Origin of the sequence: Pseudomonas boreofloridensis (genome assembly GCF_030580795.1) — a bacterium.
GTDB classification, from domain to species: domain Bacteria; phylum Pseudomonadota; class Gammaproteobacteria; order Pseudomonadales; family Pseudomonadaceae; genus Aquipseudomonas; species Aquipseudomonas boreofloridensis.
The window spans coordinates 111,772-223,951 of sequence record NZ_JAUQOQ010000007.1 but is presented as its reverse complement, the minus strand read 5'-3'; the positions used below and the strand labels follow the sequence as shown (position 1 = coordinate 223,951).

Genomic DNA, 112,180 nt, shown 5'->3' with positions numbered 1-112,180 from the left:
GCCAAGCCTTCTGCCGCGCGGCCGGCTGCACATTGCTGGCCGACCCGAGCGTGGTCGAGCTTGACGGCGAACCGGTGCTGCTGATGCATGGCGATACGCTGTGCACGCGGGACGTGGGCTACATGAAGTTGCGCCGCTACCTGCGCAATCCGCTGAGCCTGTGGCTGCTGCGGCACCTGCCACTGACCCTGCGCCAGAAGCTGGCACGCAAGCTGCGCAGCGAGAGCCAGACGCAGACGCGCATGAAGAACACCGAGATCGTCGACGTCACGCCGGAGGAAGTCCCTCGCGTGATGGCCGAGCATGGCGTGCGCACCCTGGTTCACGGCCACACCCACCGCCCTGCCCTGCACAAGTTGCTGGTCGACGGGCAGCCTGCCCGGCGCATCGTGCTCGGCGACTGGGATCGCCGCGGCTGGGCGCTGCAGGTCGATGACCAGGGCATGCAACTGGCGCCGTTCGAGTTCACCTGAGTCGTGAAGACCCTGAGGTGCTTGCTCAGGGTCATCGGCTGGGTCTAACGGGTTGTCGCCTCCGACACAGGCTCATCACGCTCACCGACTCGGTATTCCCGGTAGTGCGGATCAGCCTTTATCTGCGCGTCGGTGAACGGTATCGGTGCCAGTTGCCCGGCAGCGAAGGCGCGGGTCTGATCGAATGCGTGCGCTGACGCCGACTCGCTCGATTGCGAAAACACCAGCAAGCCCTCGGCCTGCGGCCCCTGATCGGTGAAGCTGACGACCTGCAGGTAACTGGTGCCGCTGACCACCAGACGCTTGCCCGGGCCCATCGGCACACTGACCATGGCGTTGTACACCCCCAGTGCCTGTGGCCCGCCCGGCACCGGTGTACCGTCCGCCGCCTGCTGCACCTGCCCCCAACGCAGCGTATTGTCCAGCCCTTGTTCGTGCACCTGCGTCATCGATGCCAGCGCCGCGTCATGCAGCAACCGGCGTACCGCCAGTTGCTCGACCGCCAGGCCACGCGGCGTGTGCTGAGGATCGGCAGGATCGAACGCGACGCGCCAGACCTGCGGCTGGTCGGCCAGCGCTTGCAGGATATTGGCGAAATGCACCAGCCCCAAGCCGCTGTCAGCCCTCGCCTTGCCATCCCACGCTCGAAGACTCGTGCATACGGCCTGCACATCGGCTTGCGCGCCTTCGCACCAGCGCAGTAACGCAGGCAGTTCCTGAGTGGCCAGGTACACCTCATCGTCGAGAACCAGGCCACGCAACGCCTGCGCATCGAGCTTGCCACGGCCCTGCAGGCGTTCCAGGGCAAATCGGCTGCGCTGACCCAGCGGCTGGTCCTGACGACTGATCAGCGGCGAGAACCCGGTCAATGGCTGGGCCGGGTTCACCTGCCAGGCGGAGTCGTTGGAATTCTGCACGAAATCAGCGCGCTCCAGACTCGGTTGCAGGTGCGCGGGAAAAATGCCCGGCTGGGCAGCGGCCGGGTCGATCTTCCAATCGCACGCGCTACGCGAACCGTCCAGTACGACCAGCGGGCCGGCTTGCGCCGCATCGCTGCACTGGGCCAGCAGCGCCTGATCGACATAGGGCACCACCGACTGATTCAAGTACAACGCTCGGCCGCTGCCGTCGACCGCCAGCGTATTGACCCAGGGAATGCCCTGAACAGACGCCACGGAGGTCTTCAGGACATCGATGCCACTGGCCTTGTTGATGCCGTACCACTGCTCCAGCACACGCGTGTTGTCGAGGTTGGCATCGCGCAGGACATAGGCGTGACGCCCATCCCAGTCCAGGCGCCCGGGCCACTGCACCACCGGACCGAAACGCGACACATGGATCTGCCGCTGCACCGGTTCGAGCGTCCCATCCGCACGCTTGACCAGGACCTTGAGCGTGCGCTGCTGCAGGGGTAGCGACTGGCCATCGACCTGATAACGGGTGGCATCCTTGGGGTCGAGTTGCAGCCGGTAGAGGGTGAAATGCTTCGAGGTGTCCACCGTGTGGGTCCACGCCACGTCCCGGTTGAAGCCAATGTTGATCACCGGTAAGCCTGGCAGCGCGGCGCCCATGACGTCCAGTTGGCCGGGAATGGTCAGGTGCATCTGGTAGAAGCGTAGCCCGCCGACCCAAGGAAAATGTGGGTTGGCCAGCAGCAAGCCATGACCGTTGGCCGAGCGCTGGGCACCGATGGCAATGGCGTTGCTGCCCCGCTCGCTGGCGAAGGCCTGCTGGCGCGCCAATGCCCAGCCGAAGTCGCGCGTGCTCGAAACGTGCGACACAGAAGGCGGGGTCGCTGCCACCAGGGCTTCGGCGAACTGACCGATGCCCCCTTCGGCCAACAGGCGGCGGGTCAACTTGACCAAGTCCAGCTCGGTGATCGGCCTGAGCCACTCGCCCGTCCCGCATTCCACTGGCAAGCCCTGTTGGCGGCGCTCGGCCAGCGCTCGGTTGTAACCCGCCGCGTAACCTTGCAGACGATCGCGGATGGCGCCGGACTGCGCCTGAAGGAAATCCTTCACCGTATCGCCGTCATTGAGCCAGGTGAAGAACAGGTCGCTGTCGAGATTGTCGCGCTGCTCGACGGTCTTGCCTTCGGCACCGAAGAACTTCGAGCGCTCACCATTGACGGTGAGCACTTCATTGGCCAGCAGGCACAGGTTGTCCTGGGCGTAGGCATAGCCGATACCGTAGCCCAGGCCGCGTTCGTCATTGGCCAGGATGTGCGGTACGCCGAAGCTGGTACGGCGGATCTGCGCCGAGGCCTCGCCTGCGCCTTCGCGCGCCAGGGCCACGACTGCCGTACTGCTCAGGGCCAAGACCACCGCCAGGCACGACAAGGGACGCGATAGTGTGATCACGGACACTCCAGGAAAAATGGGGATCATCCCGATCAGACGAGTCGCTGGATGAAAATTTTACGCAGTACAGGTATTCGAAGCGTCTTGTAAGGCAGGCAAGGTGGCGGAAAGCCATGCGGTCTGCGGCATTTTTTTAATCTGGATCGTTGCAGATCTGCTTTGCTGGTTCGTCTTAGTAGTCAGGCATTCAAGATTTCAGGACCATCAGGAAAAGGAGCATCCGCATGTACAACCCGCCACTACAGCCGCAGCGACATCGCCCGATGGAACGCGCGACACCTGAGGCGAGCGCCGATACACCGGAGCGCGTAGGCAACGAGCAGATTCGCGAGCTGTTGCGCGCCTACGGCCTGCGCACCAGCCTGATCCGCCTCAAGGTCATCGACGCCCTGCATGCGGCCGATCGTCATGGGCGCAGCATCGGCGTGCGTGGCGTGCACGCGCAACTGGAGCAGTTGGATATTCCGCTGTCGTTTCTCAGCGTGCGCGAAGTGCTCAAGCGGCTGTGCAGCGAGGGCGTGATCACCCTCGGCGCGGACAAGTGCTACAGCCTGCAGCCCGAGGCACGTGCGGTGCTCGAACAAGGCGCCGGACGCTGAAGGCGACCGGCTAGCGGGCTCAGGTCTTGACCTTGCGCCGCATGATGCCGTTGATCACCACCACCACCACGGCGATGCCGATGGCCAGGTACTGGAACGTCTGCTCGCTGATCGTACCCTGCTTCTGCAAGTGGCTCAGGCCGAACAACGTCGCCATCATCACCGCAATGGTGAGAATCGAATACTTGAAGCGCTGCATATGTGTCATCGGCAATTCCTTGGGACATCTGGGACAAGAGGCTCCTGGGGAGCCGCGCCTATGATACATCTGCCCCCCCTAAGGCGAGACATTTCCTGCTGACCGCCGCCTATCGTGACTGAAACCATGGACTCCCCGGCCACCTCATGCCCTGGAGCCCCCATGACGCGCATCCTGCTGTTCAGCACTCTGCTGATCTTTCACCCTCCCGCCCATGCCATCGATACCGCCCTGGTTTCTCGCGAACGCCTGCTCGAACTGGGCGCGCTCCTGGAAGCCGACAGCGGTTCAAGCCAATGGCAAATGCTCTGGCAACGGGTACGCAGCAGCGGTTTTTTCCTCAACCAGCCCGGGCAACTGCACTTCACCGTCAGTCCTTCGCAGTTGCCGGCCATGGCACGCCTGACGCTGGCGCGGGCAGACCAGGTCGAACCGTTCGCCGACACTCACGTGCGCTACCGCCGCGGGTTCGCACCGCTAGTGGTCGGCCAGCGGGGCGGCCAGGCGCTGGAGGCCTTGTGCGTGGACGTCGACTGGCGAGCCCTGCCGGTGAGCAGCGCCAGCCTGCCGCATGCCTATCTCAAGCTGATCACGCTTCGCAGGGCCTATCCCTGCGACTAACAGGGTGCACTGCCCCATTGACCCTTTTGCCGAGCCCCATTCCAGCAAAACCGGACCCGGTAGTGCCCAGGGCATGCAACGTCCTACACATGCGGACCTAGATGCCTGCAAGTACCGATCAATTGAAACTACAACCTGCCGGCCGCTTGGCGCCTAGGAATGGTTGACGAGGGTGACTGAAAATCCTCACGACACCACTGCTCGGGCCCAATGGACCCAAGGAAAATGCACATGGAAATGCCAGACCTGACCGCCGTCGACGTCGCCCAACTGCCCCACTCGCTGCAATCACTGATCGAGTGCATCGGGCTTGAAAACGCCTATCGGTTGACCTGTGCCTACGGCGGACGCCCGAAATACATCCCCAAACACCGGGATCGCACACGACTGGCCGACGTGCTGCCGGCCGATGCGCTCGACGCGCTGATCAAACGCTATGCCGGTATCGCGCTGGAGATCCCCAAGGCCGATCACTTCCAGCGTCAGCTGCGTAATCTGCAGATCCAGAAAGAGAGCGCCAACGGCCTGTCACGCAGCCTGCTGGCCGACAAGTACGGGCTGAGCCTGCGTCAGATCGGCAACATCCGGCGCCAGGACAACCACGTCCACTGAATCACACCTTCACTTCAACCCATGAGGTCGCCCACCCATGTCAATCGATAGCAATCTGATAGGCTCCGTCATCAATGCCTTGCCCATGGACCGTATGATCGCCGGTCCGCTGCAGGCGATGATTCAAGCCCAAGTCACCGCGAGCAAGTCATACGCCGACTTTCTGTTGAATGTCTGCATCAAGGACGGCAAGGCCGTCGCCATCCAGTTCGACTACGACGAAACCTTGGTCGGCCAGGATGGCGGCTACCAAGGCACCGTCAAGAAGAGCTTGAGTGTGCCGCTGCTGGCCGCCATTACCCATCCGAACATCGCCATCGAAGAGGGTCGCATCGAATTCGAGATGACCGTCAACCAGATGGCCGAAGACCACTCCAGCAAAGACATGCAAGGCAGCCTGGAGGCCTCGCTGGGTTGGGGGCCATTCAAGCTCGATGTCAAAGGCAGCGTGAGTCACAAGTCGGAGCAGACGCGCAAGACCGACACGCGCGCCCGTTACGCGTTCAGCACCAGCGTCCGCCGCCAGGATCCGCCAGAAGCGATGATGCGGGTGATCGACTTCCTCACCGATGCGGCCACCAAACCGTCGCTGCTGCCCGGCGCAAAAGTCGACAACCCAGATCAACTGCCTAACGCCAATGTTGCGCCACCGCCGGGATCCAAGCCCCAGCCTGGTCAAGGCGCGCCGGACGCCAATGCCCCTTGAAGGCTGCTTGCAATCATGACCGCCGCAGGTGCCCAGACCTGCGGTGCTTTGACAGGAGTCCGATGAGTGGACAGCACAACCGATCACCAGCCATCGCCCATGACCTCCAGCGACCTGCGTGATGTGACCCGCGGCCTTCAGGAAGCGGCCGCTGCAACCAACACGCTGATTGCCCAGCAATACCTGAGACTGTTCGATCAGTTTTTCGATTTCGATCCAGAACAACCCGGCTTGCCGATGCGCGCCAAGATGGTCGAAGTGGCCATGGACGACGCCCACCTACTGCGCATTCCCCTGATAGCGCTGGTGTCGCCCAAAGGGTTGGCACTGGAGCGCATGCAGGTGGATCTGTCGGTCCACATCAAGGACGCCCAGGCGCGTCAGGAGGCTCTGCGCCAAGCCAGCGACCCCGCCTCCTGCTCGCACTTCAAGGTCACCGTTGGCGCCCAGGCGCGTCGCGGCGAAGGGCGCGACCCCGACGAAGTGCAGATTCGCATGCAGTTTCACGCCTGTGAGCCGCCCGAGGCGATCAATCGACTGATCGAGGAATACACCAATCTTATTCAGCCGGTGCGTAAACCGCGTCCACCGACCAGCCCTGAGGCGGACAGCAACGAATTCATCGAGGCGGCCACCGTACGTTGAAGGCTGACGTCGCGGCGCCCCGGCCTGGGGCCCACGATCTTAGAAATCTCGCTTGTAGAAGATGTCCAGCGAGCTTGCCAATCCACTGGCGGCTTCCACGTACACTTTCTTGCTGAGCTTGTAGCGCAGGGCGATGGTGCTGGCCGGCTCGAACACGCCGACCCCATAGCGCAGGCTCAGGCGCTCGGTCAGGTTGCCGCTGGCGACCACGCTGGTGCTGTTGCCCGAGCCTTGGGTATCAAGCTGGAAGTCATCGATGCCCAGCCGCGAGGCAAGGCCACCGGTGAGGCCGGCACTGCCGGCGAGCCCCAGGCCCAACGCCGCCTCCGCGAGCATGTTGTTGTCTTCCCCGGAATTGCCCAAAGGACGGCCGAGTACCAGGTAGGACAACGCCTGCTCCTGGCTCATGGCCGGTTCCGAGAACACGGTGCTGGTCGGTTGCTCGGCGCTGCCGCTGAGGCGGATACCGGCAGTGACCTCGTTCACCTGACGGATCGCTTCGATGTCCAGGTAGGGCTGGTCGATGGGCCCGGCGAATAGCAGCCGGGCGCGGCGGATGGTCAGGCGCTGACCATAGGCACGGTAGCGACCGTCGGCCAGGCTCAGCTCGCCGCGGGTGTCGAGGTTGTCGCCGATGTGTACATGGCCCAGCAGATTGGCGGTCAGACCGAAACCGCTGAACGACAGCTTGTCGCGACCGACCTCGACGTCGACGTCCATGGCCACCGCCATGGGTGCCTCGCCCTGCTCGGTCTGCTGACCGACGATCACCGTGTCATCCGACACCTTGACCGTGGAAGGCGGCAACTCGCGCACGGTGATCTTGCCTTTGGGCACCTGCACCTTGCCGGTCACCGCCAACTTCTCGCCAGCCAGGCGAATCCGCAGGTCGGGCGCGACTTCGAGCGCCGCGTATGGCTCGACGCTGACCGGCAGTTGCTGGCCCTGGAGCCGCAGATCGACGGCCAAAGCCTGACCCCAGGTCATGTCGCCGGTCAATTGCCCGCGACCGGCCTCGCCGCTGCGCCAGTCGCCGTTGATCTGCACCTGCTCACCGGCGATCAGCGCCCGCAGCGACAAGGCTTCCAAACTGACCGGCAATTCGGTGCCACTGACGTGTCCGCCGCTGAGCTGGACAGTGCCGTTGACCTGCGGCGTCAGCAACGTGCCGGACAGCCGACCCTCGCCATTGAGCTGGCCAGCCAGGCGCTCGACCATCGGCAGGAACGGACGGGCGATCGACAGGTCGACGCCGGAGAGGCGGAAATCGCCAGACAACGGTTTGTCGCGCCCCAGTGGATCGATGCGCGTGGACAGGTTCAACTGACCCAGCCGCTCGCCGCGGAACACCAAGGTGGTGTCTACCTGACGCGGCGCCAGGGTGCTGTCCAAGCGCAGCGTCTGATAAGGGAAATCGACCCAGCGACCACTGTCGCGCACGCGCAACGTGCCGCCACTGGCATCCACGCGCACCGTACCCTTCGGCCCGCTGGCCGGGATATCCAGGTTGATGTCGGCGTTGAGCATGCCTTGCCAGGCGAAGTCCTTGGGTAACCACGGGGCCAGGCTGTCGATGGGGAACTGTTTGAGGTGATAACGCAGTCGCGGCTCCGGCGCCAGGCGCTGGTCGTCACCGCACAGGCTGGCCTGGCCGGAGCGCCAGCAATGGCTGGCGAAGTCGATCTGACCATTGGCCAGGCGCTGCAAGCGCGCCGGGGCCTGTAGTTGCCAGTCCTGGCCACCGGCCTGGACCCGGCCGCTGGCCAGCCGACCGCGCCAGTCGCCCTTGGCCAGCGTGCCGTCGAGCGCAAGGTTCAGCTTGAGTTGCGGGCCGTCGAGCGCAAGGCTCAGCGCCTGCTGACGAATGTCGCCCTTGCCGCTGAGGTCCAGATTACCCAAGGCGGTCTCGCCCAGGCGGATAGCGCCGACCTTGAGCGTGACCACGCCTCGCTGGGCATTGTCCAGGCGCGCGTCCAGGTCCAGCCGTTGAATGCGATTGTCGGCCTGGGCCAATTGCTGCCCCTGCAGCGTCAAACTACCCTGCGGGGCCGCCAGGGTTCCGGCCAGATCGAGGCGACCTTTGGCCTGGCCTTGCAGGCGCGGCCAGAGCTGCTCCAAACGGGGCAGGTCGAGGTCGATGCGCCCGGCCAGGCGCTGCTGCAGGCTGCCGCTGCCGGTAATACGGTTGTCGCCCAACTGGATCGCCAGCGTGCCCAGGGTCCAGGCATCCCCTGCCCCCTTGGCGTCTGCCTTGAGCTGCGCAGGTTGACCACGCAGGCGCCCCTTCAGATCAAGCTCGGCATCGAGCTGCAACCGCTCGTTCTTCAACTCACCCTTGCTGCGCAGCGGCCCTGCCAGCGTACCTGGCAGTTCAGCGACCCAATAGGCCGGGTCGAGTGCCGATACGTTCAGATCGACATCCCACGCCAGGGTGTCGGCGAACTGGATGCCGACGCTGCCCGCCGCCCGCCCTTGACCAGCCACCAATTCGAGCTTGGGCAAACGCACCTGGCCCAGATCTCCCGCGAACGGGCTGGCCACACTGAACGCCCCCGCCGGGCCTTCCAGATTGCCGGTGAACTCACCCTCGTAGCGGCCGTCGCGATACGCCACCTGCGCCTTGAAGCGCTTGAGCGTCACTTCAGGCGTCTCTGGCAGCGGGTACAGGCGCAACCAGGGGAAATCGAGCCAGTCGACAGTGGCATCGGCCTGCACGCCCTGCTCCCAGTCAGCCGTGGCCTGAAGCCGGAGGCGCTGCGTGTCACTGGCGGTCAGGTCCAGGGCATCGAGGCGCGCTCCTTTGGCATCGACCTTGCCGTTCAACGCCAGCGCGATCGGCCCTTGCTCGGCCGGCAGGCTCGCCGTGCCCTCGAGCCGATAACCCTCGAGCAGATCCCCGGTTGCCAACAGTTGAAGTTGGTTCAGTTGCAGCGGTGCGGGCAACGCTGCAGACGGCCGGAACCCATCGGCACGAATGCGCAGCCTTGCGGGCACATGCTCGGCCAGCGCTTGCAGCTCACCGTCGATTCTGGCTTGCAGGTAACCGCTGCTGGTGCCGTCGAGCGCCAGCGTCTTGAGCAGATCGCCTTTGGCGTTGAGCACCAACTGCCACGCCTGACCATCAACCGCAGGCAGTTGCAGCGTGGCATCGGCATCGAGCGGCCAATCGCCCTCGGGCAAAACGGTACCTTGCAGGCTCAGGTGCAGATCGTCGCGCTGCAACTGCAAGTGGTCGATGCGCATGCCCTGTCCGGTCCAGTGCGCCGCCAGTTGCAGATCGCCGAGCAAGTCGCCGCCATCGAGGCGCAGTTGGCCCACCTTGACCTCACCCAACTCGATGGCGATCGGCAAGCGCAAATCAGGCAGTTTCAGAGGACCACTGTCGGTCTGCTCGGCGCTGGGGGCAAAGGCCATGTCGATACGCTCGGCCTGCAGGCGCTGGACACACAAGGTGGCGCGCAACAAACAGGCAGGCGACCAGTGCAGTTGCGGCGCCTGCAGTTCGACGCGGCTAGCGTCCTGCGTCCAGACCAGGCGACTGGCCTGCCATCGCCCGCCCAGCGTGCCTTGGAAGTCGTCGACCTGCAGGCCTGGCACCCAACCTAGCACCCAGCGACTGCCCGCCTGGGTGCCGAGCACCAGGGTCAGCGCGAGCACCATCAACAGCAGCAGGCCGAGCAGTCCCAACAGCAGCGGCGTGATCACCCGCCTCACAGTTCAGGCCCCATGGAAAAGTGCACACGGAAACCGCCGTCATCATCGAGCGCACGCGCCAGGTCCAGGCGCAGCGGACCGACTGGCGACACCCAGCGCACGCCGATGCCGACCCCCGTCTTGAGGCTGGGCAGCTCCAGCGAATTGAAGGCGTTGCCTTGGTCGACGAAGGTTGCCACGCGCCATTTCTCCGTGATCGAGTACTGGTATTCGACACTGCCGGCAACCAGGTAACGGCCACCGATGCGGTCGCCCTGGCTGTTCTTCGGCGACAGTGTCTGGTAGTCATAGCCGCGCACGCTCTGGTCACCACCGGCAAAGAAACGCAGCGACGGCGGCATTTTCTTCTCATAGCCGTTGGTGGCGCTGCCGCCGAACTGCACACGCCCGAGCACGCGATGGTTTTGCCCCAAGGTGGTCAGGCCCTTGAGCAGGACGTTGCCATGCACCAGGTTGGTGTCGGACACCAGCCCTTCCTTGGCCACCTGGACGTCGAACTGCAGGCGGTAACCATTGTGCGGGTCGATGCGGTTGTCGCTGCGCAGGTACGAGTAACTAATGCCAGGCATCAGCAGGTTGCTCAGGCCGGAGTCGTCACCCAGTCGGTATTCCTCGCGCTGGTACTTGAGTGAAATCACCCGCTGCCAGCCGCTGGGCAGCTTGCTGTGCCACTCCGGGCCGACCGTCAACAGTTTGCTCAACGTGTCGGTGCCAGAGAGTTCTTCGTTCTGGTAGCCACCGGCAAAGCGCAGTTTGTCGGTCAACGGTGGGTCTAGGGGTACGTCATACCAGAGGCCGACGTTCTGTCGGGGGCCGGAAATCTCGGTTTCCCAGCCATAGCTGTGGCCTTGCGGGTTGACCCAGTGCCGCGTCCAGTTGGCTTTGCCGCGCGGCCCGACATCGGTGGAAAACCCCAGGCCCAGGCCCAAGGTGCGCGGTTTGCGGGTATCGAGTTGGACCGCCACCGGCACCACGTCGTTCACGGCTGCCGTGGGCGCAGCATCCACCCGCACGCCCTCGAAGTAGCCGCTGGACTGCAGGTCGTTGTTCAGTTCGGCGACCAGTTCCGAGTCATAGGGCGTACCGGGTTTGAAGCCCACCATGCGCTGCAGCAGATCGTCGTCCAGTGGCGCGTCGCCGCTGAAGGTGACCTTGCCCAGGCGGTAGCGCGGACCGCTCTGATACACCAGCTCAATATCGGCGACCCCGGCGCGGGGATCCACGGCCAGGCGTTGGCGGGCAAACCGCCCGTCGAAGAAGCCATAGCGCGAGGCCTGGTTCTGGATCAGGCGCTTGGCGTCCTCGTAAGCACCGTGATTCAGTTGCTCGCCTTGACGCAAGGCCCGGCTGTCCGGGACTCGGAACGCCTTCAGCTCGCTGGCTGGACCCTCAATGCGGACCTGCACGTTGCGCAGGCGCACCGGCTCGCCCGGCTCGACCCGGATGATCAATTGCAAAGGCTGATCAGGCTTGCTCGGGGGCTGGACCTGGGCGTCGATCTGCGCCTGGTAATAGCCCAGCGCCTGGGCCGCCTTGCGCGCCTGTTCCTCGGCCCCGCGACTGAAGCGCAGCAAGGCGTCCTCGTCACGATCGCCGAGGCTGCCGATATAGCCTTCAATGTTCGCCTGCAGCGCCTTGTTGGCCGGTTTGACCCGCACCACCAATTCGCTCTGGCCCCACGCTGTACAGCTGGCGGCGAGCAACAGCACGCCCCAGCCAAATCGTCCTGAATACGTCATGGCGGGCATGCTACCAGAGCGAAGCGGCAGCGTAAGCCGCGCCTGTCGCGATCAAGACGCTATCGTTTTGACTGACGACGGATTCGGATTGAAGAACACCCGTTCGTTGACACTGCCGAGTGCAAGCTCTCCAACCTCCTGATACCCCATGCGCTCGCAGAACCCGTAGTAATGCGGGTTGCCGGTGCTGAGCACGACGCCTTGCGTCTCCAGGTCCTTCGCGCACCAGTCGTGTACCGCCTGCAACAATTTTTCGGCGTAGTGCTGGCCCTGAACCTGTGGATGCACACCCAGCAACGACAGCACATGCACTTGCTGGGTTGGCAGGCAGGCGGCCAGCGCTGCCTGATACGCCAGGTAGCGACGGGTGCTGCGCCGACCTGCGCCGATCAGCATACGCAGGCGCCACATCCAACTGTCGGCCACGCCCAGACGGCGCTGGGGCGGCGCGATCAATGCCACGGCGATCAAGCGGTCGTCCACCAGCAAGCCCAGCGCCGGCAGTTGCATATAGAAGTGCTGGCGCACCCAGGCGCGTATCATTGCGCGCAATCGCCGCTGGTAACCGCCGCGTTGGGCGTCGAACAGCCAGGCGAAGGTCGGTTCCGAGGGATAAGCGTCATAGAGCAGCCTGCGCACTTCGCGGCGATAACCATCGTCGAGCAGGCAGAGGCGGGCTGGGGCGGCGGACATGGCGAAGATCCTTCTGGAAGGTGCGGGTCAGAGCTTTTGAGGCACGCCGTGGCGCATCGTTCCACCGTCGTTGCGGTACTGAAGAGCCGCCCAGAAGCTCAGGCTGGTGATGACTGCGGATGTCAGCTAGCATCCCTGGCTTTTACCAGGATCGCCTTAGCCATGAAGATCGTCTCGTTCAACATCAACGGCCTGCGCGCCCGCCCGCACCAGTTGGCCGCGCTGATCGAGAAGCATCAGCCGGATGTCATCGGCCTGCAGGAAACCAAGGTCAGCGACGAGCAGTTCCCGCTGGCCGAGGTCCAGGCCCTGGGCTATCACGTGCACTTTCATGGGCAGAAAGGCCACTATGGCGTCGCCCTGCTCTCGCGGCGCGAACCGCTGTCGCTGGTCAAGGGTTTCAGCACCGATGAAGACGATGCCCAGCGCCGTTTCATCTGGGGCACCTTCGCCGATGACAATGGCGCCGCCATCACCATCATGAACGGCTACTTTCCCCAGGGGGAAAGCCGCGACCACCCCACCAAGTTCCCCGCCAAGCAACGCTTCTACAGCGATCTGCAAGCCTTGCTGGAGGGTCAGTTCCACAACGACCAGCCCTTGGTGGTGATGGGCGACGTGAACATCTCCCCCCAGGACTGCGACATCGGCATCGGCGCGGACAATGCCAAGCGCTGGCTCAAGACCGGCAAGTGCAGCTTCCTGCCGGAAGAGCGTGAATGGATGGAGCGCCTCAAGGGCTGGGGTCTGGTCGACAGCTTCCGCCACCTGCACCCAGAGGTGGCGGACCGCTTCAGTTGGTTCGATTACCGCAGCCGCGGTTTCGAGGACGAGCCCAAGCGTGGCCTGCGCATCGACCTGATCATGACCTCGCAGGCGTTGCTACCGCGACTCAAGGACGCCGGCGTGGACTACGAACTGCGGGGCATGGAAAAACCGTCCGACCATGCACCGATCTGGCTGGAGTTGGCTTGACCGCCGTGCATCGATGAGTCAACTGCGCAGAAAGGCCTCGACCTGCTGCGCGGCGCTCACCGGATCCTGTTGCATGAAGCAGTGCCCGCCGGCGACCGACTGCTCACTCACATGGCGATTGCGCGCCGCCAGGCGTCGAGCCGACTCGGCAACGAACGGATAGCTCTGTTCGCCGTGCAGGATCCGCGTCGGCGTGACGATCTGCTCCAGGCTCGGCCACAGCCGCGACGGCCAGGAACTGAATACCTCCACCTCGCGGCTGGGCCGACACTTGAGCACCACGGCATTGGAACAATCGCCCAACGCGTGGCCCACATAAGCCTGCAGCGACGCTTCGCTCCACCCTTTGAAGATGCCCCGTCCGTGCAGCGACGCCAGCGCCGCCTCACGGTCCGGCCAGTGACTGCGCCGGGTGGCAGCTTTGCGGGCCAGGCCATGTCGGCGATTCAGGCCCAACAGCGCCAGGATGCGCATGACCGCGATCATGCGTGGGCTGAACAACACCGGGTCGAGTAGCACGGCACGCGCGAACAACTGCGGCTGCCGGGCCAGAATCAGTGCCGTCAGCACGCCACCGAAACTGTGCCCGGCGGCATACCGCGGTATCTCGCCGAATATCGACCGCCCCGCCTCGAAGGCTTCTACCACCAACTCCGCTGAGCGGTTCCAACCGCGAAACGCCCCGCCATGATCGCTATCGCCATGACCCTGGACATCGCACAGCCACAGGTCGAAGTGCTCGCCGAGGCGCATCAGCAACGGCTCGTAAGCCAGGCAACAGAAGCCGTTGCCATGCAGAAAATGCAACAGCGGCTTGCCGCTGGGTGCCGAGTGCCAGCCTCGCAAGGTGAAGCCGTCGGAGCAGTCGTGGGACCAAGGAATCAATTGCATCGGGAGCGGCACTCGTCGAACTACGAAAACGACGATTCTACAAACAGCAGCGGATACAACGAAATCACCAGCAACACGGCCATCAGGACATTGAACAGCACCAGCCAGCGAGGATTGCGCAGCACGTTGCGCAGCGCGCTGCCGAACATGACCCAGATGCCGACGCTCGGCAGGTTCACCAACGCGAACAGCACGGCAATCACCACGACGTTCACGGCATAGCCTTGGGCCGGGGTATAGGTGGTGATTGCCCCAACAGCCATCACCCAGGCTTTTGGATTGACCCACTGGAATGCCGCCGCGCCCCAGAAACTCATGGGGCTGCGCGTGCTCTGAGCCTCGCCGGATAGCGGGCCGGAGGTGGCGATTTTCCATGCAAGGTACAGCAGGTACGCCGCGCCGACATAGCGCAGCACGCTGTACAGCGGCGGCCAGGCTTTGAAGAGCTCACCCAGGCCAAAACCCACACCCAGCACCATCAGCATGAAGCCAATGCTGATGCCCATGGCATGGGGAATCGAGCGACGGACACCGAAGTTCACTCCCGAGGCAAGCAACAAGGTGTTATTCGGCCCCGGCGTGATGGATGAAACGAAGGCGAAAAGAATGAAGGCGCTGAGTAGTTCGTAGGAGCCAAGCATGGCGTGCAAGTCCGTCATAGGATGATTGTCGAGTCGCACAACACTAGCGATCCTTGATCGACCCAAACCCATACAGTTATGGAAAATTAGCCCATAACACATAACTGTTCATCTACTGATGCCCCCGCCCCTCCAAAACCGACCAGTCTCAGAGACTCGGCAACGCCAGCCCTACCCGCTACGCTAGGCGCTTGTCTTTCAAGGAATGCCCCCATGAGCCTGACCATTCGTCCAGCCCAGCGCAGCGACGCCGCACAGATCCTCGATTTCATCACTGAGCTTGCGGACTACGAGCGAGCCCGAGACCAGGTGGTAGCCAGCGTCACCGACATCGAACGCAGCCTGTTCGATGACGGCAGCACCGTACACGGACTGATCTGCGAACGTGACGGTCAACCCATCGGCTTTGCCGTCTTCTTCTATAGCTACTCCACCTGGTTGGGCCGCAACGGTATCTACCTCGAAGACCTGTACATCACCCCTGAGCACCGTGGTGACGGCGCCGGTCGCCAACTACTGCGCCACATCGCCCGCGAAGCGCTGGCCAAAGGCTGCGCACGCCTGGAGTGGAGCGTACTGGACTGGAATGCGCCAGCCATCGGCTTCTACGAGGCTCTGGACGCGCAAGCCCAGTCTGAATGGATTCGCTATCGGTTAGAGGGCGAGCGTCTGCACAACTTCGCCGCAGGGTGATGCACGGAACAGACAAGTGGGCGATGTGTTACCCGCACAGCGCCGGCGGCCGACAAGCGGGTAACACGGAAACAATTCGAGAGGTTCGTGCGCGCTTCCCGCAGTGCCAAAAAAACAGCAAATCATTGATTTAAAAGGAAATTAAAAAGTTGGCACGCCACCTGCTATATCTCTGGCACAACAAAAATAAAAAATCGCGACACACCCAATAAAAACAACATGCACCGGCTCTGACATAACAAGAACAACACGGCAGAGGCGCAGCAAGCAGATTTTTTTGGAGTAGGCAGCAATGTGGGGCTCGCCCCCGGTTCGACACAGAACAATAAAACTACCTTCAGGTAGCGACAGTCAGGATCGAATGCAGGCCAGCGCTCAAAAAAATACGTTTGCTCTTGGCCCCAGATAGGGGCCCGGCTACACCGGAACCGGCTGACAAAAACAACAACAGGCCGGTTTTGAATAATAATAAAAGAGCAGGCAACAACACCTAGAGGGGAGCTTCGGCTCCCCTCAGTGTTTCCGACCACCCTCCTCGTCCTTCTTCTCCTCGTTCTCGTCTTCCACCTTGCCCACCAACAGCGGCATGCTGGCCAGTACCAGCAATGCCAGCACGGTGCTCACCAGGGCCGTCGCTTCGCGCCCCATGCCCGCAGCCGTGCCGATGGCGGCCGTCATCCACAGCCCCGCAGCAGTGGTCAGGCCCTTGACATGACTGGTGTCACGTCCATTGCCTTTGAGGATGGTGCCTGCACCGAGAAAACCGATGCCTGCAACGATGCCCTGGATCACTCGACTGAGCGCCTGATCGTCTGCACCGGCCATACCCGGCGCCAATACGAACAACGCCGCGCCCATGGACACCAGCATGTGGGTGCGCACACCCGCCGATTTCCCACGATGCTCACGCTCGAAGCCCAACACGGCCCCAAGCACTGCGGCCATCATCAGACGCACGACGATCCGTGTGACCTCGCTTTCATCGGTAATGTCGGCGAATTCGGCCACTACCGCCTGCCAGACGTTTTCCCAGATCCGCTCCACGCACAGTCCTCAGAAGGCTTCATGGAAGGTGGACCGCACACCCTGCCAGGAGTGCGACGGCGATGCAGAAACCTCGCCACCCACAAGGTCAAAGACTTAAACCACAGGAGAGAAAGGCCATGCCCGTACACATCGACGACCACAAGCGCTGCACCTTGTCCGGTGACACCGTCACCATCGAAGGCCTGGGCCACGAGGTCGAGATCGTCACCGACGCGCACCTGCGCATGTCGGTGGCCATTCTCGCCGGCGAACGCTTCCCGATCACCGAAGCCGAGGCCGATGCGCTCACCGTGGCAGGTGCGGTGGATAGTCGCAGACATCTGAAGAACAGTGGCCCAGGCTCGATAATCTAAGGGTTCGAGTGGGTTACAGCGCGTTCTGATATGGTTTTTATCGCCCGACCTGAGCCTGTGCTGAAAACAGATCGGGGGCCATAGTGCCCGGGCCTGATAGAGGCCTGATGAGCGAACCACCATGAGCGAGAGAGTGCCCTTCCGAGTCATCCACATCGAACCCGCCGCCACGCCAGCACGACAGAACGCTGACGGGCAGATCCAGACCCGCAGCTTCAAAGGCGTATACCGCAACGTGCGCATCGGTTTCGCCGGCCTGCTGTTCGCGCTGTTCTTCGCTACCGCCTGGCTGAACTGGAACGGGCGCCAGGCCGTGCTGTGGGACTTGGCCGAGAGCAAGTTCCACATCTTCGGCGCCACGTTCTGGCCGCAGGACTTCATCCTACTCTCTGCGCTGCTGATCATTTGCGCCTTCGGCCTGTTCGCCATCACCGTATTCGCTGGACGGGTCTGGTGCGGTTATAGCTGCCCGCAGAGCGTCTGGACCTGGCTGTTCATGTGGTGCGAGAAAGTCACCGAAGGTGACCGCAACCAGCGCATCCGCCTGGCCGCCGCACCCTGGAGCCTCAACAAACTGGCTCGCCGTGCTTCCAAGCACGGCCTGTGGCTGGCGATCGGGGTGATAACCAGCCTGACCTTCGTTGGCTACTTCACACCCATCCGGGCACTGGCCAGTGAGCTGTTGAGCTTCGAGCTGGGGGGTGTCGCACTGTTCTGGATCCTGTTCTTCACCGCTGCCACCTACCTCAATGCCGGCTGGCTGCGTGAAGCGGTATGTATGCACATGTGCCCGTATGCGCGTTTCCAGAGCGTGATGCTCGACAAGGATACCCTGGCCGTGGCCTACGACCCGCGTCGCGGCGAATCGCGCGGCCCACGCAGGAAAGGCAGCGACCCGCGCGCGCAGCAATTGGGCGACTGTATCGATTGCACCTTGTGCGTGCAGGTCTGCCCCACCGGCATCGACATCCGCGACGGTTTGCAGATGGCCTGCATCGGCTGCGCGGCCTGCATCGACGCCTGCGACACCGTCATGGACAAAATGGGTTACCGGCGCGGCCTGATCGGCTACAAGTCCGAGCACAGCCTGCAGGGTGGCACCACCCACTGGCTGCGTCCGCGCCTGCTCGGCTACGCCACGGCCCTGGTGGTGATGATCGGCGCACTGGTGATCGCGCTGCAGATGCGGCCGATGGTATCCATGGACGTGATCAAGGACCGCGGACTGTTCCGCGAGAACGCCCAAGGCCAGATCGAGAACATCTACCTGCTCAAGATCATCAACAAAACCCAGCAACCGCAGCGTTACGCGCTGAGCCTGGTCGATGCCGACGGTTTCGTCCTGCAGGGCAAACGCGAGCTGTCCATTGCCGCCGGGGAGATGAGTGAATTGCCGGTGTCCGTGGCGATGCTGGCCGAGCGACCTGCCAGCAGCTCGGTGGACCTTACCTTCGAAGTGCAGGACCTCGCCCAGCCGCAGGTGCACAGCCGCGCGCGCAGCCGATTCGTCGCGCCCCTGAACCGCTGATCCCTTACACTGCCGCCCACCTTGCGTGCCCAGCCAGAAGTCCAAGAACGATGAAACGCTACGAACGCTTTGCCGACGACATCGCTGAATTGATCCGCTCCGGGGTGCTTGGCCCTGGCCAGCGCGTGCCTTCGGTGCGCTATGCCAGCCAGACCCACGGGGTCAGCCCGTCCACCGTGTTTCAGGCCTACTACCTGCTGGAGCGGCGCGGGCTGATCCGCGCCCGACCGCGTTCGGGCTATTTCGTCAATGCCCATGCGCCCCGTCAGTTCAGCGAGCCGCAGGCGCAGGCGCCGGTCAGCGAGTCCACCGACGTCGACGTCAGCGACCTGGTGTTTTCGATCCTCGACTCGATCAAAGACCCGCACACCGTGCCCTTCGGCTCGGCCTTCCCCAGCCCGACGCTGTTTCCACTGCAACGCCTTTCGCGCTCGCTGGCCAGCGCCAGTCGGGCCATGGATCCGCGCGTCGTGGTCACCGACCTGTCGCCGGGCAATCCGCAACTGCGCCGTCAGATCGCCCTGCGCTACATGGTCGCCGGGCTGATGCTGCCGATGGAGGAGTTGCTGATCACCAACGGGGCGCTCGAAGCGCTCAATCTGTGCCTGCAAGCGGTCACCGAGCCAGGCGACCTGGTCGCCATCGAGGCGCCCGCGTTCTATGTCTGCCTGCAGGTGCTCGAGCGTCTGAAGCTCAAGGCTGTGGAAATCCCGGTGCACCCACGTGAAGGTATGGACCTGGACGTATTGGCGCAGACCCTGGAGAAACACCCGATCAAGGCCGTGTGGTCGATGACCACCTTCCAGAACCCGGTCGGCGCGAGCATGCCCGAGGCCAAGAAACAGGCATTGGTGGACCTGCTGCACCGGCATCAGGTGCCGTTGATCGAAGACGATGTCTATGCCGAGTTGTATTACGCACCCCAGGCCCCCAAGCCCGCCAAGGCCTTCGACCGCGACGGTCTGGTAATGCACTGCGGGTCGTTTTCCAAGAGCCTGGCGCCCGGCTACCGGGTTGGCTGGGTCGCTGCCGGGCGTTACGCGCAGAAGATCGAACGGCTCAAGTTGATGACCTCGCTGTGCGCCTCGATGCCCGCCCAGGCCGCCATCGCCGACTACCTGCAGCATGGCGGCTACGACCGTCACCTGCGCAAGTTGCGCTACGCCCTGGAGGGCCAGCAGTCCAGCATGCTGGCGGCCATCGCTCGACATTTCCCGGCCCAGACCCGCGTCAGCCAACCGTCCGGCGGCTATTTCCTGTGGCTCGAACTGCCTGAGCGAATGGATGCGCTTAAGCTGTTCCACATGGCCCTGGCCCAAGGCATCAGCATCGCGCCAGGGCCGATCTTCTCGCCGACGCGGCGCTTCGGCAACTGCATACGGCTGAACTACGGCTCGCCCTGGGACACTACCTGCGAACAGGCGATGCAGACCCTGGGGCGCATCGTCAGCTCGTTCTGAGTGCAGCGTCAAAGGCGGCGCCGATCAGCGTCTATAGTGAGGACTCGCCGCTTGGAGAACCGACGCCATGTCCACCTTGCCCGCACATCCACCTGATCCCTATACGCTGGCGTGGCACCGCCAGCAAGCGCGCGCGGCCATGCTCGAGGAAGGCATGAAGGAGCAGTGCTTCGAGCTGCTCTGTCAGCAGATGAACGAGGGATTCTGCATTGTCGAAATGATCGACACCCCACGCGGCCCACTCAGCGACTATCGGCACATCTACCTGAATGCCGCCAGCGTGCGCCACGCGGGTTATCACCGCCACCTGGGCGTCACCGTTCGCGAGCTCATCCCCGATGAGGCCGAGGTGTGGATCGAACGCTTCGCCGAGGTACAACGTACTGGAGTCAGCAGTACCTTCGTTCACGAACTCAAGGAAGCCCGTCGACTGCTGGCCGTTTCCGTCTATCGATTGGAGCCGACGAGCAAGCGTCGCCTGGGGGTGATCTTTCGCGATCAGTCGTCCAGTGAGTTGCTGCTCAGCCGTTACGAGCTGCTCGAACAACGCATCGATGCCGCCCAGGCCGAGCGCAAACTGTTCGGCGATGTGCTCGACAGCAGCCTGGCCAACGTGCTGGTGATGGACAACAACCTGATTCTGCGCGCCATCAACCGCACCGCGCGGGCCACGTTCCAGCGCGAGCATCACTACGTCCCGCAAATCGGCGAGACGCTGGAGCAGGCCCTCGCCCCTCTGCCAGAGGCCAGCAAGCTGATGCTGCCGCTGTGGCGCCGGGCCCTGAGCGGGGAATCCGTGGTTCACGTCATCAGCATTGGTGATGGGCCCCTCCTGCGCCACTATGAATTGCGCATGAGCTGCCTGCGCAACGATGAGCAGCAGATCATCGGCGCTTATCTGTTCGCCTATAACATCACCGAACGGGTCAACGAACAGGAGCGGCTGCGCGAGGCCGAGCAGGCCCTGCGTCAGTCGCAGAAGATGGAAGCGGTCGGCCAGCTCACCGGCGGTATCGCTCATGACTTCAACAACCTGTTGGGCAGCATCCAAGGTGCACTGGAGCTGGCCCGGCAACGCCTGCGCGAATCGCGCGCGGACGATGCCGCGCAGTTGCTCGACAGCGTGCAACAAGACACTGGCCGCGCGGCCTCGCTGGTGCAGCGCTTGCTGGCCTTTTCACGCCAGCAGACCTTGCAACCCCAAGCCATCCATATCCAACACCTGGTCAGCGGGTTGATGCCGCTGATCAAGAGCTCGGTCGGCAGCCGCGTGCAACTGATCGACCGCACCCAGCCTGACCTGTGGCTGACCTGTGTCGATCCTCCGCAACTGGAAAGCGCCCTGCTCAACCTGTGCCTGAATGCCCGCGATGCCATGCCCGAGGGCGGCGCCGTGTCCATTCAGTGCGAAAACATCGACATGGATCCGCTGCTCGCCGCAGGCCTGGACGCTGCACCTGGCGAGTACCTGCACCTGGCCGTGGCCGATCAGGGCGAGGGCATGACGCAGGAGGTGGCCGAGCGGGCCATCGATCCGTTCTTCACCACCAAGCCACTGGGACAGGGCACGGGCCTGGGGCTTTCGATGGTGTACGGCTTCGTGCGCCAGTCAGGCGGGCAGATGCAGATTCAAAGCACGCCGGGACAGGGCACAACCGTGCACCTGTATTTGCCACGTCATCACTCGATACCTCGACGCACCGTGTTGGTCATCGAAGAACAACCGGCAATGCGCCTGGTGATGCAGGAATACCTGGAGGACGCGGGCCACAGAGTTCACACCAGCCTCTCGGGCAACGAAGCGTTGTGCGCCGTGCAGCAAGGGCTGCGGCCAAACCTGCTGATTTGCGACGCACGCGTGCTGCGCCAGGAGACCGGTTTACGCCTGCTCCAGGCGGCGCAGCAGGTGAATCCGGCGCTGAGGGTGCTGGTTCTGGCCGAGCCGGGCGAAGCCGTCGACCTGCACGGCGATACGCACGTTGAGGTGCTCAACCGGCCGGTCAATGTCGAGGCGTTGGTAGGCCGGACGACGTCAATGCTCGAAGCACTGAAGGTGTCTTGAAACGCACAGGCCGCTGCGTCGGCAGTGAACGCCCGGCCTGCTGAAATCTCGCTTCAATGACCTGCCGAGGCTGGTCCCGCCTTGGCCGTGAACGGCGGCTTGGCTAGCCACACGAGCAGGATCAAGGCGCCGAAGACCCAGGTGAGCAAGGTGAAATAGTCCACCGTGGACATCATGTAGGCTTGACTGTTGAGGATCTGCTCGAGCTGCGCATAGCTCTGCGGGCTCGCCCCGCCCAACTGGGCCAACGTGTGCCGGGTCGCCGGGTCGTATTGGCTGATGTGCTCGCTCAGGTAGGCATGGTGCTGATCGGCCCGGCGAATCCAGATCCAGGTGGTCAGCGACGCGGCGAAGCTGCCCCCCAAGGTGCGCAGGAACGTCGCCAGGCCAGAACCGTCGGCGATCTGCTGGGGCGGCAGGTCCGAGAGCAGAATGCTCAAGGTGGGCATGAAGAACAGCGCCACGCCAATCCCCATGAACAACTGCACCAGGGCGATGTGCAGGAAATCCACTTCGCTGGTGAAACCGGCGCGCATGTAGCAACTGGCGCCGATCGCCAGGAACGCCAGACCGGCCAGTAGGCGCAGGTCGAAGCGATGGGCGTATTTGCCGACGAAGGGCGACATGATCACCGGCAGCAGGCCGATGGGCGCGACTGCCAGGCCGGCCCAGGTCGCGGTGTAGCCCATCTGCGTCTGCAGCCACTGGGGCAGGATCAGGTTGATACCGAAGAACCCCGAGTAGCCACCGACCAGCACCAAGGTGCCGATGCGGAAATTGCGGTGCACGAACAAGCGCAGATTGACCACCGGATGACGATCGGTCAGTTCCCAGATCACGAACACGGCCAGGAACACCACCGAGATGAGGCTCCCGGCAACGATGAACGAGGATTCGAACCAATCCAGGTCATTGCCCTTGTCGAGCACCACCTGCAAGGCGCCCACGCCAACGATCAGCGTCAGCAGACCGACGTAGTCCATGGGCTGACGACTGGTGGTTACCGGCCGCGCGCGCATCTGCTGGCGCACCACCGCAGCGGCGAACAGGCCGATGGGCACGTTGATGAAGAAGATCCAGGGCCAACTGTAGCTGTCGGTGATCCATCCGCCGAGAATCGGTCCGGCAATCGGCGCCACCACCGTGACCATCGCCAGCAGCGCCAAGGCCATGCCGCGCTTGGCAGGCGGATAGACCGCGATCAGCAACGTCTGGGTCATCGGGTACAGCGGCCCGGCGACCACCCCCTGCAGGACGCGAAAGCCCACCAGTTCCGGCATGGATTGCGCGATCCCGCACAGGAACGAGGCCAGCACGAACAGCAGCGTGGCCCAGATGAACAGCTTGACCTCACCGAAGCGTCGGCTCAGCCAGCCGGTCAGCGGCAAGGCGATGGCATTGCTCACCGCGAATGAAGTGATGACCCAGGTGCCCTGCTCGTAGCTCACCCCCAGGTTGCCGGAAATGGTCGGCAGCGCCACGTTGGCGATGGTGGTATCCAGCACCTGCATGAACGTCGCCAGCGACAACCCGATGGTCGTCAGCAGCAGACTCGGCGGGGTGAACTGAGCGGGGGCGCCGTTGCTCATTGCGACGCCGTCTTGCCGCTGGCGGCGCTGTTGTCATGAATCAGCTTGGCGATCAGGCGGTCGGCCTCGGCCAGTTGGCGGTCGTACACTTCGGTGGCATAGCTGGCCTGCTGCGGCGGTTGCTGGGCCAGGGTCGGACCGCTCTGGTCGTGCAGGTCGACCTCGACCACGGTCGACAAGCCGATACGCAGCGGGTGCGTCTTGAGCTGTTCTGGGTCCAGGTGCACGCGAACGGGCACCCGCTGGACGATCTTGATCCAGTTGCCGGTGGCGTTCTGTGCGGGCAGCAAAGCGAACGCGCTGCCGGTACCAGCGCCGAGGCTGTCGACGGTGCCGCGGTAGATGACGTCGCTGCCGTAGAGGTCGGCGGTGACCTCCACCGGCTGACCGATGCGCATATCCCGCAGTTGGGTTTCCTTGAAGTTGGCGTCGATCCACACCTGATTCAGCGGGATCACTGCCATGGTCGCGGTGCCCGGTTGCAGGCGCTGGCCAAGCTGCACGGTGCGCTTGGCGACGTAGCCGGTGACCGGCGCCACCAGCGTGGTACGGGCATTGTCCAGATACGCCTGACGCAAGTCCGAAGCGGCAGCAAGTACATCCGGGTGCGAAGCGACCACGGTGTCATCGACCAGCGCCGTACTGGTGTTGAGTTGCTGGCGCGCGCTGTCCAGGGCGCTTTGCGCACTGGACAGGTCATCGCGCGAGTGCGACAGCTCTTCGGCGGAAATCGCCCCGCTGTCGGCAAGCACCTTGCGGCGGTTGTAGTTCTCCCGCGCTTTCTTCAATTCGGCCTGGCGCGCCTGCATCTGCGCTTTGAGCGCATCGACGTTGCTGTACAGCCCGCGCACTTGGCGTACGGTGTGCGCCAGCTTGGCCTCGCTGGCCTGCAATGCCACCTCCCCATCGCTCGGATCGAAACGCAGCAGCACCTGCCCGGCCTGGACCAGGTCGCCATCATCGGCACCGATGCTGATGACGGTGCCGGTAATCAGTGGCGTGATCTCCACCACGTTGCCGTTGACGTAGGCGTCGTCGGTGCTCTCGTGCCAGCGCCCGACCAAGGCGTACCAAGCCCAGGCGGCAGCACCGGCGAGGACCACCAGCAGCAGCAGGGCCAGCAGCCAGGTCTTGCGCTTGCGATTGGCGCCCGGCTCTTGTGCGGGGGCGGGTGCATCGGAGGGAGTGGCCATGACGTTACCTTCGAATCAAGTCGGATCAGGGGTGCGATCGCCGAAGCGAGCGATCGTCAGGGGGTCGCCGGCAGCCAGAAGCAGCTTGGCCAGCAGGGTCTCGAGCGACTTCAGCTCGGTAGGTTCGAGCGCGCCGACCAGCTCGTTCATGGCCATGGCGCCGATCTCCGGCAAGCGATCGGCCAGACGCTGACCGTCTGCCGTCAAGGCCAGGCGCACCTGGCGCCGGTCTTGCGGGCAGCGCGTACGCAGCAGCAAGCCTTTGTGCTCCAGACGATCGAGCATGCGAGTCATCGAGCCGCTGTCCAGACCCAGATAGCGGCACAGGTCGGCCGGCGTATCCACGTGGTACTGGGTGATGATGATCAGCACTTTGAACTGGGCCGCGGTCACGCCGTCACCTTCCAGGTGCCAATCGAGAATACGGTCCTTCAACAGCGCGGCGCGGCCCAGCAGCATGCCGATGGCGCAGGTCTGGAAGTTCTCCGGGGTGAAATGGGCCATCGGAATCGCTCGACATCGCAATAATGTTAGAAAATATTACTGCCTAGGCAGTAAATGTCAAAAACTTTATTAGTTTCCTACCTAAAATCTTATTCATGTGTCCGCCGACACGATAACGCTGCAAAACCCATCAAAAAACGCGCAACTGATAGGTATTCGCCATTATCTCGGTTCTCGCCATGCAGCGCTGACGGTAGAATGCGCAAAACCGGGAGCCACGATGAACCAGGACCGCCTCACTTCAACCGACGCCGATGCCGTCACCGATGCCGCCGCGCAGTGGTGCATGCGCCTGCACGCCGAGGATTGCTCGGACGCCGAGCGTGAGGCGTTCGCGCAGTGGTTGGCCGCCAATGCACAGCACGCCGAGGAATACCAGGCGATGCTGGAAATCTGGCAAACCGCCGACTTGCTGCCCCGCTCGCCCGCCACCACCCGCCAAGCCCCCGCTGGCCGTGTGCGGCGCCGCGCATGGCGCCCTGCGGCTTCGGCAGCGATGATCAGCGTGCTCGCGCTGCCCTTGGCGGCCTGGATCGGCTGGGAACTAGGCTGGCTGCCCAACCGCTATCAGCATTTCGACAGCAGCGATCAGGTGCGCGCCGTGCAACTGGCCGATGGCAGCAACGTCGAGCTCAACCTGCACAGCGAGATGCGCTTTCTCAACTTCAAGGATCGGCGTCGGGTCGATCTGGTCAAGGGCGAAGCCTTTTTCGACGTCAGCCACGACAGCCAGCACCCCTTCATCGTGCATGCCGGACGCGGCCAGATCCGCGTGACAGGTACGCAATTCAACGTGTGGAAGTACCAGGACCAGGTCAAGGTGACACTGGTCGAAGGCTCGGTGCTGGTCTCCAGCGATGGCAGCGATGGCGGCTATCGCCTCGGCCCAGGCATGCAGGCCAGCTACCGCACCGGCGATTTCGAGCCGCAGTTGGCTCAGAGCGACGACTACGCCAACAGCCTGGCCTGGCGCAGCGGGCGCATGGTGCTGGACAACCTCAGCCTGTCCCAGGCGCTGCCGGTGATCAACCGCTACCTGGACAAGCCGCTGATGCTGGCCGACAACAACGTCGGCAGCATTCGTATCAGTGGCATCTACGACACCCGCGACGTCCGCCAACTGGTCGACAACCTGCCCAAGGTCCTGCCGATCTATCTCACCCGCAGCAACGACGGCAGTACCGTGCTCAACCGTATCCTGCCCTCCCCCCACAAACGCTGAAGCGCAAGCGCCCGGCATCCGAACGAACTCGGCGAGGGGCGCGTCGGTCACACCTTGGGCATGCACATGGAAATCATCCCAGAAGGAGACGGACATGCCCTACCCATTTGCTCCCCTGCCCAACGCACTGCGCCACATCGTGCTGGCCGGTGCCCTGCTGACCGGCAGCGCACTGGTGCACGCCGATGACGTGCTCCTGGTCGGCAACAAGGCCGACGCCAGCGTGTCGGCGCTCGACACGCGCACCGGCAAGGAGCTGGTGACGCTGAAAGTCGGCACCGGCCCGCACGAAGTCGTGGTCTCGGGCAACAACCTGTTGGCCGTTGCTGGCAACTATGGTGTTCAAGGCACCGCCAACAACACACTGAGCGTGATCGACTGGCCGACCCGCAGCGTGGTGCGCACCATCGACCTGGGCCAGGATTCGCGCCCGCACGGCATTCGCTTCCTGCCCGACAGCCAGCGGGTGGTGGTGACCACCGAGGACAGCGACCGCCTGCTGGTCGTCGACCTGGTCCAGGGCCAGGTCACCGACCGCATCGACGTCGGCGGCGGCAACCCGCACATGGTCGCCTTGGCGCCCGGTGCCGAGCGCGCCTACGTCACCCATGTCGACGGCGGTCAGTTGTCGGTGGTGGACCTGCTGCACAAGAAAAAACTCTATGACATTCCCACCGGCAACGGCAGCGAAGGCGTGGCGGTAACCCCGGATGGCAAGCAGGTGTGGGTCAGCAACCGCGGCGGCAACGAGGTGGTCATCGTCGATCCGCAGCGCCGGGAAGTCACCGATCGCATCCGTACCGGGCTGTTCCCCATCCGCGTGGCCATGACGCCCGACGGCAAGTACGCGCTGGTGACCTGCGCCAAGTCGGCGGAACTGGCGGTCATCGACGTGGCCGCCAAGAAAGAGATCAAGCGCATCGGTCTGGCGCGAGAAGGCGCTGAGTACCGACGCACGCTACTGGGCGAAGAAGCGCTGCCCATCGGCGCAGTAGTCTCCCCTGACGGCAAACAGGTGTACGTGGCCATCAGCGGCGGTGACGAGGTGGCGGTGATCGACACCGCCAACTGGACCGAGAAAGCCCGCTGGAAAACCCGCGCCGAACCGGACGCATTGGCCATCGTGGTGCAGCCCAAGCAGGACGAGTGACGCAGCGACGGTCCTATCCGACTGCGGCCGTGGCATCCACCATGCGCAGACAGTCGCGCCCACCGCGCTTGGACTGGTAGAGCACCGCGTCCCTCTGTTCGATCAACGCCGCCAGGCTCGCTGGCGGCTGATCGAACAGGTGAGCGCCAATGCTCAGGGTGACCGCCATCGGCGTGGCGAAAGACTGTGCCGTGATGTGCTGGAAGCGCTCGCGCAGCAGCGCCCCCAACACCTGGACTTCGTCGCGCCTGGCGTTGCCCAGCAGGATGATGAATTCGTCACCACCCAGACGTGCGGCCAGCGCATGGGGCGGCAACAGCCCCTGGATGGTTTCGCTCAAGGCCACCAGCAGGCGATCACCGGCGGTGTGTCCGTACAAGTCGTTGACCAGTTTGAAATGGTCGATGTCGATCAATAGCGCAGCACTCGGTCGCTCGCCACTGGTCGCCTGCAACAGCATCGGTGCGCGCATTTCCAGGGCGCGGCGATTGAACAGTGCCGTCAACGGATCACGCGCCGCCAGCAACGCAATGCGCTCCTCGCGACGGTAGCGCTCGGTGCCGGTCATCGACAGCGCAATCAGCATGATCGCCATGGCCCCTTCGATCAGCGAGATCTGGATGATTTCGCCACGAAACGCGGCCAGATCGATCAGCGTCCCGGGAACCACTGCAGTCGAAGCCTTGGCCACATAGAACAGGCCATGACCCAGTAGGATGTAGCGCAGTTGAACGGCACCCACGCTCAGCGACACGCCATGGGGGCGCAGCAGGAAACTGGCGCGCAGCGAAACCCCGGCCACCAGCAGCGATTGCACACCCAGCATGATCTTCGACCACGCCGGCCCTTCTGGCAGCAACAGCATGCTGGCCCACAGCAGGACGATCAGCAACCAGGCCCGTGACAGTCGCACCTCGGTAAAACGGGCGACGCCCAGCAGAAAGCAGAAATGCGCGAAGATCAACAGACCGTTGGCGAACCAGATGCCGACCAGCAAATAACCGTTCATGCGCAACAGCGCCAGCACGCAGCCGATCATGATGGTGGCGAAACCTGCACTCCAGTACAGCAACGACGACTCACGTACGCTGCGCCATTCGATTGCCAGGTAAAGCGCAGCCGCGGCCGCTAGGGCGACACTGAGCGCCAGGAGGGTGGGAGGGTCGAGCGTCATGAACCAGCAAGCCTGTGATGGGGAGCAAACGCGGCGATTGTAAGCGCTTCCACCGCGATTGCAGAGTGCCATCTCATCGGATTGCCGGGGCCGTTGCAGCGACCCCGGACAGTACCGCTATTTCAGGTCGAAACGGTCCAGTTCCATGACCTTGACCCAAGCCGCGACGAAGTCCTTGACGAACTTGTCCCTGCCATCATCGCTGCCGTAGACCTCGCTCAGCGCCCGCAGCTGGGCGTGGGAGCCGAACACCAGATCTACCCGCGTACCGGTCCATTTCACCTGCCCGGTCTTGCGATCACGGCCCTCGAAGGTCTCGTTGTCGCCTGAGGTCGGCTTCCACTGCGTGCCCATGTCCAGCAGGTTGCGGAAGAAGTCGTTGCTGAGAGTGCCCGGCTTGTCAGTGAACACGCCATGCTGACTGCCGCCGTGGTTGGCGCCAAGCACCCGCAGGCCGCCGACCAACACGGTCAGTTCCGGGGCGCTGAGGGTCAGCAGTTGCGCCTTGTCCAGCAACAGTCGCTCGGCCTTGACGCTGTAGCGGGCCTTGCTGAAGTTGCGCAGGCCATCGGCGAGCGGTTCGAGCACGGCGAAGGACTCGACATCGGTCTGTGCCTGAGCGGCATCGGTGCGACCGGGACGGAACGGTACATGGATGGGATGACCGCCGTCCTTGGCGGCTTTCTCAACCGCCGCGCAGCCGGCCAATACGATCAGATCCGCCAGGGAGACGCGTTTGCCAGTGGCGCTGAACTCGGCCTGGATCTTCTCAAGCGCCTTGAGCACTTTATCCAACTGCTCAGGCTGGTTAGCGGCCCATGAGCGTTGCGGCTCAAGGCGAAGTCGGCCGCCGTTGGCGCCGCCGCGCTTGTCCGAACCGCGGAAGGTCGAAGCCGATGCCCAAGCGGTGGCCACCAGTTCGCCCACACTCAAGCCTGAGGCCAGCACCTTGGCCTTCAGGTCGGCAATGTCCTGCTCGCCCACCAGCGGATGGTCGACTGCGGGGATCGGGTCTTGCCAGATCAATTCCTCCTGCGGGTTTTCCGGCCCCAGGTAACGTGCCAGCGGTCCCATGTCACGGTGGATCAGCTTGTACCAGGCACGGGCGAAGGCATCGGCCAACTGCTCCGGGTGGTCCTTGAAACGGCGGGCGATGGGGGCATAGATCGGGTCGAAGCGCAGCGCCAGGTCGGAGGTGAGCATCATCGGCGCATGGCGCTTGTTCGGATCGTGCGCATCGGGCACGGTGTTGGCGCCTTTGCCGTCCTTGGGTCGCCATTGGTGAGCGCCGGCCGGGCTCTTGGTCAGTTCCCACTCGAAGTCGAACAGGTTGTTCAGGTATTCGTTGCTCCAGCGGGTCGGGGTCGAAGTCCAGGTCACCTCCAGGCCGCTGGTGATGGCGTCGCCACCCTTGCCGCTGCCGAAGGTGCTGGCCCAGCCCAGGCCCTGCTGCTCCAGCCCGGCAGCTTCGGGTTCAGCGCCTACGTGGTCCGCCGGACCTGCGCCGTGGGTTTTGCCGAAGGCGTGGCCGCCGGCGATCAGGGCAACCGTCTCTTCATCGTTCATGGCCATGCGGCCGAAGGTTTCGCGGATGTCCTTGCCCGAGGCGACGGGGTCGGGATGACCTTCGGGGCCTTCAGGGTTGACGTAGATCAGGCCCATCTGCACGGCGGCCAGCGGGTTCTCCAGATCGCGTGCGCCCGGCTCGGTGCGGCTCTGCTCCTCACCGTGCTTGGCAGGCTCGGCCACCAGATCACCCTGCCCCGGCGCCTGGGCCTTGCCATAACGGGTGTCGCCACCAAGCCAGACCTTTTCCGAGCCCCAGTACACGTCTTCGTCCGGCTCCCAGACATCGGCGCGGCCACCGGAGAAGCCGAAAGTCTTGAAGCCCATGGACTCCAGCGCCACATTGCCAGTGAGCACGATCAGGTCGGCCCAGGAGATGTTGCTGCCGTACTTCTGCTTGATCGGCCAGAGCAGGCGCCGGGCCTTGTCCAGGCTGACGTTGTCTGGCCAGCTGTTGAGCGGGGCGAAGCGTTGCTGGCCGGAGCCGGCGCCGCCGCGCCCGTCGGCAATGCGGTAGGTGCCAGCGCTGTGCCAAGCCATGCGCACGAACAGCGGACCGTAGTGACCGAAGTCAGCAGGCCACCAATCCTGGGAGTCGGTCATCAGGTTCGCGATGTCCTGCTTCAGGGCTTGAAAGTCCAGGCGCTTGAAGGCCTTGGCGTAATCGAAGTCCGGGTCCATCGGGTCGGACTGGTCGCCGTGCTGGTGCAGGATCCTCAGGTTCAACTGATCGGGCCACCAGTCGCGGTTGCTGGTGCCCTCCCCGGCCGAGTGATGGAAGGGGCATTTCGATTCGTTCGACATGTGCGCTTACCTTGCAGGTTCGGTTATCCAGATTTCCGGTCTGTGCCGGGCGATCCGCGGGCCGAGCCAAGAACTCGACCCATCTGCTCATCAGGGATGGTCGGACAGGAGCCGACGCTGGTTCACCGCGCGTCAGACGCAGGAGGCGAAGCCAGGGGAAAGACTAGCCGAGCTTCGGCAGAGGTCTAATAGAGTGGCTGTTCAGGGGCGATAGCCAGGGTCTTTCAGCACCCTGAGCCCGCTAACGACGGCGTTGCATCCACGCCGCCCCCAGGCCGCTGAGGCAAATAATGGCGATACCGACCACGCTGAGGGTATCCGGCACCTGGCCGAATACCAGCAATCCGAGCAGCCCGGCGAACACGATCTGGCAATAGCTGAACGGCGCCAGCAGCGCAGGGGCGGCGTGGCGGAAGGCTTGGGTCAGCAACAGGTGCGCGGTCATGCCGCAGCCGCCGAGCGCCAGCATCAGCAACACATGGGAGGCTTGCGGGGTTTGCCAGAAGAACGGCACCAGTGCGCTCATGATCAGGGTGTTGCACAGGCCCGCATAGAAGTTGCTGGTGGTGGGGCTGTCGTGTGCGGCCAGAATACGGGTGAGCAACTGGTAGAAGCAGAAGCCCAACGCCGAGCCGAACGGGAACAGGATGGCCGGTGTGAACATCGCGCCGCCCGGGTGTACCACCACGAGCACACCGATAAACCCCATCACCACGGCCAGCCATTGACCAGGCGTGACCTGCTCCTTGAGCAGCGGCGCCGACAGCGCGGTGACCAGTACCGGAGCCAGAAAGTTGACCGAGGTCGCTTCGGCCAGTGGCAGGTACTGCAAGCCGGCGGTGAACAGCAGACTGGTACTGAGCAGGCTCAGGGCACGCAGGGTTTGCAGGAGCGGGCGGCGAGTGCGCAACACGCGCAGCCCCGCTTGAGGCAAGAAGATGCCCGCCATGAGCAAGGTGTGCACCGCGTAGCGCGCCCACACCACCATGATGATCGGGTAGATACCACCCAGGTACTTGGACAGTCCGTCGTGACTGGCAAACAAGAAGGTCGCCACGACCACCAGGGCGATGCCATGCAGCGGGTGATTGACGCCAGACAACGGGGTGCGGGTGGTCATGCGGATCTCGGGCCGTGGCAAACGCTGGCAGTTTAGAAGAGTTGGACGAACCGAGGGAAAGACAATGCCCGTCCAAGGGACGGGCAATGGCAACGAGCGTGCGGTTATCGGCCAGACAGGCCGCTCAAGCGTGTCCGTGCGACAGGCGCTCTTGCCGTCTCACTTCTCTTCGAGTACCGCCTTGCCCTTGACCGCCCGAGGGCCTCGCCACGCCCAGAACAACAGGCCGGGAAACGGCGCCCACACCACGAATACGACCCAGAGCATCTTGCGCTCGGCACGTCGGTCGCTGCCGATGATGTGCCAAATCGCCCAGACTTGCAGGAGGATCACCACCACCGCGACGACGATCCAGATCGTTCCGATTTCCATGAGCGTTCTCCCGTGTGCATGTACTGTATTGGTTCGCGCCAAGCGGCAAGGGTTCAGTCGGATACGCAGGCGATTGCGCGTGCACCGTGGCCTGTTCAACGATTGTCTTTCCGCGCGACGGGTAGCACACTCGCTGCGCCAGAGAAGCCCATGGAGTCCGCTGTGCCAACGCCCCGCCAGTTCAGCAAGAAGACCAGCACCAGCAACATGCTGCGGCTCAAATCCGGCGCCAGCGACGAGCAGAAGCCCTACCACGTGGGTTTCGTCCTGCTCGAGCACTTCTCCATGGCCAGCTTCACCGTGGCGATGGACGTGCTGGTCACCGCCAACTTGCTGCGCGCCGAGCGGTTCGCCTTCACCGCGCTGTCGTCCAGCGGCGACCGGGTACTCAGCGACCTGGGCCTGGAATTGATCGCCAGCGAGCTCGATCCGTCCGCCCTGAAGACACTCGACCTGCTGGTGATCTGCGGCGGTCTGCGCACCCTGCTCAAGTACCCTGAACTGGACCGTCTGCTGGCCGATTGCGCCGCCCACGGCATGGCCCTCGGCGGCTTGTGGAATGGCGCCTGGTTCCTCGGCCGGGCCGGGGTGCTCGGCGATTACGGCTGCAGCATCCATCCCGAGCAACGCGCCAGCCTGGCCGAGCGCAGCCCGCAGACGCGCATCACCCCGGCCAGCTTTACCCTCGACCGCGACCGCCTCACCGCCGCCAGCCCCAACGGCGCAATGGAGCTGATGCTTGGCCTGGTGCGCCGTTTGTACGGCGATGCGCTGGCCGAAGGCGTCGAGGAAATCCTGTCCTTCTCCGGAGCGCGCTATCGTCAGGTCGGGCCCGGCGCCAAGAAATCCATGAGCTTGCAACTGCGTACCATCGTCGAGCTGATGGAAAACAACCTGGAAGAAACCCTCAGCCTCGACCAACTGGCCGCCTACAGCGGTCGCTCGCGGCGCCAGATCGACCGGCTGTTCCAGGCCCAGCTCGGCACCTCGCCACGGCGCTACTACATGGAATTGCGCATTACCAAGAGCCGGCGCCTGCTGCAGTATTCGGACCTGTCGGTGATGGAAGTGGCGGTCGCTTGCGGTTTCGTCTCGGTATCGCACTTCAGTAAATGCTATGCCGCCTACTTTGGTTACCCGCCGTCGCGCGAGCAACGCCTGGGCGAGTGAGCCGACAACAGTGTTGAACTAATCCAGGCGCGCGGCTCCCTAACCTCTGACACATCCATGGCCACTCACAGGAAGGGTTGATCCATATGAAGCGTGAACAGATCGAAGGCGTCGCGGACAAGGTAATCGGCAAGGCGCAGAGCGCCGCTGGCGAGTTTCTCGAAGACCCGGACCTGGCCGCCGAGGGCGATGCGCGTCAGGCCGTCGGTCAAGTGACCAAAAGCTATGGCGACGCGGTGAACAACGTGTCGAACTTCGTCAAGGAAAAGCCGCTGACCGCCCTGGCAGTCGGCGCGGCGATCGTGCTGGTGGTCAACCGCCTGCTGCGACGCTGATCGCCAGTGGGTGTACTGGGGCCGCTTCTGCGGCCCTTGTGCTTTCTGGGCACCCTGGGGAGCGCGCGGTCATGCGCGGATGTAACTGAGCACGGCCTCGCAGAGCATCTGCTTGTGCCTCACCTTGATGGCTTCATCGCTTAGGTCGATCTGGAAGATTTCGCCGAAGGTGTGCCGGTTCGATACCCGGTAGAAACTGAACGAACTCATCAGCATGTGCAGGTCGATGACCTCGATACCGGGGCGAAACACGCCCTCCTCCACGCCCCGGCGCAACACCCGCCCCAACGCCTCGAGCACGAGGCTGCTCATTTCGCCGATCACCGGCGCCTGCTTGACGAACTCGCCGTAGTGGATGTTTTCGGTGCAGACGATGCGCACGAAGTCCACGTTCAGGTCGTGGTGATCGAAGGTGAACTCCACCAGACGGAGGATGGCCTGCTCCGCGGATAGCGACTCAAGGTCCAGGCTGTGTTCGGTCTTGCGAATGTCGCCGTAAAGCTTGATCAAGCACTCCAGGTACAACTGCTCCTTGCTGCCGAAGTAGTAGTAGATCATGCGCTTGGAGGTGGCCGTACGATCGGCGATCGCATCGACCCGCGCCCCGGCTAGCCCCTGCTCGACGAACTCTTGGATCGCCGCCTGGAGAATGTCCTCGCGGGTCTTTTCCGGGTTGTTCTTGCGCGCCTTGCGCACCCGGACCATTGGCTGGTCGGGGCTGACTTGCGGATCACTCATACCGACTCACAGGCTATCTGGTTGTAGTGGGCAGGGATTATCCGTGACCTGACCGGCACTGGGAAGCATGGACATCCGGCAGGGCCCGGTCACTGGCGCAGGTGCTTGAGCGCCGCCAGCACATGCCCGGTAGCCCGATCGCCGTCGCCCTCGCGACACGCGATGCCCAGCGACCGCCACAAGCCCGGCCGTAACGCGCGGCACACGATGCGCCGATCCAGCTCGGGGCCTTCGCCTTCCTGAGGCAGCAAGGTCGCGCCATAGCCCGCCGCCACCAGGCTCTTGATCGCATCGTTGTAGTTCAGCTCGATGCGCGCCTGCGGATAGAGCCCGGCCGCCGCGAACCACTCGGCGGTAACTCGCGACAACTGGGTGCCGCTGTCGTTGAGAATCAACGCGCGCGCGGCCAGCCACGTGGGCGTCAGCCGCGCCGGGGGCTGCCAGTCGGCCGGCACGTAGGCCAGGATCGGGTCGCGCCGCCAGGGCATCAACTTCACACCTTTGCTGGCGGTCTGCGGCAGGGCCACCAGGCCGATATCCAGGCGACCGTCGCGCAACGCGGCCAACGAGGCCTGGGAAGTCAGCACCTGCACCTGCACGTCGATGCCAGGGTGGTCGCGCTGCAGCGCTGCCAGCGCGCTGGGCAGCAGGTGAGCGATGGCGCCGGTGGACGCGCCCAGGCGCACACGCCCGGTCAGCCCGGCCACCTGCCCACGCACCTCTTCCAAGGCCTGCTCGGCGTCCGCCAGCAAACGCCGGGCGCGCTCCAGCAGGGTCTGCCCAACGGCGGTGGCGCGCACCTGGCCGCGGGTCCGAGTCAACAAGGGCGCACCAACCCGCGCCTCCAGTTCGGCCACATGCAGGCTGATGGTCGGCGGCGCCAGGTTGAGCTGACGCGCAGCCTGGGCAAAAGAGCCGAGGTCGGCTATCACCACCAGGGTACGCAGGCGATCGAGGCTGATTTCTCGCACAACAAAACTCCGGTTACACACGAGCTCAATTCAGAAAAACTGAACCTCATGCTCATAATATTCAAATTTTCTTTTATTCAAACCGGCGCGAGGATAGCACCACCTCTTGCGTGAACGGACCTTGCACCATGCACCAGCCCCTGATTTTCATCGACGGCGACCAAGGCACAACCGGCCTGCAGATCCATGCCCGACTGAAGGGACGCACCGACCTGCGCCTGCTGACCCTGCCTGACGCCGAGCGCAAAGACCCTCGGCGCCGGGCCGAGGCCCTCAACAGCGCCGACATCGCCATTTTGTGCCTGCCTGACGACGCGGCCCGCGATGCCGTGGCGACGCTACGCAATCGGCAGGTGCGGGTGATCGATGCCAGTTCCGCGCACCGTACCGCGCCGGGGTGGGTGTACGGGCTGCCCGAGCTGGACGCCCAGCAGCCCGAGCGCATCGCCTGCGCGATGCGGGTCAGCAATCCCGGCTGCTACCCGACCGGCGCCATTGCCCTGCTGCGGCCGCTGATCGAGGCCGGCTTGCTGCCGGCGGACTATCCGCTCGCCATCCACGCGATTTCCGGTTACTCAGGCGGCGGTCGCGGCGCGGTCGAGCGCCACGAACACGCCGGCGAGCAACGCCTGCCGGCGCTGCAACTCTACGGCCTCGAACTGGCCCACAAGCATGTGCCGGAGATCCAGGCGCATGCCGGTCTGAGCGCTCGCCCACTGTTCCTGCCGGGCTACGGCGACTACCGCCAGGGCATTGTGCTGACCACGGCCTTGCACCTGCGCCTGCTGCGCCCAGGCGTCACCGCAGAGCACCTGCAAGCCTGCCTGCAACAGCACTATCACGGCGCCCGTCACGTGCAGCTCATGCCCTTGCATCAGCAAGGACCGGCCACGGCACTGGACCCTGAGGCCCTCAACGGCAGCGACGACCTGCGCCTGGCCTTGTACGCCAACCCCGAGCACGGCCAGGTCTTGCTCAGCGCCGTGTTCGACAACCTCGGCAAGGGCGCTGCTGGCGCCGCGGTACAGAACCTGGACTTGCTGCTCAGCGCCCTGCGGCGCTGAGGCCCTACCGGCGAAAACGGTTAGACTGTGCATCCCGCGTCGCTCGACGCAGGATGCCTTCAACCGCTGGAGCTTGCCCCGATGTACATCCTGAGCCGCCTCGACGGCGTGCCGCCCGAATCCTTCCAGAACCAGATTCGCCAGTTGGTGATCGAGCAGGCCAGCGCGCTGAGCAGCGTTGCCATCGCCGCCGACAACCCGCTGTACCCGCTGTACCAATACAGCGTGGGCCTGGAGGTCCACCAGTACCTGCAAGCGCTGGATGGTCAGCGCGGTCTGGCCGTGGAGCTGATCCTGGCGTTGGACGCCGAGGCGCCCGACCGCCTGCTCGGTTTCGCCCTTGCCCTGCCCGCCCAGGATGACCCGCACACCTGTGCCCTGGCCTTCCTGGCGGTGGTGCCCAGCCATCGCCGCGAGGGCATCGCCCGCGGTTTGCTGGCGGACCTGCGCAGCCGCTACGCCTGCGTGGAAATGAGCGCCTTGCCCCATACGGTGCCCTGGTTCGAAGCCATGGGTTTGCAAGTGGTCGGTGCCCAGGCCGCACACGTGCTGATGAGCAGCAGCGGCAAAGCCAGTGACGCGCTGATCGGTCGCCTGGACACCGCCACGATCTACCAGACGCTTGAAGTGCGGCAAATTCACGCCTACCTGCTCAAGCAGCACGGTGACGCCGCGATGATCGAGGCCGAGCGGGCCCGTAACGAGCGGCTGGACGAGCTCGAACTGCAAGCACAGGCGTGCGCGGCCCTACGCAAACAGGTGCACTGAGGGGTGAGGCTTGCCATCGATTGCTCGCGCTCGCACCGCCCAGCACTGAACGACCGGCCCGGGCACGTCACGTCATTGCGGAACACGACATGGAACTGCACATTCACCTGATCGGCGGCAAAGGCCTGGCCGATCAGCTCTACCAGCAATTGCACGAGGCCATTGAGCGTGGACACCTGGCCGTCGGCACGCAGTTGCCGCCCACGCGCCTCCTGGCCGAGCAGTTGCAGGTCTCGCGCAAGACCGTCGCCGAGGCCTACGCGCGCCTGGGCGCTGATGGCCTGCTCAGCGCCGTGGTCGGACGCGGCACCTTCGTCTGCGCACACCCGCAGTCGCGTGAGCGTGAACTGCAACCGGTCACCCTGGCCGCCGCCGACACCCTCGAGCGCTGGTATCGACGCGCGCCCCTGCTCGGGCGCTCGGCGCTGCAAGCGCCGTCACGCTACGATTTCGTCGGCGGCCTGTCGGCCAAGGCGCAGTTCCCCTTCGATCAGTGGCGCGCCTGCCTGCACTACGCCCTGCGCCGCAGCCAACACCACAGCGAACGGCAGGTGCCGGCCCAGGGCCTGGGCGAGTTGCGCGCAGCAATCGCCCAGCACGTTGCCTTCGCGCGCGGGGTGCAGTGCACCGCCGCCGACGTCCTGGTGTGCAACGGCGCTCAGCAGGCGCTGGACCTGATTGCCCGGGTGTTGATCGAACCTGGCACCTGCGTGGCCATGGAAGATCCCGGCTATCCACCGGCCCGCCATCTGTTCCAAGCCCTGGGCGCGCGGGTGCAATCGGTGGCGGTGGACGCCGAGGGGCTGTGCGTGGAACAGATCGCCGAGGGCACGCGGCTGATCTATGCCACGCCCTCGCATCAGTTTCCGCTCGGCATGCCGATGAGTCAGACGCGTCGGCACGCCCTGCTCGCCCGCGCGGCCGAGCTCGGCGCCCTGGTGATCGAAGATGACTACGATTGCGAGTTTCGCTATCAAGGCCCGGACAGCGACGCTTTGCAGCGCCTGGATCGGCATGGACTGGTGGCGTACGTCGGCACTTTTTCCAAGACCCTGCTCCCCGAACTTCGCCTGGGCTACGCGGTGCTGCCACCGGCGGTGCTGCGCGCCGCCTGCGTGGCCAAGCACCTGAGCGACTGGCACAGCCCGAGCCTGACGCAGTGGGCACTGGCACGCTTCATCGACGAAGGCCACCTCAGCCGCCATATCCGCCGCTGCCACGCGTTGTACACGGCGCGCCGCGAGCGCCTTCTGGCGCGGCTGGAGGGCGACCTGGCACCGTGGCTGAGGGCGGTACCGGCCAGCGCCGGCTTCCATCTCAGTGCCCTGGCCGCGCCGGGGGTGGACATCGAGCTGCTGGTACGCCTGGCGCGTCAGGTCGAAGTGGGCCTCTACTCGCTGGCCCCGTTCTTCGTCGAAACGCCGGTGCGCCCTGGCCTGCTGATGGGATTCGGCGCGATCGAACGGCTGGACATCGACCCGGCGCTGGACCGGGTTCGCGACGCGTTGCACTCACTCAGTTGACCGTGGCAGTCTGCGCGCTTGAAACGCTACGCCGCATGGCGCTGGCGTAGCCCGCAGGCGCGAAGCGCGCGGTGACCAGCAACATCGCCAGCACCGTCACCGCGAGCAGGCTCCAGGACGCCTGGAAACTACCGGTGGCCTCGCGTAACCAACCGGTCAGGTAAGGCACGGTGCCCGTGACGATGAACCCGACACCTTGCACGAATGCCGCCAAACTCCCCGCTTCGGGCGCGCCCCGCAGATGCTCGAGGGTGAGCGTCAGACTCAGGCTGAAGCACGCGCCCAAGCCCAGGCCGATCATCGCCACCCAAGCCATCATGGCCTGACCCGGTGCCAGCAACAGGCCGACAAAGCCCAGCAGTTGAATACCCAGCGCCAGCCACAGGCCAGGTCTTCTGTCAGGCAGATGCCGCAGCAGCAGCGGCAGACCTAACGCGCCGAGCACCTGGAATACCGTCATCATCCCTACCAGCTCGCCACCGCCCTGGGCCGAGCCGCCCTGTTCCAGATGGAACGCCGGCAGCCAGGCCACCATGCTGGTATAGCCGCCATTGATCAGACCGAAGTACAGCGCCAGCAACCACGCCCGGCGATTGCCGAACCAGTGCCCTGCGCCGACTTCGTTCAGGGTCTGCGGCGCCTGGCGGGGGCGCAGCCAGCACCAGGCGAGCACTGCCAACAGTGCAGGCAGCGCCCAGATACCCAAACCGGTTTGCCAACGTCCGCTCAGCGCGCTGACATACGGCCCGAGCAGCGCCGCCAAGCCGCCGCCGCTCATCAACGCCGCCGAGTACAGGCCCATGCAGACGGCCAGTCGGCTGGCGAACCAGCGGCTGACCAGGCCAGGCATCATGCCCTGCACCAAGGCCACGCCCAGGCCCGCGATCAGCGCACTGCCCACCAGCGCCCACGCGCTGTGCAGGTACAGGCGCCACAGGCATGCGGCAGCGATGGCCAGCAGCCCCAGCAACATCGCACCGTGCTCACTGAGCCAACGCCGCAGCCAGGGTTGCAGCAGTGGGACCAAGCCCATGCACAACACCGGCAGCGCCGTGAGCAGGGCCGCTTGTTGGTAGCCCAGCCCGGTGCTGTGGCGCATGGGTTCGAGCAAAGGCCCGATACTGGTCAGGATCGGTCGCAGATTGAGGGCCAGGAGGATCACCAGCAGCAGGTTCGCGGCACCTCTCAGGTTGATGGGGTTGGACATGCCAGGGCTCCTGGGACGACGGCCGGCCATTATCCAAGCCGCCAGCCAGCGACAGAAATGAAGAGATTGCATGCAGGTCAGTGGCCGCTCGAATGCCACGCGAGATTGGCCTCCCGATAAAGGTGCGCATTGGCTATCGGTGAGCCTCAGGTGTATGGGTAGGCTGGCCACGTTCACCCCTGAATCACACTGACCGGAGCATCCTCATGCACGACCGAATCGAATGGGCCAAGCACGCGCCCGAGGCCTACAAGGCCATGGCTGGACTGGAAAAAGTACTGGCCAGTTGCGGCCTGGAGCATTCGCTGCTGGAGCTGGTACGCCTGCGCGCCTCGCAGATCAACGGCTGTGCTTACTGCGTGAACGTACATGCCAACGATGCGCGCAAGGCTGGCGAAAGCGAAGCGCGCTTGCAGACCCTCAGCGTGTGGCAGGACACACGCTTCTTCACCCCCCGTGAGCGGGCGGCGCTGGCCTGGCTGGAAAGCCTGACCCACCTGCCCGAACGTGGCGCGCCACAGGCCGAGTACGCGGCGTTGTTGGCGCATTTCACGCCCGCTGAAGTGGTCAACCTGACCTTGGCGATCGCCAGCATCAATGCCTGGAATCGCTTCGGTGTAGGGTTCGCCATGGTGCCGGCCTGAGCAGGATCGACCCGCCCGAAGTGCCCGCTGTGCAGTGGCCAAAAAGGCCAGAAGGACTGGCCGCTTTCGACATAGGCGCGGGGCCGAACGTTGCCTAGACTCGATCCCCTGGGCAGCGTCGCCCCTGCTCACCGAGCAGGGCGGCGACACGCCTTGGCAATCGGAGCCCGTCATGAGCCGCACAGCATTCGCCGCCATTCATCCGTCACACCCTGCACAGGTATGCCTGCTCGCCTACGGCAGAGGCGGCTGCCGCCCTGCTCGTGCACCGGGCAGTTGCCTGTGAGGGTCGCTGCATCGGCAGATGCCGACGGGCGTTGCGTGCACTTCGAGGAACGCCGCGAGCGGGCCATGGCGCTGTTCGCCGAAAAGGGTTTCGGTCAGGTCAGCATGCGCGAACTGGCCGCCCATGTAGGCCTGACGGCGGGCTCGCTGTATCACCATTTCCCGAGCAAGCAGGATCTGCTGTACGACTTGATCGAAGAGCTTTACGAGGAGCTATTGGCCACACTCGATCAGGGTCGTCGTGCCCAGGCCGGCGGCAAGCCGGCGCTGCCCCAGTTGATCGCCGCCCACTGGCAACTGCAGGCCGAACGGCCGTTGCAACTGCGCCTGGCCGAACGCGACTTCTGCTGCCTGAGCCCAGCGCAACAGATGCACCTGAAGGCACTGCGTCAGGAATACGAGCGCGGCCTGGTGCAACTGGTCGCACCCGGCGCGCGCCAGCGTAGCGAGGTACAAGCAGTGGCCGGACATATGCTCAGCAGCCTGCTGAACCAGTTGCCCGGCGTCCTTCAGGACCGCGGCGTGCCCGAGCCGCAGGGCGTCGTGCTGGTCGAGCGGCTGCTGGCCGGCGCCTTGGAGCGCGCATTGGTGTAACGCGTGCAAGCGTGTTCCATCCTGTCGCTCAGGAGGCCGCCGGCGCCTCTTGCACGACCTCTTCACGCGCGGCGTACCGTTGGGCCAGCACCGCACACACCATCAGTTGGATCTGGTGGAACAGCATCAGCGGCAGGATCATCGCGCCGATCCCACTGCCGACGAACAGCACCTGAGCCATGGGTACGCCAGTGGCCAGGCTCTTCTTGGAACCCGCAAACAGGATCGTGATACGGTCTTCGAGGTTGAAGCCAAGAATCCGCCCGAGCAGCCGAGTGGCAATGAGCACAACGGCCAGCAGTACACCGCAGGCGGCGAACAGGCCCGCCAGGTGCTGCGGCGATACGGTGTTCCACAACCCGGTGACCACGGCCTCGCTGAACGCGGTGTAGACCACCAGCAGGATCGAACCCTGGTCGACCAGCTTCAGCCAGCGTGCATTCTTCTTGACCCAGGCACCAATCCAGCGCCGGGCGATCTGCCCGGCCACGAACGGCACCAGCAATTGCAGGGTGATCTTCAGTACGGCATCCAGGCCCGAGCCGGTATCGCCATCGGCGCCGAGCAGCAGCATCACCAGCAGCGGGGTCAGGAAGATGCCCAGCAGGCTCGACGCTGCCGCACTGCAGATCGCCGCTGGCACGTTGCCGCGCGCCAGCGAGGTGAAGGCAATGGCCGATTGCACAGTCGCCGGCAGTGCGCACAGGTACAACAAGCCCAGGTACAACTCATTACCCACCAAGGGCACGAACAGGGGCTTGAGCGCCAGGCCCAGCAGCGGGAACATCACGAAGGTGCAAGAAAACACCAGCAAGTGCAGGCGCCAGTGGCCAGCCCCGGCGACGATCGCTTCGCGCGACAGCTTGGCGCCGTGCAGGAAAAACAGCAGGCCGATGGCCAGGTTGGTCAACCAACCGAAGATCACCGCCCCTTGGCCCGAGCACGGCAGGAAGGTGGCGATCAGGACCACCGTCAGCAACGTCAGGGTGAATTTGTCGAAAAGCATGCGCAGGTACTTCATGGGGCATCCGTCTTGTCATGGTGCAAGGCTCGACGATAAGGTCTGCGCTCGCTCGGCGCTAACGCCGGAACTCCCGCCGGTGTCGCTGAACGGACATCGGCCCGCTTCGATGCAAGGATCTTGACAATGCTAAGCTTGCGACCCTCTGTTCTGGCCCTGGCCATGACCGCTGCCTGCGCGCCCGTACTGGCCGACGATCTGCAACGCCAGGTGGACGCCGTCATCCAGCCGCTGATGCAGGCGCAGCACATACCCGGCATGGTGGTAGCGGTCTACGCCAACGGCCAGGAGCGGTATTTCAGTTATGGCCTGGCCGATCAGGCGCACAAGCGTGCGGTCACCCCAGACACCCTGTTCGAGGTCGGGTCGGTGAGCAAAACGTACACGGCCACCTTGGTTGCCCTGGCCAGTGCCGAAGGCCGGCTCGACCTGGACGCGCCCGCCAGCCGCTATCAGCCCGCACTGGCCGGGACCGCTCTGGGCAAGGCCAGCGTGCGAGCCCTGGGCGCCTACAGCGCCGACTGCCTGCCTCTGCAGTTTCCCGACGAGGTCACCACTGACGAGCAGGCCCTGAACTTCCTGCAACACTGGCAACAGAAAACCACGCCTGAAACCCGGCGCTGCTATTCGAATCCGAGCCTGGGCCTGTTCGGCGACTTGGCGGCGCGCGCGCAGCAGCGGCCCTTCGCTGACCTGATGACCCAGACCTTGCTGCCAGCCCTGGGCCTGAAGCACACCTACCTGCAGGTACCGACCAGCGCCCGCGAGCAGTACGCCCAAGGCTACGACGCGCAGATGCGGCCGGTGCGCGTCGGCCCCGGTCCGTTCGCCGACCAGGCCTACGGCATCAAGACCAGTGCCAGCGACATGCTGCGCTACCTGCGCGCCGAACTGGACCCAAAGGGCTTGCCCGCGGCGCTCAGCCAGGCGATCAGCATCACCCACGGCGGCTACTACCAGGTGGGCGAGATGACCCAGGGCCTGGGCTGGGAGCGCTACCCCTACCCGGTCAAGCTCGACACGCTGATCCAGGGCAATGCCGCGCAAATGATCCGGGAGCCTCAGGTCACTCGACGGCTGCAGCCTGCGCAACCGGACGGCGCAGCCTACTGGTACAACAAGACCGGGGCCACCAACGGCTTCGGTGCCTATGTGGCTTTCGTGCCGTCGAAGAACGTGGCGATTGCCCTGCTCGCCAACCGTAACTACCCCAACGACGACCGGGTTCGCGCGGCCCACGCGATCCTCGCCCTGGTCTCGCACTGAGGCCATTGCCGCCTTTTTAATAAGGATTGTCTGACAATATGTAGTGCCTGAAAATTTTCACTACAAAACCATTGACGACATTCTTCAGCCTTGGGCATGATGAGGCCGTCTCCCTGATCGGGAGCGGTGGCAAGGGTGTTCCAGACGGCCTGCGCGGTAACGCAGGCCGTTCGTGGAGAGGGAATCTGTCCAAAAGGCAGCGTGAGAAAGCCCCTGTTGCGATGCTGCTGTAGCAGCCTAGGTAGTGCGCTACATCGTGGTAGCGCCAACTGTGAAAATCACCAACGAATGGGAAATGGGGGCTTTATGATGAACCTGAACAACAATCCGACGATCGACCAATTGGCCCGGCTGTTCGCAGCGCGAAAGGACAGCCACGACGACCACCTGCTGTGGGTCAGCCAGACCGGCGAGGTTCGCCTCGATCGTCTGCCGGCCAACACTGTCGAGGCCGAATCCGACCGGCACATGCCTGACAGCATGTGCGCCCGCTTCAAGGTCTACCGCCGCGGCCAAGGCTACGTCGGCAAGAAGGCCGCAGCCGATACCGGTTTTGTCGAGCGTGTGCTGATGACCCTGCAACAGCAATGGCCTGCCGCCCGTGAGCAGCAGGCCGTCAAGGTGATCGACCCACTCGACTGAGTGGCTCGCCACTGCTTGAGCCCGGCCCACAAGGCCGGGCTTTTTCATGCCTGGCGTCGCGCCAAGGGCGGTGTCACCAGAGCGCCGGTGGCCAAGGCTCGGGCGCGGTCCACACCCCACACCAGCGCGCGGGTCATGGTCTGTCCGGGCAATGAGCGGTGATACTCCTCGCACAGCGCCTTGCCGCCTTGGGCATACACGCCCAAGAACAACTGAGTGGCGCCAAGCCGCGACAGACGAACCTGCACGTCGATGCTGGTGCCGTCGCTCAACTCTTCGTCATGGCAGCGACTGTGCAGTTGGCTATCCGCCCATTTCCAATAGGTCTCATCCCTGACTCTCATGGAAGTCCATCCTCCTTTTCCCAAATGCCGCGTCAGAAAACCACAGTGACGCCTCTACGGCGAGCGTTAGCCGCCGTTCCACTGCGCCGGATCAAGACATCAGGAGATACACGTACCGTTCGGCTAAAAGTTAAGCGGCGCCGGCCATTCACTGACCTGTAAGAGCGCAGCGCGCGAGTTGAGGCTAGCCGGTGGAACGCTAACCGCCGGGGCAAATGGGATTTGCCCGACAAGTGGCACATTGCCGCTACCTAGCGCGTCATCCATGACGCCTACAGGTTTACTGGGCATGCACCGCCCGCAGGCGCTGGACCACACGCGGTCCGAACACGTTGATCAGCAGCCCCGCCATCACCAACAACGCGCCCCAGCCTTGGACGCTGCTCAAGCGTTCGCCCAGCAGCCATGCCGATGAACTCAGGCCAATCACCGGCACCAGCAGCGAGAACGGTGCCACCTTGCCTGCCGGATGACGCGACAGCAATGTGCTCCACAGGCTGTAACCAAGCATGGTGGCCACCAACGCCAGGTACAGCAGCGCCAACACCGAACTCATGCCGATATTGGCCAGCGCATGCCCCATGCGCTCAGGACCTTCAAGCCACCAGGACAGGGCCAGGAACGGCAGTGGCGGAATCAGTCCGCCCCAGATCACCAGCGCCACCAGATCGACCGAGCCGAATCGCCGCGTGATGATGTTGCCCATGCCCCACATGGCGCCCGCGCACAGGGTCAGCAGCAGCGCCACCAACGGAACATGGCCGCTGTCCTCACTGCCGATCAGCGCCAGCCCGCCCGCCGCGACCAGTAGCCCGAGCACGCTGGCAGGTCGCAGCCGCTCACCGAGAAACAGCGCGGCGAAACCCAAGGTGAAGAAGGCCTGCGATTGCAGGACCAGTGACGCCAGACCTGGGGGCATGCCGCTGTACATGGCCTGGAACAGGAAGGCGAACTGCCCTAGGGAGATGGTGGCGCCATAGGCGATCAGCCAGCGCCACGGCAGCTGGGGTCGTTTGATGAACAATACGGCGGGAAAGGCCACGAGCAGGAAGCGCAAGGCCCCCAGCAACATGGGCGGCAAGCCGTCGAGTCCGACCTTGATCACCACGAAGTTGACGCCCCAGGCGATGATGACCACCAGAGCGATCAGCAGGTCCTTGACTGGCATTGCACGGTTCCTTGTTCAGGCTTTTTATAGACATATTTCGTTACAGCATAAGGCTATTCCCGTTGCAGCGACCAGCACAGTTAAAGCCAAGGGTTGCACAACAGTAGGCTGTGACGACACGCGCCGCGGGCCTGACCGATCCTGACTCGCCTCTTCTGCACGCCGAAAGTTGGGTCACGCGAACGGATTGACCATCTTGTATATACATGCTCATATGACATGCATTGCCTCACCCGCCCATAACAACAACCACGCGGAGTCCAGCATGTCCAGCACGCCTGTAATCGAGCGCCGCTCGATCGACTACATCCCTCCCGCCGAACGCCACGGACGCGTCTACAGCCAGTTCACCCTGTGGCTGGGCGCCAACCTGCAGATCACGGCCATCGTCACCGGCGCACTGGCCGTGGTGCTGGGTGGCGATGTGTTCTGGTCGCTGATCGGCCTGCTGCTGGGCCAGCTCATCGGCGGCACGGTGATGGCCCTGCACGCCGCCCAAGGCCCGCGCTTGGGACTGCCGCAGATGATCTCCAGCCGCGTGCAGTTCGGGGTCTATGGCGCGGCCATTCCCATGCTGCTGGTGTGCCTGATGTACCTGGGTTTCACCGCCACGGGCACCGTGCTATCGGGCCAGGCCATCGGCCAGTTGCTCGGCGTCAGCGACAGCCTCGGCATCCTGATCTTCGCCGGCGTCATCGTTCTGGCCACCCTCGCCGGCTATCGAGTGATTCACTGGATCGGCCGCGTGGCCAGCGTGCTGGGCATCATCGCGTTCGTTTATCTGTTCAGTCGCATCCTGATGCTCGCCGACATCGGCCAGTTGCTGGACAACCGCCACTTCAGGTGGGCCTCGTTTCTGCTGGCGGTGTCGCTGGCCGCCTCCTGGCAGATCGCCTTCGGTCCGTATGTCGCCGACTACTCCCGTTACCTGCCACGCAGTACCTCGGCGCTGAAGACCTTCTTCGCCGCCGGCCTGGGCTCGGTGATCGGCGCACAGGCGTCGATGGTGCTGGGGGTATTCGCCGCCGCCATCGCCGGCAGCCAGTTCTCCGGGCACGAGGTGGCGTACATCGTCGGCCTCGGCGGCGCCGGCGGTGCAGCGGCGTTGCTGTATTTCGCCATCGCCTTCGGCAAAGTGACCATTTCCACCCTCAACAGCTATGGCAGCTTCATGTGTATCGCCACCATCATCAGCGGCTTTCGCGGCAGCGTGCAGATCAGCCGGGGCCAGCGCCTGCTGTTCGTGCTCGGCATCGTCGGCGCGGCGACGCTGGTGGCGTTGCTGGGCCAACATGCGTTTCTCACCGCGTTCAAGTCGTTCATCCTGTTCCTGCTGACCTTCTTCGTGCCATGGAGCGCGGTGAATCTGGTGGACTACTACTTCATCACCCGCGAACGCTACGACATTCCGGCGCTGGCCGATCCGAACGGGCGCTACGGCCGCTGGAACTGGCCAGGCATCGGCGTGTACAGCCTCGGCGTGCTGATCCAGATGCCTTTCATCGACACCAAGCTCTACACAGGTCCCATGGTCGCGCACCTGGGCGGGGTCGACGTGTCCTGGCTGATCGGCCTGGTGGTGCCGAGTCTGCTGTATTACTGGATTGCACGGGGCAAGGCCAGGCAGGCACCGGCCGAACTGATCGAGCCGCCGGCGCACTAGCGCGCACGGGCGCCGTCACTTTTCAGTCACACGCCTGTCGTAATCTGCCGGACACTCCTATGCCCAAGGACTCCGGCATGCGTCGCCCACTCGCCCTGCTGCTCTGCCTGCTACCCCTGCTGGTCCGCGCAGAGCCGGCCTGGCTGAGTATTCAAGGTTCGAACACCATTGGCGCAGCGCTGGCACCGGCGCTGGTGCGCGGATTCCTGCAAGGCCAAGGCGCACAGGCTATCCGCAGCCAGTCTGGCGGGCAGGCCAACGAGGTCGAGGTCAGCGTCATTAATGCCCACGGCGCGCCCCTGCGGATCAGTATCGCTGCCCACGGCACCCGCACCGGTTTCAGCGCCCTGGCCCAGGGCGAGGCCGATCTAGCGGCCGCCTCGCGACCGATCAGCGACGAGGAGGCCCGCGAGCTGGCGCACCTGGGCGACCTGCGCAGCGCCTCCAGCGAGCAGGTGATCGGCCTCGATGGCGTGGCCGTGGTCGTGCATCCCGATAACCCTTTGCAGGCATTGACCATCGCCGAACTGGCCAAGGTCTTCTCCGGGCAGATCCAGCGCTGGGAGCAATTGGGCGGGCACGCTGGCCCAATCCACCTGTACGCGCGCGACGATCGCTCCGGCACCTTCGACACCTTTCGCACCCTGGTACTGCGCCCGCAGGGCCAGGAGCTGTCACCCCAGGCCGCCCGCTTCGAATCCGGCGAAACCTTGGCGGCACAGGTGAAGGCCGATCCGGCGGCCATCGGCTTCAGCAGCCTGACCACCGTGCACGAAGGCAAAGCGCTGGCAATCGCCGAGGGCGACGCGCCGGCCCTGCTGCCCACCTCGGCCAACGTGGCCAGCGAAGACTATCCACTGTCGCGAAGGCTGTTCTTCTATTTGCCCACAAACCCCAGCGCACCCGCCAAGGCCCTTGCCGAGTTCAGCCAGAGCCCAACCGGTCAGGCGATCGTCGCCGCCCAGGGTTTCGTCTCCCAAGGCATCACGCCACTGACCATCGCCGCGCAGCCACGGATGCCCGCGCCGTATCGCGCCCTGGCGAACGAAGCGCAGCGCCTGAGTGTCAATTTCCGCTTTCAGGAGGGCAGCGCCAGCCTGGATAACAAAGCGCTGCGCGATGTACAACGCCTGGGCGATTACCTGCGTCAAGTGGGCAAGCTGCAGGACCAGGCGGTACTGGTCGGCTTCAGCGACCCCAAGGAAACCCCTGGTCGCGCCGCACTGCTCTCACGCCTGCGGGCCATGGCGGTGCGCCGCGAGCTGGCACGCGACGGGGTGCAGGTGAAGGATGTGCTAGGCATGGGCGATGAGCTGCCCGTGGCCGGAAACGAGCAGGAACACGGACGCCTGCGCAATCGCCGGGTGGAGGTGTGGGTCTACTGAGCGCAAACACGCGTTTCCTCCGCCCGCGCGGCTGGGTACTCTGTGCCGGTACCCGAACTCGGATCCGTGCTCATGCTGCCCCTGCTACTCACCACGCTCGTGCCCATCATCCTGCTCATCGCCCTAGGCACCGTGCTGCGCGCACGCGGCTTTCTCGCCGACAGCTTCTGGCCAGGCGCCGAGCGATTGAGCTACTACGTGCTGCTGCCTTCGCTGTTCCTGCATGGCCTGGCCACCGCCAATCTGGATGGCGTACCCGTGCTGGGCATGGTCGCCGTGCTGATGCTCTCGACCCTCATCGGCGGCGTGCTGCTGGTGCTCTACCAAGGACTGGCGCAGCACGATGGCGCCGACTTCACCTCGGTATTCCAAGGCGGAGTCCGCTTCAACAATTACATCGGTGCCACGCTGGCGGCGGGTATCTATGGCAGCGCCGGCATCGCCCTGGCGGCCGTGGCCAATGCCTCGATCGTGCCGCTGGTCAACTTGCTCTGCGTGCTGGTGTTCGCCCGCTTCAGCGCCCGGCACAGCTCGCCGTTCACGGTGTTCAAGGCAATCTTCGCCAACCCGCTGATCATCGGCTGCGCCGGGGGTCTGTTGCTGCGCGTCACCGGCATCGGCTTGCCCGCCGGATTGGAACCAACGATCAAGGCCTTGGGCCAGGCGGCACTGCCCCTTGGGCTGCTGTGCGTGGGCGCGGCATTGGGCGGCGCGCGCATGGGCCAGCAGGTCAAGCCGCTGGCGGCCGCCTCGGTCTTCAAGTTCCTGGTCATGCCGCTGACCACTTTCGGCCTGTGTCGCCTGCTCGGGCTCGGTGGTCAGGCGGCCGTCGTGGCAGTGCTGTTCCAGGCGCTGCCGACGGCATCGTCTTCCTACGTAATGGCCCGGCAGATGGGCGGCAACGCGCCGCTGATGGCGACCATCATCGCCTTGCAGACCGTGGCGGCGGCCGTGACGTTGCCGTTGATGCTAAGCCTTACCCTGGGTTGAAGCCGCGTGGTTAGAATGCTCGGATCCCAGTCACACGGACATCCGATCATGCGCCACCGGTGGATTGCGTTCAGCCTGCTCATCGCTCTGCCCTTCACACAGGTGCACGCCGCCGACAGCAACACAGCGGCCATCGCCGAAGACAAGGCCCAGGCGCTCGAGCAGAAGGTGATCGACGACGCGCCACCGCCCAAGCCCCCGGAAAAGATCACCGCTGCCGAGGTCAAGGCCGTCGACCCGGCCGGCCAGGCGCCGCTGGACGACAGCATCACCTGTCTGGCACGCACCCTTTACTGGGAAGCCAAGGGCGCCGACGAAAAGGACATGCGCGGCGTCGCCAATGTGGTGCTCAATCGCCTGGGCAAACCGGGCTTCCCCGACTCCATCTGCGGCGTCGTCAAGCAGGGTGTGGAAAACCGCAGTTGCCAGTTTTCCTGGTGGTGCGACGGGCGTCCGGATCAAGTCGAGGAGCCGCTGCGCTATGACATCGCCAAGGAAATCGCGCGCAAGGCGCTCAACCAGCAACTGCCGGACAGCACCGCCGGCGCGCTGTTTTTCCACGACCGCCACGTACGACCGAGCTGGGCGAAGACGTATCGGCGCACCGCCCAGACCCGCCATTTCTTCTTTTACCGCCCCAGCACAGCGCTGGCACGCTGAGTCCGGCTCGCTGACACGTCAACGTCAGAAGTCGACCGTGCCGGAGAACTTGACCAGGCGTGGATCGCCCTGGGTCAGGTAGCCGCCGTTGGCCGACGCCCAGTATGACGTGTCGGCCACGTTCTCCACGTTCATGCGCAGGGTGATGTCTTTGTCCTGAACCTTGAAGCGGTAGCGTGCACCTAGGTCGAAGCGATTCCAGGTCGGCAGGCTGAGGGTATTGGCCGGGTTGGCGTACTGCCCACCCGTGCGCAGCATGCGCGCATTGAGCGCTACGCCGGGAAGACCGGGAACGTCCCAATCGACGCTGGCATTGAGCTGGAACGTCGGCACCCCCACGGCATGATTGCCATCGTTGCTGCCGTTCTGGGTGTTCTTGAGCTCGGTGTCCATGCGTGTGCCGCCCGCCATGAGACGCAGCCCCTGAAGCGGCTCACCGAACACGCTGAGTTCGACGCCTTTGTTGATCTGCTGGCCGTCCTGCACGAAGACGTTGCCTTCGCGGTAGCCGTCAGTGGGCCGCTCGATACGATAGACCGCCAGGTTGGCGCCATAGCGCTGCTGGTCGAGTTTGATGCCGGCCTCGACCTGCTTGGTCTTGGCCGGCGGGAATACCTGGCCGACGTTGACCACTTCGCCACTGGCCGTGGCGCCTTGGGCTAAGCCCTGGATACTGTTGGCGTACAGCGACAGTGCTGGCGTGAGCTTGTAGACGATGCCATATACCGGTGTGGTGACCGCCTCGTCATAGAACGCGGTGCGCCCCCCGTCGACGCCCGTGCCGCGATAGGCGTAGCCCTCTACCCGCAGTTGCTGACGACGAAGGCCAGCGGTGAGCAGCAAGGTGTCGTCGAACAGACCGAGCGTATCGGACAGGGCCACGCTGCGGTTGCGCGTCTTGCCCGTGACTCCCGGGTCGCTCAGGAGGCCCGCGCTCGCGCTCACGTTGGCAGGACGCGGAACCGGCAAGGTGTCGTAGATATTGGTCGGCTGAGACTTATAGAAAACGTAGGCATTTTCCTGTTCGGTCCAGATGCTCGCCGCGCCCAGGTTCAGTTGGTGACTGACCAGGCCAGTCTGGAAGCGGCCGTTGAGCCCGGTCATGAAACTCGCGTTGTCTTCATTGTGCGGAATTTGCGAACCGGCGATGGTCGCAGCGCCGGTGGCCGCGTTGGTCAGCACGGGCGTGCCGTAGAAGCCGGTTTCGCGGGTGTGCTTGATGCCGCCAGCCAGGTAACCGCTCCAATGCTCGTTGAAGTCGTAGTCGCCCCGCAGCATGCCGAAGGTATCTTCGGTCTCGGTCCAGGACCAGTCCTGGCCATAGTTGTGGTCAGCACTGGGCGCATGCGGGATATCCGTGACACCCGCGCCCAGGCGCACGGAGTTACGCAAGTGGTTGACGCGCTGCTTCTGGTAGCCGAAGTCGCTCGAGACACGCAGTTGATCGCCGCGGTAGTCCAGGCCTGCAACGAACAGCTTGCTGCGCTGATTCTGATCGTCGACCGCCGTGTCGCCCTCGCGCTGGGACAGGTTCAAGCGTGCACCGAAACGGTTGTCTTCGCCAAAGCGCTGGCCAATGTCCAGATGCTCGCCAATACGCCCGTCAGTGGTGATGTCCTGGGTGTAGCGGCGGGTCGGGATGTCGTCAGCGCGCTTGGGCTGCAGGTTGACGTTGCCACCCAGCCCCGTGCCGGTGGGGCTGGCGCCGTTGAGAAAAGCGTTGGGCCCTTTGAACAGTTCCACCCGCTCTACCGCATCGGTTGAAATCATTTGCCTGGGCAGTACGCCATACAAGCCATTGAAGGCCACATCGTCGCCGCTGAGCGGCAGCCCGCGGATCACGAAGACCTGCGACTGATTGCCGAAACCAAAGGACTGGCGCACCGAGGGGTCGTTGAGCAGCACATCGCCGATGTCTTCGGCCTGCTGATCCTCGATCAGTTGCGCGGTATAGCTGGTCAGGGTGAACGGCACGTCCATCATGTCCTGATTACCCAGCACGCCCATCTGCCCGCCCCGGGCCACTTGCCCACCGGCGAACGTTTCAGGCAAAGGGCTGGAGGCCGGTTTGAAGGCGTCGGCATTGACGGCAGTGGCGTCAAGTACAAGGGGGCCGTCCGCCGCTTGGGCGCTCAGACCGACGGAACAGCAAAGCGCGATCAAGGTCGGACGCATCGGACAGGTGTAGGCCATGAAAGGCTCCTGAGTAGGTGATTGAAGAGCCTTCCTGGCCAGCATTATTGCAAGTGAGTCGCGTTTATAATCGATGTTGCGAATTATTTCCAACAAATCGCACTTTTTCGCGCGCGGCCTGTCTACTGCCTCTTTTGCCGCCATCGGCTCACCGATGGCTCACCGCAACACACAAGCCAGGCCAAAAACCGGTGGCTTGTGTAGGATGGGCAGCGCCCCCACCAGGCCACTGCCAGTCATAGGGAGATTCTTGATGCGCGTCCTGTCATCCCTCGCCTGCCTTGGCGCCCTGTCGCTGGGTTTGCTGAACCCGATCAACGTCCAGGCGTCGAGCGGCGATGAAGCGCAACTGATCGAAGCGATCAACCTCTACCGCAGCCAGACCCAACGTTGCGGTGGCGAGGCGTCGCTCGAGCTGCCGCCGCTCAACAGTGACACCCGCCTGGCCCTGTCGCCGGAAGGCACCCGCGACCTGCAGCAGGCCATGACGCGCGCCGCCTACCCCATGGTCAACGTCCAGGCCATCAGCCTGTCTGGCCCACGGGACGCAAAAGCGGCCATGGGCGCCATCGAGGAGAGTTTCTGCCAGGTGGTGCTCGATCCGCAGTTCGTCGATATCGGCGTCAGCCAGGAAGGCCGCGACTGGCGCATCGTGCTGGCGCGCCCGCTGCTCAGCGGTCGCCTCGGTGACTGGCAGGCAGAGGGACAAAAATTGCTGCAGGAAGTCAATGCCGCGCGCAAGCTGCCGCGCCAGTGCGGCGGCCAGCCCTTCGCCGCAGCGCAGCCCTTGAACTGGAATGCCATCCTGGCCGATGTCGCGGCCAATCACACCCGCGCCATGGCCAACCAGAACTTCTTCGACCATATCGACCACGACGGGCGTACCCCTGGCGATCGCGCAGAACTTGCGGGTTATCTGTACCAGCAGATTGGCGAGAACATCGCCGCAGGGCGCGACACGCCGCGCAAGGTGGTCGATGGCTGGCTGGCCAGCCCTGGCCACTGCGCTACCCTGATGAACCCCGACTACCGTGACCTGGGCGCGGCCTATGCGGTGGATCCGAAGAGCGATGCCGGCATCTACTGGACCGGCGTGTTCGGCTCGCCGCAGTGAAGGCTGGTCAAATGCAGCGCAGCGTCTTTACTTAGGGCTATGCCCCTCAGCAGCGAAGCCGCCTATGAAGATCGTGGTCACCCGCATCCTTGTCGACGACCAGGCCAAGGCCCTGGCCTTCTACCACTACATACTGGGTTTCCAGCCCAAGGACGACATCCCCATGGGCCGGCATCGCCGGCTCACCTTGACGTCGCCGAACGATCCGAACGGAGTGGAACTGCTGCTCGAGCCGGATACCCACCCCGCCGCCCAGGCTTACAAGGCTGCGCTCAAGGCCGAGGGCATTCCCGCCACCTCGTTTGCGGTGCGGGACATCCAGGCCGAGTACACGCGCTTGTGCGCCAGTGGCGTGCAGTTCGCCCAGCCGCCCACTGTGACCGGGTCAACGACCGTGGCGCTGTTCGACGACACCTGCGGCAACCTGATCCAGCTCAGCCAGCGTCATTGACGCCGCGCCCAAGGAGCCGAACCGATGCGCCACGAATTCAGCGAAGTGCTCAACGATCTGATCGACTATTTCCTGCTCGCCGACATTCAGCGTCTGGCGCGTTTCAAGGAGGAGAACGACCTGCCGGACGATCTGGCGCGCGCGTTCACCTCCGGCGACAGTGGCGATCGTGCGGTGCTCGAAGGCGTGGTTGTGCCCTTGGCGGGGGTCGACAACCTGCCCTACCGCATCATCTTCAGCCTGGACGAACCCATCCCCGCCCTGCTGGAACCCGGCAACCGCGTCGCACACCGCCGCGCAGGGTACGTGCTGCAGGTCGAACATCGCGCCTTGATGCTGTTCACCTGGCGCATCCTGCAGCATTTCACCCACAAGACCCTGGGCGATCTATTGGCCCGCTATCAAGTGCCTGGCCGTCCGATCATCGAACTGGACAACGGCTGGTATCACGTGGAGGTGCTGGCCGGTGCAGTGTTGAGAGAGGACTTCTATGAGCCAGCATTCGAGTTCGTGCTCAGGCGCACGCACTGCCAGCGTCCCACGGACGACATCGATGTGAGCTACCGCTTCAGCCTGGAAGAAAACCTCCTGCCCTCCACACTCGCCCGCTGACACTTCTCTGCCGCGAACTCAGTAATCGAATCGCTCAACCGCCCGCCGCCGCTCGTTGTCGTCGCGGCGGTCGTAGCCTGCGGTGGTCTGAATGTTGGCGTGGTGCGCCAGCTTCTGGGCAATGGAAAGGTCATGCTCCTCGATCACCCGCGTAATGAATGCACGCCGAAAATCGTGTGGCATGATCTTCACGCCCACCTGCGCGCCGCGCTGCCGAGCGATGTAGTAGATGGCATGCTTGGTGATACGTGCCCGAGTAATGTGATTGCCACGACGGATGCGGTTGAACAGAAAGCTGTCGTCTGTCACGCCGGTCGGCAGGTGCTCACGACGCAACGCCAGCCAGGCGCCAAGCTTCTCGAACGCCCACGGCGGGGCATATTTGATCAACTGCCGATTGCCCTTGCCCACGACCCGCAGGCTGCGCTCCTGGAAGTCGACATCGGCCAGGTCGATATCGACCGACTCGGACTTGCGCATGCCGGTGCCGTACAGCAAGGCGATGATGGCCGCATCGCGCACGCCCTGCGGTCGCGGGTCGGCAGCACAGACGTCCATCAGTTCGCGAATCAAGCTGCGCTTCAGGTTGCGTCCTGGCGGCAGGCGCGTGCCACTGGCGGGCTTGACCTCGCGAATGCGCAGCAGGTGTTCGTGGTCGATCAGTCCCTGGCGCCAGGCCTCGTTCATCACCCCGCGCACAGCGTTGACGTACAGCGATGACGTATTAGGGGCATAGCCATCGGTACGCAGCGCCGCCACCAGCGCAATGATGTGGCCCGCCTCGAGCCCGTGCCAAGGCACCGTGGCGATATCGTGATCGGCAAAGCCCAGGCGGTCGGCGGCATCCTGAAGGATGTAACGCAGGGTCATCTGGCTGGACGGCGCCAGGCGCGCCAGGTACTGCAGCACCGGATTTTGCACGGGGTGGGTCAAAACATGGATCCTGTCGCCGGCGACGGCGGTCTCAGCGCCATCAAATTGAAATCAAAGCACTTTTTGAGTGCCTGCGACGTGATGGTAACTGATCGATGGCCAGGGATCGAACGCCGACGGCACTGTGATCCAGACGCTGAAATTGACTGAGGCCCTGAACAGGGCCTCGATTCGAGGGGTGGGCGCTGGCGAGACTGAGGCTTGCCGCGTTCAGTTGCGCGGCTTCATTCCGCCCCTGGCGGGATGGCGTCCTTATGCTTGTCCTTCAGTCGCGCCCTCTCCGCCTCAGTGGAGTGAGCGGGTACCTGGTCCTGCTTGGGGTCTTGCTGCTGATCGGTCATGTGCAGTGCTCCGTGGCTGTCAAAGGTTGGGCATCCTCGCGCAGATGCAGTTCAAGCTCATCCTCACACCCCGCCTGGAGAATCCAGCACCTGACGCACCTTGCGCGCCAGTTCCTGTGGCAGGTAAGGCTTGGAAATGACCTCGAACTCCGCGCCTCCGATATCGGTGCGCTCGATGGAGCTCTTGGCGTAACCGGTGGTCAACAGCACCTTGATGGCGGGTCGCTGCGACTGCACCCTGCGCGCCAGGGTCACGCCATTGATGCCGCCTGGCATGATCAGGTCGGTAAACAGCAGGTCGAATGCATCATCGCCCTCGAAGAGTTCCAGCGCTTGCTGGGCATCCTTGGCCACCAGGGTCTTGTAGCCATGCTCCTGCAGGATCACCTGGGCCAGCTCGGCGACGTCCAGACGGTCCTCGACGATGAGGATGCGCTCGTGCCCTGCTTTGGCGTAGCTGGCCGAGCGCTGCTCGATGGGCTGGAGCTCGCTGGCGTCGGCGGGGAAGTAGAAACGCAGTGTGGTACCCACGTGTTCTTCGGAGTAGATCTTCACCGCCCCGCCCGACTGCTTGGCGAACCCGTAGACCATGGACAGGCCGAGGCCAGTGCCCTTGCCTTCATCCTTGGTGGTGAAGAACGGGTCCATGGCGCGATCGCGTACCAGTTCCGACATTCCATCGCCGTTGTCGGTCACGGCCATGCAGACATAACTACCCGCCAGCAAGCCCTCGTAAGAGGCGCGCGCGTCCGGGGTGACGATCACATTGCGGGTCTCGATGTTCAAAGCGGGATCGTCATCCCCCGCCATCGCATCCCTGGCATTGATGACCACATTGAGCAAGGCGATCTGTGCCTGGGCGGGGTCGATACGGCAATTGTGCAGATTCGGATCCAGGTCCAACGTGACGTTGACCCCATCCCCCAATGTCTGGTTGATCAGCACCTTCGCGTCGGTGACGATCTGATTGATATTGATCACCCGTCCCTGAAGCGATTGCTTTCGAGAGAACGCCAGCAACTGCCGAGTCAAGGTATTGGCCTTGTCCACGGCGTTGCTGGCGTACGTGAGGTTTCTCACGATCTTGGCGAAATCGGGCTGGTCCTTCTCGGCCGCCGCCTTGGACAGCGAAACGTAGCCGCCAATCACTTGAAGCAAGTTGTTGAAGTCGTGGGCGATGCCACCGGTCAGTTGCCCCAGCGCCTCCATCTTCTGCGACTGCCGCAGCGCCTCCTCGACATCCCGGCGTCTGCTGACATCCAGTTGCGAGGCGAAGAAGTAGGTCAGTTTACCGGCGTCGTTGTAGATCGGAGAAATGAACAGTGCATTCCAGAACGAACTGCCATCCTTGCGGTAGTTGAGCACTTCGGTGGAAAAATCGTAACGCTGCTCGACGGCCTGGCGAATGGCAGCAACCACCTCCGGGTCGGTGTCCTTGCCTTGGAGAAACCGGCAGTTGCTGCCCAGCAGTTCCTCCAGCCCATAACCCGTCATTTCCTGAAAGGCGTGGTTGGCAAAGATGATCGGGTTATCGGGTTGATTGGGATCGGTGACGATCATCGGCATGCGGGTGCTTTCAACCGCCGCGAAGAAGATATCCTTGGGGTGACCCAGGACCTCGGCAGTGAATCGATTGTCAACTCTGAGATCGCTGTTGGGCACTGCGCTTTCCTCACACTAAAGGCGGCTTCGGCAACTTCCCACACGCACTATCACTGTGCAGGAAACTTCAGCGCCATCGGTAATCTTGGCCATGTTGGCTTGGATACCGGGGAAGCCGCTACGTTCGGATTTTTTCAGACCCACCGCACGTTCTCGATACTGACCAGGGAGCGGCCGGCAACAGCGCGGACACCGGCCGCGCAAACGGGGTCAGGACACGGCGAAGTGGCTCATGAATGTCAGGTCTTCGATGGCGTGCGCGTACTCAGCGAATCGTGCATCACCTTCACGGAACGCTTTTGCCACGTCTTGGGCATATTCAAGACTTTCCCATATCGCTAGATCCACGAACACGCGGTCATCGCCCAGCGGCGCATAGGCGCGGTAATCGATCAAGCCGGGAAAGCACTTCAAGGTTTCCCGAAGTCCGGAGCGCAAGGTCGGCATCTGCGCCACACATTCCTGCTTGACTTTGAAAATAGCCAACTCGAGTACCTGAGCGGTGTGTTGCATGGGGATGACCTCCAGTGTGTAGGGAAGGCCCCATTGTCAGAGACTCATACTGACACCGTATTGTCAGTGCCCGTGATGGCACGCCACTGACTCGCCTGATGATTCATGTACAGGCGAAGATCGACAGCAGGATTATCAGGAAACGTTTGAGTTGCCACCGCGACCGCGATAATACGATCGACACGAAAATCGCGGTACGCCGCTCGCGCCTCGCACCAACTTCCGACCGTCCATTTTCCTCCCCAATAAAACAGGCCAAGGGGACGAATCAGGCGCTGGGAAAGCTCGCCGTCCATACGGCGATAGCTGATCTTCAGCGCCGCCCGCTGTTCGATGGCTCTTCGCAGCACGCCCAGATGGCGACGTGATGAGTCCGTAAGGTTGCCAAGGGCTCTGAGCGTCGCCGCGCCCGCATCTTTCGGCGGCTGCTTGAGAGCGGCTGAAATCTTGCTCAACACGGTGCGCGCTGCACTGCCGAGGTCATCATCGGCAGCCGCCATGAGCATTTCCACTCCCAGCATCAGCGCGTCCAACTCGAGCGTGTTCAACGTCAGCGGCGGCAGTTCGAAGTCAGCAGCCAGGGCATACCCCACACCCACGGTGCCATAGATGGGAATGCCGCTGACTGAAAGATCATCGATATAGCGGTAGATCGACCGTACGGACACACCGATTCGCTGTGCAAGCTGTTCGGCAGTCACAGGCTGATGAACGCGGATCAAATTGACCAGTTGGAAAAGGCGATCAGCTTTGCGCACCGGGAATACTCGTCTGCAGTTTTTTTTGCATACCGTTGCATAGCTGACGGTAGTCTCAGCCGCTTCAGTACGCCGGAGTTTGCCGCACGGGCGGTGGCCTATCAACGCATGGTCACACAGGACCGGACTGCGCACGGCACTGTGAATGGCCGTCATTCGAGAACCACTTCGCTGATTGCGCATCAACTCATGCGTGTTGCTTCAAGCGATAGTATTCTCCGGCTGGCGCGGGCAAAGCGCATCGAAGTGCAAGCACGTGAAGTCTCAACGCCAGCTGCCGCCAAATCACCCAACGCCGCCTTGGCAGGCGTACAAGGATGGACATGTTCAACTTCTTGACTCGGTTATTCAAACGCAGACGGAACAGCCCAACCCGCAACGCGGGCCTGGAGGGTGTTCGACAGGGCCAGGGGGTCGATCCGATGATCACCCTGGGTACACTCGGCACGCTGCACAGCCTGCAATCATCGGATTGTTCGACCTCCGATCGCTCCAACAACCACTGCTACGGGTCGGACCACAGCACGCATTCGTCCGGCGACGGCGGCAGTTCCAGTGACAGCGGCGGTGACTCTGGCTCCAGTAGCTGCGACTGAGACCGCGCTGTATCAGGCACCGATTTCGCCATTACGTATGGCGACGCGTATCGCCTCGGCCGTGGTCTTGACTTCGAGCCGTTTGCGGATACGCCTAAGGTGGTTTTCCACCGTGCGCTCAGACAGCGCCAAGGTCGCCGCGATATCGCCCTGTCGCCGCCCTGCAGCAATCCAGGCCAACACCTCGCGCTCACGCGTGGATAACTGACCCGGCGCGACCTCTGGGGGTGGTGCCAGCAATCGACGCGCGGCCAGAAACGCGGCCTCGGCCACGACCTTCACGGCCCAGCGCGCTTGGACGCTGGCGTCGATGCTCGCGCCCCCCAAGCTCATCGCGCCTTCCAACCCCAAGGGCCCGAACAATGGCACTTGCAGCCCATGGATGCCGGGGCCGCGGGGCGTGGTCACGATTCGATACAGTTCACCGTCGGCCGCGTGCCGTGTCTTGGTCCAGAAAAACGGCTCGCGTGCAGTCACAACATGGCGCGTGACCGGGCAGCGCTGCATGTAGGTCTTGGCGTCAACCGCCTCACCCGTCCCGAACCAGTCCCCTTCCAGCCAATAGATACGCTCCACCGGCTCGCTCTGCCCAGCCGACGTCGAAAACAGCATGAAGCGGTCATAACCCAGGCCCGCACAGAAGCGTCGAACGTCGTCACGGACCTGATCGAGCGACTCGGCGACCTCGACGGTCGCCGCGCAGCGTAACACCGCCTCCAGGGCGCTAGCGCTGGACACTACGCCGTCATTTCCTTGAGCAGGACTTCAGCCGCCAGTTTGCCCAGATTGTTTCCCGCGAGCGGACTGTCGCCGGTAATCAGGGTGCGGTCGCGATGGACGGCTCCGCTGATATCGTCATTGACGATCTCGAAGCCTAGCGACTTGAGTCGTTCACCAAACTTCCAGGTCAAATGGCCAGGCATATAGCCGATTTCCGGCGTTTTCGCATCCAGTGCATCGGGAAACGCACAGATCTTGTAGCCGCGGTACAGGTCGCTGTCACCCACGGCGAGGAACCCTGCCGGCCCATGACACAGCGAGATGACGAAGCGCTCATGTGCGGCGGCCCACTTCAGCACCTCACCCACCTCGGCGCTATCGGGAATGCCGATCAGCGCACCGTGCCCCCCAGGAATGAAGATGGCCGCATACGTGTCCAGGCCCGCCGCCAGCACGTCAGCCAGACGCTGGGGTTGCTGGAATTGACCGTGGTACTTGTCGAAGAAGCCTGCCACTGCCTGATCTTCGCCTGGCATGGCCCAGAACTCGAATTTGACCGGATTGCCGGAAACGGTCGCGATATCGAACGCGAAACCGGCGGCATCAAGGTGATACATCGGTAACAGGGTTTCTACCGGATGATTGCCCGTGGAGAAGAAACTACCGTTATCGGTCAGCAAATAGCGCTCGTCGGCGCCAATCATGAGAATTCTCTTTGTCCCGCTATAGGGTGCTGGATAGTTGGCGCCGTTGAGGTCCGACGTGGGCGAGGTGAATTGCTGCAGGGAGTAGTCGGACGGGAAAAAGGCGTTTTTCTCCGCAGGATCAGGTCTGGGGGCCTTACTGACGTGTGCGTGATCGGACATGTTCCACCTCCATCGATTGATTGACCAACGAGCCCGAGCATGCGCAACACCGATGAATCGTGCAATGAGGGATTTCCGCTGAGAACTGTGTTGGCTCGTCGCAGCCCGTGGTATGCCCCGTGCGCTTGATCAATCGGCAAAAGCCACTTTTACTGATGCTATTGAGCTCAGAGGACTGCACCATGAGTATTCGCAGCCTGGCAAGAAACCTACCTGCCGATCCTGCCAGAAAGGGATGTGTGCTGGGGTGGGGGGTGCTGAAGGACCGACATCCCTGGCATTTCGTTGACGTGTACGCCGATCGGTCAACCGCCCAGGCAGAGGCGCAGCGGCGAGGCACTGGCTACGTGGTGGAATATGGTTCGCATCGGCTTGGAAGTGATACGTTCATTTGCGGTGTCGGGCTGCCGGAGGGATAGGCATGCACCACCAGATAAGCGGCGAGATGCGAAGCTCAACGGTTGATCATGGCGATCAGGAGCGGACTCTTCTCACCCACACTCATGATGACAAGGCTGCTAGATGAATGGATGCCACCGCAAGGCGACCGAAAGCTCCGGCTGAACTTCTGCTACTGCACATCGAACTGAACGACATCGAGCCTACGATCTGGCGTCGCTTTCTGGTTCCTGAAACCATCACGTTGGGCAAACTGCACCGGGTGATCCAAGCCGTGATGGGCTGGACTGACAGCCATCTGCACGAATTCGATATTGCCGGTGAGAAATATGGCACTCCCAGCTCCGATGATTGGGGGGCGCCGGTGAACTCAGAAACCCGCAAGACACTGGTCAATGCCCTACAGAACAAAAAGAGGTTTGGGTATCTTTAAGATTTCGGTGATAGCTGGGAACACCGAATCACGGTTGAAAAGCGCTTGCCGATGATCTCGGCACCTCAGGAGCATTATTGCATCGAGGGAGAGAATGCTTGCCCACCGGAAGATGTCGGTGGAGCGCCTGGCTATCAGGACTTCCTCGACGCCATGGCCAATCCTGCTCATCCTGACCATGACGATAGGGTGGAATGGTATGGGGGCGTCTTCGAGGCTTCGGTATACGACTGCAAGCCGATCAATCAGTGGCTTGCACGCAAGAAGATTTGAAAGACGCCAATGCTGCCCAGCCTTGATAGACAGCACCCCATTGCGCCAAAGCAATGCGATAGAGGGCAGGGTTACGGGGAGTCCTTCACACCCTTACACAAGCCTCATCAAGAGCCTGTACACTTCTCAATCGGTCCGCCGGCCTTTTGGAAGGCTAATTCGGACGGCGCGACGTTTATATAAAGGGTTGAACCGTCGTTGAATTGACGTTCGATCCTTAGCACGCGTTCGGGGAAGTAGCGGAAATGTTCGCCTACTGAAGTCAACTTCTGCCCGTCTGATGTCTGCACTACCAGGATACCATCAATCTTGGTAATCGTAGCTGCCGAGCCACAATGCAGTGGGCGCTCCTCGGCCTTGGCCATTGCACCCATCCCTGCCAAGCAGATTCCAAATCCATAAACACCGCATGCTTTCAACACTGCAACTCCATTTCTAGCCAATGCCTGCTATCCGTCTCACAGGCGCGCCTGCTGTTGAGTTGTTCGCGAGAATGGATCACCCACTGGCTCCACCGTCGAACCGACTCGATCTCCAATCACACAATACACTAAAGTTCGAGCTCTGGGGTTTTTCCGCAAATTTCCGGTCGACCATAGGATTAGCGTTGAGTAGAGCTACACGGACGCTTGACTAAAACTTGCGTCAAGAGTACGTGCTTACCACCTCGACACAATTCACAGCGGGATCAGAAACTAGGAGCAGCCCTATGACACCATCTAAAATCAGCAATATCGTGTTCAGTTGTGTTGCGCTTTACGGCTGTGTCGGTTCTGAACCTGCGAGCGAGGATCAGATACAGGTCGCTGCACAAAAACGGGTCAGCCAACCTGCCAGTAAAGCTTTTGAGATTTTTGGTCAGCCAGATCATGGAATAGGTCCATCTTCCTATGGAAGTGGTGGTTTCTATGCATGGAATCGAATTCAGACCCATACAACGCCCGAACAGGTTTTCATCAAGACAGGCAGTGAATATGTTGGTGAGCAACAGACGTGGGTGGGAAGTGAAAAAGCCCAGCGCGACGGCTGGGCTCTGTCACGCAAAGAGCTTGGAGATCACGGAGTCCAGTAAGCAATCTTGCCGCTTGCACCAACAGCTACAAAATTACCGTTGCCGTAGGCAACGCTCCGGATATCGGTTCCTGCGAAAGTGTTAGCTTGCTGAACCCAGCCGATCCCATCCTCGGAAACGGCTGTCTTGCCGCCGTCGCCGACAGCTACATACTTGCCATTACCGTAAGCGATGTCGCGGATGATGGTTCCGCCGAAACTGGTATCTTCAACAGCAGTCCAGTAATTTCCGTTAGATGAATATGCCATCTTGCCATCTGCGCCAACGATAAACATTTTTCCGTTGCAAAGCTTCATGGAAAGGATGGTACTAGTACCGAAAGTACTGGTTCTGCTCGAGAATGATTGCACATTACTCGTCGGCATCTTAGTAGCGCTAAGCAGCTTCCCACTCGATCCCGCAATCAACACAAAATCGCCAATGACATTGACGCAGTACACAGTCTCGCTAGACGTGAAAGTCGTAGTGCGCTCCACTTGGCCTGACCAATCGCCATAACGGGAAAAGACTTTACCGTTAGACCCGACCAATATCCAGGTCGCGTAGGTTCCCAAAATGGGCGGATAATACAGAATGCCATATAAGTCTCCGGACGCGCGTACAGTTGCCGTAAGGTCTGTCCAATCCCTTAAAGGGCGCGCTGTGCTGCCGTAGCTCACATTGCCGGATTGAGAAAGGGCTTGAAGCGTAGTCCCAATACCGTTCCAGTACAGCTCGTTGATAACTTTTCCGCTATCAGACGTGACGGCGCCCTTGAGCTTGGTCCATACCGTACCAGTCGCGTTTCCGCTGATAATCTGAGTGGTTGTGGGAAGACCGTTGCCACCCGCCGCATAAAACTTGCCATCCGCAAAAACCACGCGCCTAAGCATGCCAGTGTTAGCCACCGGTTCTACTTGAGTCCAAAGATCTTGCATGGTTTGAGACGCCGAGTTTGCCTTTTCCATTTTAAACTCCGTTACTGAGCTGATTTAAGTTCAGGCCTCTGTATTGGGCGTATGGCGCTCATGGGCGATGGCTCGGGACTCGAGGTCTTCACGCTAAGGTCAGGGATGACGAGGCTTCATAAACCTCAGACCTGTCGCTGATGGAAGGAACCATGCCACACCAATACTGTATGTTCAACCAGTATTTTGAAGATTGCATTCAGCGGACTTCGGCTCATTCACCGCCTTTGAGGCGATGGCAGATCGACATACTCCGGTGATGCCCGGCTTCAGAGATCTATTGAGGTCCTCGGCGGGCAACATTAAACAGCACTAGGTGGGGGTGGGTGCGAGCCTGTTCCAAAATCTGTCCCAAATGCAGCGGGAATGGACAATCGGCAGGCATGAAAAAAGCCCCGCAACCTCAACGGCTGCGGGGCTTTCGAATGGTGGAGGCCGAGGTCGGAATCGAACCGGCGTAGACGGATTTGCAATCCGGAGCATAACCACTTTGCTACTCGGCCTCAAAGTTGGAGTCAGCTTTCGCTATCCCCTTGAAACTGCTTAACTTTTTCAAGCAAGCTGCGTTTCGATGGACGCCATTATGTCGGCATTTCCTGCCCCTTGCAACCCCCTGAAAGAAAAAAATCTTCAAGGGGCTCAAGGTGTTAGCGCAGACGGCCGAGCTTGCTCAAAACACCGATCAGCGCCTTCTCAACAGCGCCGCTGGCCGCCACACCGATACGCTCCTGCAGCGACTTGCGCTCGGCGAAATGCACGTGGAACAGGTTGGCTTCCCGAGCACGCGTGCTCAGGTACTCATCGCTGGTGCTCAACTCATCCACCAGCTTGCGATTCAGTGCGGCAACGCCCAACCATACTTCGCCGGTGGCCACTTCATCGATGTGCAACTGCGGGCGGTAACGGGCGACGAAGTCCTTGAACAACTGATGGGTGACATCCAGGTCCTCCTGAAACTTTTCGCGTCCCTTCTCGGTGTTTTCACCGAAGACCGTCAGTGTACGTTTGTACTCGCCGGCGGTGAGGACTTCGAAGTCGATGTCATGCTTCTTGAGCAAGCGGTTGACGTTGGGGAGTTGGGCGACGACGCCGATGGAGCCGAGCACGGCGAAGGGCGCGCTGACGATCTTGTCGCCGATACAAGCCATCATGTAACCGCCGCTGGCAGCGACCTTGTCGATGCAGACGGTCAGTGGGATGCCCGCCTGGCGGATGCGGGCCAATTGAGAAGCGGCGAGACCGTAGCTGTGGACCAGACCACCGCCGCTTTCAAGACGCAACACGACCTCGTCCTGGGGTGTGGCGAGGGTGAGCAACGCAGTAATTTCATTGCGCAGGCTCTCGGTCGCCGAGGCCTTGATGTCGCCATCGAAATCCAGCACATAGACACGGCCTTTTTCCTGCGGTTTGGCCTTGCCCTTCTTGACCTGTTTTTCAGCTTTGGCCTGCTGCTTGCGCAACGCCTTGAGCTCAGCCTTTTCGAACAGACCCGCTTCCAAACGCTCGCGCAAGTCTTTGTAGAACGTGTTCAGGCGGGTGACCTGCAATTGCCCACCCGGTTTGCGCCGACCTTTACCGCGCAGATTGGCGATCCCCGAGAGAATGACCAGGATGGCAATGACCAGCGTGGCCGTTTTGGCGAGAAAGCTTGCGTATTCGGCAAGAAACTCCACAGTGACTCCTTAATGAACCTACGCCCCAGGGCGCGAAACTGTTGCAAGCATACCGGTGCGCTTGGGCGGCTACCAGCGTGGGAAAATGCTGGCAACACAGTTCAAACAACCTTTTCAAACGCTTGTATGTTTTTCCATTGACAGCCTCCACAGGCCGCCCTAACCTCGCAACAACTTCATCATCCAGCCGGACAATGCAGTGGGCGACATCTACCTGATCCGACATGGCCAAGCCTCCTTCGGTGCCGACGACTATGACGTCCTTTCGCCCGTGGGCATCCGCCAAAGCCAGGTGCTGGGCGATCACCTTGGCTTGCTCGGTGTGGATCTGGACCGCTGCCTATCAGGTAACTTGCGCCGCCAGCAAGACACCGCACGCCTGACGCTGGCGGCAATGACCGGCGCAGGACGCCAGGTCGCGGCTCTGGAGACCGACGCGGCATTCAACGAATTCGATGCCGAGGGTGTGATCCGCGCCCTGCTCCCGGCCTTGCTGCCAGACGAGCCTGAAGCGCTGCATGTCCTGCGCAATGCTGCGCAGCACCCATCCGAGTTTCAACGCCTGTTCGCACTGATGGTCCAGCGCTGGCACGACGACGAGCACGGCGCGCACGACGGCCTGGAAACCTGGGGCAACTTCCTCGATCGTGTCGCAGGCGGTCTAGATCGCGTACTGGCCACAGCCGGCAGTGGCGACTCCATCGCCATCTTCACCTCTGGCGGCACCATCGCCGCCCTGCTCCATCTGCTGACCGGCATCCCGCCAGCCCAGGCGTTCGCGCTGAACTGGCAGATCATCAACACCTCGCTGAGCCACCTGAAGTTCCGTGGCAGCGACGTGACCCTGGCCACCTTCAACAGTCAGGCACATATACGGCTGCTGAAGACACCCGAGCTCATCACCTATCGTTAGAGCCCGGCACATCCCGTCCCTATGCGGACCTGACTATCCCTCAATAAGGAATGCACAATGACCTCCGTAGCCGATGCCGTGAAGAAGATGCAAGAGAAGTTCAACCCAGCTGCGGCCGCCGGCCTGGACCTGGTGTTCGGCTTCAACATCACCGACGAAGACAAGCACTACGCGCTGATCGTCAAAGATGGCACCTGCGCGCTGCAGGAAGGTGAGAATCCGGACGCCAACTGCACCCTGGTAATGGACAGCGAAACTCTCAAAGGCATCGTCAGCGGCGAGACCGACGGCATGCAGGCCTTCATGGGTGGCAAGCTGCGTGTGGAAGGCGACATGATGCTGTCGATGAAGTTGAGCGAGCTGTTCCCCTCCTGAGTGGCGTGCCGCGCTGATCGAAAAGAACCGAAGCTGTAGCCGCTTCGGTTTTTTTTCGCCCGCGCCTTTGCAGGGTTCATCAGGGACAGTGATCGACCAGCAACACCCGCGTCGATGGGCCATCTGGCACGCTTGTCCCATACTGGCCAGGCCATTAGATTAGCCAATCATCCTTGCCAACCGGAATAAGGAAAAGGCATGACGCTCACCGATCAGCCCACCGAGGCACGCCGCGGCGAAGAACTCGACGCCGCTCGCATCGACCCGTATCTCAAAGCGCATGTGCCCGGCCTCGACGGCCATCCGATCATCAGCCAGTTTCCGGGTGGCGCGTCCAATCTGACTTACCTGATTGCCTATCCTCAGCGCGAGCTGGTACTGCGCCGGCCACCGTTCGGGCAAAAGGCCAAGTCGGCGCATGACATGGGCCGCGAGTTCCGCATTCTCAACCAGCTCCACGCCGGTTTCCCCTATTGCCCAAAAGCCTATGCGCACTGCACCGATGAATCGCTGATTGGCGGCGAGTTCTATGTGATGGAACGGGTCAAGGGCATCATCCTGCGTTCGGACCTGCCGCCCGAGTTGGGCCTCGATGCCAGTCGCACCGAAGCCCTGTGCAAGAGTTTCATCGATCGCCTGGTCGAACTGCACCAGGTGGACTACACCCACTGCGGGCTGGCAGACCTGGGCAAGCCCGACGGCTATGTACAACGCCAGGTCGAAGGCTGGGCGAGCCGCTACGAAAAAGCCCTGACCCCCGATGCCCCGCGTTGGGAAACGGTAGTCGCCTGGCTACGCGAGAAGATGCCTGAAGACCACCCACGGCCAGGCATCATCCACAACGACTACCGCTTCGACAACGTGATCCTCGACGCAGAGAATCCCATGCATATCATCGGCGTACTGGACTGGGAGATGGCCACCCTCGGTGATCCGCTGATGGATCTGGGCAACAGCCTGGCCTACTGGATCGAAGCGGACGATCCCGCCGCCGTGCAACTGATGCGCCGCCAGCCCAGCAATGCACCCGGCATGCTCACGCGCAGACAATTCGTCGACTATTACGCCGAGCGCGCCGGCATTCGCATCGACAATTTCGACTTTTACTACTGCTATGGCCTGTTCCGCCTCGCCGGCATCGTCCAGCAGATCTACTACCGTTTCCACCACGGCCAAACCCAGGACAAGCGCTTCGCCCAGTTCATCCACATGAACCGTCTGCTGGAGCACATGGCGCTGCAGGTGATCGACGCGTCTTCTCTCTGAACTGCGCAGGCCCTGAACTTCACCACAAGGAACCCCGGCATGTCCAAGACCTCCCTGTTCGACCTCGATGGCAAGATCGCCTTCGTGTCCGGCGCCAGCCGCGGCATCGGCGAGGCCATCGCCCACTTGCTGGCCCAGCAAGGCGCCCATGTGATCGTTTCCAGCCGCAAACTGGACGGCTGCCAACAGGTCGCCGACGCGATTATCGCGGCCGGCGGCAAGGCCACGCCCGTGGCCTGCCATATCGGCGAGCTGGAGCAGATCCAGCAGGTCTTTGCCGGTATCCGCGAGCAGTTCGGACGCCTGGACATCCTGGTCAACAACGCCGCCACCAACCCGCAGTTCTGCAATGTGCTGGACACCGATGCCGGCGCCTTCCAGAAGACCGTGGACGTCAATATCCGCGGCTACTTTTTCATGTCGGTGGAAGCGGGCAAGCTGATGCGCGAACACGGCGGCGGCAGCATCATCAACGTGGCCTCGATCAATGGCGTCACACCCGGGCTGTTCCAGGGCATCTACTCGGTGACCAAGGCGGCGGTGATCAACATGACCAAGGTGTTCGCCAAGGAATGCGCGCAGTTCGGCATCCGCTGCAACGCCCTGCTGCCCGGCCTGACCGACACCAAGTTCGCCTCGGCGCTGGTGAAGAACGACGCCATCCTCAAGGCCGCCTTGCAGCAGATTCCACTCAAGCGTGTTGCCGACCCCAGCGAAATGGCCGGCGCAGTGCTGTACCTGGCCAGCGACGCCTCCAGCTACACCACGGGCACCGCCCTCAACGTCGACGGCGGTTTCCTGTCCTGATCGACACCAGCAGCGGCAAGCTGCCGTTGGTCAGTATCGCGCTGCCATCCTCGGATATACTCCGCCAGCCGCAACCGCCGGGCCACTGACGCCCGGCCAGACTGGAGGAACCCCGCGATGCTGCCCCGCAGTCCGTCACCCAACAGCCACCGCCAACGTCATCTGCAGCGCCGTGGCACGGTAGGGCTGTACTTCGTCGCCGCCTTGTCGGTACTGGCCGGCATGACCGACGCCATCGGCTTTTTGGCCACCGGCGACTTCGTCTCGTTCATGAGCGGCAATACCACGCGCCTGGCGGTATCCCTGGGCAATGCCGAGTGGGGGCCCATCGTGCGCCTGGCGCTGGTGATTGGCGCATTCATCCTGGGCAACGCGCTCGGCGTGATCGTCGCGGCCCGCAGTGGCCGGCGCCACTGGCCCTTGCTGGGATTGATCGGCTTGTTGCTTGCATTGGCCGGGCTGCTGCCCGAAGCGCTGCAACTGGCCGCACTGCTGGCGGCGGTCACAGCGATGGGCATGATCAACGCAGTAGTTGAAGAAGTGAACGGCTTGCCGATCGGACTCACCTATGTGACGGGCGCTCTTTCGCGCTTTGGCCGAGGCCTGGGACGTACGTTGCTGGGTCAACAGCGCCTGGGCTGGCGTGTGCAACTGGTGCCGTGGAGCGGCATGTTCATCGGTGCCGTGCTTGGCGTACTGCTCGAGCAACGCTTCGAACGCGCCGCACTACTGGCCAGCGCGCTAGTGGCCGTGATGCTGGCGCTGGCCTCGTGGAAAATTCCGCGGCGCTGGCAACTGCGCTACATGCCGCGATGACTTACAGACAGGTCGCAGCCGCGGCCTTGCGCTGCAGCGCGACCATGTCGCTCTTTTGCGCGTAGTAGTCGACCCGCGTCCCGCCGGCCTGCGGGTAGACGTCGACGAACGATTCCGCCTCGCGCGTGTAGACGGTGAAGCCTCCGGCCTTGCGCGACTCCAGATAGCCGCTGGCGTCGACGCCGAAGCGCGTCTCCTCCTGCCAACTGAACTGTATGCATTGGGCGACTATCTCCGGCGCCTTCTGCGAATCCAGGCGCGCGCCGGGCTGACCGGTGCGTGCAGCCTCCATGGTCGACGACGCACAACCGATCATCAGCAGCGCCGCGCCCATCGGCAGTAGTGCTCGCATGTTGCATCCTCGGTAGAAAAAAGAAGCGACTGTAGCACTGCGCTTCGCATGGAGTGAATTGTCACGCACAGGTCGCTGTCGTATTTACAGAATGTCCATGAGGAAAGCCTGCATGAAAACCCGTTCCCTGATGTGCGCCCTGCTCTTCACGTTGCCCCTGACCCAACTGCCACTGAGCGCGCAGGCGGCCGAGTCCAACGTCGAGAGCGTCAAGGCGCCCGAGTCGCATAACCGTGAACTCAAAGTCGGCGACAAGGCGCCCGACCAGTACAAGCGTGACGACGAAGCCGTGCGCGACTGGAAGGCCAAAGGCCTGCCAGCACCCGAGAAAGAAAGTCACTGGGTGAAGATGGCCAACAACTATGTCCTGGTGCAGACCACCAATGGTGTCGTGCTGGCGATCCAGGCGGCCAAACACTGAGGTGTGTTCTACTTCAGCCTTGCCAATTGAAACGGGCCGCATCTGCGGCCCGTTTCGTTTGCGACTCACCCCACCAAATGCAGGTAATGCAGGTGACGTTCGTAGTGATCGAGAATGTCGCCGATCACCTCGTCTTTCGACCAGCCCATCACATCGTGATCCTGCCCCCCCTCGCGCAAATGCACTTCGGCGCGGAAATACTTGCGCTCCTCCCCGGCCATGTCGCTGAGCACGAAGCTGGGCATGGCATAGGCGCGCGGACGAATCTCGTAGATGAAGAGGTCGTCGCTGGGGCCGAGCTTGAGCGTTACGCGCCCGCCTTCACCCTCTTCGACACTGCAGTCATAGCCCTGTCGGCGCCATTCTTCGACCAACGACTGGCAAGCCGGCAACGCCACTTCCGAGATGAAACGCTGCACGTGCGAACGGCGCGGGAACATCGCCAAGGTGCGCAGGCGCCGCTGCCAATTCCCAGCCGCGCGCGATGCCGTCGGCGAAATCGCCAGCGCCTGGTAGCGCAAGTCGCGCTTGGTGGCATCGAGCTTGAGCGCCTTGAGCAGCCCGCGCATGCTCAGCAGCAGTGCCACGGTGAACGGCAGCGCACTGGCGATGGTCGCGGTCTGCAGCGCCTTGAGACCGTCAGCGAGCAACAGGGCAATGGCCACGATGCCCATGGTCGAGGCCCAGAAAATTCGCTGGCGCATCGGCGTGCCTTCCTGGCCGCCGGAGGCCAGCATGTCCACCACCATCGCGCCGGTGTCGGCCGAGGTGACGAAGAACACCACCACCATCACCACTGCCAAGGTGCTGATCACGCTGGCGAACGGGAAGTGCTCGAGGAAGGCGAACAGCGCCAGCGAGGTGTCCTTCTCCACGGCGGCCGCCAGATCGGTGAGGCCTTGGTCGAGGATCATGTGGATGGCCGTGTTACCGAACACCGTCATCCACAGCAGGGTGAACGCGGTCGGTACCAGCAACACGCCGGTGACGAATTCGCGGATGGTCCGACCGCGCGAGATGCGTGCGATGAACAGCCCGACGAAGGGCGACCAGGCCAGCCACCACCCCCAGTAGAACAGCGTCCAGCCACCGATCCAGTCGGTCGGTTGATAGGCGTACAGGTTCAGGGTACGGCTGACGATTTCACTGAGGTAACCGCCGGTGTTCTGCACGAAGGTCTGCAGAATGAGCACGGTCGGCCCCAGCAGCATCACGCCCAGCAGCAGCAACACGGCCAGGCCCAGGTTGAGCTCCGACAGACGACGGATGCCCTTGTCCAGACCCGACATGACCGACAGCGTGGCCAGGAACGTAGTACCGATGATCAAGGCGATCTGCACCGGTATCGATACCGGCACACCGAACAGCGCATTGAGCCCAGTGTTGATTTGCGACACGCCAAAGCCCAGCGAGGTCGCCACACCGAACACCGTGCCGATGATGGCGAAAATGTCCACCGCATGGCCCAGCGGGCCATGGATACGCTCGCCGATCAAGGGATACAGCGCAGATCGCAGGGTCAACGGCAAGCCGTGGCGATAACTGAAGTAGGCCAGGATCAACGCCACCACCGCGTAGATGGCCCAGGCGTGCAGACCCCAGTGGAAGAAGGTGATGCGCATCGCTTCGCCCGCAGCCATCACCGTTCCACCCTCACCCAGCGGCGGCTTGAGGAAGTGCATCACCGGCTCGGCGACGCCGAAGAACATCAGGCCGATGCCCATCCCGGCGGAGAACAGCATGGCGAACCAGGTGGCATTGTTGTAGTCGGGGGTGCTGTGGTCCGGCCCCAGCTTGATGTCGCCGTAGCGGCTGATCCCCAGGAACACCACCGTGCCCAGGATCAGCGCCACCGCGAGAATATAGAACCAGCTGACATTGCCGATGATCCAGCCCTGAATGTGGGCGAACAATTCTTGGGCGTGATCGCGGAATACGCTGGCGTAGAGCACCAGCAGCAACAATATGACGGCAGAGATCCAGAAGACCGGTGGATTGATGGTGGGACTGCGCGGGGGTTCGGGGGATCTTGCCATGTACGATTACTCTCCAGCTTGGCGCTTCATGCGCACGGTTACCTACGACAAACGGTAGACGCTGAAGGTTTTATCGGACAAGAAATATCAGACATTCTTTATTCTTACCCAGGGCTTTTTCCTACAGCGCTCGGTGGTATCGCCATGCCTTCGCTGCACTGCCGTGCCCCGCTGCAAACGGGTTTTTCCCCTGCGCAAACCTGCGTCTGCGCAGGGCTTCTTGTACACTCGCCGGCATGAAATCCACCTGTACAGTTTGGTGACAGCATGATCGAGGTAACCGAGGTTTCCATTGCCGAGCTGCGCGATGCGCTCGAATCGGGTCGCACCACAGCGGTCGAGCTGGTCCAGGCCTACCTGGCCCGGATCGATGCCTATGACGGCGCCGATACGCCGACCGCGCTCAATGCCGTGGTGGTGCGCAATCCCCAGGCCTTCGAGGAAGCGGCGGCCTCCGATGCACGACGCGCTGCGGGGAAAACCCTCGGCCCGCTGGACGGCATTCCCTACACCGCCAAGGACAGCTACCTGGTCAAGGGCCTGACCGCCGCCTCCGGCAGCCCGGCATTCAAACACCTGGTCGCCCAACGCGACGCCTTCACCGTCGAGCGCCTGCGCGCAGCCGGCGCCATTTGCCTGGGCAAGACCAACATGCCGCCCATGGCCAACGGCGGCATGCAGCGAGGCGTGTACGGCCGCGCCGAGAGTCCGTACAACGCGGCCTTCCTCACCGCACCGTTCGCCTCTGGCTCCTCCAATGGCGCCGGCACCGCCACGGCGGCCAGCTACAGCGCGTTCGGCCTGGCCGAGGAGACGTGGTCGAGCGGACGCGGCCCGGCCTCGAACAACGGGCTGTGCGCCTACACCCCCTCGCGCGGGGTGATCTCGGTGCGCGGCAACTGGCCGCTGACGCCGACCATGGACGTGGTAGTGCCATATGCACGGACCATGGCTGACTTGCTGGAGATCCTCGATGTGGTGGTGGCCGACGACGCCGAAACCCGTGGCGACCTGTGGCGCATGCAGCCCTGGGTGCCGATTCCCCCTGCCTCCAGCGTTCGCCCGCAGAGCTATCTGGCACTGGCCACCGGCAGCGCCGCGCTCAAGGGCAAGCGCTTCGCAGTGCCGCGCATGTACATCAATGCCGATGCCGACGCCGGCACCTCGGAGAAGCCCGGGATCGGCGGGCCGACCGGCCAGCGCATCCATACCCGCGCCAGCGTGATCGACCTGTGGCAACAGGCTCGGCAGGCCCTCGAAGCCGCAGGCGCCGAAGTGGTGGAAACCGATTTTCCACTGGTTTCCAATTGCGAAGGCGACCGCCCGGGTGCCCTGACCGTGTACAACCGCGGCATCGTCACACGGGAATTCCTGCATGACGAACTCTGGGAGCTTTCAGGCTGGGCGTTCGACGATTTCCTGCGCGCTAACGGCGACCCTCAGCTCAACCGTCTGGCCGACGTCGACGGACCGCAAATCTTCCCCCACGACCCTGGCACCCTGCCCAACCGCGAAGACGATCTCGCGGCCGGCATGGACGAGTACGTGAACATGGCCAAACGTGGCCTCAAGGCCTGGGATCAGATCGCCAGCGTCCCGGAGGGTCTGCGCGGCCTGGAACAGACCCGCAAGATGGATCTGGAAGCGTGGATGGACCAGCAGGGTGTCGACGCTGTGATCTTTCCCACCGTCGCCGATGTCGGCCCCGCCGACGCCGACGTCAACCCTGCATCGGCGGACATCGCCTGGAGCAATGGTGTGTGGGTCGCCAATGGCAACCTGGCGATCCGTCACCTGGGTGTACCCACTGTCACCGTGCCGATGGGTGTAATGGCCGACATCGGCATGCCAGTGGGCCTGACCTTCGCCGGACGTGCCTATGACGACAACGCGCTGCTGCGCTTCGCTGCGGGGTTCGAAGCGACTGGATCGCGGCGCATGATTCCACCGCGCACACCCGCGCTGAAACGTTAACCCTGGAAACTCACGCACGACTCGCCAAATTCAACCAATTGTGTAAAATTCAACATAATTGTGAATTTGGCGAGCCCCCATGCCACCCCTATCTCTCCAACAAGAGCGCCAGCTCACACTCACCGTGCTCAAAGCTGCCCTGCAAGCCTTGGGCAGCGTCGCGCCGGGCAACTTGGAAATCCTCCTGCACGACCTTGATCGACCGGAGCACTCGGTGATCGCCATCGTCAACGGTCATCTCTCGGGCCGACGTGTAGGCAGTCCGATTCTGGCCGCTCCTGAACAGGACCAAGGCTTCAAGGCACTGATGCAAGCCAGCCGCGATCAACAGGGTTGCGACCCGGTGGTGTTGAACGATTACCCCACCTCACTCAAAGGCCGCAGCCTGCGCAGCGCCACCGCAATCTTTCGCGACAGCGGCGGGCATCCTTTCGCCAGCCTCTGCGTTAACACTGACCTGACCGGCCTCGACGCTGCGATGACTTTCCTTCGCCACTTCCAGCCATTAGGCGCTGGAGGTGTTGAGCAAACGCCTGGGGATGCCGCCGACCTGCCGCAACTGATGGCCGAGATCATCGAAGACGCCCTGCAGCGTAGTGGCCAAGGTCGTCTGAACAAGCAGGCCAAGGTCGAGGCAGTGCGCCTGATGCAGGAACGTGGATTGTTCATCGTCAAAGGCGGCGTGGAAAAAGCCGCCGACGCCTTGGGCGTGACCCGCTACACCATCTACAACTACCTTGAGCAGTTGCGAGGCGATGCCACGCCCACTGCCCGCCAACGCTGAACGCGGAGCGCCCATGACCTTGCACATCGCTACCCCCCTGATCGAATCCCGTCCGCTCTCACTGGCAGCGGGACGCGCCGTGTGGCTCAAGCTCGAAGCCCTGCAGCCGCCCGGCTCGTTCAAGTTGCGCGGCGTGGGACATGCCTGCGAGGTGCACCATGCCCGAGGCGCCCGTCATTTCATTTCGTCGTCGGGCGGCAATGCCGGCCTGGCCGTGGCCTATGCCGGACGCGCGCTCGGTGTGCCGGTGACGGTGGTGGTGCCTGAAACCACCAGCGCCCGAGCCATCGAACTGCTCAAGCTCGAACAGGCCGAAGTGGTGATCACCGGCAGCTCCTGGCAGGAAGCCAACCAGCATGCCCAAGGCTTGCTGCAGCCAAGCGATGCGTTCATCCACCCGTTCGATGACCCACTGCTGTGGACGGGTCATGCCAGCATGATCGACGAAGTCGCCCAGAGCGGCGTGAAGCCCGACGCGGTGGTGCTGTCGGTAGGCGGTGGCGGGCTGCTCAGCGGCGTGGTCGAGGGCTTGCAGCGCAACGGTTGGCACGATGTGCCGGTACTGGCAGTGGAAACCGAGGGGGCCGCGTCGCTGCAGGCGGCTATGGTCGCCGGCGGCCCCGTCGAGCTGACAGCGCTCAGTTCGGTAGCGACCTCTCTGGGGGCCAAACGGGTGGCCGATCAGGCGTTCGCGTGTACACAGCAGCATCCCGTGTTCAGTGAACAGGTCACCGACCGTGCCGCGCTGCAAGCCTGCGAGGATTTCCTGCGCGATCACCGACTGCTGGTCGAGCCAGCCTGCGGTGCAGCGTTGGCGCTGGCCTACGAGCCTGGCAGACTTGACGGCTATGAGCGTGTCTTGATGATCGTCTGCGGCGGGGCCACCGCGACGCTCGAGCAGATTCGGGACTGGCTGAACAAACAACCGTACTGAGCAAGCACCGCCTCCCGGAAACTTGAAAGGGCCGGCATTCACCGAGGCGTGTGTGATAGGCAAAAAAAACCGCGCCGAGGCGCGGTTCAAGGGAGGGATAAGGTAGGCGGGACGGTCACAATGGTCCATTTCGTCCTCGGTGATCTTGCCGCTGTGCGGCTTGGCCCGTTTCAGTTCCTATGCAAGGCCGACTCCTTGTGCATCGCCAGATGCCCGGTCTTGTCGCTCTTGACTTCGTACTGCGGCTCCTCTTTCGAACAATGCCGCTGGCGCCCCATGAACGCCACATCGCGGGTATGCACTTTGACCACCGAGCCGTGGATGATCCCGGCCTCGGAATTCCAATGCACCTTGTCGCCCGCCTTGTATTTGGAACTCATGGGTTTCTCCTTCGCCAACCTGTTCGGTTGATTCAGATGGTCACAATCCTCTGTTCAACTGAGTGGACGTCGACAGAAAAGATTCAATCCAGATGAACGCGCACCCGCACAGGGCATGCACCACGCGAAATCCGTCTCGTGCCCTTTCGATCTACGGCGAGGGCAGGCACAATGCGTGTCCTTTTTTTGGCCGGCCTGGCCGGGGGCCTTTGAAATGATCAAGACGCCGTATTACCTCATCGACAAAACCAAGCTGCTGGGCAACCTGGAGAAGATCGCCTATGTGCGCGAGCACTCCGGCGCCAAGGCCCTGCTCGCCCTCAAGTGCTTCGCCACCTGGTCGGTGTTCGACCTGATGGAACAGTACATGGACGGCACCACCTCCTCTTCGCTCTACGAGCTCAAGCTCGGCCGTCAGAAGTTCGCCGGCGAGACCCACGCCTACAGCGTGGCCTGGGCGGATGATGAAGTGCCGGAGATGCTGGAAAACTGCGACAAGATCATCTTCAACTCCATCGGCCAGCTCGAGCGATTCGCCGAGCAATCCGAAGGCACGACCCGCGGCCTGCGCGTCAATCCGCAGGTGAGCAGTTCCGACTACCTGCTGGCCGACCCGGCACGTCCTTTCAGCCGTCTCGGCGAATGGGACCCGGAAAAGATCGAGAAGGTGATCGGGCAGATCTCCGGTTTCATGTTCCACAACAACTGCGAGAACGGCGATTTCGCCCTGTTCGACAAGATGCTGTCGCACATCGAAGAGCGCTTCGGTCACCTACTGCACAAGGTGCAGTGGGTGAGCCTCGGCGGTGGCATCCACTTTACTGGCGAAGGTTATGCGCTCGAGGCGTTCTGCGCCCGCCTCAAAAGCTTCTCCGAGCAGTACGGTGTGCAGGTGTATCTGGAGCCAGGCGAAGCGGCCATCACCAACAGCGCTTCGCTGGAAGTCACCGTGCTCGACACGCTCTACAACGGCAAGCACTTGGCCGTGGTCGACAGCTCGATCGAAGCGCACATGCTCGACCTGCTGATCTACCGTCTCAATGCCAAGATGGCACCCAATGACGGTGAGCACACCTACATGGTCTGTGGCAAATCGTGCCTGGCCGGCGATATCTTCGGCGAATATCAGTTCGAACGGCCGCTGGCCATCGGTGACCGTCTGTCCTTCGTCGATGCGGCGGGTTACACCATGGTCAAGAAGAATTGGTTCAATGGCCTGAAGATGCCGGCGATCGTCGTCAAGCAGCTCGACGGCAGCATCGAGGTCAAACGCGAGTTCGGGTTCGACGACTACGTTTCCAGCCTGTCGTGACGACAGGCCTTTTCAACAAGGAGCATCGAGTAAATTGAAGAAGAACGTTCTTATCATTGGTGCAGGAGGTGTCGCCAAGGTGGTGGCCCACAAGTGCGCACAGCATAACGACGAACTCGGTCGTATTGCCATTGCGTCACGGAACATCTCCAAATGCCAGGCCATCATCGACAGCGTCAAGGCCAAGGGTAGCCTCAAGGTACCCGCCGACATCCAGGCCTTCTCGCTCAACGCCCTCGATGTCGAGGCGACCAAGGCTTTGATCCGCGAGACCGAATCGCAGATCGTGATCAACGTCGGTTCCGCCTTCCTCAACATGTCGGTGCTGCGTGCCTGCATCGATACGGGTGTCGCTTATCTGGACACCGCGATTCACGAAGAACCGGGCAAGATCTGCGAAACCCCGCCCTGGTATGGCAACTACGAGTGGAAGCACCTCGAGGAATGCCAGCAGAAGAACATTACCGCCATTCTCGGCGTCGGCTTCGACCCGGGTGTGGTGAACAGCTACGCCAAACTGGCCCAGCAGCAATACTTCGACCACATCGAGTCGATCGACATCCTCGACGTCAATGCCGGCTCACACGGCAAGTACTTCGCCACCAACTTCGATCCGGAAATCAACTTCCGCGAGTTCACCGGGCAGGTGTGGAGCTGGCAGAACAGCCAGTGGACCCGCAATACCATGTTCGAGGTCAAGCGCACCGACGACCTGCCAGTGGTCGGTTCGCAGAACCTGTACCTGACCGGGCACGACGAAGTGCATTCGATCTCGAAGAACCTGGACGTGCCGAACGTGCGCTTCTGGATGAGCTTCGGCGAGCACTACATCAATGTGTTTACCGTTTTGAAGAACCTCGGCCTGCTCTCCGAGCAGCCGGTCAAGACCGCCGAGGGTCTCGAAGTGGTACCGCTGAAAGTGGTGAAGGCGGTTCTGCCCGATCCGGCCTCCCTGGCCCCGGGCTATACCGGCAAGACCTGCATTGGCGACCTGGTCAAGGGCACCAAAGATGGCCAGCCGCGCGAAGTGTTCATCTACAACGTCGCCGACCATGAAGAAGCCTATGCCGAAACCGACAGCCAAGGCATTTCCTACACCGCCGGTGTGCCGCCTGTAGCCGCTGCATTGCTGGTGGCGCGTGGCGAATGGGATGCCAAGCGCATGGTCAACGTCGAAGAGTTGCCGGCAGAGCCGTTCCTCAAGGCGCTGGACGTGATGGGTCTGCCGACCCGGGTCAAGGACGAACACGGCGACCGCGCGTGGGACGCTGAAGTCTAAGCAATAGGCGCTCCAACACCACGCCAGCAGACGGCCCGTTCCGAACGAGGACTTTGCTCCTCGTCCTCGGGCGGGCCGTCTTGCTACAGGGCATCCATTCGCCCGCTGATCGGAAAGGCTCTTGCAAGCCAGCCATTCTCTCAATACTGTATGAAAAACCAGTATATCGAGAAGCCTGCATGCAACTCATTGCCAAGCTCGGCATTCTTGCCGACGCCGCCAAGTACGATGCGTCCTGCGCCAGCAGCGGCGCGCCCAAGCGCAGTTCTCGCGGGCAAGAGGGCCTGGGCGCAACCAATGGCATGGGCATCTGCCACAGCTACACGCCTGACGGTCGATGCGTGTCGTTACTCAAGATACTGCTCACCAACTTTTGCTTGTACGACTGCCAGTACTGCGTGAACCGCCGCTCCAGCAATGTACCCAGGGCGCGTTTCAGCCCCGAGGAGGTGGTGCTTCTAACGCTGGATTTCTACCGCCGCAATTGCATCAGTGGGCTGTTCCTGAGCTCGGGCATCATCCGCTCGGCCGATTACACCATGGAGCAGTTGAACCGCGTCGCACGCCTGCTGCGCGAAGAACATGGTTTCCGCGGCTACATCCACCTCAAGACCATTCCCGATGCCGATCCGATGTTGATCGAGGAAGCCGGACGTCTGGCCGATCGCTTGAGCGTGAACGTCGAATTGCCCACCGACGCCAGCCTCAAACGCCTGGCGCCGGAGAAGCAGGCACACACGATTCGCCAGGCCATGGGCATCATTCATCAGGGCCAGCAGGCGGTGGCCGGCGAGCCGCGAGCACCGCGCTTCACCCCGGCCGGTCAAAGTACTCAGGTGATCGTGGGTGCCGATGCCACCGACGACAGTACGCTGCTGCGCAATGCCGAATCGCTCTACCAGGGCTATGGCCTCAAGCGCGTCTACTATTCCGCCTTCAGCCCCATTCCTGACAGCCCCAACAGCGTGCCATTGGCCGCCCCACCGCTGCTGCGTGAGCACCGCTTGTACCAGGCCGATTTCCTCATGCGCGGCTATGGCTACACAGCCGGCGAACTCCTCGGCCAGACCGGCAACCTGGCGCTGGACGTCGACCCCAAGCTGGCCTGGGCCCTGGCCAATCGCGACGTCTTCCCGCTGGATCTGAACCGTGCCGAACCCGCCCTGCTCGCCCGCATTCCCGGCATTGGCCTGCGCAGCGTTCAGCGCTTGGTGGCGCTGCGACGCGAGCGGCGCATTCGCTACGATGACCTGATTCAATTGCGCTGTGTGCTGGACAAGGCGCGCCCGTTCATCGTCACCACCGATTACCGACCTGCCCAAAGCGAATTGCGCAGCGGTTTGCTGCGAGAGCGCTTGCGCGAACCGCAAGCGCCCGTGCAGATGGGCTTGTGGGCATGATCGCGCTGGACTGCGACGACCTGTTCAGCACCTGGCGCTCACAGGCGCGTACGCTACTGGGGCACGGCATCGACCCGAGCGAGGTCACCTGGGGTCAAGGCCCAATCGACGATCTGCTCGCACTGCCGACTCCGCTACCCGAAGGACCAGGCCCGTTCAGAGCGCGCATACCGGCTACGCTGTTGGAGCAGCTTGAACAGGCCGCACGTTACCGGGGTGATCAGCGCTGGAACATGCTGTACGAGGTGCTGTGGCGCGTCGCCCATGGCGACCGCACGGCCATGCTGGCCGGCGACCGGCTTGGCAGCGAGTTGCACAGGCGAATCAAACAGGTCAGTCGTGAAGCGCACCATCTGCACGCGTTTCTTCGCTTCGTCCCATTGCCAGAGCCGATTGCCAGCCATTTGCAATTGGATCTGGTGGCCTTTCACGAGCCCGCACACGACATTCTCGAAAGCGCCAGCAGTCACTTCGTCGACCGCCTCGGACGCCAGCGCTGGCTAATCGCGACGCCAGAAGATGGCATCCGTTTCGACGGGGCGCAATTGGACTACCGCCGACGCTGTCCGCCCGAATGGATCGAGTGGGCCAGGCACGCCGAAGACCCCGGCGCGGAACTCTGGCGCACTTACTACCGCTCCACATTCAATCCTGCTCGGCTCAATCCCGACGCGTTACGCCTGCACATGCCTGGCAGGTTCTGGCGGCACTTGCCTGAGGGCATGCTCATTCCGCAACTTGAAGGGCTCGCTCGCCAAGGGAAGCAACGCGACGGGCAGGCACTGGAAGTCGGCCAGCAACGGGGTAAACGGGTGGGGCGCTAAGCCCGGCGTGAACCGGCAGCTTTGCTTCAGGGATGTCCGAGCCAGTAGACAGCGGTCACCACCACCAGCACGATCAGACACAGGATCGCCCAGGTGTCGACGCTGACGGCGGGTTTGCGCAGCTTGGTAGGATTAGCCATTGCATTGCCTCTTGGAGTGATTATCGGAATGCACGTCACCCAGCAGTAAAGCCCAGCAATGCCCTTTGCTCAAGCAAGGTCTTTCAGTAATCGACGGGCGACGTCAAAAATGGGTAGCGGTAATCACTGGCCTTGCCCTGCGCGCTGTAGCGACGGAAATCGATGCCGTAGTCTGCCCGCTCTTGCAATGCCAACCAGCGCCGCGCCTTTGCCGGGTCGATCGGCTGCAATACCGGCAGGGTGCGCACCGTGTGACCGTCACGATCAAGCGGCAGGCCCAAGGCATCATCGTGCAGCATCACCATCGCCCAGCCGCCCAGGCTGAAATGCCCTCCGACCAGTGCGCTGAGTCGCCCATCGATTCGCGCCCGCAGCGCTTCGGGGGAACTGTTGATCGCGCTGAACAGCACATCGCGGCCCGGCACCCTGCCCGCCGCTTCGAACGCCTGCATGGCCCCAAAGGCCATCTCGTCGTTTGCCGACCACACCAGACGCACCTTCGGATAGCGTTGCACCAGAATCTGCGCCTGCTCGAAAGCCCGCTGGCGGCTCCAGCCTCCGGAAACCACCTGACGCAAACGGACTTGGGGAAAATCAGCGAGCGCCCGGCGCATGCCCTGCTCACGCAATTGCGAGGCGGGCGTGGTGCTGATGCCCGAGAAAGCCAACAGCTCAATGGGGCCGCTCGACGCCGGAAGACTGGCGACCAGATCGCGCAGCATCTGGTAACCGGCCTGCTCGTCGTTGGTGATCAGCGCGCCCAGCAAAGGTGCATAGCTACCAGGCTGCGCCTTCACCGCATCGGCCTGGCTGCGCGTCAGGCCGTTGTTGACCAGCACCAACTTGATCCCGCTACCACGGGCCAGGCGCATCACCTCCGGCGCTGCATATTGTTCGTTGACCAGCATCAGATAGTCGGGTTTGTGTGGGCTGCGCAGCAACGCACGGACCTGAGCCAGTTGCCGTTCGGCCTGGCGCTCACCGTATTGCACCTGCAACTGCATGCCCAGATTGTCCGCAGCCGCCTGCATGAATCGCGTATAGCTGACCCAGAATGTTTCATCTGAAAGGCCCGGGTTGAGAAACACTACCGAGGCCGCCTGCGCGTTGGCCATCAACGCCAACCCGAGACAAAGGCCGTGACACAGTGCTCTGAAGAGCATTAGGAAAATCCCTACAGCACAAAGGGAAACAGTATACGGGCCTAGCGAGAGCGTTAGAGCAAATAGCAGACAATCTCACTTAGTCCAAATGGTTCTTTTCATATGCAAAAACATCACTTTTGCGCATAAATGCACTCTGCTATCGTTCCCCCGCTCCGATCCGGAGTGCGCGGCCGTGCGCGCGATTAGCTGCATGCAGCCTGAGACAGGACTTTTATGTACGTATACGACGAGTACGATCAGCGGATCATCGAGGACCGCGTCAAGCAGTTCCGTGATCAGACCCGCCGCTATCTGGCCGGTGAGCTGAGCGAAGAAGAATTCCGCCCTCTGCGCCTGCAGAACGGCCTCTACATCCAGCGTTTCGCCCCGATGCTGCGCGTCGCCGTGCCCTACGGTCAGTTGAATGCGCGCCAGGTCCGCATGCTGGCCAAGATCGCCCGCGACTACGACAAGGGCTACGCACACATCAGCACCCGGCAGAACGTGCAGTACAACTGGCCGGCGCTCGAAGACGTTCCCGAGATCCTGGCCGAGCTGGCCACGGTGCAGATGCACGCGATCCAGACCAGCGGCAACTGCCTGCGCAACGTCACCACCGACCAGTTCGCCGGCGTCGCGGCGGATGAACTGATCGACCCGCGCCCATGGTGCGAAATCGTACGTCAGTGGACCACCTTCCACCCCGAATTCGCCTACTTGCCGCGAAAGTTCAAGATCGCCGTCAACGGCTCGAAGGACGACCGCGCCGCCATCGAAGTGCACGATATCGGCCTGGAGCCGGTGTATAACGCGGCCGGAGAGCTGGGCTTCCGAGTCTTGGTCGGCGGTGGCCTGGGCCGTACCCCGGTGATCGGTGCGTTCATCAACGAGTTCCTGCCCTGGCAGGACCTGCTCAGCTACCTCGATGCGATCCTGCGCGTATACAACCGTTACGGCCGACGTGACAACAAATACAAGGCGCGCATCAAGATCCTGGTCAAGGCGCTCACCCCTGAGGTCTTCGCCGAAAAGGTCGAGGCCGAGATGGCCCATCTGCGCGGCGGCAGCACCACGCTGACCGAGGCGGAGCTGCAGCGCGTGGCCAAGCATTTCGTCGACCCGCAGTATCTGGCGCTCGACAACGTCGACTTCACTGCCCTGGAGCAGGAAAACCCAGGTTTCGCCCGCTGGCGCTCGCGCAACACCCGTGCCCACAAGAAGCCCGGCTATGTCGCCGTTACCCTGTCGCTCAAGCCCACCGGCGTGGCGCCGGGCGACCTGACCGACAAGCAGCTCGATGCCGTCGCCGATTTGGCTGATCGCTACAGCTTTGGCCACCTGCGCACCTCGCACGAACAGAACATCATTCTTGCCGACGTCGAGCAGCGCCAGTTGCACGCGCTGTGGCTGGAACTGCGCGAAAGCGGTTTCGCCACGCCGAACATCGGCCTGCTGACCGACATCATCTGCTGCCCGGGCGGTGACTTCTGCTCCCTGGCCAATGCCAAGTCGATCCCGATCGCCGAATCCATCCAGCGCCGTTTCGACGACCTGGACTATCTGTTCGACATCGGCGAGCTCGACCTCAACATTTCCGGCTGCATGAACGCCTGCGGCCACCACCATGTGGGCCACATTGGCATCCTCGGCGTGGACAAGAAAGGCGAAGAGTTCTACCAGGTCTCGCTCGGCGGCAACGCTGCGCGCGATGCGAGCCTGGGCAAGATCCTCGGCCCGTCCTTCGCCCAGGACGACATGGCCGATGTGATCGAGAAACTGATCAACGTCTACGTCGAACGACGCAACGAAGACGAACGCTTCATCGACACCTATCAGCGTATCGGCATCGACCCATTCAAGGAACGCGTCTATGCAGCGAATCATTAAGCACAACGAAATCGTCGACGAGACCTGGCACCTGCTGCCCAAGGACGCCTCTTTCGATGAGCTGAGCAACTGCGACGACTACATCGTACCGCTGCAGATGTGGCGCGATCATGGCCACGCGCTGCTCGCGCGTGACGGCGGACTGGGCGTATGGCTGGACAGCGACGAGGAAGCCGAGGAAATCGGCGAGCAGGTGCAGCACTTCCAGGTCATCGCGCTGAATTTCCCGGCCTTCACCGACGGACGCAGCTATTCCAACGCCCGTCTGCTGCGTGATCGCTATCAGTACAAGGGCGAATTGCGTGCCATCGGCGATGTACTGCGCGACCAGCTGTTCTACATGGCGCGCTGCGGCTTCGATGCCTTCGCTATCCGTGCCGACAAGGATCCGCAGGATGCACTGCAAAGCCTGAAAGACTTCTCGGTGACCTACCAAGGCGCCACCGACGAGCCACTGCCCCTGTTCCGCCGCCGCTGATCGTCGCCGCTGATCCGTTACACCAAGGTAGAGCCGCTCCCTCTCGGAGCGGCTTTCACCGCCCCAACGCTCCGCCATTTTCCTCATGCATTTCATTGCCCGGCCGATACCCCGATATCCACTCGAATCGGCAGGACGCTCATGACTTCGATCACCGCCGTGCAAACCCTCGCCGCGAGGGTCGCCCTCGCGCAACCGCCCACAGCACTGACCAGCGCCGCAGATACCCTGACCGCCGCCGCCAATGTGCCGAGCAGCTCCGTCTCCCTGGGGCAGCCCACCATCGCCAGCGAGCCGCAAACCTACACTCGCCAAGGGCTGCTGCCCGGGCAGACGCGCTATGTCTGGGAGAACGACAGCCAGGACAAGCTGGCTACCTCGCTGCTCACAGCGTTCAAGACGTCCAGTACCGCCGGACGTTTCAACGGCATCGGCGCGGCGTTGATCGAGCAGTTGGTACGCAACGGCGGCAGCGGCATTTCGCAATCGGTTTTCGCCGTTAGCGACGACTCGCCCATCAACCCTGCAGTGCTGAAGTTGCAGCAGACACGCTTGCGCGAGAACCCCGACAATGGCGTCAGCTTCAGCCTGACCACGGCCTCTGGCGCGACCATCAGGCTGTCGCTGGCCAGCGGCGAGAAAGGCCTGGCGGTCAGCGCCGAGGTGGATGGCGGCGAGTTGAGCGACGACGAACTGCGCGGTTTGGGCAAACTCGCCGACAGCTTCCAGTCGACCATCGATGGCTTGAACGCACAGCCCCCGCAGTTGAAATTGGGCGCACTGGCCAAGCTCGACACCACCCTGTTCTCGTCGCTGCAGATGAACGCCAAACTGCAGACGCCCACCGGCGAACAGCGTTTCACCCTCGACCTCAACGAGCGCACGCGCAAGCTCAGCCTGGAAGGCCCCACGGGGGAAGTTCGCCTGAGCCTCGACACCCATGACGGCGAGCTGCTGGGCAGCGCAGATCAACGCAAGGCCGCGATCGCCAACTACCTGACCCAGTTCGATGCCGCCCAGCATCGCGGCCGTGCCGACGAGAATCTGATGGGCCTATTCAAGGACGCCTTCAGCCAGCTCAACAGCCTGGACGACACCCGCCCGACCGCTGTGCAGAAACCGTTCTCCATGACCGACAAGGACCGCGCCCTGCTCAGTGGCCTGGCCGATTTCAGCGCCTCGATCAGCGAAACTGCACAACGTAGCAACCCGATGCGCCAGGACGAAACGGACAGTTTCACCTTCAGTGCGTCGCAGCAGACCGATATTCAACGCCAGGGCCTGCAGGACTATTCGGTGCAGCAGCGCCAGCAAAGCAAGCTCGATGCCTCGTTCCACCAGGGTGCCAATCCGCTCATGGCGCTGTCGCTGGGCAGCGACCGCGAATCGCAGAACTACAGCTACCATGTGATCGACGACCAGGCCAGCAGCACCACGCGCCTGGGCTTCGACAAGGGCAAGCTGGTCGAAGCCAGTGCTACCCAGCAGGCCAGCCAGAAGGAGCGCATCCTCACCTACGTCAACGGCGACCTGAAGAGCGACGTGACCACACCCAAGGCCGTGACCCAGTCGCGCAACCTGCAAAGCCTGCTCAAGGACGCGTTCGAGCAAGAGCGCATCGCTCAGCGCGACCGCGGCGACTCGGTGCTCGAAGGGCTGTTGCAGGGCCAGCGCAGCCAGTGGTGGCTGCAGACGGATCCGGCGAAGATCGCGGCGGGATGAGCGACACCGTGCGGCGCCTGCCCTGCGGCCACAGCCGCGATGCAGGCGCCGCGATTGCACGCACCGCCTACGCCCAGACGACCCACACTACCCCCTGACCCCGAGCATGCCGCGATCAACGATGAAATCGATGATCGCCTGCAAGCCTTCGCCTTTCTTCAGGTTGCTGAACGTCCACGGCCGCGCTGGGCGCATGCGGTTGGTATCGCGCTCCATCACCTCCAGCGACGCACCCACGTAAGGCGCCAAGTCCGTCTTGTTGATGACCAGGAAGTCCGACTTGGTGATCCCCGGTCCACCCTTGCGTGGAATCTTCTCGCCTTCGGCCACATCGATCACATAGATCGTCAGGTCGGCCAACTCGGGGCTGAAGGTGGCGCTGAGGTTGTCGCCACCGCTCTCGACGAAGATCACTTCCAGGTTGCCGAACTTGCGCGCCAGCGCTTCTACCGCCGCCAGGTTCATCGAGGCGTCCTCACGGATTGCGGTATGCGGGCAGCCGCCGGTTTCCACACCGACGATACGCTCGGGCTCCAGCGCGCCGGCTTCGGTCAGGATGCGCTGGTCTTCCTTGGTGTAGATATCGTTGGTGACCACGGCGATGTGGTAGTGATCGCGCATGGCTTTGCACAGCGCTTCGAGCAGCGCGGTCTTGCCTGAGCCTACCGGGCCGCCGACACCGACGCGCAGGGGTTGCTGATAGCTTTGCATGCAGGTAGTCCTCAAGAACGGAACAATCGGGTGTATTGGGTTTCGTGACGCGAAGAAGCAATGGCCAGCAACGGCAGTCCGCCGCCGAGCTGGTGGTCTTCGAGTATCAGCGCCTGATCGAGCACAGTGGGCAACTCGGCGCTCAGATCGCGTAGCAGGGTCTGGGCCGCCTGCTGGCCGAACGGCACCAGCTTGACTCCGGCCATCACCGCACCTTCCAGCCAGGCGAAGCCGTGGCCCAGGGCCAAGTCGCGCAAGGGAATGGCCCAGTGCGCGCCCAGCCAGGCCATGCCGCCGAGCTGCGACAGCTCGAGACTGTCGCGCCAGGCCGGGGCCTGAGCGAGTTGCCAGCCGTCGAGCAGACGCGCAAACGCGCTGCCGCGCTGGCGCTCCTCCAGGCGCAGCTCGGCCGTCTCGCGGTTGGCCAGGAGGAAGCGGGTCCAATGGCCGAAGGCGTCGGCATCATCGTCTTGGCAGGCCTGATACAAGCGCGCCAACAGCGGCCAGTCCAGCCCGCCGAGGGTGTCGTGCAGTTGCTCGCGCTGCCAGGTGCAGAAGCCCGCGGTATCACGCACCCAGCCTGCTTCCACGGCCCACTCGAGGCCCTGCGAATAGGTGAAGCCACCCACTGGCAGGCCGGGGCTGGCCAGTTGCAGCAGGCGCAGCAGCGCCAGGTCGGCGCTCATCAGCCGACCAGCACGAAGGCAGCGCCCGCCAGCAGGCCGCCGCCGAACAACTGCTGCAACTTACTATGGCGACGCAGCAGGCAACCGACGCCGAAGCCGGCCACCAACAGCAACGCGCTGACGCTGACGAAACCTGCGCTGAACACCCAGAATGCGCTCGGGGTGGCCTCGACACCGTGGGCCCAGCCGTGGAACAGGGCGAACACCGGCATGACCAAGGCCAGCAGCATTTGCCGGCTGGGCAGCAGCAGTGCGCCGGCAGCCACGACCAGCGACAGGGTGATCAGGGTTTCGACACCGACCAGGTCACCGAACAGATGACCCAGCACAGCGCCGCCGAACATCGCCGACAGCGTGGCCAGAGGCAGCGACAGGGTACGGCCCGTCAGCGCGGCCAGTACGCCGGTCCCCAGCAACATCAGCAGATGGTCCAGGCCGGTCAAGGGGTGCAGCAGGCCATCCTGCAACGGGTTGCTGTCGTGACCGGGATGAGCGAAGGCTGGCAGGGCAATCATCAGCAACGCGAGGGCTAGGGCTTTTTTCATCGTGTGCTCCAAGGCAGTTCTTCAATAGATTTACAGGCGGACGAAGGGGTGATTGTGGTTGTGTCCGTGCGCAGCGCTCTGATAGGCGCCCGCCTCCGGCTCGAACGGCGCCTGCTCCTGCAGCACATCGAGGCCCAGGCCGCTGACCATTTCGTCCAGCACATGGTCGTGCTGGTAGCGCAGCAGGCCAGGCTCGATCTGCAGCGGTACGTGACGGTTGCCCAGGTGATAGGCGGCACGGGCCAGCAGCAGCGGATCGGCGCAGCGCACCGTCGACACCTGCTCGGGCGCCGCCAGCACGCGCACTGCGTGCAGGCCATCGGCATCGGCGAGCAGTTCACCGCCGCGCAGCAAATGCCCGCGCGCCAGCATCAGGCCGGCCTCACGGCCATCATCGAGGGTCACGCGCAGGCGGCTCTTGATCCGGCTGTCCACGTCCAAGGTAACGGTGCCGGTCACCGAGGCGGCCTCGGCGATGCGGCGAGTCAGGACAATCATGCTTGCTCCTTCAAAACAGAAAATAGCGCTGGGCCAGCGGCAGTTCGCTGGCCGGCTCACAGACCAGCAGTTCGCCATCGGCACGCACCTGGTAGGTCTGGGCATCGACTTCGATCACCGGTTGCAGGCCGTTATGCACCATGTCCGCCTTGCGCACCCGACGACAGCCTCGGGTCACGCCGATGAGGCTGCGCAGCCCCAGCTCGTCGGGCAGCCCGCGATCCAGGGCGGCCTGGGGCAGAAAGGTCATGCGCGTGGCGTGGCGCGCATCGCCGAAACTGCCGAACATCGGCCGGTAATGCACCGGTTGCGGCGTGGGGATCGAGCCGTTAACGTCGCCCATGGGGGCGGTGACGATCATCCCACCCTTGATCACCAGCGCCGGCTTGACGGCGAAGAAGGCGGGCGACCAGAGCACCAGGTCGGCCAGCTTGCCCACTTCCACCGAGCCCACTTCGTGGGCGATGCCATGGCTGAGCGCCGGATTGAGGGTGTACTTGGCGATGTAGCGCTTCACCCGGAAGTTGTCGCTGTAGTCGCCATCGGGTGCCAGCGGGCCGCGACGCAGCTTCATCTGGTGCGCCACCTGCCAGGTACGCAGCACCACCTCGCCCACCCGGCCCATGGCCTGGGAGTCGGAGGAGGTCATGGAAAACGCCCCCATGTCGTGAAGGATGTCTTCGGCGGCGATGGTTTCGCGGCGGATGCGCGACTCGGCGAAGGCCACGTCTTCGGCGATGCTCGGGTCCAGGTGATGGCAGACCATGAGCATGTCCAGGTGCTCATCGACGGTGTTGCGGGTGTAGGGCAGTGTCGGATTGGTCGAGGATGGCAGCACGTTGGCCTGGCCGGCTGCGCGGATGATGTCCGGTGCATGCCCGCCACCAGCACCCTCGGTGTGGAAGGTGTGGATGGTGCGGTCGCCGATGGCCGCCAGGGTGTCCTCGATACAGCCGGACTCGTTGAGGGTATCACTGTGAATGGCCACCTGAATGTCCATTTCCTCGGCCACGCCCATGCAGCAATCGATGGCCGCCGGCGTAGAACCCCAGTCCTCGTGCAGCTTCATGCCCATGGCTCCGGCGGCAACCTGCTCGCGCAGGGGCTCGGGTCTGGAGACATTGCCCTTGCCCAGCAAGCCGATGTTGATCGGCAGACAGTCCGCGGCCTGGAGCATGCGTGCCAAGTACCAGGGGCCCGGGGTGCAGGTGGTGGCGTTGGTGCCGGTAGCAGGTCCGGTTCCGCCGCCAATGAAGGTGGTGACGCCGCTGGCCAGCGCTTCATCAACCTGCTGCGGACAGATGAAGTGAATGTGGCTGTCGATGCCGCCGGCGGTGACGATCTTGCCTTCGGCGGCGATCACCTCGGTGCAGGCGCCGATCGGGATGGTGACCCCAGGTTGCACATCGGGGTTGCCAGCCTTGCCGATGGCCACGATGCGCCCGCCACGTACGCCGATGTCGGCTTTGACGATCCCCCAGTGGTCGATGATCAGCGCGTTGGTCAGCACCAGATCGACCGCGTCGGCAGCGACCATCTGCCCTTGACCCATGCCGTCGCGAATCACCTTGCCACCGCCGAACTTGACCTCTTCGCCATACAGCGTGAAGTCCTTTTCCACCTCGACCCACAGCGCCGTATCGGCCAGGCGTACGCGGTCGCCCACGGTGGGGCCGAACATGTCGGCGTAAGCCCGCCGAGAAATGCGGCTCATGGCCTGCCCTCCAGCGTGCCCATCACCTGGCCTTGGAAACCATAGACTTCGCGCTTGCCGGCGTAGCTCACCAGCTGCACGGTGCGCGATTGACCAGGCTCGAAGCGCACGGCTGTGCCGGCGGGAATGTCCAGGCGAAACCCGCGCGTCGGTGCGCGTTCGAAGACCAGCGCCTGGTTGACCTCGAAGAAGTGATAGTGCGAGCCGACCTGGACAGGGCGGTCGCCGTGGTTGGCCACACTGACGCTGACCCGCTCGCGGCCGACGTTGAGTTCGATGTCGCCCGCGGCGACCTGGATTTCTCCGGGAATCATGCTTGCCTCCTGGGCAGGTTCAGACGATCGGCTCGTGCACGGTCACCAGCTTGGTGCCGTCAGGAAAGGTCGCTTCGACCTGGATGTCATGGATCATCTCCGGCACGCCGTCCATGACCTGATCGCGCCTCAACACCTCGCGTCCCAGACTCATCAGTTCCGCGACAGTACGGCCATCGCGGGCGCCTTCCATCACCGCAGCACTTATCAGCGCCACCGCTTCGGGGTAGTTGAGCTGCAGTCCACGGGCCAGGCGACGCTCGGCCACCAGCGCGGCGGTGAACAGCAGCAGTTTGTCTTTCTCTCGGGGGGTCAGCTCCATGGCGGGCTCTCTCAGGTGGCCCAGATGCGCGGCGGGCACGGTGCCAGGCCGAGAACGGCCGGGCGCAGCACATGCCAGAGGCGCTGCAGGGTACGTTGCAAGTGTTGGTTGTCGTGGTCGAGCAGGCGGATGACCAGTAAAGGCCCAAGCAGCGTGGCGCCAGCCGGGATGTTCAGTTCCTCGAGCAACTGACGCACCTGGTCGAGCAGGTGCGTATTGGCCGGCGCGGCGCAGAACGTCGCCACGAGGGGGTGACCGCCGAGCTTTTCCAGCCGCCCGCCTTCGATGCGCAAGCGCTCGTGCAGGCCTGGATCGTCCGGCAGGTCGATGCGCAAGCAACTGTCCAGGGCGCCGTGATCGAAACGTTCGTTCATGGCTGGTCGGCCCAGGCACAGCGTTTCCCAGGCCAGTAACCGAGCGCCAGGCTCAAGCGTGAAACGACTCTCCAGGCGCACTCGGGCCCCGTCGAACAGGATGCTGTCCTGGGGCAGCCACTCCAGTGTGCTGCCGGCCTGCAGATGGAAATGTTGGGCGACCTGGGCGGTCGGCCCGATACTGCGGTAGAACTTGCTCGCGCCGGGCATGGTGAGCAAGGCATGGCTGCCCGACTCCAACTGTATGTCGAGCTCCAGACGGTCACCGGCCACGATGCCGCCGGGTGGATGGAGAATATAGACGTGACAGGGCGCGCCCTCCGGATAGAACGGGCGCTGCACCAGAAGAGGGCCAAAATGCTTGCGCGCACCAAGACGAGTCACAGTTTCGCGTTGAACAAAGCGCAACTGCAGGAACGCACTCCAGCCTTGGTCATGGTGCAAATTATCGAGTTGTAGCGCGAACGCCATCCTGCCGCCCCTGAAATCCGTGGTCCGGGCCACCTTCGAGTCACCGACGCGCCTAAGTGCGAGGCTGGGTGTGGGTGGCCTGTGCGAGATCGCCATCGAGATATTGCAGGTTGCGGGCCAACCGCGCGCATGAACAATGATGAAGAGTACGCGCCGGCATGGGGCGCACAGGGCCAGCGTGCTCGATCTCGGCGCTGGCGTGAGCGCGTTTTCGGTGCCAGACCGGCAATCGGGATCGAGCGCCGGATTAGCGCAACACGTTATGCATCGGTTTGCATCCCGTTCCGAAGGCTGAATCCCGACCACGGATGAATGCGATAAACACCCCAAAGATGCAGCACGGGCTAACGGGAAAGTTCAAACATTCAGATATAAAAGTTGAGGTTTACCGAACTCCAGCACCCGACTACACTCCCAACACATAAGCAGTTTCTCTATCCAAGCGGCCAGCCTTAATTGTTCGAGCATGCTTTTTACAGCCTGCCGCGCCCACTGACGGGAGTAATCATAGTGTCCAGACTTGCAGAGTTTCGCGCAGCGGAAAAAGCACTCCAGGAGCAAATCGCCCAACTGGAAGCCATGAAAAAGGATTCCAGTCTCAAACGTGAAATGGAATTCGAACAGAAACTTCTCGGGCTGATGAAGACCTATGACAAGGGCCTGCGTGAAATCGTCGCGATCCTTGATCCAAAGGCCTCCAAAGCGCCCGCAAAGACGACAGGGAGTGCGCCGAAACAGCATCGCAGGCCTCGTGTGGTCAAGGTCTACGAAAACCCGAATACCGGCGAGCTGATCGAAACTAAAGGGGGCAACCATCGCGGCCTCAAGGCCTGGAAAGAACAGTACGGTGCAGCCACCGTGGATTCTTGGGTTCGCTGATGAAACGTCAACGCCCGCTTCACAGTTTTTTCACAAGCCGTGGGCGAATATTGAACCAGCTAAAGGATTAGCGACCCCATCAAGCGCCCGCACATGCGGGCCTCTAATTCCAGCGCCCTGCTCATGCAGGGCGCTTTCGTTTGCGCAATCGGTTCAGTGCCGTATCATGGGCGTTCTGTTTTTCCGTCGACACTCAGCTGTCGACCCCGTCTGTGGAGTTCCCATGAGCCTGAATGATCTGCAAACACTGCCTGGCGTTACTGCCCAGCCCGACAGCGCAACCGCCCAGTTCGTGTTCAACCACACCATGCTGCGGGTCAAGGACATCGAGAAGTCGTTGGACTTCTACACCCGCGTTCTGGGTTTTCGCGTTGTCGACAAACGTGACTTCCCCGCTGCCGAGTTCAGCCTGTACTTCCTGGCCTTGGTGGATCCGGCACAGATTCCCGTCGATGACGCCGCACGTCACCAGTGGATGAAATCAATTCCCGGTGTTCTGGAACTGACCCACAACTACGGCACCGAGAAAGATCCCGAGTTTGCCTACCATGATGGCAATACCGATCCACGCGGCTTTGGTCACATCTGTGTCTCGGTACCCGATGTACGCATCGCCTGCGAGCGCTTTGAAGCGCTCCGCGTGCCCTTCCAGAAACGCCTGCAGGACGGGCGGATGAACCACTTGGCTTTCATCAAGGATCCGGACGGCTACTGGGTCGAGGTGATCCAACCTACCGAGCTCAAAGGCTGACTCCAGCCCACACGCTCGTCGGGGCCGGGAACTTCCGGCCCTTCGTTGTGGTACATAGCAAGAGGCCCTTGCACACCACCACAGCGAGGTAATCACGATGCAATCCCTTCATTGCGAGTACCGCGATCACACCATCACCGCCAGCGTGATGCCGCACCCTGACTCTCCCCTGCCCTACGCCGCTGGCTGCCTGATCACTGATCCAGAGGGTCATACCAGCCGACGCTTCTCGATACCCATGAAGTTCTTCTCGGATCTGGAGAACGCCCAGCATGTGTCACTGGCGCACGGACGGGCGCTCGTGGATGAGCGCTTGGACCGGGGACAACAGGTTGTCTGAACCTGTAGCGGCCATCACGGGCTGATCCGTGATGGCCGCTTAACCTTCCCGTGCGTAGGCCACGGCGGATTCGACTTGCTCGGGCGTCGGCCTGATCCCGGTGTACAACACGAACTGCTCGAGCGCCTGCAACGCGATCACCTCCAACCCTGTGATCACAGGTTTACACAGCTTCTCGGCCAGTTGCACCAAGGGCGTACGGACCGGCAATGCCACCACATCGAATACCCGCTCGGCAGCGGCGACCGCCGCATGCGGGAAGGCAAGCGCCTGCGCGTCCGCGCCACCGGCCATCCCGATGGGCGTGACGTTGATCAGCATCGGCGGACACAGGTCGCCCAGCTCGGGCTGCCAGGCGTAACCGCAGACATCTGCCAACTGGCGCCCTGCCTGCTCGTTGCGGGCGACGATCAGCCCCTGATTGAATCCGGCATCGCGCAAGGCACTGGCTACCGCCTTGGCCATGCCGCCGCTGCCGCGTAGGGCGAAGGCCGTTTGCGGGTCGAGCCCGTGCTGCTCCAACAACTGGCGCACCGCCAGGTAGTCAGTGTTGTAGGCTTTCAGACGGCCCTGCGTGTTGACCAGCGTATTGACCGATTCGATCGCCGCAGCGGAGGGATCGATTTCGTCCACCAGCGCCATGCACGCCTCTTTGTAGGGCATGGATACGCCACAGCCGCGAATGCCCAGGGCGCGGATGCCGGCCACTGCGGCCGGCAGGTCCTCGGTGGTCATGGCCTTGTAGTAATAGTCCAGACCTAACTGCTGGTAGAGATGATTGTGAAAGCGCACGCCAAAGGTGCCCGGCCGACCGGCCAATGAAATGCACAGTGTGGTGTCCCTGCTGGGTGCGATGGTCATCTTAGCGGAAGTCCTTGCGAGCTGAATCGATTCGCGCAGCGTAGCAGAGACGACCGCCTGTCGTCCTTACATAACCTTTACCTTGTCTTCGCACTGGCTTGACGGTTTTCCCGGTCTTATGAGCAAGCCCCATAGGTGGGGTCATCGCGAGGATCCATTCATGAATCGTCTCATCCCCGGAATCGCCCTGCTGGTCGGCGCCCTGGCCGTCAGCGGCCCTGCGGCGGCCCATGGTCACGGCTGGGGTCCAGGTCCGGTGCTTGGCGCCGCAGTGGTCGGTGCAGTCGTTGGCGCTACGGTCTACGGAGGGCATGACCGCACGGTGTATGTCGAGCGCGCGCCGACCTACTACGCGCCTCCACCGGTGTATGTACAGGCGCCGCCACCCCCGCCGCCACCTCCGGGTTATTACCAACCTTACGTGGTCGAACGTTACGTACCGGCGCCACCCCCGGTGTATCGCCGCTACTACGGACCACCGCCGGTGTATTACGGCCCGCCGCGGTGGTGAGCCACGGCGACCGTTGATAAAACTAATGACCACTATCGATGAAGTTGATTTTCACCCACCCCAGGGACTCGGTAAGTTAGCAACATGTTCTGCAGGAGGTTCATCATGCCCACTATCCAAATCGTCTCAGTCGTAGGCAGTGCAGTCCCGGCCACGCTACGTGCGCAAGGACTGCTGGCTTGCTGGTATCTGGTGCGCAATGGCGAACCGGTCGGCGGCCCGGTGACATCGCGGCACATGGCGCAAGCCATGGCAGACCGACTGGAAGCGGACGTGCTGACCGCCTGAAACACCTGTTCTTGCGTTGCTCCTTAAGCTCTCTTGACCCGCCTTTGGCGGGTTTTTTTTGCGCTACGCTGAGCCGATCGGTTTACCTAGCACCTCCAGCGCTCTCTGGTACAGCGCCATCCGTTGCGCAGCGCCATGCGCAACACGTCCGGGCTGGCCGGTGTTGATGATGCTGCCTATATCGGCGATTCGCTGCACATCGGCCAGTTCATTCAGACCATGACTGGCCCACCACCAAGCTGCGGACTGCGCAGCGGCTTCGGCCCCCTCCAGCAGTTCCGGTTGCTCCTCCAGGGGCAGCCCAAGTGCCTTACCGGCCGCACGGTAGTTGTCCCGTCCGGTCAATTGGATCAGACCGCGCCCGCGATAGCGCCAGCCATCGCCTGAGTCTGCCGGACCATTGCCCATACGGGCGCTGTAGACATGATTGGCAACTTTCTCCGGCTGACGCGCGCAGGCTTTAGCGGTCTGCGCGTCAAACCGCTTGGGCCAGGTCCGCAACAAGGCTTCGGCGCTGTAGTTGAGGTTTTCTACAAGGCAGCACAAGTGTGCCGACTCGTGTCCCACCTGGGCGATAAAGGCGGCGAGTCGCAGAGGGCAGTCGATTTCCCACTGCGATACAGCACCATTGAGGGCGGGCAGGAACGATTCGGCGACGGGGCGCGAGTTGGGAAGTATGTGCAGCAATTGCTGCTCGGTAATCCGCATTGGGTAGTCTCCAGCCAAGGAACGCATGATGAACGTGTCTCGATCTGGCCGCATATGGCGGGATGACCGAGGCCGCCGTCCAGGTTGCGCACCCCAGTTGTGCGGTACAACGCGGCAACGTTTCCTGTCCTCGCTCCAGCGCAGCGAGAAACTGCAGGTGGTGTCACCTCAGCGCTGAATCCACCCGTAGACCTGTCCAGGTCACCGGCGCGAAATCGAAACAAGAATTAAATTTCCTTCACCTTGCGCCCATTCGGAATAAGGCATTCGACAGGGATCGGGCCATACTCCAGAATGCGCCGATCAGCCAAGGGGAAACCCTTGCCCAGCAACGACATACCCAAGAGTAGTGAGCCTCAACGTGAAAACTTCCCTGTCCATCTTCAGCCTCCTGCTGGCGCTCACAGGAACAATGACATTCCCGACGACTGCGGCTGCGCAGTCTTCGATTCAGGAGCAGCGCGACCCTTCCAAGCTGCACCTGGCGTCCGGCAGCGCGCTGCTGATCGACCTGAACACCAACAAGGAGCTGTACGCCAGCCACGCCGATCGTGTTGTTCCTATCGCTTCGGTCACCAAGCTGATGACCGCGATGGTGGTGCTCGACGCCAAACTGCCGATGGACGAAATGCTCACCATGACCATCGCCAACAACCCAGACCTCAAGGGCGTGTTTTCCAGGGTCAGGCCCGGCAGCGAACTGAACCGCCGCGAGACCTTGCTGATCACCCTGATGTCGTCGGAAAACCGCGCGGCCAACAGCCTCGCCAACCACTATCCTGGCGGCTATCCGGCGTTCATCAAAGCGATGAACGCCAAGGCGCGCAGCCTGGGGATGAGCAAGACGCGCTATGTCGAGCCGACGGGCCTGTCGACTCAGAACGTCTCCACCGCCCACGACTTGGCCAAGCTGCTGATCGCCTCGCGCAAGTACCCCATGCTCAGTGAACTGTCGACCACCCGCGAGAAGACCGTGGCGTTCAGAAAGCCCAACTACACCCTGGGCTTTCGCAACACCGACCATCTGGTCAACAAGAGCAATTGGGACATCAAGCTGACCAAGACCGGCTTCACCAATGAAGCAGGGCATTGCCTGGTGCTGCTGACGCGCATGGACAACCGTCCGGTGGCGATGGTGATCCTCGACGCCTACGGCAAATTCACCCACTTCGCCGATGCCGGGCGCCTGCGTCAGTGGCTGGAAACCGGGTCGGCCAAGGCCGCACCGGCGGTGGCGATGCAGTACAAGTCCGATCGCCAGGGTCGAGCGCGGGTGGAGTGACACACGCGGGCGGCCACCCAGAGCCGCCCGTTTCAGGCCTGGGTGCTGACCATACCGCCCGAGCTGCTGCCACCCGATTTGGTCAGGGCCTTCAGCAACTCAGCGGTGGCCTTGAGAATCTGGCCATTGATAGCCGCGATCTGCCCCTGAGCGCCTGCAACTGCAGCCATCTTGGCCTTTTCCTCCATCGGCTGCGCCTGAATCTCAGCCAAGCGTTTCTGTGCCTCGGCCAACTGCTTCTGCAATTCTTTGATCAGGTCACGCATCTGCTTGATATGCGCTGGCTCATCGCTCTGCTCGCTGGCCTTGGCCTGTTCGGCCTTGCTCGCCTGCGTGGGCATCTGCACCTCGACGGTATTCGCCTTTGCAGTCGTCTGCTCACTGTCTCCACTGGCCTGAGCAGAGGATTGCGTCCCTTGAATCGTGAAGTTGACGCCGGTGATTCCGACCATTTCCTGTCTCCGCAAAGCGTTTGATCAAGCCTGTTTATCGACCGCAAACCGCCGATCTTGAGCCCTCAGCCCTCCGGCAACAGACTGCGCTCGAACAGAAACGGCCCGTTGGCATGCGGCAGATGCTCGTAGACCTGCTGCGGTCGACCCAACCGTGGCTGAATGCGCTCGCCCGTATCACCCACCCAGCCCGCGTCCTTCAGGCGCTCCAGGCGTTTGCGCAATGAGGTGTTGTTGACCGTTCGCCCCAGACACGCCTGGGTCGCAGTCAGCGCCTCGAGCACGGTGAAACGTGCGGGTAACAGGTACAGGGGCAAGCTGCTGTAGAGGCTCTTGGCGGCCAGACGCTCACAGGCTCGCTGGATCAGCAGGGCGTGGTCGAATGGCAGCACCACTTTGCGCGCCGACAAGTCGTCCAGGTCGAAGAACGCCTGCTGTTCACCGTCGAGCACCTGTGCCGGATCGAGCAGGGCCAGATAGTAGGTGCTCAGCGACCAACCCCGTGGATCGCGAAACGCATTGCCCTCGGTACCGACCTGCTCCAGGTGCCGTGGCAGCACCTGAGCTTTTTCCTGCAACGCTCGCGCGGCGGCGGCATCCAAGCTGTTGTCTGGTGTACGGCCATTGACGATCACCCCCGGCAACGCCCATTGGCCCAGATGCGGTTCGCGTTCGCGGCGATGCAACAGAACCTGAAGGCGCTGCGCCTGCAAATCCAGGCGCAAGGCAACGATGTCCACGCTGGCCATGACGGCTATCGAACTCATCCCGACTCCTTTTTTTCAGCCTATATTCCACCAGGTATTTTTTATGATGCAAGCCAAATCCCATAAATAAAAGCGCTTGACATACTTAAACCACCAGATGGATTATGTAGCCATTCCAGCCGAGGAGCCTTCCGATGAAAATCGCCAGTTTCGACGTAGACGCCCAGAACGGCTTCACTGCCAACGCCCCGCTCGAGCTGCCTGTGCCTGGCGGCCATCTGATCGTCCCGGCACTCAATGCCATGGCCCGCCGCGCCGATCTGCGACTGGGCAGCAAGGACGCTCACCCGGCAAAGGCGGCCTGGACAGTCGATGAGGCCAGTCAAATGCTGCAACCCTTGCCGCTGGCCAACGCCGACCTGACCTGGGTCAGCCACTGCGTGCCGGGCACGCCAGGCTTCGAACTGCTGCCTGGCCTGCCGGCCCCGATCGACTACGACTACTTCGTCTGGAAAGGCGTGGAACCCGATCTGCATCCTTACGGCGCCTGCTACCACGACCTGGCCGAGCGTCGCTCCACCGGGGCGATCGAATTTCTCAAGGTGCAAGGCGTGGAAACGGTGATCGTCGGCGGCCTGGCGCTGGATTACTGCGTGCGAACCACCGCCTTGCAACTCAGGCGCGCGGGTTTCCAGGTGTTGCTGTACCTCCCAGCCTGCCGCGCCCTGAGCACCCAGGGCGGCGAAGACGCCTGCTCCGAATTGACCCGTGCCGGCGTGCTGACATGCCCTGACGAAGCCGCACTCGACCGCCAACTGGCCCTGCTCAAGGAGACCCGCCCATGAGCGACGACGTATTCGCCCCACGCATCATCCAGAACTTGCTGGACACCGATTTCTACAAGATCACCATGATGCAGGCGGTGCTGCACAACTACCCTAACGCCGAGGTGGAGTGGGAATTCCGCTGCCGCAACGCCGAAGACCTGTCGCCCTACCTTGCAGAGATCCGCTATCAGATCGAACAGTTGGCCGATGTCTCGGTCACTCACGACCAGCTCGCCTATCTGGAGAAGATCCCCTTCATCAAGCCGGACTTCATCCGCTTTCTCAGCCTGTTCCGCTTCAACCTGCGGTATGTCCAAGTTGGGCTGGACGATGCCGGGCAACTGGCGATCCGCGTGCGCGGGCCCTGGTTGCACGTGATCCTTTACGAAATCCCTCTGCTGGCGATCGTCTCCGAGGTGCGCAACCGCTACCGCTATCGGGAAGTGACCATGGAGCAGGTCGGCGAACGCCTGTATCAAAAGCTCGACTGGCTCAAGCGCGAAGCCAGCGCCGATGAACTGGCGGGCTTGCAACTGGCCGACTTCGGTACCCGCCGTCGATTCTCCTATCCGGTCCAGGAGCAGGTGGTACGCATCCTCAAGCACGATTTTCCGGGCCGTTTCGTCGGCACCAGCAACGTGCACCTGGCCCGTGAATATGAACTTCGGCCGATCGGCACCATGGCCCACGAGTGGTTCATGGCCCACCAGCAACTCGGTCCGCGCCTGGTCGACAGCCAAGTGGCCGCACTGGAATGTTGGGTGCGCGAATATCGCGGCTTGCTGGGCATTGCCCTGACCGACTGTATCGGCATGGATGCGTTCGTCAGGGACTTCGATCTGTATTTCGGCAAGCTCTTCGATGGCCTGCGTCACGACTCGGGCGATCCGCTGGCCTGGGCGGAAAAAGCCATCGCCCACTATCAGCGCCTGGGCATCGATCCGTCGAGCAAGACCCTGATCTTCTCCGACGGCCTGGACTTCGCCAAGATGCTGCAGCTCTACCGCGCCTTGCATGAGCGCATCAACGTCAGCTTCGGCATCGGCACCCATCTCACCTGCGACATTCCCGATGTGACACCGATGAACATCGTGATCAAGATGACCGCCTGCAACGGCGCGCCGGTGGCGAAAATTTCCGACAGCCCGGGCAAGACTCAATGCCGTGACGAAAACTTCGTCGCCTACCTGCGTCATGTGTTCAACGTGGTCTGATGCAGACCACTGCTGTCGCCGGCACCGGCACCGGCAAGGCCGGTCGGCGACAGCGGTATGCCGGTCGGGCGGGGCTCTGGACTGAAGCGTTCTGACAAAACTGAAAATGTTATATTATAACAATAATCAGCTTTCCAATCGTCTTCTCCCCTCCCACCCTCACTCCAGAGCCCACCATGACCCAGCACCCAGCAGTCGCCTCCCATCCAACCGACCTTTACGCCGACACCGAGATGGCCTGCCTCGCCGGCGCCAAAGCCGCGCTCTATCGCTGGGCCGCGACCGTGGCCACGCGGGATGTCGACCAGGTGCTGGCCCTCTACGCCGAAGACGCGATCCTGGTGCCGACCTTGTCCAATCAGGTACGCGATTGCCAGGACAGTCGCCGCAACTACTTCGAGAACTTCCTGGCCAACGACGGCCTGGTCTGCGATATCCAGGTGTTCAAGAAGCGCGTCAGCCGCAAGCTCGGCACCGTGGTGGTCGGCGGCCTGTACACCTTCGTTTACCGCCAGGCCGGCGAGCAGCGGGTGGTGCCTGCCCGCTTCCTGTTCACCTTCGAACGCATCGAAGCGCAGTGGCTGATCACCGGCCATCACTCCTCCATCGAGGCCTGAGCAGCCCCGCGCACGTCGAGCGCGCAGCCGCAGATTCTTTGCCGGCCCTCTCGTTGCCAGGTGCAATTGTCGGTATGGTGGTGTCAAAGAAGGATGTTTTACCCGCACAGGAAAGACTTTGATGCCCCACCGCAATGTCATCAACGCCTCCGTCAGCCCCAAGGGCAGCCTGGAGACACTGTCGCAACGTGAAGTCCAGCAACTGAGTCAGGCCGGTACCGGCAGCCTCTATACCCTCTTCCGCCAATGCGCCCTGGCCATCCTCAACACCGGCGCGCATGTCGACAACGCCAAGACCATCCTTGAAGCCTACAAGGACTTCGAGGTGCGCATTCACCAGCAGGACCGAGGCGTGCGCCTGGAGCTGCTCAATGCACCGGCCGACGCGTTCGTCGACGGTGAAATGATCGCCAGCACCCGCGAAATGCTGTTCAGCGCGCTGCGCGACATCGTCTACACCGAAAGCGAGTTGGCCAGCCAGCGCATCGACCTGGAGAGCTCACAGGGCATCACCGACTATGTCTTCCACCTGCTGCGCAACGCGCGCACCTTGCGCCCGGGCGTGGAGCCGAAGATGGTGGTGTGCTGGGGCGGTCACTCAATCAGCACCGAGGAATACCAGTACACCAAGAAAGTCGGCCACGAATTGGGCCTGCGCAAGCTCGACATCTGCACCGGCTGCGGCCCCGGCGTGATGAAAGGTCCGATGAAGGGCGCCACCATCGCACATGCCAAGCAGCGCATGGCCGGCAGCCGCTACCTGGGCCTGACCGAGCCGGGCATCATCGCCGCCGAGGCGCCCAACCCCATCGTCAACGAACTGGTGATCCTGCCGGACATTGAAAAACGCCTGGAGGCGTTCGTACGTGTCGGCCACGGCATCATCATTTTCCCCGGTGGCGCGGGCACGGCCGAAGAGTTCCTGTACCTGCTCGGCATTCTCATGCACCCGGACAACCACGACCTGCCCTTCCCGGTGATTCTTACCGGACCGCGCAGCGCCGAGCCGTTCCTGCAGCAACTGCATGCGTTCTTCGGCGCCACCCTCGGCGAGGCCGCGCAGCGTCATTACCAGATCATCATCGACGACCCGGCCGAAGTGGCTCGACACATGGTTGAAGGCCTCAAGGCGGTCAAGCAGTTCCGCCGCGAGCGCAACGACGCCTTCCACTTCAACTGGCTGCTGAAGATCGACGGCGGCTTCCAGCATCCGTTCGACCCCACCCACCAGAACATGGCCGACCTGGCCCTGCGCCGCGACCTGCCGCCCCACGAACTGGCCGCCAACCTGCGTCGGGCGTTCTCCGGCATCGTCGCGGGCAACGTCAAGGACAAGGGCATCCGCCTGATCGAGGAGCATGGTCCTTACCAGATCCGCGGTGATCAGGCGATTCTCGACCCGCTCGGCAAGCTGCTGCAGGCGTTCGTCGACCAGCACCGGATGAAGCTTCCTGGCGGTGCGGCCTATGTGCCGTGCTATCAGGTCGTGACCTGAGTTCCTGGCATTTTGCCTCTGCCGCAGCGGCGCTTCGTCGCTGCGGCTTCCTTCACCGAAGGATGTCGTGGGCAATACATTTCTCGCAACACCTCGCAGACTTTTCCTCCGCTGAGCAGTGAACCAGCCCACAAAAAAAAGGTCTTTGGCTGACGGTCAATCCACCGATCGGCTCACGGCCCATTCACCGGGCTTTTCATCCGTTACTGCTTCTGCGAAGACCACCATGCCCGAATTCCGCCGCGCCACCCTCGCCCTCCCCGTGCTGTTCGCCTCGCTGCTCGTTGCGGCCCCCTTGGCCGATGCCGAAGAGGCCAGCACCGATGCGCGCTGGGTCAGTGACAGCCTCAGCACCTACGTGCGCAGCGGTCCGACCGACGGCCACCGCATCGTCGGCACGTTGAAATCCGGACAGAAGGTGACGTTGGTCAGCAGCCAGGGCAACTACAGCCAGGTGCGCGGCCAAAGCGGCGACCTGGTGTGGATCCTCACCAGCGACCTGCAAGCGGTGCCCGGCCAGAATGAGCGCCTACCCCAGCTCGATGCTCAGGTGGCGGAGCTCTCTGGTCAGCTCAAGACCATCGACGACAGTTGGAAGACCCGCGTGCAAGGCATGCAGGAGACCCTCGACTCACGCAAGGCGTTGATCGACGAGCTGCAAGCGCGCAACAAAACCTTGGATGAGCAGCTCGAGCAGTCCCAGTCGACGCTGCGCGATACCCAGGCGCGCCTGGGCGACGAGAACAAGCAGGTGATGATGCGCTACATGGTGTACGGCGGCAGCATTGCCGGCGCCGGCCTGTTGGTGGGCCTGATCTTGCCGGCGCTGACCCGCGGCCGTAAACGCAACGACCGCTGGTTCTGACCTGGCGCTCAAAGGGCTTCGCCGCGACGCCTGAAGGCTGCAGCGAAGCCCCACATCTGGCTACTTCGTCGCACTACCGCGCAGCTTGGCCAGCGCCGCCAGACGCACCGCCACGTTCGCCGCGCCATACCCTGCATAGCCGCCCTTGCGCTGGATGATCTCGAAAAAGAAACGTCCCTCGAAGGGCTCGGTGTACACATGGAACAACTCACCGCCTTGGGCATCGCGGTCGTACAACACGTTGTAGTAGGCCAGCTCACTGAGAAATTCGTCGTCGAAGTCGAAGCGCGCCGCCAAGTCATCGTAGTAGTTCAGGGGGATTTCCAGCAACGGCACCCCGGCGTCCTTGGCACGCGTGACCTCGGCGAAGATGTCTGCACAATCGAAGGCAATATGGTGTACGCCCGAGCCGCGATAGCTCGATAGCGCATGGGCGATGGCAGTATTGCGGTTCTCCGAGATGTTCAGCGGCAGACGCAACGTCCCGCAGGGACTGCGCAGCGCCCGACTCTTCACCAGGCCATAGGGGTCGGGTAACACCACTTCGTCATCGGCCGTAAAATCGAACAGGCTTTTGTAGAACAGCACCCAGCTGTCCAAGGCATCGGCCGGCAGCGCCAGGGCCATGTGATCGATGCGTTGCAGCCCACCCGTAGCGCTGGCCTGTGGGTCCACACGGAAGTCGCTGTCATAGATGCTCTGCCCGGCCGTGGCAGACTCGACCAGGTAGATCAGGCTGCCATCGGGCGCGCGCACGGCAGCGAGCTCACGCTCGTTGGGCCCGACCAGCCCGCGAAACGGCTGACCACCGTAGGCCACCGCGCGCTGCAGCGCGGCCTGCGCATCGTCCACCCGCAGCGCCGCCGCGCACAGCGACGGGCCATGCGCCTCGAAAAAATTGTGGCCGAACGAATAGGGTTCGGCGTTGAGCACGAGATTGATGTCACCCTGGCGCAGCAGCCTGACCGCCTTGCTGCGGTGCTGGCCCGCCTCGGCAAAACCAAGCCGTTTCAACCAACCGCCCAGACGCGCACCGACCGCCTCGTCCACCGCGAATTCGAGAAACTCGACGCCGTCGTAGCGACTGGCCGCGGGCGGCGCGAACAAGATACCGGGCTCCACCGCCTGGGCCTGCTCGGCCAGGCGCAGACGTGCCTTTTCCTCCAGATACAACAGCGAACGCAGTCCGTCAGCGGCATTCTGGCGAGTCGGCGCCGCACGGAAGCCATCGTTGAAGATTTCCAGCGACAGCGGGCCGCGATAGCCACTGGCAATGATCGGCGCGAGAAAACCCGCCAGGTCCAGTTCACCCTGGCCGGGGAAGCAGCGGAAATGTCGGCTCCACTCCAGCACATCCATGGCCAGGATCGGCGCATCGGCCATCTGCACGAAGAAGATCTTGTCGCCGGGCAGGTCGCGGATGCCGCGCGGATCGCCCTTGAGCGAGAGGGTATGGAAGCTGTCGAGAATCACGCCCAACGCGGGGTGATCGGCCTGGCGCACCAGGTTCCACACCTGTTGCCAGGTATTGACGTGTCGGCCCCAGGCCAGACCTTCGTAGCCGATGCGCAAGCCGCGTGCACCCGCGTGCTCGGCCAGTAGCCTCAGGTCATCGACCAGCACCTGTTCCTCGCCCAGGGCATCGGCCTGCACATTGCTGCACACCAGCACCAGATCGGTGCCCAGTTCCTGCATCAGGTCGAACTTGCGCTCGGCGCGGTCGAGGTTTTTCTGCAGGCGCTCGCGCTTGCATCCCTCGAAGTCGCGGAACGGTTGAAACAAGGTGATGGCAATGCCCAGGTCCGCGCACAGCTGGCGGATTTCCCGTGGGGACCCGGCATAGTGCAGCAGGTCGTTCTCGAAGATCTCGACGCCGTCGAAGCCAGCGGCAGCAATGGCTTCGAGCTTCTCAGGCAGGGTGCCGCTCAAGGATACGGTGGCGATGGAGCGCTGCATGGTAAGTCCCTTGTTGTTCGCGCAGGCACCGGTTCGTCTACCGAAGAGCCCGCTTGTTCTCGACGATGGCAGGATCGATTATTCGCAGGTAAAGTCGCATCGGCAACGCTCTTTGTACGAAATGGTTAGTTTGCGTTCGGTAATCGAACAGATCCCATCAACGCCAATTGATTCACTCTGAATCTCTGGACAACCATGCGTTCGTCGCTGCCATCCGGGCCCATGCCTGCCCGAGGGCGACTGCCTTCCGACAACAGACAAGAACAACGGAGACACCATGGCCCATTCTTCCCAGGCCAAGAAAGCCACCGCCAGTGGCTGGATCGGCTCGGCCCTCGAGTACTACGACTTTTTCATCTATGCCCAGGCGGCAGCACTGATCTTCCCGCAGATCTTCTTCCCATCCACCGACCCGAAAATGGCCATCATTGCCTCCCTGGCCACCTATGGCGTCGGCTACCTGGCCCGCCCCGTCGGCGCCTTCGTGCTCGGGCACTGGGGCGATACCCGCGGGCGCAAGAACGTGCTGCTGCTGTGCATGTTCCTGATGGGGCTGTCGACCATGGCCGTGGGCCTGCTGCCCACCTACCATGACATCGGCCTGCTCGCCCCCGCGCTGCTGGTGGTGCTGCGCCTGATCCAAGGCTTCGCCGTGGCCGGAGAAATTTCCGGCGCCAGCTCGATGATCATGGAGCATGCGCCGTTCGGTCGCCGCGGCTACTACGCCAGCTATACCTTGCAAGGCGTGCAGGCCGGCCAGGTGATGGCGGCGGCCGTGTTCCTGCCGCTGGCCTACTTCATGCCCAGCGAGGCCTTCAACGATTGGGGCTGGCGCATCCCGTTCCTGATGAGCGCCGTGGTGCTCATTGCCGGCTTCATCATTCGCAAAGAGGTGCATGAAACCCCGGCGTTCGTTCAGGAAGAACGCCAGGACAAGGTGGCCAAGTCGCCCATCGGCGAGGCCTTCCGCCACAGCTGGAAGCACATGGTGCTGGTGATGTTCATGGCACTGATGAACGTGATCCCGGTGGTGGCGACCATCTTCGGCGCGGCCTATGCGGTGCAGCCGGCCTACGGCATCGGCTTCGACAAGAGCGTGTACCTGTGGATTCCGGTGGTGGGCAATGTCGTCGCGGTGCTGGTGATTCCCTTCGTCGGCAACCTGTCCGACCGTATCGGGCGCCGCCCGACCATGATCGCCGGATGTCTGGGCTCGGGGCTGCTGGCGTTCGTCTACCTGTACGCCATCAGCATCCAGAACGTGCCGTTGGCCATCGCCGGCTCGATCCTGATGTGGGGCCTGGTCTACCAGGGTTACAACGCGGTGTTCCCCAGCTTCTACCCCGAGCTGTTCCAAACCCGCTACCGGGTTTCGGCCATGGCCATCGCGCAGAACATCGGCACCATGCTCACCGCCATGCTCCCGGCGCTGTTCGCAGCCGTCGCACCGCCGGGCTCGACGCACATCTGGCTAGTGGTCGGCGGGCTGGCGTTCGTCATCACCTGCGTCTGTGCGCTGGCCGCTTACTTGGCCCCGGAAACCTACCGCCTGGCTATGGACGACCTGGGTAATCCGCAGGCCAAGCCCTTGGAGAAAGCCGCGTACGATGCCAGTCGCAAGAGCAGCTTCGAGGTGGTCAGCCCCTGACAGGGGCCTTCACCACCGCCTGCAGATTCGCCCAAAGACGCTCGACATCCGCCCGTTCGGTCGGCAACGCGCCGACCGACACCCGTACCATCCAGCGGCCGTCCAGGGTCGCGGGGGTGACATAGGCCTTGCCCGAGGCATTGAGCCGGTCCGCCCAGCCGCGCGTATGCGCGTCCAGGGCGTCGCCGTCCAGCGGTGCCGGACGGTGGCGCAGGCATAGGGTCTGCAACCGCACCGGCGCCAGCAGTTCCCAGTCTGGCGCGGCGCCGACCTGCTCGGCCAGCCAGCGGGCGTTGTCCAGGTCGCGGCGCAAGCGCTGCTGCAACGCCTCGACCCCTTCGCTGCGCAACATGAACCACAGCTTCAGGGCACGGAAACGCCGGCCCAGCGGTATGCCCCAGTCGCGCAGGTTCTTCACCTCACCGTCCACCGACGACTGCAAGTAGCTGGGGTTGGTACTCATCACCCGGATCAGGTGCTGTGGATCGCGCACGTAATACAGCGAGCAGTCGAAAGCCACCCCCAGCCATTTGTGCGCATTGACCACCAGCGAATCAGCCAGCTCGATGCCGTCCCACATCCAGCGGCACTCCGGCAGGATCATCGCCGAGCCGGCCATCGCCGCATCGACATGCAGCCATACGCCCCTCGCCTGGGCGATGTCACCGATGCCCCGCAGCGGGTCCAGTGCGGTGGTCGCGGTAGTGCCGAGAGTCGCGACCACCGCGCAGGGCTGATTGCCGTCAGCCAGGTCCTGATCGATGGCCGCTTGCAGCGCCTCGGGACGCAGCGCGAAGTGCTCGTCGGTCGGGATCTGGCGGATGTTGTCGCGGCCGAAGCCGGCCAGCAGCGCCGCTTTGTCCACCGAGCTGTGGGCCTGGGCACTGACGTACACGATCAACGGTTTGTCCTGGCTTTGCAGACCGCCCCGGGCCAAGGCATAGCCGCTACTGCGTTCACGGGCACTGATGAGCGCGACCAAGGTGCTGGTCGAGGCGGTGTCCTGGATCACCCCACTCCACTGGGGCGACAGGCCCAACAACTGGCGCAGCCAGTCGAGCGTGACTTCCTCCAGCTCGCTCAAGGCCGGGCTGGATTGCCAGGACAAGCCCAAGACGCCTAGACCGGTGCTGAGAAAATCGCCGAGTACCGACGACAACGTGCCATTGGACGGGAAGTAGCCGTAGAAATCAGGATGCTGCCAATGGGAGAGGCCAGGCATCACCTGCTGGAGCACATCGTCGAGAATCGCGGCGAAAGGCTCGCCTTGTTGTGGCGCTTGCTCGGGCAGCGCCGCCTTCAAGTAGCCCGGCTCGACCTGAGCCATCACCGGATGCTCGCCAACGCGCTGGCGGTAATCGGCGATCAGGTCGATGAGCTGGTGGCCGTGCTGACGGAATTGTTCGGGGGTCACAAGAGGGCTCCTGGGCGGATGAAGTGTCGGGGCAGCCCCTGACACGCAGCAATCGGTCCAGTCTAGGCCAGCCGCCTCCCAGCAATAACCCCGCTTCGCGCATAGCTGCTATGGCACGTGCGCATGCCCACCCTCGACTCCGAAGGACGACTGACGCCACAGCTCGAACACCCGATTGCGCAACCAGCGGTGCTCGGCAGACGCCTGCAAGCGCTGGTGCCAGACCACCCAGTAGCGCTGGCTGTGGGCGACGAAACCCAGCGGTCGCCAGGCCAGGCCGTGCAGACGGCACAGTTGTCGGGCGATGTGTTCCGGCACGGTAGCCAGCGCCTGACCCTGTCCGATCACTTTGACCATGGCGCCAAAGAACGGCACCTGCAATTGCAGGCGTCGCTGCAGGCCTTGAGTGCGCAAGTGGCGATCGATGAAGCTGTCCTTGTCACCGCCGCCAGACACCCGCACATGCCGATAGGCCAGATAGTCCGCTTGACTGACGGCGACACCTGCGGTCAGTGGGTGATCGGCGGCCATCAGGCACACCGCCTGATCCTCGCCGAGCAGGCGGCCATGCAGGTTCGCCGGAGACTCGTCGAACAGGGTGGTGGCGAGGTCAACCTCACCGCTGGCCAATAGCCCGTATTCCCCGGCCTGCCAAGTGCGGTACTCCAGCGACACGCCTGGTGCTTCACGCTCCAGCGCTTCCACCAACACGGGCAGCATAAACTCGGCCACGTAGTCGGATGCAGCCAGACAGAACCGACGCTCGCACCGGGCGGGATCGAACACCGGCGGCTGGCGCAGCGCACTGAGTTCTTCGAGTACCTGACGCAGCGGCTCGACCAAGGTTTCGGCATGCTCACTGAGTACGTAGCCACGGCCCTGACGCACCAGCAGCGGATCGTCGAAGGCGTCGCGTAGATGGGCCAGTTGACGGCTCAGTGCCGGCTGACTGCAGCCCAGGCGTTCGGCGGCATGGCTGAGATTCTTCAACCGCAGCAGACAGTCGAGGGTACGCAGGTGGGCAAGGCTCAGGGAGGCGAAAGTGGGGGTCATGGCGGGCCTTCCTGAAACGCTGGCCGCCCCGTGGCGAGCGAATTGGCCAAGGGGCGGCAGCGGCGTTTGGTGCTGATCAGTCGGTCAGGCCGACATACACGTTCTGAACGTCGTCATTCTCGTCGATCGCTTCCAGGAACGCCTCGACCTCGGCCAGGGCCTCGGCGCTCAGGCTGGCCGCGCTCACCGGGTTCTTGGGCGTGTAGCCGATCTTCGCCGACGTCACGGTGAAGCCGTGATCAGGCAGGGCTTTCTGCACCGCGTCCAGGTCGGTGGTGTCGGTGATGAACAAGGTCGAACCTTCTTCGTCTCCTTCCTCGAAGTCCTGGGCACCGGCTTCGATGGCAGCCATTTCCGGGTCGGCGTCGCCCACCGGGGTGGCTTCGATCAGACCGACGTGGTTGAAGTCCCACGCCACCGAGCCGCTGGCGCCCAGTTGACCCTTGCGGAACAGCACGCGGACCTGCGCGACAGTGCGGTTGACGTTGTCGGTCAGGCACTCGACGATCAGCGGCACCTGATGCGGTGCGAAGCCCTCGTAGCTCACGGCCGAGTACTGCACCGTATCGCCATCCAGGCCGGCGCCCTTGCGGATCGCGCGCTCCAGGGTCTCGCGGGTCATCGACGCCTTTTTCGCCTGCTCCACGGCCAGGCGCAGGCGCGGGTTCATGTCCGGGTCGGCGCCAGACTTGGCCGCGATCTGAATTTCCTTGGCCAGCTTGCCCATGATCTT

110 protein-coding genes, 1 tRNA gene and 2 pseudogenes (2 of these 113 running past the window's edge) are annotated in these 112,180 nt (G+C 63.0%); 61 read left to right on the top strand and 52 right to left on the bottom strand.

Annotated elements, in window-relative coordinates:
- Positions 1-473: the 3' portion of a UDP-2,3-diacylglucosamine diphosphatase gene (gene lpxH / locus Q6A47_RS11385; protein WP_039577204.1), read on the top strand. The gene continues 250 nt to the left of window position 1, outside the view; 473 of the gene's 723 nt are visible here — the last part of the coding sequence; the start codon falls outside the window, past its left edge; the stop codon is at positions 471-473.
- A 44-nt stretch (positions 474-517) separates the two neighbouring features.
- Here the strand turns inward: lpxH and pvdQ are convergent, their stop codons facing one another.
- Positions 518-2,797: a bifunctional acylase PvdQ gene (pvdQ, locus tag Q6A47_RS11380; protein WP_440137888.1), complete on the bottom strand. Its 2,280-nt coding sequence runs from the start codon at positions 2,795-2,797 to the stop codon at positions 518-520.
- Positions 2,798-3,096: 299 nt separating this feature from the next.
- Here pvdQ and Q6A47_RS11375 point away from each other — a divergent pair, with 299 nt between their 5' ends.
- Complete coding sequence (locus Q6A47_RS11375; RefSeq protein ID WP_240327006.1) at positions 3,097-3,432, top strand: fe2+ zn2+ uptake regulation protein; 336 nt, start codon at positions 3,097-3,099, stop codon at positions 3,430-3,432.
- Between the two features lie 19 nt (positions 3,433-3,451).
- On the opposite strand, the gene Q6A47_RS11370 is transcribed toward Q6A47_RS11375, so the two are convergent.
- Positions 3,452-3,640 carry a hypothetical protein gene (locus Q6A47_RS11370; RefSeq protein WP_029614693.1) on the bottom strand — a complete coding sequence of 63 codons (189 nt, stop codon included), beginning with the start codon at positions 3,638-3,640 and terminating at the stop codon, positions 3,452-3,454.
- 153 nt (positions 3,641-3,793) lie between these two features.
- Between Q6A47_RS11370 and Q6A47_RS11365 the strand changes: the two genes are divergently transcribed.
- From Q6A47_RS11365 to Q6A47_RS11350, 4 genes are all read left to right on the top strand, one after another.
- Complete coding sequence (locus tag Q6A47_RS11365) at positions 3,794-4,252, top strand: hypothetical protein (protein ID WP_304484359.1); 459 nt, start codon at positions 3,794-3,796, stop codon at positions 4,250-4,252.
- A gap of 231 nt (positions 4,253-4,483) precedes the next feature.
- Entirely contained in the window at positions 4,484-4,864 is a 381-nt protein-coding gene (locus Q6A47_RS11360) for a Mor transcription activator family protein (RefSeq protein ID WP_304484358.1), read from the top strand.
- Between the two features lie 37 nt (positions 4,865-4,901).
- Entirely contained in the window at positions 4,902-5,570 is a 669-nt protein-coding gene (locus tag Q6A47_RS11355) for a DUF2589 domain-containing protein (protein WP_304484357.1), read from the top strand.
- Positions 5,571-5,669: 99 nt separating this feature from the next.
- Entirely contained in the window at positions 5,670-6,215 is a 546-nt protein-coding gene (locus tag Q6A47_RS11350; RefSeq protein ID WP_304484395.1) for a DUF2589 domain-containing protein, read from the top strand.
- Between the two features lie 39 nt (positions 6,216-6,254).
- Here Q6A47_RS11350 and Q6A47_RS11345 read toward each other — a convergent pair whose 3' ends face one another.
- From Q6A47_RS11345 to Q6A47_RS11335, 3 genes are read right to left on the bottom strand one after another with little or no spacing between them, the layout of a single operon-like run.
- Positions 6,255-9,929 carry a translocation/assembly module TamB domain-containing protein gene (locus Q6A47_RS11345; RefSeq protein ID WP_304484356.1) on the bottom strand — a complete coding sequence of 1,225 codons (3,675 nt, stop codon included), beginning with the start codon at positions 9,927-9,929 and terminating at the stop codon, positions 6,255-6,257.
- A complete protein-coding gene (locus Q6A47_RS11340) occupies positions 9,926-11,668 on the bottom strand; it encodes an autotransporter assembly complex protein TamA (RefSeq protein WP_304484355.1) in 1,743 nt (580 codons plus the stop codon). Before Q6A47_RS11340 ends, Q6A47_RS11345 begins: the two co-directional genes overlap by 4 nt.
- 51 nt (positions 11,669-11,719) lie before the next feature.
- Entirely contained in the window at positions 11,720-12,361 is a 642-nt protein-coding gene (locus tag Q6A47_RS11335) for a GNAT family N-acetyltransferase (RefSeq protein ID WP_369811470.1), read from the bottom strand.
- Between the two features lie 162 nt (positions 12,362-12,523).
- Here Q6A47_RS11335 and xthA point away from each other — a divergent pair, with 162 nt between their 5' ends.
- Positions 12,524-13,336 (top strand): exodeoxyribonuclease III, encoded by an 813-nt coding sequence (gene xthA, locus Q6A47_RS11330; RefSeq protein WP_304484354.1) that lies wholly within the window; start codon positions 12,524-12,526, stop codon positions 13,334-13,336.
- 18 nt (positions 13,337-13,354) lie between these two features.
- Here xthA and Q6A47_RS11325 read toward each other — a convergent pair whose 3' ends face one another.
- Positions 13,355-14,227 carry an alpha/beta fold hydrolase gene (locus Q6A47_RS11325; protein ID WP_304484353.1) on the bottom strand — a complete coding sequence of 291 codons (873 nt, stop codon included), beginning with the start codon at positions 14,225-14,227 and terminating at the stop codon, positions 13,355-13,357.
- Positions 14,228-14,247: 20 nt separating this feature from the next.
- Entirely contained in the window at positions 14,248-14,868 is a 621-nt protein-coding gene (locus Q6A47_RS11320) for a LysE family translocator (RefSeq protein WP_304484393.1), read from the bottom strand.
- A gap of 213 nt (positions 14,869-15,081) precedes the next feature.
- On the opposite strand from Q6A47_RS11320, the gene Q6A47_RS11315 reads away from it, so the two are divergent.
- Positions 15,082-15,561: a GNAT family N-acetyltransferase gene (locus tag Q6A47_RS11315; RefSeq protein WP_304484352.1), complete on the top strand. Its 480-nt coding sequence runs from the start codon at positions 15,082-15,084 to the stop codon at positions 15,559-15,561.
- 513 nt (positions 15,562-16,074) lie between these two features.
- Here the strand turns inward: Q6A47_RS11315 and Q6A47_RS11310 are convergent.
- Positions 16,075-16,596 carry an MgtC/SapB family protein gene (locus Q6A47_RS11310; RefSeq protein WP_037027819.1) on the bottom strand — a complete coding sequence of 174 codons (522 nt, stop codon included), beginning with the start codon at positions 16,594-16,596 and terminating at the stop codon, positions 16,075-16,077.
- A gap of 128 nt (positions 16,597-16,724) precedes the next feature.
- On the opposite strand from Q6A47_RS11310, the gene Q6A47_RS11305 reads away from it, so the two are divergent.
- The 4 genes from Q6A47_RS11305 (at position 16,725) to Q6A47_RS11290 (ending at position 22,011) form a co-directional block, all read left to right on the top strand.
- Positions 16,725-16,961 (top strand): DUF3203 family protein, encoded by a 237-nt coding sequence (locus Q6A47_RS11305; RefSeq protein ID WP_029613288.1) that lies wholly within the window; start codon positions 16,725-16,727, stop codon positions 16,959-16,961.
- A gap of 121 nt (positions 16,962-17,082) precedes the next feature.
- Positions 17,083-18,489 (top strand): cytochrome c oxidase accessory protein CcoG, encoded by a 1,407-nt coding sequence (gene ccoG / locus Q6A47_RS11300; protein ID WP_304484351.1) that lies wholly within the window; start codon positions 17,083-17,085, stop codon positions 18,487-18,489.
- Positions 18,490-18,539: 50 nt separating this feature from the next.
- Positions 18,540-19,949, top strand: coding sequence for a GntR family transcriptional regulator MpaR (gene mapR, locus Q6A47_RS11295; protein WP_304484350.1), 1,410 nt, complete (start codon positions 18,540-18,542; stop codon positions 19,947-19,949).
- 67 nt (positions 19,950-20,016) lie between these two features.
- Positions 20,017-22,011 (top strand): ATP-binding protein, encoded by a 1,995-nt coding sequence (locus tag Q6A47_RS11290; protein ID WP_304484349.1) that lies wholly within the window; start codon positions 20,017-20,019, stop codon positions 22,009-22,011.
- 53 nt (positions 22,012-22,064) lie between these two features.
- Here the strand turns inward: Q6A47_RS11290 and Q6A47_RS11285 are convergent, their stop codons facing one another.
- The 3 genes from Q6A47_RS11285 to Q6A47_RS11275 are packed head-to-tail and all read right to left on the bottom strand — an operon-like array spanning position 22,065 to position 25,297.
- The gene (locus Q6A47_RS11285; protein ID WP_039577169.1) at positions 22,065-23,600 is read right to left on the bottom strand and encodes a DHA2 family efflux MFS transporter permease subunit; all 1,536 of its coding nucleotides are present in this window, start codon (positions 23,598-23,600) and stop codon (positions 22,065-22,067) included.
- Positions 23,597-24,793, bottom strand: coding sequence for an HlyD family secretion protein (locus Q6A47_RS11280; RefSeq protein ID WP_029613285.1), 1,197 nt, complete (start codon positions 24,791-24,793; stop codon positions 23,597-23,599). The genes Q6A47_RS11285 and Q6A47_RS11280 overlap by 4 nt, the downstream gene beginning before the upstream one ends.
- A gap of 15 nt (positions 24,794-24,808) precedes the next feature.
- Positions 24,809-25,297 (bottom strand): MarR family winged helix-turn-helix transcriptional regulator, encoded by a 489-nt coding sequence (locus tag Q6A47_RS11275; RefSeq protein WP_029613284.1) that lies wholly within the window; start codon positions 25,295-25,297, stop codon positions 24,809-24,811.
- Between the two features lie 220 nt (positions 25,298-25,517).
- Between Q6A47_RS11275 and Q6A47_RS11270 the strand changes: the two genes are divergently transcribed.
- Together Q6A47_RS11270 and Q6A47_RS11265 are read left to right on the top strand one after the other, a co-directional pair.
- A complete protein-coding gene (locus tag Q6A47_RS11270) occupies positions 25,518-26,519 on the top strand; it encodes a FecR family protein (RefSeq protein ID WP_304484348.1) in 1,002 nt (333 codons plus the stop codon).
- A gap of 94 nt (positions 26,520-26,613) precedes the next feature.
- Complete coding sequence (locus tag Q6A47_RS11265; RefSeq protein WP_304484347.1) at positions 26,614-27,669, top strand: YVTN family beta-propeller repeat protein; 1,056 nt, start codon at positions 26,614-26,616, stop codon at positions 27,667-27,669.
- A 13-nt stretch (positions 27,670-27,682) separates the two neighbouring features.
- Here the strand turns inward: Q6A47_RS11265 and Q6A47_RS11260 are convergent, their stop codons facing one another.
- From Q6A47_RS11260 to Q6A47_RS11245, 4 genes are all read right to left on the bottom strand, one after another.
- A complete protein-coding gene (locus Q6A47_RS11260; RefSeq protein WP_304484346.1) occupies positions 27,683-28,843 on the bottom strand; it encodes a GGDEF domain-containing protein in 1,161 nt (386 codons plus the stop codon).
- Positions 28,844-28,960: 117 nt separating this feature from the next.
- Positions 28,961-31,213, bottom strand: coding sequence for a catalase/peroxidase HPI (katG, locus tag Q6A47_RS11255; RefSeq protein ID WP_304484345.1), 2,253 nt, complete (start codon positions 31,211-31,213; stop codon positions 28,961-28,963).
- 241 nt (positions 31,214-31,454) lie between these two features.
- Positions 31,455-32,333, bottom strand: coding sequence for a DMT family transporter (locus tag Q6A47_RS11250; protein WP_304484344.1), 879 nt, complete (start codon positions 32,331-32,333; stop codon positions 31,455-31,457).
- Positions 32,334-32,492: 159 nt separating this feature from the next.
- Complete coding sequence (locus Q6A47_RS11245; protein WP_039577161.1) at positions 32,493-32,705, bottom strand: PLD nuclease N-terminal domain-containing protein; 213 nt, start codon at positions 32,703-32,705, stop codon at positions 32,493-32,495.
- 162 nt (positions 32,706-32,867) lie between these two features.
- Between Q6A47_RS11245 and Q6A47_RS11240 the strand changes: the two genes are divergently transcribed.
- Together Q6A47_RS11240 and Q6A47_RS11235 are read left to right on the top strand one after the other, a co-directional pair.
- A complete protein-coding gene (locus Q6A47_RS11240) occupies positions 32,868-33,875 on the top strand; it encodes a GlxA family transcriptional regulator (RefSeq protein WP_295488156.1) in 1,008 nt (335 codons plus the stop codon).
- 86 nt (positions 33,876-33,961) lie between these two features.
- Entirely contained in the window at positions 33,962-34,210 is a 249-nt protein-coding gene (locus Q6A47_RS11235; protein ID WP_029613276.1) for a CsbD family protein, read from the top strand.
- Between the two features lie 69 nt (positions 34,211-34,279).
- Here the strand turns inward: Q6A47_RS11235 and Q6A47_RS11230 are convergent, their stop codons facing one another.
- Both Q6A47_RS11230 and Q6A47_RS11225 read right to left on the bottom strand, forming a co-directional pair.
- Positions 34,280-34,948: a TetR/AcrR family transcriptional regulator gene (locus tag Q6A47_RS11230; RefSeq protein ID WP_304484343.1), complete on the bottom strand. Its 669-nt coding sequence runs from the start codon at positions 34,946-34,948 to the stop codon at positions 34,280-34,282.
- 89 nt (positions 34,949-35,037) lie between these two features.
- Positions 35,038-35,919 carry a LysR family transcriptional regulator gene (locus tag Q6A47_RS11225; RefSeq protein WP_295488151.1) on the bottom strand — a complete coding sequence of 294 codons (882 nt, stop codon included), beginning with the start codon at positions 35,917-35,919 and terminating at the stop codon, positions 35,038-35,040.
- A gap of 128 nt (positions 35,920-36,047) precedes the next feature.
- On the opposite strand from Q6A47_RS11225, the gene argC reads away from it, so the two are divergent.
- The 3 genes from argC to pdxR all read left to right on the top strand — a co-directional run bounded on the left by argC (position 36,048) and on the right by pdxR (position 39,274).
- Complete coding sequence (gene argC, locus Q6A47_RS11220; RefSeq protein WP_039577150.1) at positions 36,048-36,983, top strand: N-acetyl-gamma-glutamyl-phosphate reductase; 936 nt, start codon at positions 36,048-36,050, stop codon at positions 36,981-36,983.
- Between the two features lie 81 nt (positions 36,984-37,064).
- A complete protein-coding gene (locus Q6A47_RS11215) occupies positions 37,065-37,751 on the top strand; it encodes a GNAT family N-acetyltransferase (protein ID WP_039577147.1) in 687 nt (228 codons plus the stop codon).
- 89 nt (positions 37,752-37,840) lie between these two features.
- On the top strand, positions 37,841-39,274 hold the full coding sequence (pdxR, locus tag Q6A47_RS11210) for a MocR-like pyridoxine biosynthesis transcription factor PdxR (protein ID WP_304484342.1): 1,434 nt from the start codon (positions 37,841-37,843) through the stop codon (positions 39,272-39,274).
- Here the strand turns inward: pdxR and Q6A47_RS11205 are convergent.
- Positions 39,267-40,463 carry a cyanate transporter gene (locus tag Q6A47_RS11205; protein ID WP_369811476.1) on the bottom strand — a complete coding sequence of 399 codons (1,197 nt, stop codon included), beginning with the start codon at positions 40,461-40,463 and terminating at the stop codon, positions 39,267-39,269. The genes pdxR and Q6A47_RS11205 overlap by 8 nt on opposite strands.
- A 224-nt stretch (positions 40,464-40,687) precedes the next feature.
- Between Q6A47_RS11205 and Q6A47_RS11200 the strand changes: the two genes are divergently transcribed.
- Together Q6A47_RS11200 and Q6A47_RS11195 are read left to right on the top strand one after the other, a co-directional pair.
- A complete protein-coding gene (locus Q6A47_RS11200; RefSeq protein WP_039577145.1) occupies positions 40,688-41,125 on the top strand; it encodes a carboxymuconolactone decarboxylase family protein in 438 nt (145 codons plus the stop codon).
- Positions 41,126-41,476: 351 nt separating this feature from the next.
- A complete protein-coding gene (locus Q6A47_RS11195; protein WP_052192004.1) occupies positions 41,477-42,004 on the top strand; it encodes a TetR/AcrR family transcriptional regulator in 528 nt (175 codons plus the stop codon).
- A gap of 28 nt (positions 42,005-42,032) precedes the next feature.
- On the opposite strand, the gene Q6A47_RS11190 is transcribed toward Q6A47_RS11195, so the two are convergent.
- Positions 42,033-43,025 carry a bile acid:sodium symporter family protein gene (locus Q6A47_RS11190; RefSeq protein WP_304484340.1) on the bottom strand — a complete coding sequence of 331 codons (993 nt, stop codon included), beginning with the start codon at positions 43,023-43,025 and terminating at the stop codon, positions 42,033-42,035.
- Between the two features lie 126 nt (positions 43,026-43,151).
- On the opposite strand from Q6A47_RS11190, the gene ampC reads away from it, so the two are divergent.
- Both ampC and Q6A47_RS11180 read left to right on the top strand, forming a co-directional pair.
- Positions 43,152-44,291, top strand: coding sequence for a class C beta-lactamase (ampC, locus tag Q6A47_RS11185; protein WP_304484339.1), 1,140 nt, complete (start codon positions 43,152-43,154; stop codon positions 44,289-44,291).
- A gap of 306 nt (positions 44,292-44,597) precedes the next feature.
- Positions 44,598-44,933, top strand: coding sequence for a hypothetical protein (locus Q6A47_RS11180; protein ID WP_080754720.1), 336 nt, complete (start codon positions 44,598-44,600; stop codon positions 44,931-44,933).
- A gap of 44 nt (positions 44,934-44,977) precedes the next feature.
- On the opposite strand, the gene Q6A47_RS11175 is transcribed toward Q6A47_RS11180, so the two are convergent.
- Positions 44,978-45,277, bottom strand: a complete 300-nt coding sequence (locus Q6A47_RS11175) for a hypothetical protein (protein ID WP_029613269.1) — start codon at positions 45,275-45,277, stop codon at positions 44,978-44,980.
- Positions 45,278-45,557: 280 nt separating this feature from the next.
- Complete coding sequence (locus tag Q6A47_RS11170) at positions 45,558-46,445, bottom strand: EamA family transporter (RefSeq protein WP_304484338.1); 888 nt, start codon at positions 46,443-46,445, stop codon at positions 45,558-45,560.
- A 265-nt stretch (positions 46,446-46,710) separates the two neighbouring features.
- On the opposite strand from Q6A47_RS11170, the gene Q6A47_RS11165 reads away from it, so the two are divergent.
- From Q6A47_RS11165 to Q6A47_RS11150, 4 genes are all read left to right on the top strand, one after another.
- Positions 46,711-48,108: a purine-cytosine permease family protein gene (locus Q6A47_RS11165; protein WP_304484337.1), complete on the top strand. Its 1,398-nt coding sequence runs from the start codon at positions 46,711-46,713 to the stop codon at positions 48,106-48,108.
- A 77-nt stretch (positions 48,109-48,185) separates the two neighbouring features.
- Positions 48,186-49,493, top strand: a complete 1,308-nt coding sequence (locus tag Q6A47_RS11160) for a substrate-binding domain-containing protein (RefSeq protein ID WP_304484336.1) — start codon at positions 48,186-48,188, stop codon at positions 49,491-49,493.
- Positions 49,494-49,565: 72 nt separating this feature from the next.
- The gene (locus tag Q6A47_RS11155) at positions 49,566-50,483 is read left to right on the top strand and encodes an AEC family transporter (RefSeq protein ID WP_304484335.1); all 918 of its coding nucleotides are present in this window, start codon (positions 49,566-49,568) and stop codon (positions 50,481-50,483) included.
- 48 nt (positions 50,484-50,531) lie between these two features.
- The gene (locus tag Q6A47_RS11150) at positions 50,532-51,143 is read left to right on the top strand and encodes a cell wall hydrolase (protein ID WP_295488128.1); all 612 of its coding nucleotides are present in this window, start codon (positions 50,532-50,534) and stop codon (positions 51,141-51,143) included.
- A 24-nt stretch (positions 51,144-51,167) separates the two neighbouring features.
- On the opposite strand, the gene Q6A47_RS11145 is transcribed toward Q6A47_RS11150, so the two are convergent.
- Positions 51,168-53,336 carry a TonB-dependent receptor gene (locus Q6A47_RS11145; RefSeq protein ID WP_304484334.1) on the bottom strand — a complete coding sequence of 723 codons (2,169 nt, stop codon included), beginning with the start codon at positions 53,334-53,336 and terminating at the stop codon, positions 51,168-51,170.
- Positions 53,337-53,589: 253 nt separating this feature from the next.
- On the opposite strand from Q6A47_RS11145, the gene Q6A47_RS11140 reads away from it, so the two are divergent.
- The 3 genes from Q6A47_RS11140 to Q6A47_RS11130 all read left to right on the top strand — a co-directional run bounded on the left by Q6A47_RS11140 (position 53,590) and on the right by Q6A47_RS11130 (position 55,513).
- Positions 53,590-54,450, top strand: a complete 861-nt coding sequence (locus tag Q6A47_RS11140) for a CAP domain-containing protein (protein ID WP_304484333.1) — start codon at positions 53,590-53,592, stop codon at positions 54,448-54,450.
- 64 nt (positions 54,451-54,514) lie between these two features.
- Positions 54,515-54,901, top strand: coding sequence for a VOC family protein (locus Q6A47_RS11135; protein ID WP_039577115.1), 387 nt, complete (start codon positions 54,515-54,517; stop codon positions 54,899-54,901).
- Positions 54,902-54,925: 24 nt separating this feature from the next.
- Positions 54,926-55,513 (top strand): hypothetical protein, encoded by a 588-nt coding sequence (locus Q6A47_RS11130; RefSeq protein ID WP_304484332.1) that lies wholly within the window; start codon positions 54,926-54,928, stop codon positions 55,511-55,513.
- An 18-nt stretch (positions 55,514-55,531) separates the two neighbouring features.
- Here Q6A47_RS11130 and Q6A47_RS11125 read toward each other — a convergent pair whose 3' ends face one another.
- From Q6A47_RS11125 to hchA, 6 genes are all read right to left on the bottom strand, one after another.
- Positions 55,532-56,446 (bottom strand): site-specific integrase, encoded by a 915-nt coding sequence (locus tag Q6A47_RS11125; protein WP_304484331.1) that lies wholly within the window; start codon positions 56,444-56,446, stop codon positions 55,532-55,534.
- Positions 56,447-56,850: 404 nt separating this feature from the next.
- The gene (locus tag Q6A47_RS11120) at positions 56,851-58,449 is read right to left on the bottom strand and encodes a histidine kinase famiy protein (protein WP_029613262.1); all 1,599 of its coding nucleotides are present in this window, start codon (positions 58,447-58,449) and stop codon (positions 56,851-56,853) included.
- Between the two features lie 210 nt (positions 58,450-58,659).
- The gene (locus Q6A47_RS11115) at positions 58,660-58,962 is read right to left on the bottom strand and encodes a hypothetical protein (RefSeq protein WP_304484330.1); all 303 of its coding nucleotides are present in this window, start codon (positions 58,960-58,962) and stop codon (positions 58,660-58,662) included.
- Between the two features lie 44 nt (positions 58,963-59,006).
- Positions 59,007-59,720, bottom strand: coding sequence for a helix-turn-helix transcriptional regulator (locus tag Q6A47_RS11110; protein ID WP_304484329.1), 714 nt, complete (start codon positions 59,718-59,720; stop codon positions 59,007-59,009).
- Positions 59,721-60,328: 608 nt separating this feature from the next.
- A complete protein-coding gene (locus Q6A47_RS11105) occupies positions 60,329-61,054 on the bottom strand; it encodes a PA1136 family autoinducer-binding transcriptional regulator (RefSeq protein WP_116888017.1) in 726 nt (241 codons plus the stop codon).
- Positions 61,054-61,902 carry a glyoxalase III HchA gene (gene hchA / locus Q6A47_RS11100; RefSeq protein WP_304484328.1) on the bottom strand — a complete coding sequence of 283 codons (849 nt, stop codon included), beginning with the start codon at positions 61,900-61,902 and terminating at the stop codon, positions 61,054-61,056. Before hchA ends, Q6A47_RS11105 begins: the two co-directional genes overlap by 1 nt.
- Before the next feature lie 182 nt (positions 61,903-62,084).
- Between hchA and Q6A47_RS11095 the strand changes: the two genes are divergently transcribed.
- Positions 62,085-62,321 carry a hypothetical protein gene (locus tag Q6A47_RS11095; protein ID WP_080754719.1) on the top strand — a complete coding sequence of 79 codons (237 nt, stop codon included), beginning with the start codon at positions 62,085-62,087 and terminating at the stop codon, positions 62,319-62,321.
- A gap of 107 nt (positions 62,322-62,428) precedes the next feature.
- A pseudogene (locus tag Q6A47_RS11090) lies at positions 62,429-63,007 on the top strand (plasmid pRiA4b ORF-3 family protein).
- A 107-nt stretch (positions 63,008-63,114) separates the two neighbouring features.
- Here the strand turns inward: Q6A47_RS11090 and Q6A47_RS11085 are convergent.
- Complete coding sequence (locus Q6A47_RS11085) at positions 63,115-63,372, bottom strand: hypothetical protein (protein WP_304484327.1); 258 nt, start codon at positions 63,370-63,372, stop codon at positions 63,115-63,117.
- 434 nt (positions 63,373-63,806) lie between these two features.
- Between Q6A47_RS11085 and Q6A47_RS22980 the strand changes: the two are divergent.
- Positions 63,807-64,010: pseudogene (locus Q6A47_RS22980) on the top strand (hypothetical protein); the annotation flags it as partial.
- A 53-nt stretch (positions 64,011-64,063) separates the two neighbouring features.
- Here the strand turns inward: Q6A47_RS22980 and Q6A47_RS11075 are convergent.
- The 3 genes from Q6A47_RS11075 to sohB all read right to left on the bottom strand — a co-directional run bounded on the left by Q6A47_RS11075 (position 64,064) and on the right by sohB (position 66,699).
- Complete coding sequence (locus Q6A47_RS11075) at positions 64,064-65,026, bottom strand: hypothetical protein (protein ID WP_304484325.1); 963 nt, start codon at positions 65,024-65,026, stop codon at positions 64,064-64,066.
- 429 nt (positions 65,027-65,455) lie between these two features.
- Positions 65,456-65,529 (bottom strand) — tRNA-Cys (locus tag Q6A47_RS11070).
- Between the two features lie 144 nt (positions 65,530-65,673).
- Positions 65,674-66,699 (bottom strand): protease SohB, encoded by a 1,026-nt coding sequence (sohB, locus tag Q6A47_RS11065; protein ID WP_304484324.1) that lies wholly within the window; start codon positions 66,697-66,699, stop codon positions 65,674-65,676.
- Between the two features lie 199 nt (positions 66,700-66,898).
- Between sohB and Q6A47_RS11060 the strand changes: the two genes are divergently transcribed.
- The 5 genes from Q6A47_RS11060 to Q6A47_RS11040 all read left to right on the top strand — a co-directional run bounded on the left by Q6A47_RS11060 (position 66,899) and on the right by Q6A47_RS11040 (position 70,876).
- The gene (locus Q6A47_RS11060; RefSeq protein WP_304484323.1) at positions 66,899-67,612 is read left to right on the top strand and encodes a histidine phosphatase family protein; all 714 of its coding nucleotides are present in this window, start codon (positions 66,899-66,901) and stop codon (positions 67,610-67,612) included.
- Positions 67,613-67,669: 57 nt separating this feature from the next.
- The gene (locus tag Q6A47_RS11055) at positions 67,670-67,987 is read left to right on the top strand and encodes an SCP2 sterol-binding domain-containing protein (protein WP_039577097.1); all 318 of its coding nucleotides are present in this window, start codon (positions 67,670-67,672) and stop codon (positions 67,985-67,987) included.
- Positions 67,988-68,185: 198 nt separating this feature from the next.
- Positions 68,186-69,253, top strand: a complete 1,068-nt coding sequence (locus Q6A47_RS11050) for a phosphotransferase family protein (RefSeq protein ID WP_116888014.1) — start codon at positions 68,186-68,188, stop codon at positions 69,251-69,253.
- A gap of 39 nt (positions 69,254-69,292) precedes the next feature.
- Positions 69,293-70,060: an SDR family oxidoreductase gene (locus Q6A47_RS11045; RefSeq protein ID WP_039577094.1), complete on the top strand. Its 768-nt coding sequence runs from the start codon at positions 69,293-69,295 to the stop codon at positions 70,058-70,060.
- A gap of 117 nt (positions 70,061-70,177) precedes the next feature.
- A complete protein-coding gene (locus tag Q6A47_RS11040; RefSeq protein ID WP_029613247.1) occupies positions 70,178-70,876 on the top strand; it encodes a YoaK family protein in 699 nt (232 codons plus the stop codon).
- Between the two features lies 1 nt (position 70,877).
- On the opposite strand, the gene Q6A47_RS11035 is transcribed toward Q6A47_RS11040, so the two are convergent.
- Positions 70,878-71,228 carry a hypothetical protein gene (locus tag Q6A47_RS11035; protein ID WP_304484322.1) on the bottom strand — a complete coding sequence of 117 codons (351 nt, stop codon included), beginning with the start codon at positions 71,226-71,228 and terminating at the stop codon, positions 70,878-70,880.
- A 112-nt stretch (positions 71,229-71,340) separates the two neighbouring features.
- Between Q6A47_RS11035 and Q6A47_RS11030 the strand changes: the two genes are divergently transcribed.
- Positions 71,341-71,649, top strand: coding sequence for an RcnB family protein (locus tag Q6A47_RS11030; protein ID WP_029613245.1), 309 nt, complete (start codon positions 71,341-71,343; stop codon positions 71,647-71,649).
- Positions 71,650-71,714: 65 nt separating this feature from the next.
- On the opposite strand, the gene Q6A47_RS11025 is transcribed toward Q6A47_RS11030, so the two are convergent.
- A complete protein-coding gene (locus Q6A47_RS11025) occupies positions 71,715-73,685 on the bottom strand; it encodes a BCCT family transporter (RefSeq protein WP_029613244.1) in 1,971 nt (656 codons plus the stop codon).
- Positions 73,686-73,952: 267 nt separating this feature from the next.
- Between Q6A47_RS11025 and Q6A47_RS11020 the strand changes: the two genes are divergently transcribed.
- The 3 genes from Q6A47_RS11020 (at position 73,953) to Q6A47_RS11010 (ending at position 77,377) form a co-directional block, all read left to right on the top strand.
- The gene (locus Q6A47_RS11020) at positions 73,953-75,659 is read left to right on the top strand and encodes an amidase (RefSeq protein ID WP_304484321.1); all 1,707 of its coding nucleotides are present in this window, start codon (positions 73,953-73,955) and stop codon (positions 75,657-75,659) included.
- 79 nt (positions 75,660-75,738) lie between these two features.
- Positions 75,739-76,443: a helix-turn-helix transcriptional regulator gene (locus Q6A47_RS11015; protein WP_295488092.1), complete on the top strand. Its 705-nt coding sequence runs from the start codon at positions 75,739-75,741 to the stop codon at positions 76,441-76,443.
- 13 nt (positions 76,444-76,456) lie between these two features.
- Positions 76,457-77,377 (top strand): pyridoxal-phosphate dependent enzyme, encoded by a 921-nt coding sequence (locus Q6A47_RS11010; protein ID WP_304484320.1) that lies wholly within the window; start codon positions 76,457-76,459, stop codon positions 77,375-77,377.
- A 170-nt stretch (positions 77,378-77,547) separates the two neighbouring features.
- On the opposite strand, the gene Q6A47_RS11005 is transcribed toward Q6A47_RS11010, so the two are convergent.
- Positions 77,548-77,757 carry a hypervirulence associated TUDOR domain-containing protein gene (locus tag Q6A47_RS11005; protein ID WP_029614859.1) on the bottom strand — a complete coding sequence of 70 codons (210 nt, stop codon included), beginning with the start codon at positions 77,755-77,757 and terminating at the stop codon, positions 77,548-77,550.
- Positions 77,758-77,971: 214 nt separating this feature from the next.
- Here Q6A47_RS11005 and Q6A47_RS11000 point away from each other — a divergent pair, with 214 nt between their 5' ends.
- The 4 genes from Q6A47_RS11000 to Q6A47_RS10985 all read left to right on the top strand — a co-directional run bounded on the left by Q6A47_RS11000 (position 77,972) and on the right by Q6A47_RS10985 (position 82,572).
- Positions 77,972-79,069 carry a carboxynorspermidine decarboxylase gene (locus Q6A47_RS11000; RefSeq protein WP_039583116.1) on the top strand — a complete coding sequence of 366 codons (1,098 nt, stop codon included), beginning with the start codon at positions 77,972-77,974 and terminating at the stop codon, positions 79,067-79,069.
- 34 nt (positions 79,070-79,103) lie between these two features.
- Positions 79,104-80,348, top strand: coding sequence for a saccharopine dehydrogenase family protein (locus tag Q6A47_RS10995; protein ID WP_029614857.1), 1,245 nt, complete (start codon positions 79,104-79,106; stop codon positions 80,346-80,348).
- A 179-nt stretch (positions 80,349-80,527) separates the two neighbouring features.
- Entirely contained in the window at positions 80,528-81,748 is a 1,221-nt protein-coding gene (locus Q6A47_RS10990) for a putative DNA modification/repair radical SAM protein (protein WP_304484319.1), read from the top strand.
- Entirely contained in the window at positions 81,739-82,572 is an 834-nt protein-coding gene (locus tag Q6A47_RS10985; protein WP_304484318.1) for a TIGR03915 family putative DNA repair protein, read from the top strand. Before Q6A47_RS10990 ends, Q6A47_RS10985 begins: the two co-directional genes overlap by 10 nt.
- Positions 82,573-82,795: 223 nt before the next feature.
- Here the strand turns inward: Q6A47_RS10985 and Q6A47_RS10980 are convergent, their stop codons facing one another.
- Positions 82,796-83,875: an ABC transporter substrate-binding protein gene (locus tag Q6A47_RS10980; protein ID WP_304484317.1), complete on the bottom strand. Its 1,080-nt coding sequence runs from the start codon at positions 83,873-83,875 to the stop codon at positions 82,796-82,798.
- Positions 83,876-84,091: 216 nt separating this feature from the next.
- On the opposite strand from Q6A47_RS10980, the gene Q6A47_RS10975 reads away from it, so the two are divergent.
- From Q6A47_RS10975 to Q6A47_RS10965, 3 genes are all read left to right on the top strand, one after another.
- Entirely contained in the window at positions 84,092-85,744 is a 1,653-nt protein-coding gene (locus Q6A47_RS10975) for a nitrite/sulfite reductase (RefSeq protein ID WP_029614854.1), read from the top strand.
- Positions 85,728-86,222: a DUF934 domain-containing protein gene (locus tag Q6A47_RS10970; RefSeq protein ID WP_029614853.1), complete on the top strand. Its 495-nt coding sequence runs from the start codon at positions 85,728-85,730 to the stop codon at positions 86,220-86,222. Before Q6A47_RS10975 ends, Q6A47_RS10970 begins: the two co-directional genes overlap by 17 nt.
- 141 nt (positions 86,223-86,363) lie before the next feature.
- On the top strand, positions 86,364-87,944 hold the full coding sequence (locus Q6A47_RS10965; RefSeq protein ID WP_304484316.1) for a hypothetical protein: 1,581 nt from the start codon (positions 86,364-86,366) through the stop codon (positions 87,942-87,944).
- Between the two features lie 87 nt (positions 87,945-88,031).
- Here the strand turns inward: Q6A47_RS10965 and ureG are convergent, their stop codons facing one another.
- The 8 genes from ureG to Q6A47_RS10925 are packed head-to-tail and all read right to left on the bottom strand — an operon-like array spanning position 88,032 to position 93,579.
- Positions 88,032-88,655, bottom strand: a complete 624-nt coding sequence (ureG, locus tag Q6A47_RS10960; RefSeq protein WP_295481499.1) for an urease accessory protein UreG — start codon at positions 88,653-88,655, stop codon at positions 88,032-88,034.
- A gap of 11 nt (positions 88,656-88,666) precedes the next feature.
- Positions 88,667-89,341, bottom strand: a complete 675-nt coding sequence (locus Q6A47_RS10955; RefSeq protein ID WP_039577072.1) for an urease accessory protein UreF — start codon at positions 89,339-89,341, stop codon at positions 88,667-88,669.
- Positions 89,341-89,886, bottom strand: a complete 546-nt coding sequence (locus Q6A47_RS10950) for a HupE/UreJ family protein (protein WP_039577069.1) — start codon at positions 89,884-89,886, stop codon at positions 89,341-89,343. Before Q6A47_RS10950 ends, Q6A47_RS10955 begins: the two co-directional genes overlap by 1 nt.
- A 30-nt stretch (positions 89,887-89,916) precedes the next feature.
- Positions 89,917-90,384 carry an urease accessory protein UreE gene (gene ureE / locus Q6A47_RS10945; protein ID WP_295481494.1) on the bottom strand — a complete coding sequence of 156 codons (468 nt, stop codon included), beginning with the start codon at positions 90,382-90,384 and terminating at the stop codon, positions 89,917-89,919.
- A gap of 10 nt (positions 90,385-90,394) precedes the next feature.
- Positions 90,395-92,098, bottom strand: coding sequence for an urease subunit alpha (gene ureC / locus Q6A47_RS10940; protein WP_116888001.1), 1,704 nt, complete (start codon positions 92,096-92,098; stop codon positions 90,395-90,397).
- On the bottom strand, positions 92,095-92,412 hold the full coding sequence (locus Q6A47_RS10935) for an urease subunit beta (protein ID WP_304484315.1): 318 nt from the start codon (positions 92,410-92,412) through the stop codon (positions 92,095-92,097). The genes ureC and Q6A47_RS10935 overlap by 4 nt, the downstream gene beginning before the upstream one ends.
- A gap of 19 nt (positions 92,413-92,431) precedes the next feature.
- Positions 92,432-92,734, bottom strand: coding sequence for an urease subunit gamma (locus Q6A47_RS10930; RefSeq protein ID WP_029614848.1), 303 nt, complete (start codon positions 92,732-92,734; stop codon positions 92,432-92,434).
- Positions 92,735-92,745: 11 nt separating this feature from the next.
- On the bottom strand, positions 92,746-93,579 hold the full coding sequence (locus tag Q6A47_RS10925) for an urease accessory protein UreD (protein WP_304484314.1): 834 nt from the start codon (positions 93,577-93,579) through the stop codon (positions 92,746-92,748).
- Between the two features lie 510 nt (positions 93,580-94,089).
- Here Q6A47_RS10925 and Q6A47_RS10920 point away from each other — a divergent pair.
- The 3 genes from Q6A47_RS10920 to Q6A47_RS10910 all read left to right on the top strand — a co-directional run bounded on the left by Q6A47_RS10920 (position 94,090) and on the right by Q6A47_RS10910 (position 95,549).
- Positions 94,090-94,458, top strand: a complete 369-nt coding sequence (locus Q6A47_RS10920; RefSeq protein ID WP_304484313.1) for a histone-like nucleoid-structuring protein, MvaT/MvaU family — start codon at positions 94,090-94,092, stop codon at positions 94,456-94,458.
- 223 nt (positions 94,459-94,681) lie between these two features.
- Complete coding sequence (gene gloA, locus Q6A47_RS10915; protein WP_304484312.1) at positions 94,682-95,209, top strand: lactoylglutathione lyase; 528 nt, start codon at positions 94,682-94,684, stop codon at positions 95,207-95,209.
- A gap of 97 nt (positions 95,210-95,306) precedes the next feature.
- Positions 95,307-95,549, top strand: coding sequence for a hypothetical protein (locus Q6A47_RS10910; protein WP_029614844.1), 243 nt, complete (start codon positions 95,307-95,309; stop codon positions 95,547-95,549).
- A 39-nt stretch (positions 95,550-95,588) separates the two neighbouring features.
- On the opposite strand, the gene Q6A47_RS10905 is transcribed toward Q6A47_RS10910, so the two are convergent.
- Positions 95,589-96,410 carry a shikimate 5-dehydrogenase gene (locus Q6A47_RS10905; RefSeq protein ID WP_304484311.1) on the bottom strand — a complete coding sequence of 274 codons (822 nt, stop codon included), beginning with the start codon at positions 96,408-96,410 and terminating at the stop codon, positions 95,589-95,591.
- Between the two features lie 160 nt (positions 96,411-96,570).
- Between Q6A47_RS10905 and Q6A47_RS10900 the strand changes: the two genes are divergently transcribed.
- On the top strand, positions 96,571-96,921 hold the full coding sequence (locus tag Q6A47_RS10900; RefSeq protein WP_039577049.1) for a hypothetical protein: 351 nt from the start codon (positions 96,571-96,573) through the stop codon (positions 96,919-96,921).
- 105 nt (positions 96,922-97,026) lie between these two features.
- The gene (locus tag Q6A47_RS10895; RefSeq protein ID WP_029614841.1) at positions 97,027-97,209 is read left to right on the top strand and encodes a hypothetical protein; all 183 of its coding nucleotides are present in this window, start codon (positions 97,027-97,029) and stop codon (positions 97,207-97,209) included.
- 63 nt (positions 97,210-97,272) lie between these two features.
- Here the strand turns inward: Q6A47_RS10895 and Q6A47_RS10890 are convergent, their stop codons facing one another.
- The gene (locus Q6A47_RS10890; protein ID WP_304484310.1) at positions 97,273-97,917 is read right to left on the bottom strand and encodes a glycoside hydrolase family 19 protein; all 645 of its coding nucleotides are present in this window, start codon (positions 97,915-97,917) and stop codon (positions 97,273-97,275) included.
- 361 nt (positions 97,918-98,278) lie between these two features.
- On the opposite strand from Q6A47_RS10890, the gene pbpG reads away from it, so the two are divergent.
- Entirely contained in the window at positions 98,279-99,199 is a 921-nt protein-coding gene (gene pbpG / locus Q6A47_RS10885) for a D-alanyl-D-alanine endopeptidase (RefSeq protein WP_039583114.1), read from the top strand.
- A gap of 32 nt (positions 99,200-99,231) precedes the next feature.
- Here pbpG and Q6A47_RS10880 read toward each other — a convergent pair whose 3' ends face one another.
- On the bottom strand, positions 99,232-99,651 hold the full coding sequence (locus tag Q6A47_RS10880; RefSeq protein ID WP_039577044.1) for a hypothetical protein: 420 nt from the start codon (positions 99,649-99,651) through the stop codon (positions 99,232-99,234).
- A gap of 65 nt (positions 99,652-99,716) precedes the next feature.
- Positions 99,717-100,418, bottom strand: coding sequence for an NUDIX domain-containing protein (locus tag Q6A47_RS10875; RefSeq protein WP_116887998.1), 702 nt, complete (start codon positions 100,416-100,418; stop codon positions 99,717-99,719).
- Between the two features lie 134 nt (positions 100,419-100,552).
- On the opposite strand from Q6A47_RS10875, the gene Q6A47_RS10870 reads away from it, so the two are divergent.
- The 5 genes from Q6A47_RS10870 to Q6A47_RS10850 all read left to right on the top strand — a co-directional run bounded on the left by Q6A47_RS10870 (position 100,553) and on the right by Q6A47_RS10850 (position 105,376).
- The gene (locus Q6A47_RS10870) at positions 100,553-101,203 is read left to right on the top strand and encodes a nicotinamidase (RefSeq protein WP_029614837.1); all 651 of its coding nucleotides are present in this window, start codon (positions 100,553-100,555) and stop codon (positions 101,201-101,203) included.
- Positions 101,200-102,399, top strand: a complete 1,200-nt coding sequence (gene pncB, locus Q6A47_RS10865; RefSeq protein WP_304484309.1) for a nicotinate phosphoribosyltransferase — start codon at positions 101,200-101,202, stop codon at positions 102,397-102,399. The genes Q6A47_RS10870 and pncB overlap by 4 nt, the downstream gene beginning before the upstream one ends.
- Positions 102,400-102,575: 176 nt before the next feature.
- Positions 102,576-103,016 carry a DUF4440 domain-containing protein gene (locus Q6A47_RS10860; RefSeq protein WP_029614835.1) on the top strand — a complete coding sequence of 147 codons (441 nt, stop codon included), beginning with the start codon at positions 102,576-102,578 and terminating at the stop codon, positions 103,014-103,016.
- A 121-nt stretch (positions 103,017-103,137) separates the two neighbouring features.
- Positions 103,138-104,511 carry a nucleotide 5'-monophosphate nucleosidase PpnN gene (gene ppnN / locus Q6A47_RS10855; RefSeq protein WP_304484308.1) on the top strand — a complete coding sequence of 458 codons (1,374 nt, stop codon included), beginning with the start codon at positions 103,138-103,140 and terminating at the stop codon, positions 104,509-104,511.
- A 226-nt stretch (positions 104,512-104,737) separates the two neighbouring features.
- Positions 104,738-105,376, top strand: coding sequence for a TIGR04211 family SH3 domain-containing protein (locus Q6A47_RS10850; protein ID WP_039577034.1), 639 nt, complete (start codon positions 104,738-104,740; stop codon positions 105,374-105,376).
- A gap of 60 nt (positions 105,377-105,436) precedes the next feature.
- On the opposite strand, the gene quiC is transcribed toward Q6A47_RS10850, so the two are convergent.
- Positions 105,437-107,332: a 3-dehydroshikimate dehydratase QuiC gene (gene quiC / locus Q6A47_RS10845; RefSeq protein WP_116887997.1), complete on the bottom strand. Its 1,896-nt coding sequence runs from the start codon at positions 107,330-107,332 to the stop codon at positions 105,437-105,439.
- A gap of 277 nt (positions 107,333-107,609) precedes the next feature.
- Here quiC and Q6A47_RS10840 point away from each other — a divergent pair, with 277 nt between their 5' ends.
- Positions 107,610-108,980: an MFS transporter gene (locus Q6A47_RS10840; RefSeq protein WP_304484307.1), complete on the top strand. Its 1,371-nt coding sequence runs from the start codon at positions 107,610-107,612 to the stop codon at positions 108,978-108,980.
- Here Q6A47_RS10840 and Q6A47_RS10835 read toward each other — a convergent pair.
- The 3 genes from Q6A47_RS10835 to Q6A47_RS10825 form a co-directional block, all read right to left on the bottom strand.
- Positions 108,970-110,394: a DOPA decarboxylase gene (locus Q6A47_RS10835; protein ID WP_304484306.1), complete on the bottom strand. Its 1,425-nt coding sequence runs from the start codon at positions 110,392-110,394 to the stop codon at positions 108,970-108,972. The two genes, Q6A47_RS10840 and Q6A47_RS10835, sit on opposite strands and share 11 nt — an antisense overlap.
- A gap of 108 nt (positions 110,395-110,502) precedes the next feature.
- Positions 110,503-111,447 carry a LysR family transcriptional regulator gene (locus tag Q6A47_RS10830; RefSeq protein ID WP_039577025.1) on the bottom strand — a complete coding sequence of 315 codons (945 nt, stop codon included), beginning with the start codon at positions 111,445-111,447 and terminating at the stop codon, positions 110,503-110,505.
- A gap of 76 nt (positions 111,448-111,523) precedes the next feature.
- Positions 111,524-112,180, bottom strand: the 3' portion of a protein-coding gene (locus tag Q6A47_RS10825; RefSeq protein WP_039577023.1) for a YebC/PmpR family DNA-binding transcriptional regulator. 54 nt of this gene lie beyond the right edge of the window; 657 of the gene's 711 nt are visible here — the last part of the coding sequence; its start codon lies off the right edge, out of view; its stop codon occupies positions 111,524-111,526.

Excerpts from the sequence above, each read along its gene's own strand:
- Q6A47_RS11375 (WP_240327006.1), top strand. The coding sequence starts at position 3,097 with ATGGAACGCGCGACACCTGAGGCGAGCGCCGATACACCGGAGCGCGTA.
- Q6A47_RS11370 (WP_029614693.1), bottom strand. The coding sequence starts at position 3,640 with ATGACACATATGCAGCGCTTCAAGTATTCGATTCTCACCATTGCGGTG.
- Q6A47_RS11365 (WP_304484359.1), top strand. The coding sequence starts at position 3,794 with ATGACGCGCATCCTGCTGTTCAGCACTCTGCTGATCTTTCACCCTCCC.
- Q6A47_RS11360 (WP_304484358.1), top strand. The coding sequence starts at position 4,484 with ATGGAAATGCCAGACCTGACCGCCGTCGACGTCGCCCAACTGCCCCAC.
- Q6A47_RS11355 (WP_304484357.1), top strand. The coding sequence starts at position 4,902 with ATGTCAATCGATAGCAATCTGATAGGCTCCGTCATCAATGCCTTGCCC.
- Q6A47_RS11350 (WP_304484395.1), top strand. The coding sequence starts at position 5,670 with ATGACCTCCAGCGACCTGCGTGATGTGACCCGCGGCCTTCAGGAAGCG.
- Q6A47_RS11340 (WP_304484355.1), bottom strand. The coding sequence starts at position 11,668 with ATGACGTATTCAGGACGATTTGGCTGGGGCGTGCTGTTGCTCGCCGCC.
- Q6A47_RS11335 (WP_369811470.1), bottom strand. The coding sequence starts at position 12,361 with ATGTCCGCCGCCCCAGCCCGCCTCTGCCTGCTCGACGATGGTTATCGC.
- xthA (WP_304484354.1), top strand. The coding sequence starts at position 12,524 with ATGAAGATCGTCTCGTTCAACATCAACGGCCTGCGCGCCCGCCCGCAC.
- Q6A47_RS11325 (WP_304484353.1), bottom strand. The coding sequence starts at position 14,227 with ATGCAATTGATTCCTTGGTCCCACGACTGCTCCGACGGCTTCACCTTG.
- Q6A47_RS11320 (WP_304484393.1), bottom strand. The coding sequence starts at position 14,868 with ATGCTTGGCTCCTACGAACTACTCAGCGCCTTCATTCTTTTCGCCTTC.
- Q6A47_RS11315 (WP_304484352.1), top strand. The coding sequence starts at position 15,082 with ATGAGCCTGACCATTCGTCCAGCCCAGCGCAGCGACGCCGCACAGATC.
- Q6A47_RS11305 (WP_029613288.1), top strand. The coding sequence starts at position 16,725 with ATGCCCGTACACATCGACGACCACAAGCGCTGCACCTTGTCCGGTGAC.
- ccoG (WP_304484351.1), top strand. The coding sequence starts at position 17,083 with ATGAGCGAGAGAGTGCCCTTCCGAGTCATCCACATCGAACCCGCCGCC.
- mapR (WP_304484350.1), top strand. The coding sequence starts at position 18,540 with ATGAAACGCTACGAACGCTTTGCCGACGACATCGCTGAATTGATCCGC.
- Q6A47_RS11290 (WP_304484349.1), top strand. The coding sequence starts at position 20,017 with ATGTCCACCTTGCCCGCACATCCACCTGATCCCTATACGCTGGCGTGG.
- Q6A47_RS11285 (WP_039577169.1), bottom strand. The coding sequence starts at position 23,600 with ATGAGCAACGGCGCCCCCGCTCAGTTCACCCCGCCGAGTCTGCTGCTG.
- Q6A47_RS11280 (WP_029613285.1), bottom strand. The coding sequence starts at position 24,793 with ATGGCCACTCCCTCCGATGCACCCGCCCCCGCACAAGAGCCGGGCGCC.
- Q6A47_RS11275 (WP_029613284.1), bottom strand. The coding sequence starts at position 25,297 with ATGGCCCATTTCACCCCGGAGAACTTCCAGACCTGCGCCATCGGCATG.
- Q6A47_RS11270 (WP_304484348.1), top strand. The coding sequence starts at position 25,518 with ATGAACCAGGACCGCCTCACTTCAACCGACGCCGATGCCGTCACCGAT.
- Q6A47_RS11265 (WP_304484347.1), top strand. The coding sequence starts at position 26,614 with ATGCCCTACCCATTTGCTCCCCTGCCCAACGCACTGCGCCACATCGTG.
- Q6A47_RS11260 (WP_304484346.1), bottom strand. The coding sequence starts at position 28,843 with ATGACGCTCGACCCTCCCACCCTCCTGGCGCTCAGTGTCGCCCTAGCG.
- katG (WP_304484345.1), bottom strand. The coding sequence starts at position 31,213 with ATGTCGAACGAATCGAAATGCCCCTTCCATCACTCGGCCGGGGAGGGC.
- Q6A47_RS11250 (WP_304484344.1), bottom strand. The coding sequence starts at position 32,333 with ATGACCACCCGCACCCCGTTGTCTGGCGTCAATCACCCGCTGCATGGC.
- Q6A47_RS11245 (WP_039577161.1), bottom strand. The coding sequence starts at position 32,705 with ATGGAAATCGGAACGATCTGGATCGTCGTCGCGGTGGTGGTGATCCTC.
- Q6A47_RS11235 (WP_029613276.1), top strand. The coding sequence starts at position 33,962 with ATGAAGCGTGAACAGATCGAAGGCGTCGCGGACAAGGTAATCGGCAAG.
- Q6A47_RS11230 (WP_304484343.1), bottom strand. The coding sequence starts at position 34,948 with ATGAGTGATCCGCAAGTCAGCCCCGACCAGCCAATGGTCCGGGTGCGC.
- argC (WP_039577150.1), top strand. The coding sequence starts at position 36,048 with ATGCACCAGCCCCTGATTTTCATCGACGGCGACCAAGGCACAACCGGC.
- Q6A47_RS11215 (WP_039577147.1), top strand. The coding sequence starts at position 37,065 with ATGTACATCCTGAGCCGCCTCGACGGCGTGCCGCCCGAATCCTTCCAG.
- pdxR (WP_304484342.1), top strand. The coding sequence starts at position 37,841 with ATGGAACTGCACATTCACCTGATCGGCGGCAAAGGCCTGGCCGATCAG.
- Q6A47_RS11200 (WP_039577145.1), top strand. The coding sequence starts at position 40,688 with ATGCACGACCGAATCGAATGGGCCAAGCACGCGCCCGAGGCCTACAAG.
- Q6A47_RS11195 (WP_052192004.1), top strand. The coding sequence starts at position 41,477 with ATGGCGCTGTTCGCCGAAAAGGGTTTCGGTCAGGTCAGCATGCGCGAA.
- Q6A47_RS11190 (WP_304484340.1), bottom strand. The coding sequence starts at position 43,025 with ATGAAGTACCTGCGCATGCTTTTCGACAAATTCACCCTGACGTTGCTG.
- ampC (WP_304484339.1), top strand. The coding sequence starts at position 43,152 with ATGCTAAGCTTGCGACCCTCTGTTCTGGCCCTGGCCATGACCGCTGCC.
- Q6A47_RS11180 (WP_080754720.1), top strand. The coding sequence starts at position 44,598 with ATGATGAACCTGAACAACAATCCGACGATCGACCAATTGGCCCGGCTG.
- Q6A47_RS11175 (WP_029613269.1), bottom strand. The coding sequence starts at position 45,277 with ATGAGAGTCAGGGATGAGACCTATTGGAAATGGGCGGATAGCCAACTG.
- Q6A47_RS11170 (WP_304484338.1), bottom strand. The coding sequence starts at position 46,445 with ATGCCAGTCAAGGACCTGCTGATCGCTCTGGTGGTCATCATCGCCTGG.
- Q6A47_RS11165 (WP_304484337.1), top strand. The coding sequence starts at position 46,711 with ATGTCCAGCACGCCTGTAATCGAGCGCCGCTCGATCGACTACATCCCT.
- Q6A47_RS11160 (WP_304484336.1), top strand. The coding sequence starts at position 48,186 with ATGCGTCGCCCACTCGCCCTGCTGCTCTGCCTGCTACCCCTGCTGGTC.
- Q6A47_RS11155 (WP_304484335.1), top strand. The coding sequence starts at position 49,566 with ATGCTGCCCCTGCTACTCACCACGCTCGTGCCCATCATCCTGCTCATC.
- Q6A47_RS11150 (WP_295488128.1), top strand. The coding sequence starts at position 50,532 with ATGCGCCACCGGTGGATTGCGTTCAGCCTGCTCATCGCTCTGCCCTTC.
- Q6A47_RS11145 (WP_304484334.1), bottom strand. The coding sequence starts at position 53,336 with ATGGCCTACACCTGTCCGATGCGTCCGACCTTGATCGCGCTTTGCTGT.
- Q6A47_RS11140 (WP_304484333.1), top strand. The coding sequence starts at position 53,590 with ATGCGCGTCCTGTCATCCCTCGCCTGCCTTGGCGCCCTGTCGCTGGGT.
- Q6A47_RS11135 (WP_039577115.1), top strand. The coding sequence starts at position 54,515 with ATGAAGATCGTGGTCACCCGCATCCTTGTCGACGACCAGGCCAAGGCC.
- Q6A47_RS11130 (WP_304484332.1), top strand. The coding sequence starts at position 54,926 with ATGCGCCACGAATTCAGCGAAGTGCTCAACGATCTGATCGACTATTTC.
- Q6A47_RS11115 (WP_304484330.1), bottom strand. The coding sequence starts at position 58,962 with ATGCAACACACCGCTCAGGTACTCGAGTTGGCTATTTTCAAAGTCAAG.
- hchA (WP_304484328.1), bottom strand. The coding sequence starts at position 61,902 with ATGTCCGATCACGCACACGTCAGTAAGGCCCCCAGACCTGATCCTGCG.
- Q6A47_RS11095 (WP_080754719.1), top strand. The coding sequence starts at position 62,085 with ATGAGTATTCGCAGCCTGGCAAGAAACCTACCTGCCGATCCTGCCAGA.
- Q6A47_RS11085 (WP_304484327.1), bottom strand. The coding sequence starts at position 63,372 with ATGGCCAAGGCCGAGGAGCGCCCACTGCATTGTGGCTCGGCAGCTACG.
- Q6A47_RS11075 (WP_304484325.1), bottom strand. The coding sequence starts at position 65,026 with ATGGAAAAGGCAAACTCGGCGTCTCAAACCATGCAAGATCTTTGGACT.
- Q6A47_RS11055 (WP_039577097.1), top strand. The coding sequence starts at position 67,670 with ATGACCTCCGTAGCCGATGCCGTGAAGAAGATGCAAGAGAAGTTCAAC.
- Q6A47_RS11050 (WP_116888014.1), top strand. The coding sequence starts at position 68,186 with ATGACGCTCACCGATCAGCCCACCGAGGCACGCCGCGGCGAAGAACTC.
- Q6A47_RS11045 (WP_039577094.1), top strand. The coding sequence starts at position 69,293 with ATGTCCAAGACCTCCCTGTTCGACCTCGATGGCAAGATCGCCTTCGTG.
- Q6A47_RS11040 (WP_029613247.1), top strand. The coding sequence starts at position 70,178 with ATGCTGCCCCGCAGTCCGTCACCCAACAGCCACCGCCAACGTCATCTG.
- Q6A47_RS11035 (WP_304484322.1), bottom strand. The coding sequence starts at position 71,228 with ATGCGAGCACTACTGCCGATGGGCGCGGCGCTGCTGATGATCGGTTGT.
- Q6A47_RS11030 (WP_029613245.1), top strand. The coding sequence starts at position 71,341 with ATGAAAACCCGTTCCCTGATGTGCGCCCTGCTCTTCACGTTGCCCCTG.
- Q6A47_RS11025 (WP_029613244.1), bottom strand. The coding sequence starts at position 73,685 with ATGGCAAGATCCCCCGAACCCCCGCGCAGTCCCACCATCAATCCACCG.
- Q6A47_RS11020 (WP_304484321.1), top strand. The coding sequence starts at position 73,953 with ATGATCGAGGTAACCGAGGTTTCCATTGCCGAGCTGCGCGATGCGCTC.
- Q6A47_RS11015 (WP_295488092.1), top strand. The coding sequence starts at position 75,739 with ATGCCACCCCTATCTCTCCAACAAGAGCGCCAGCTCACACTCACCGTG.
- Q6A47_RS11010 (WP_304484320.1), top strand. The coding sequence starts at position 76,457 with ATGACCTTGCACATCGCTACCCCCCTGATCGAATCCCGTCCGCTCTCA.
- Q6A47_RS11005 (WP_029614859.1), bottom strand. The coding sequence starts at position 77,757 with ATGAGTTCCAAATACAAGGCGGGCGACAAGGTGCATTGGAATTCCGAG.
- Q6A47_RS11000 (WP_039583116.1), top strand. The coding sequence starts at position 77,972 with ATGATCAAGACGCCGTATTACCTCATCGACAAAACCAAGCTGCTGGGC.
- Q6A47_RS10990 (WP_304484319.1), top strand. The coding sequence starts at position 80,528 with ATGCAACTCATTGCCAAGCTCGGCATTCTTGCCGACGCCGCCAAGTAC.
- Q6A47_RS10980 (WP_304484317.1), bottom strand. The coding sequence starts at position 83,875 with ATGCTCTTCAGAGCACTGTGTCACGGCCTTTGTCTCGGGTTGGCGTTG.
- Q6A47_RS10975 (WP_029614854.1), top strand. The coding sequence starts at position 84,092 with ATGTACGTATACGACGAGTACGATCAGCGGATCATCGAGGACCGCGTC.
- Q6A47_RS10970 (WP_029614853.1), top strand. The coding sequence starts at position 85,728 with ATGCAGCGAATCATTAAGCACAACGAAATCGTCGACGAGACCTGGCAC.
- Q6A47_RS10965 (WP_304484316.1), top strand. The coding sequence starts at position 86,364 with ATGACTTCGATCACCGCCGTGCAAACCCTCGCCGCGAGGGTCGCCCTC.
- ureG (WP_295481499.1), bottom strand. The coding sequence starts at position 88,655 with ATGCAAAGCTATCAGCAACCCCTGCGCGTCGGTGTCGGCGGCCCGGTA.
- Q6A47_RS10955 (WP_039577072.1), bottom strand. The coding sequence starts at position 89,341 with ATGAGCGCCGACCTGGCGCTGCTGCGCCTGCTGCAACTGGCCAGCCCC.
- Q6A47_RS10950 (WP_039577069.1), bottom strand. The coding sequence starts at position 89,886 with ATGAAAAAAGCCCTAGCCCTCGCGTTGCTGATGATTGCCCTGCCAGCC.
- ureE (WP_295481494.1), bottom strand. The coding sequence starts at position 90,384 with ATGATTGTCCTGACTCGCCGCATCGCCGAGGCCGCCTCGGTGACCGGC.
- ureC (WP_116888001.1), bottom strand. The coding sequence starts at position 92,098 with ATGAGCCGCATTTCTCGGCGGGCTTACGCCGACATGTTCGGCCCCACC.
- Q6A47_RS10935 (WP_304484315.1), bottom strand. The coding sequence starts at position 92,412 with ATGATTCCCGGAGAAATCCAGGTCGCCGCGGGCGACATCGAACTCAAC.
- Q6A47_RS10930 (WP_029614848.1), bottom strand. The coding sequence starts at position 92,734 with ATGGAGCTGACCCCCCGAGAGAAAGACAAACTGCTGCTGTTCACCGCC.
- Q6A47_RS10925 (WP_304484314.1), bottom strand. The coding sequence starts at position 93,579 with ATGGCGTTCGCGCTACAACTCGATAATTTGCACCATGACCAAGGCTGG.
- gloA (WP_304484312.1), top strand. The coding sequence starts at position 94,682 with ATGAGCCTGAATGATCTGCAAACACTGCCTGGCGTTACTGCCCAGCCC.
- Q6A47_RS10910 (WP_029614844.1), top strand. The coding sequence starts at position 95,307 with ATGCAATCCCTTCATTGCGAGTACCGCGATCACACCATCACCGCCAGC.
- Q6A47_RS10905 (WP_304484311.1), bottom strand. The coding sequence starts at position 96,410 with ATGACCATCGCACCCAGCAGGGACACCACACTGTGCATTTCATTGGCC.
- Q6A47_RS10900 (WP_039577049.1), top strand. The coding sequence starts at position 96,571 with ATGAATCGTCTCATCCCCGGAATCGCCCTGCTGGTCGGCGCCCTGGCC.
- Q6A47_RS10895 (WP_029614841.1), top strand. The coding sequence starts at position 97,027 with ATGCCCACTATCCAAATCGTCTCAGTCGTAGGCAGTGCAGTCCCGGCC.
- Q6A47_RS10890 (WP_304484310.1), bottom strand. The coding sequence starts at position 97,917 with ATGCGGATTACCGAGCAGCAATTGCTGCACATACTTCCCAACTCGCGC.
- Q6A47_RS10880 (WP_039577044.1), bottom strand. The coding sequence starts at position 99,651 with ATGGTCGGAATCACCGGCGTCAACTTCACGATTCAAGGGACGCAATCC.
- Q6A47_RS10875 (WP_116887998.1), bottom strand. The coding sequence starts at position 100,418 with ATGAGTTCGATAGCCGTCATGGCCAGCGTGGACATCGTTGCCTTGCGC.
- Q6A47_RS10870 (WP_029614837.1), top strand. The coding sequence starts at position 100,553 with ATGAAAATCGCCAGTTTCGACGTAGACGCCCAGAACGGCTTCACTGCC.
- pncB (WP_304484309.1), top strand. The coding sequence starts at position 101,200 with ATGAGCGACGACGTATTCGCCCCACGCATCATCCAGAACTTGCTGGAC.
- Q6A47_RS10860 (WP_029614835.1), top strand. The coding sequence starts at position 102,576 with ATGACCCAGCACCCAGCAGTCGCCTCCCATCCAACCGACCTTTACGCC.
- ppnN (WP_304484308.1), top strand. The coding sequence starts at position 103,138 with ATGCCCCACCGCAATGTCATCAACGCCTCCGTCAGCCCCAAGGGCAGC.
- Q6A47_RS10850 (WP_039577034.1), top strand. The coding sequence starts at position 104,738 with ATGCCCGAATTCCGCCGCGCCACCCTCGCCCTCCCCGTGCTGTTCGCC.
- quiC (WP_116887997.1), bottom strand. The coding sequence starts at position 107,332 with ATGCAGCGCTCCATCGCCACCGTATCCTTGAGCGGCACCCTGCCTGAG.
- Q6A47_RS10840 (WP_304484307.1), top strand. The coding sequence starts at position 107,610 with ATGGCCCATTCTTCCCAGGCCAAGAAAGCCACCGCCAGTGGCTGGATC.
- Q6A47_RS10830 (WP_039577025.1), bottom strand. The coding sequence starts at position 111,447 with ATGACCCCCACTTTCGCCTCCCTGAGCCTTGCCCACCTGCGTACCCTC.